Annotated in this window: 71 protein-coding genes and 3 pseudogenes; 42 read left to right on the forward strand and 32 right to left on the reverse strand. The window is 45.3% G+C overall.

Translation table 11 applies throughout. From position 1 onward, the window contains the following. From QUA24_RS00220 to QUA24_RS00230, 3 genes are all read right to left on the reverse strand, one after another. Positions 1-1,295, reverse strand: a 1,295-nt coding sequence (locus QUA24_RS00220) for a tetratricopeptide repeat protein (protein WP_333226300.1), incomplete at its 3' end; no start/stop codon positions are given. After that, on the reverse strand, positions 1,296-2,624 hold the full coding sequence (locus tag QUA24_RS00225) for a P-loop NTPase fold protein (RefSeq protein ID WP_333226302.1): 1,329 nt from the start codon (positions 2,622-2,624) through the stop codon (positions 1,296-1,298). Positions 2,625-3,008: 384 nt separating this feature from the next. After that, a complete protein-coding gene (locus tag QUA24_RS00230) occupies positions 3,009-3,806 on the reverse strand; it encodes a cation diffusion facilitator family transporter (protein ID WP_333226304.1) in 798 nt (265 codons plus the stop codon). A 55-nt stretch (positions 3,807-3,861) separates the two neighbouring features. Here QUA24_RS00230 and hpsU point away from each other — a divergent pair, with 55 nt between their 5' ends. Continuing rightward, positions 3,862-4,539 carry a hormogonium polysaccharide biosynthesis acetyltransferase HpsU gene (gene hpsU, locus QUA24_RS00235; protein ID WP_333226306.1) on the forward strand — a complete coding sequence of 226 codons (678 nt, stop codon included), beginning with the start codon at positions 3,862-3,864 and terminating at the stop codon, positions 4,537-4,539. Between the two features lie 19 nt (positions 4,540-4,558). On the opposite strand, the gene QUA24_RS00240 is transcribed toward hpsU, so the two are convergent. Both QUA24_RS00240 and QUA24_RS00245 read right to left on the reverse strand, forming a co-directional pair. Continuing rightward, on the reverse strand, positions 4,559-5,887 hold the full coding sequence (locus QUA24_RS00240; RefSeq protein WP_333226308.1) for a response regulator: 1,329 nt from the start codon (positions 5,885-5,887) through the stop codon (positions 4,559-4,561). 5 nt (positions 5,888-5,892) lie between these two features. Beyond that, entirely contained in the window at positions 5,893-11,499 is a 5,607-nt protein-coding gene (locus tag QUA24_RS00245; RefSeq protein ID WP_333226310.1) for a PAS domain S-box protein, read from the reverse strand. 970 nt (positions 11,500-12,469) lie between these two features. Here QUA24_RS00245 and QUA24_RS00250 point away from each other — a divergent pair. Then, positions 12,470-13,981: a mechanosensitive ion channel domain-containing protein gene (locus QUA24_RS00250; protein ID WP_333226312.1), complete on the forward strand. Its 1,512-nt coding sequence runs from the start codon at positions 12,470-12,472 to the stop codon at positions 13,979-13,981. A gap of 10 nt (positions 13,982-13,991) precedes the next feature. Continuing rightward, on the forward strand, positions 13,992-15,128 hold the full coding sequence (locus tag QUA24_RS00255) for a flagellar assembly protein H (protein WP_333226314.1): 1,137 nt from the start codon (positions 13,992-13,994) through the stop codon (positions 15,126-15,128). Between the two features lie 86 nt (positions 15,129-15,214). Here the strand turns inward: QUA24_RS00255 and QUA24_RS00260 are convergent, their stop codons facing one another. Beyond that, entirely contained in the window at positions 15,215-15,823 is a 609-nt protein-coding gene (locus QUA24_RS00260; protein WP_333226316.1) for a TetR/AcrR family transcriptional regulator, read from the reverse strand. Between the two features lie 114 nt (positions 15,824-15,937). Here QUA24_RS00260 and QUA24_RS00265 point away from each other — a divergent pair, with 114 nt between their 5' ends. From QUA24_RS00265 to QUA24_RS00275, 3 genes are all read left to right on the forward strand, one after another. Next, the gene (locus QUA24_RS00265; RefSeq protein ID WP_333211956.1) at positions 15,938-17,365 is read left to right on the forward strand and encodes an HlyD family efflux transporter periplasmic adaptor subunit; all 1,428 of its coding nucleotides are present in this window, start codon (positions 15,938-15,940) and stop codon (positions 17,363-17,365) included. Positions 17,366-17,429: 64 nt separating this feature from the next. Then, a complete protein-coding gene (devC, locus tag QUA24_RS00270) occupies positions 17,430-18,614 on the forward strand; it encodes an ABC transporter permease DevC (protein ID WP_333226317.1) in 1,185 nt (394 codons plus the stop codon). Between the two features lie 221 nt (positions 18,615-18,835). Further along, a complete protein-coding gene (locus QUA24_RS00275; protein ID WP_333211960.1) occupies positions 18,836-19,552 on the forward strand; it encodes a DevA family ABC transporter ATP-binding protein in 717 nt (238 codons plus the stop codon). Between the two features lie 116 nt (positions 19,553-19,668). Here the strand turns inward: QUA24_RS00275 and QUA24_RS00280 are convergent, their stop codons facing one another. Continuing rightward, complete coding sequence (locus QUA24_RS00280) at positions 19,669-20,685, reverse strand: glycoside hydrolase family 104 protein (RefSeq protein ID WP_333226319.1); 1,017 nt, start codon at positions 20,683-20,685, stop codon at positions 19,669-19,671. 404 nt (positions 20,686-21,089) lie between these two features. Beyond that, positions 21,090-21,998: a YihY/virulence factor BrkB family protein gene (locus QUA24_RS00285; protein WP_333211964.1), complete on the reverse strand. Its 909-nt coding sequence runs from the start codon at positions 21,996-21,998 to the stop codon at positions 21,090-21,092. Between the two features lie 111 nt (positions 21,999-22,109). Here QUA24_RS00285 and QUA24_RS00290 point away from each other — a divergent pair, with 111 nt between their 5' ends. The 4 genes from QUA24_RS00290 (at position 22,110) to QUA24_RS00305 (ending at position 25,084) form a co-directional block, all read left to right on the forward strand. After that, a complete protein-coding gene (locus tag QUA24_RS00290) occupies positions 22,110-23,195 on the forward strand; it encodes a hypothetical protein (RefSeq protein WP_333211966.1) in 1,086 nt (361 codons plus the stop codon). A gap of 366 nt (positions 23,196-23,561) precedes the next feature. Next, the gene (locus tag QUA24_RS00295) at positions 23,562-24,455 is read left to right on the forward strand and encodes a CNNM domain-containing protein (RefSeq protein WP_333226321.1); all 894 of its coding nucleotides are present in this window, start codon (positions 23,562-23,564) and stop codon (positions 24,453-24,455) included. A 118-nt stretch (positions 24,456-24,573) separates the two neighbouring features. After that, positions 24,574-24,771 (forward strand): hypothetical protein, encoded by a 198-nt coding sequence (locus tag QUA24_RS00300; RefSeq protein WP_333211969.1) that lies wholly within the window; start codon positions 24,574-24,576, stop codon positions 24,769-24,771. Continuing rightward, a complete protein-coding gene (locus QUA24_RS00305) occupies positions 24,755-25,084 on the forward strand; it encodes a type II toxin-antitoxin system PemK/MazF family toxin (protein WP_333211971.1) in 330 nt (109 codons plus the stop codon). Before QUA24_RS00300 ends, QUA24_RS00305 begins: the two co-directional genes overlap by 17 nt. 87 nt (positions 25,085-25,171) lie before the next feature. Here the strand turns inward: QUA24_RS00305 and QUA24_RS00310 are convergent, their stop codons facing one another. The 3 genes from QUA24_RS00310 to QUA24_RS00320 all read right to left on the reverse strand — a co-directional run bounded on the left by QUA24_RS00310 (position 25,172) and on the right by QUA24_RS00320 (position 33,889). Continuing rightward, positions 25,172-29,458, reverse strand: a complete 4,287-nt coding sequence (locus QUA24_RS00310; RefSeq protein WP_333226324.1) for an O-linked N-acetylglucosamine transferase family protein — start codon at positions 29,456-29,458, stop codon at positions 25,172-25,174. Positions 29,459-29,480: 22 nt separating this feature from the next. After that, positions 29,481-30,809, reverse strand: coding sequence for a glycosyltransferase family 1 protein (locus tag QUA24_RS00315; protein ID WP_333226326.1), 1,329 nt, complete (start codon positions 30,807-30,809; stop codon positions 29,481-29,483). A 128-nt stretch (positions 30,810-30,937) separates the two neighbouring features. Continuing rightward, complete coding sequence (locus QUA24_RS00320; RefSeq protein WP_333226328.1) at positions 30,938-33,889, reverse strand: glycosyltransferase; 2,952 nt, start codon at positions 33,887-33,889, stop codon at positions 30,938-30,940. 538 nt (positions 33,890-34,427) lie between these two features. On the opposite strand from QUA24_RS00320, the gene ftsH3 reads away from it, so the two are divergent. The 3 genes from ftsH3 (at position 34,428) to QUA24_RS00335 (ending at position 38,013) form a co-directional block, all read left to right on the forward strand. Then, the gene (gene ftsH3 / locus QUA24_RS00325; protein ID WP_006633639.1) at positions 34,428-36,266 is read left to right on the forward strand and encodes an ATP-dependent zinc metalloprotease FtsH3; all 1,839 of its coding nucleotides are present in this window, start codon (positions 34,428-34,430) and stop codon (positions 36,264-36,266) included. Positions 36,267-36,758: 492 nt separating this feature from the next. Further along, complete coding sequence (locus QUA24_RS00330) at positions 36,759-37,397, forward strand: bifunctional 4-hydroxy-2-oxoglutarate aldolase/2-dehydro-3-deoxy-phosphogluconate aldolase (protein WP_333226330.1); 639 nt, start codon at positions 36,759-36,761, stop codon at positions 37,395-37,397. Positions 37,398-37,491: 94 nt separating this feature from the next. Beyond that, positions 37,492-38,013, forward strand: a complete 522-nt coding sequence (locus QUA24_RS00335; RefSeq protein WP_333226332.1) for a L,D-transpeptidase — start codon at positions 37,492-37,494, stop codon at positions 38,011-38,013. Between the two features lie 124 nt (positions 38,014-38,137). Here QUA24_RS00335 and QUA24_RS00340 read toward each other — a convergent pair whose 3' ends face one another. Then, the gene (locus QUA24_RS00340) at positions 38,138-38,965 is read right to left on the reverse strand and encodes a DUF1963 domain-containing protein (RefSeq protein WP_333226334.1); all 828 of its coding nucleotides are present in this window, start codon (positions 38,963-38,965) and stop codon (positions 38,138-38,140) included. Between the two features lie 74 nt (positions 38,966-39,039). Continuing rightward, positions 39,040-40,629, reverse strand: a complete 1,590-nt coding sequence (locus tag QUA24_RS00345; RefSeq protein WP_333226336.1) for an Hsp70 family protein — start codon at positions 40,627-40,629, stop codon at positions 39,040-39,042. Positions 40,630-41,002: 373 nt separating this feature from the next. On the opposite strand from QUA24_RS00345, the gene QUA24_RS00350 reads away from it, so the two are divergent. Further along, on the forward strand, positions 41,003-41,722 hold the full coding sequence (locus QUA24_RS00350; RefSeq protein WP_333226338.1) for a CPBP family intramembrane glutamic endopeptidase: 720 nt from the start codon (positions 41,003-41,005) through the stop codon (positions 41,720-41,722). Here QUA24_RS00350 and QUA24_RS00355 read toward each other — a convergent pair. Then, a pseudogene (locus tag QUA24_RS00355) lies at positions 41,712-41,930 on the reverse strand (ATP-binding protein); the annotation flags it as partial. The gene QUA24_RS00350 and the pseudogene QUA24_RS00355 sit on opposite strands and share 11 nt — an antisense overlap. 1,361 nt (positions 41,931-43,291) lie before the next feature. On the opposite strand from QUA24_RS00355, the gene QUA24_RS00360 reads away from it, so the two are divergent. From QUA24_RS00360 to QUA24_RS00385, 6 genes are all read left to right on the forward strand, one after another. After that, positions 43,292-44,443, forward strand: a complete 1,152-nt coding sequence (locus QUA24_RS00360; RefSeq protein ID WP_333226340.1) for a glycosyltransferase family 4 protein — start codon at positions 43,292-43,294, stop codon at positions 44,441-44,443. A gap of 281 nt (positions 44,444-44,724) precedes the next feature. Then, entirely contained in the window at positions 44,725-44,862 is a 138-nt protein-coding gene (locus QUA24_RS00365; protein WP_333226342.1) for a hypothetical protein, read from the forward strand. 26 nt (positions 44,863-44,888) lie between these two features. Next, complete coding sequence (locus QUA24_RS00370) at positions 44,889-46,013, forward strand: glycosyltransferase family 4 protein (RefSeq protein WP_333226343.1); 1,125 nt, start codon at positions 44,889-44,891, stop codon at positions 46,011-46,013. A 105-nt stretch (positions 46,014-46,118) separates the two neighbouring features. Next, on the forward strand, positions 46,119-47,489 hold the full coding sequence (locus QUA24_RS00375) for an O-antigen ligase domain-containing protein (protein ID WP_333226345.1): 1,371 nt from the start codon (positions 46,119-46,121) through the stop codon (positions 47,487-47,489). A gap of 444 nt (positions 47,490-47,933) precedes the next feature. After that, positions 47,934-48,728, forward strand: a complete 795-nt coding sequence (locus QUA24_RS00380) for a WecB/TagA/CpsF family glycosyltransferase (protein ID WP_333226347.1) — start codon at positions 47,934-47,936, stop codon at positions 48,726-48,728. Between the two features lie 201 nt (positions 48,729-48,929). After that, positions 48,930-49,373, forward strand: coding sequence for a DUF4079 domain-containing protein (locus QUA24_RS00385; RefSeq protein WP_333067855.1), 444 nt, complete (start codon positions 48,930-48,932; stop codon positions 49,371-49,373). 92 nt (positions 49,374-49,465) lie between these two features. On the opposite strand, the gene QUA24_RS00390 is transcribed toward QUA24_RS00385, so the two are convergent. Next, on the reverse strand, positions 49,466-50,374 hold the full coding sequence (locus tag QUA24_RS00390; protein WP_333226349.1) for an alpha/beta hydrolase: 909 nt from the start codon (positions 50,372-50,374) through the stop codon (positions 49,466-49,468). Between the two features lie 371 nt (positions 50,375-50,745). Continuing rightward, positions 50,746-51,591 carry a bifunctional 2-polyprenyl-6-hydroxyphenol methylase/3-demethylubiquinol 3-O-methyltransferase UbiG gene (gene ubiG, locus QUA24_RS00395; protein ID WP_333226351.1) on the reverse strand — a complete coding sequence of 282 codons (846 nt, stop codon included), beginning with the start codon at positions 51,589-51,591 and terminating at the stop codon, positions 50,746-50,748. 228 nt (positions 51,592-51,819) lie between these two features. Between ubiG and QUA24_RS00400 the strand changes: the two genes are divergently transcribed. After that, positions 51,820-52,551 carry a TIGR04283 family arsenosugar biosynthesis glycosyltransferase gene (locus QUA24_RS00400; RefSeq protein WP_333226353.1) on the forward strand — a complete coding sequence of 244 codons (732 nt, stop codon included), beginning with the start codon at positions 51,820-51,822 and terminating at the stop codon, positions 52,549-52,551. 13 nt (positions 52,552-52,564) lie between these two features. Here the strand turns inward: QUA24_RS00400 and QUA24_RS00405 are convergent, their stop codons facing one another. The 4 genes from QUA24_RS00405 to QUA24_RS00420 form a co-directional block, all read right to left on the reverse strand. Further along, positions 52,565-53,617 carry an acyltransferase gene (locus QUA24_RS00405; protein ID WP_333226355.1) on the reverse strand — a complete coding sequence of 351 codons (1,053 nt, stop codon included), beginning with the start codon at positions 53,615-53,617 and terminating at the stop codon, positions 52,565-52,567. Positions 53,618-53,855: 238 nt separating this feature from the next. Then, a complete protein-coding gene (locus QUA24_RS00410; RefSeq protein ID WP_333226357.1) occupies positions 53,856-54,542 on the reverse strand; it encodes a DivIVA domain-containing protein in 687 nt (228 codons plus the stop codon). Beyond that, a complete protein-coding gene (coaD, locus tag QUA24_RS00415) occupies positions 54,425-55,003 on the reverse strand; it encodes a pantetheine-phosphate adenylyltransferase (protein WP_333226359.1) in 579 nt (192 codons plus the stop codon). The genes QUA24_RS00410 and coaD overlap by 118 nt, the downstream gene beginning before the upstream one ends. 175 nt (positions 55,004-55,178) lie before the next feature. Next, a complete protein-coding gene (locus tag QUA24_RS00420; RefSeq protein WP_333226361.1) occupies positions 55,179-56,006 on the reverse strand; it encodes a M15 family metallopeptidase in 828 nt (275 codons plus the stop codon). A gap of 55 nt (positions 56,007-56,061) precedes the next feature. Here QUA24_RS00420 and QUA24_RS00425 point away from each other — a divergent pair, with 55 nt between their 5' ends. Further along, positions 56,062-56,205: a hypothetical protein gene (locus QUA24_RS00425; protein WP_333226363.1), complete on the forward strand. Its 144-nt coding sequence runs from the start codon at positions 56,062-56,064 to the stop codon at positions 56,203-56,205. A 247-nt stretch (positions 56,206-56,452) separates the two neighbouring features. On the opposite strand, the gene QUA24_RS00435 is transcribed toward QUA24_RS00425, so the two are convergent. Both QUA24_RS00435 and QUA24_RS00440 read right to left on the reverse strand, forming a co-directional pair. Then, entirely contained in the window at positions 56,453-56,821 is a 369-nt protein-coding gene (locus tag QUA24_RS00435) for a transcriptional regulator (RefSeq protein WP_333226365.1), read from the reverse strand. Then, positions 56,814-57,154, reverse strand: a pseudogene (locus tag QUA24_RS00440) (type II toxin-antitoxin system RelE/ParE family toxin). Before QUA24_RS00440 ends, QUA24_RS00435 begins: the two are co-directional and overlap by 8 nt. A gap of 273 nt (positions 57,155-57,427) precedes the next feature. Here QUA24_RS00440 and typA point away from each other — a divergent pair. The 3 genes from typA (at position 57,428) to QUA24_RS00455 (ending at position 59,813) form a co-directional block, all read left to right on the forward strand. Beyond that, positions 57,428-59,218: a translational GTPase TypA gene (typA, locus tag QUA24_RS00445; protein WP_333168526.1), complete on the forward strand. Its 1,791-nt coding sequence runs from the start codon at positions 57,428-57,430 to the stop codon at positions 59,216-59,218. Between the two features lie 107 nt (positions 59,219-59,325). Next, the gene (locus QUA24_RS00450) at positions 59,326-59,547 is read left to right on the forward strand and encodes a hypothetical protein (protein ID WP_333093429.1); all 222 of its coding nucleotides are present in this window, start codon (positions 59,326-59,328) and stop codon (positions 59,545-59,547) included. Continuing rightward, a complete protein-coding gene (locus QUA24_RS00455) occupies positions 59,547-59,813 on the forward strand; it encodes a Txe/YoeB family addiction module toxin (RefSeq protein WP_333226367.1) in 267 nt (88 codons plus the stop codon). The genes QUA24_RS00450 and QUA24_RS00455 overlap by 1 nt, the downstream gene beginning before the upstream one ends. 56 nt (positions 59,814-59,869) lie before the next feature. On the opposite strand, the gene QUA24_RS00460 is transcribed toward QUA24_RS00455, so the two are convergent. Continuing rightward, a complete protein-coding gene (locus QUA24_RS00460) occupies positions 59,870-61,009 on the reverse strand; it encodes a tetratricopeptide repeat protein (RefSeq protein WP_333226369.1) in 1,140 nt (379 codons plus the stop codon). 173 nt (positions 61,010-61,182) lie between these two features. On the opposite strand from QUA24_RS00460, the gene QUA24_RS00465 reads away from it, so the two are divergent. The 4 genes from QUA24_RS00465 (at position 61,183) to QUA24_RS00480 (ending at position 64,605) form a co-directional block, all read left to right on the forward strand. After that, positions 61,183-61,728, forward strand: a complete 546-nt coding sequence (locus QUA24_RS00465) for a hypothetical protein (protein ID WP_333226371.1) — start codon at positions 61,183-61,185, stop codon at positions 61,726-61,728. Positions 61,729-61,865: 137 nt separating this feature from the next. Continuing rightward, a complete protein-coding gene (locus tag QUA24_RS00470; RefSeq protein WP_333226373.1) occupies positions 61,866-62,738 on the forward strand; it encodes a ParA family protein in 873 nt (290 codons plus the stop codon). Then, entirely contained in the window at positions 62,735-63,181 is a 447-nt protein-coding gene (locus tag QUA24_RS00475; protein ID WP_333226375.1) for a hypothetical protein, read from the forward strand. Before QUA24_RS00470 ends, QUA24_RS00475 begins: the two co-directional genes overlap by 4 nt. Positions 63,182-63,249: 68 nt before the next feature. Beyond that, positions 63,250-64,605 (forward strand): DPP IV N-terminal domain-containing protein, encoded by a 1,356-nt coding sequence (locus tag QUA24_RS00480; RefSeq protein WP_333226376.1) that lies wholly within the window; start codon positions 63,250-63,252, stop codon positions 64,603-64,605. A 141-nt stretch (positions 64,606-64,746) separates the two neighbouring features. Here QUA24_RS00480 and hpsL read toward each other — a convergent pair whose 3' ends face one another. After that, on the reverse strand, positions 64,747-66,411 hold the full coding sequence (hpsL, locus tag QUA24_RS00485; protein ID WP_333226378.1) for a hormogonium polysaccharide biosynthesis protein HpsL: 1,665 nt from the start codon (positions 66,409-66,411) through the stop codon (positions 64,747-64,749). Positions 66,412-66,882: 471 nt separating this feature from the next. Between hpsL and QUA24_RS00490 the strand changes: the two genes are divergently transcribed. After that, positions 66,883-67,584 (forward strand): alpha/beta hydrolase, encoded by a 702-nt coding sequence (locus QUA24_RS00490; RefSeq protein WP_333226381.1) that lies wholly within the window; start codon positions 66,883-66,885, stop codon positions 67,582-67,584. Between the two features lie 143 nt (positions 67,585-67,727). On the opposite strand, the gene QUA24_RS00495 is transcribed toward QUA24_RS00490, so the two are convergent. The 3 genes from QUA24_RS00495 to QUA24_RS00505 form a co-directional block, all read right to left on the reverse strand. Next, complete coding sequence (locus QUA24_RS00495) at positions 67,728-68,624, reverse strand: CoA-binding protein (protein ID WP_333226383.1); 897 nt, start codon at positions 68,622-68,624, stop codon at positions 67,728-67,730. Positions 68,625-68,707: 83 nt separating this feature from the next. Further along, complete coding sequence (locus QUA24_RS00500; protein WP_333226385.1) at positions 68,708-69,937, reverse strand: succinate--CoA ligase subunit beta; 1,230 nt, start codon at positions 69,935-69,937, stop codon at positions 68,708-68,710. A gap of 337 nt (positions 69,938-70,274) precedes the next feature. Then, on the reverse strand, positions 70,275-71,792 hold the full coding sequence (locus tag QUA24_RS00505) for a glycosyltransferase family 2 protein (protein ID WP_333226387.1): 1,518 nt from the start codon (positions 71,790-71,792) through the stop codon (positions 70,275-70,277). A 246-nt stretch (positions 71,793-72,038) separates the two neighbouring features. On the opposite strand from QUA24_RS00505, the gene ebsA reads away from it, so the two are divergent. From ebsA to QUA24_RS00530, 5 genes are all read left to right on the forward strand, one after another. Further along, a complete protein-coding gene (gene ebsA, locus QUA24_RS00510) occupies positions 72,039-72,413 on the forward strand; it encodes a type IV pilus biogenesis protein EbsA (protein WP_006634686.1) in 375 nt (124 codons plus the stop codon). 1,286 nt (positions 72,414-73,699) lie between these two features. Further along, the gene (locus QUA24_RS00515; protein WP_333216462.1) at positions 73,700-74,797 is read left to right on the forward strand and encodes a phosphotransacetylase family protein; all 1,098 of its coding nucleotides are present in this window, start codon (positions 73,700-73,702) and stop codon (positions 74,795-74,797) included. Positions 74,798-75,075: 278 nt separating this feature from the next. Then, a complete protein-coding gene (locus tag QUA24_RS00520) occupies positions 75,076-75,579 on the forward strand; it encodes a DNA recombination-mediator protein A (protein WP_190744281.1) in 504 nt (167 codons plus the stop codon). Between the two features lie 15 nt (positions 75,580-75,594). Next, positions 75,595-76,011, forward strand: coding sequence for an MAPEG family protein (locus QUA24_RS00525; RefSeq protein WP_333226609.1), 417 nt, complete (start codon positions 75,595-75,597; stop codon positions 76,009-76,011). A 122-nt stretch (positions 76,012-76,133) separates the two neighbouring features. Next, positions 76,134-76,625, forward strand: coding sequence for a YajQ family cyclic di-GMP-binding protein (locus QUA24_RS00530; RefSeq protein WP_333216466.1), 492 nt, complete (start codon positions 76,134-76,136; stop codon positions 76,623-76,625). A 91-nt stretch (positions 76,626-76,716) separates the two neighbouring features. Here QUA24_RS00530 and QUA24_RS00535 read toward each other — a convergent pair whose 3' ends face one another. The 4 genes from QUA24_RS00535 to QUA24_RS00550 all read right to left on the reverse strand — a co-directional run bounded on the left by QUA24_RS00535 (position 76,717) and on the right by QUA24_RS00550 (position 81,973). Further along, positions 76,717-78,381 carry a mucoidy inhibitor MuiA family protein gene (locus QUA24_RS00535; protein ID WP_333226389.1) on the reverse strand — a complete coding sequence of 555 codons (1,665 nt, stop codon included), beginning with the start codon at positions 78,379-78,381 and terminating at the stop codon, positions 76,717-76,719. Positions 78,382-78,638: 257 nt separating this feature from the next. Next, positions 78,639-79,529, reverse strand: a complete 891-nt coding sequence (locus QUA24_RS00540; protein ID WP_333226390.1) for a methylenetetrahydrofolate reductase — start codon at positions 79,527-79,529, stop codon at positions 78,639-78,641. Positions 79,530-79,691: 162 nt separating this feature from the next. Continuing rightward, positions 79,692-80,702 (reverse strand): tryptophan--tRNA ligase, encoded by a 1,011-nt coding sequence (gene trpS, locus QUA24_RS00545; protein WP_333226392.1) that lies wholly within the window; start codon positions 80,700-80,702, stop codon positions 79,692-79,694. Positions 80,703-80,857: 155 nt separating this feature from the next. Then, positions 80,858-81,973, reverse strand: a complete 1,116-nt coding sequence (locus tag QUA24_RS00550; RefSeq protein ID WP_333226394.1) for an HlyD family efflux transporter periplasmic adaptor subunit — start codon at positions 81,971-81,973, stop codon at positions 80,858-80,860. 334 nt (positions 81,974-82,307) lie between these two features. Here QUA24_RS00550 and QUA24_RS00555 point away from each other — a divergent pair, with 334 nt between their 5' ends. From QUA24_RS00555 to QUA24_RS00565, 3 genes are all read left to right on the forward strand, one after another. Continuing rightward, positions 82,308-82,532: a secretion protein HlyD gene (locus QUA24_RS00555; protein WP_333226396.1), complete on the forward strand. Its 225-nt coding sequence runs from the start codon at positions 82,308-82,310 to the stop codon at positions 82,530-82,532. 169 nt (positions 82,533-82,701) lie between these two features. Next, positions 82,702-82,884: a hypothetical protein gene (locus QUA24_RS00560; RefSeq protein ID WP_333226398.1), complete on the forward strand. Its 183-nt coding sequence runs from the start codon at positions 82,702-82,704 to the stop codon at positions 82,882-82,884. Between the two features lie 135 nt (positions 82,885-83,019). Then, on the forward strand, positions 83,020-85,230 hold the full coding sequence (locus QUA24_RS00565) for a peptidase domain-containing ABC transporter (protein WP_333226400.1): 2,211 nt from the start codon (positions 83,020-83,022) through the stop codon (positions 85,228-85,230). 407 nt (positions 85,231-85,637) lie between these two features. On the opposite strand, the gene QUA24_RS00570 is transcribed toward QUA24_RS00565, so the two are convergent. After that, positions 85,638-86,030, reverse strand: a complete 393-nt coding sequence (locus QUA24_RS00570) for a Fur family transcriptional regulator (protein ID WP_333152368.1) — start codon at positions 86,028-86,030, stop codon at positions 85,638-85,640. A gap of 143 nt (positions 86,031-86,173) precedes the next feature. Here QUA24_RS00570 and purS point away from each other — a divergent pair, with 143 nt between their 5' ends. From purS to QUA24_RS00590, 4 genes and pseudogenes are all read left to right on the forward strand, one after another. Continuing rightward, positions 86,174-86,458 (forward strand): phosphoribosylformylglycinamidine synthase subunit PurS, encoded by a 285-nt coding sequence (gene purS, locus QUA24_RS00575; RefSeq protein ID WP_333042010.1) that lies wholly within the window; start codon positions 86,174-86,176, stop codon positions 86,456-86,458. A 265-nt stretch (positions 86,459-86,723) separates the two neighbouring features. Beyond that, positions 86,724-87,425, forward strand: a complete 702-nt coding sequence (purQ, locus tag QUA24_RS00580) for a phosphoribosylformylglycinamidine synthase subunit PurQ (RefSeq protein WP_333226402.1) — start codon at positions 86,724-86,726, stop codon at positions 87,423-87,425. A gap of 228 nt (positions 87,426-87,653) precedes the next feature. Further along, complete coding sequence (locus QUA24_RS00585; protein WP_333226404.1) at positions 87,654-89,711, forward strand: ATP-binding protein; 2,058 nt, start codon at positions 87,654-87,656, stop codon at positions 89,709-89,711. Further along, positions 89,708-90,565, forward strand: a pseudogene (locus tag QUA24_RS00590) (WD40 repeat domain-containing protein); the annotation flags it as partial. The gene QUA24_RS00585 and the pseudogene QUA24_RS00590, both read left to right, overlap by 4 nt.

A 90,565-nucleotide genomic window follows, 5' to 3' on the forward strand; every position in this document is an offset into this window, starting at 1 on the left:
AAATATCCGATCGCCAGTTCGATATTCTGTGCTTTATCTCCCCTGATTCTGTTACGGTAGGCTTCTCCCAGATTATTTTGCGTCATTGCCCAATCTTGGGGAAAAGCCTCGCGGGTGTAGACGGTTAATGCAGCAGTGAAATATCCGATTGCCATTTCGATATTCTCTGCTTTCTCTCCCCTAATTCTGTTAGAGTAGGCAACTCCCAGATTATTTTGCGTCATTGCCCAATCTTGGGGAAAAGCCTCGCGGGTGTAGACGGTTAATGCAGCAGTGTAAAATGCGATCGCCCTTTCCAGGTTACTCGCACGATCGCCTTGAGGATATTGTTGGTAAATATCCCCCAGCCGCCCCAAAGCAGCCGCCTCTCGTAGGCGATCTTTCAAATTCCTAGCAATTTCTAAAGACTGCTGATAGGGATCAAATACCCGTTCCCACAATCCTAAGTCACGGTAAATATCACCTAACTGTAACAAAGTGTCAGATTGCGCCTGGGGTAAGTTCAATTTTTCTTGTAAGGCAAGTGACTTGTCAAAGAAATGAATTGCCCGATCGATCTCCTGTGAATAATCCTGTGCTTGGCGCGTCTTTACCCGATTTGCATAAGCATTAGCAACTCGATTGTATACGGTTGCTAATGCAGGAGTTTCCCTAGCTTGTTTCTCCAGATTTTCAACCTGTTCTAACAGTTCATCTAGGGGTAAACTCAGTCTTCTCTCTGGATCAATCAGCAGAGAACTTTCCCCAGTCGTGTTAACCACACCCGTTTCTGGCACCGCAGGCGACACAAATCGAAATACGCCACTGCGCCAACTCCAAAAATCCCGCGCTTCCAGACTCAAGCGACTCAGAATATTTGGTGTTACCCAAAGTACGATCGGAAAAGGAAACTCCCGCAACCCCTCCCGCGTCCATTGCAAATAGCCGAAAAAACGCCTTAACTCGGACTTATGGTTAGAGTCAGCTTGTGACACACTATCCCTCAAAGCCTCCGTTCCCGTTACAGTAATTGCGGCTGATGCGTGGGGCGCTTTTAACTCTGGGCGATCGTTGACAAGTTGCTCCAAGGCCGCTCTCAGGCTAGGTTCTTTTTGATTCAAAACCACGCGATAACTGGGGATATGGCCAGCAAGTTCTGCCTCGTAACGATTAATAATCTGGGTTTGAAAATCTCCCGGTTTACAGGAGGCAATCAACAATGACAATACACCTTGACTTGCTTCAATTAAAGAGACAAGACGATCGTAACTATCCTCATTGATCGATTGATTGTCCACGATCTCACTGTTGAGCATTTACCCCTCCGATCCAATTAGTCCACGCCGCTGCAATATTTCCCGAACTACTGGATGCACTCCAAACCACAAATCGTCGTTGCGATATTCTAAGATGTAGAGCGTGTGCAATAAATCTAGGAAATCCTGATTCATCCCATCTTCGGGTAAATAATTTTCGTACACCTCCACTAGAATTTGATAGCGGTTTTTTCCCAGGGGCTCTGTTAAATCAATCCGATATTCTTTAATAGCGTTTTTCAAAATCTCAGACGTAATTATCAAATCTTGCTTGTCTGGTGTGCGGCGTAACTGCTTCAAACATAACCCACAGCACTGACTAGCCAAACGAATAAATTCTCGCAATGCACCACCACTTTTGACGATCATCATCTGAGTTGCTTCCGGTTCAATCAACTCCTTGGGGATTCGCTTGTAAAGAATTTCCTCAAATAGTTTTACCGCTTCTGGGACAGGAGAGGCATTTGGAACTCTATCTTCTCCACGCGGAAACAACTTTGTCGCCCACATGGATTGAATCTTATTATTAGTGGCATTCTGAATAATTCCTCGCAACGACAGATCTCGTGTCGCTGCCATTGGCATTGTATAAATAATCCTAAATTGAGGCTGAAATAAGGCACTAATATTATTTCTATAAACACGATCGACAATCTCTAGATCGAGTTTATCAAGATCATCAATCACGACCATAATTTCTTTTCCGCACCCCGCTTGAATCGCACTAGCGATATCGTTAATAGTATCAACCAAGTCGGATATGCGTCTCGAAAACTCAATCGTAATTTCCTCACGAATCACAGAGTTGGCTTTCAAAGTTGCTTTAAACTTGGCCAATAACTTCACAAACAAAGCATTTACACCCGCTTCTCCACTCGTTTCTAGCTCAATGCTAGAATCAACTGAACTTCCCTCTGTTCGAGTATGTTTACTAAACCACTGATAAAAAGCTTTTTTTGTTTTAGAACCGATTCTGATCTGGCGTTCTTCTGCTGCTTCCATAAGCTTTACTGCCATAGCAAACAAAATGTTGACATGATTCACATCTGACATTTCAACCACGTCAGAGATTGAAAAGAACACTACAAAGTAGCGATTCTGCGTGTTCTGGCAAAATTGAGCCAGCAATGTCGATTTGCCTGACCCAAGATGCCCCGTAAAAATGATTTTGTTGTCTGCTGAGCAATCTTCAACCAAATGATCCAATTCTTCTAAAATCTCTGTGCCATATTCCACATGAAATTTATTCAGTTGCTGTGGGGTGGTCAAAGGAAGTAACGGAAGATTCTGGAAGGCTTTTTGGAAGGATTCCAGCCGGTTGTTGGTCATAGGGAATATATATGGACTATAACTCTTAGTTTATCACAATTCCCTGTAATCTCACCCCTCTACTGCTAATTATTGGCTTTTCCTTTCCGGTCTCTGCCAACTGTGCCGCTACTTTCTTGAAACTTGCAGAAACCCCCACCAAATCCAGCCGTTCTGAGTTTCCTGTCAAATCTGAGTTTCTTCACCGTTGAGGCAATTCAGCAGGGTGTGAATTAATGGCAGATAGGCTTGAGCGCGGTTTTATTTTATTGGGAGGAGTTGTCAATAACACCAATATTTATCTTATCATAATTAGGGGAAGGTTCTCCAGCTCACTTCACAAAACTTGGATTTTTTACCGCAGATGGTGGCAGATCTACGCAGATAGACGCAGATGAAGAGATGTTATTTAATAAGTTCTTCGAGGGATGGAAAAAGCAATTTTTCTGCACTCAGTTTTTCGCAATCACAAGGCTGTTGACTTGCGGATATAGCTGATACTTTTCCCAGCAGCAATTGGATGCTTTCTATTAGCAGCGGTAGAGTTAATAAAATAATTGATGCTGATACCAGCAAGCTAATCAAGCCGTCAGCCCAATTCCAGTGTAGCCACGCTACGGCGATCGCAGCTATAATTACTCCAACCGATGAAAATATGTCGGCGACTGCGTGCAGAAAGGCGCTTTTGAGATTCAAGTCGCCGTGACAGCAGGAATGCAAGCAACAAGCATTAATCGAGTTGATGCTTAAACCGACTATGGCGGTAATTAACATCGGGAGCCCTTCTACTTCGGGGGTTGGGGACTGCAAACGGCCGATAGACTCGGCGGCAATCCACAGGGCGATCGCTACTAAACTGATACTATTAATTAAAGCAGCAATGATTTCTCCTCGTTCAGGGATTGACGATTGTGCGATCGTACAATCTACGGATTTACTTTTGCGTTTGACTGAGGAGTACCAAGTCGCTGTCAAAGTTATTGCTAAAGCTGCTACATCTGAAAAAACGTGACCCGCATCTGCTAATAGGGACAAACTATGAGAATTAAGTGCGGCGATTAACTCTGCTACAAAAAAGCTGCTAAGCAGTACCAATGCTGTTTGTAAAAGTCGCACTTTGCCAATTCTGGGATTTGTATTCTCGCATTGTGCGATATCCTTGGCGTTTTCCGAGTCAAAATTGTCCCTAACTAGAAATGTCATGCAGCAGTCCTTAAGGTTAAACTCGATTTTAAATTAAACATTAAATTAACTATCAATGACCGATTATATACCAAATCCCCACCAAGATCCGGAAAAATTGATCGCAAATTCCCCAAGTTCTCAAATAAACGATCGTCCAATTAGCGACAATCACGCAAATACTTTGACAGGCGAATCTTTGGTTGATTTGCGCCGCTACGATCAATCAAAGTTCGATCGAGGAAAGCCTACTTGGGTAATTTTGGTTTGGTGGTTCGTGCAGGGGATCGCATTTCCTCTCACTCCACACCCTTTTAATCGCATCAGAAGCGGCTTGCTGCGGTTATTTGGAGCGAAAATAGGTCGGGGTGTGATCATTCGCCCCACCGCTCGTTTTACCTATCCTTGGAAAATTGCAATCGGCGATTACAGTTGGGTCGGAGATGATGTTGTATTGTACAGTCTCGATCGAATTGCGATCGGCAAACACTGCGTCCTTTCTCAAAAAAGCTACCTCTGCACCGGCACTCATAACCCTCACGACCCAGCCTTTGGCTTAATCACAGCACCTGTGATCATCAATAACGGCGTTTGGATTGCCGCCGACTGCTTCATTGGCCCTGGTGTAGAAATCGGTGCTAACGCTTTAATCGGAGCTCGCAGCAGCGTCTTTAAAAATATGCCAGCTAGCTTTGTTTGCACGGGAACACCTTGCCGTCCCCGCTATCAGCGAGAAATTAACCAAAGTTCGTAAGAGACATTGTACCGGGAAACTAAGCAGCTTTACAAGCTTGCTGCCGAATAGGAATTTCAATAACGAATTCTATTCCCTTTCCTAATCCAGGCTGGCAGTATAATCTGCCACCATGCTTTTCAACAATAATTTGGTAACTGATAGATAACCCCAACCCAGTTCCTTTACCGATAGGTTTGGTGGTAAAAAAAGGGTCAAATACTTTCTGTTGTAAAGTTTCGCAAACTCCCCGACCATTGTCACTAATATGAATAGCAACCCAATTCTCGTGAATTACTTTTGTAGAAATTTGAATGCGGTTCGGGTGTTGTTTGATTTCTGCAAACGAACGCTGCTGATTAGATTCATCTAAAGCATCAATGGCATTGGAAATAATATTCATGAACACTTGATTTAATTGCCCAGCATGGCATTCTACTGGTGGAATATGACCGTAATTTTTTATTATTTCAATCTCAGGATGCTCTGGTTTTGATTTTAAACGATGATGCAGGATGGTGAGTGTACTATCAATTCCTTCATGAATATTTACTGCTTTCACGTCTGCCTCATCGAGGCGAGAAAAGATTCGCATAGACTTGACAATCTCTTGAATGCGCTGCGTTCCTAAGTTGATTGAGTTAAGAACTTTTATAAAATCTTCCTCCACAAATTCTAGTTCTATTTCATCCATAGCTGCTTGAATTCGAGGGGTGGGGTTTACATAATCTTCTTGATAGAGGTGTATAATATTTAGTAAGTTATGAGCGTACTCTTGGGCATAACCCAGATTGCCAGAGATGAAATTTATAGGGTTATTTATTTCATGAGCAATCCCAGCCGCCATTTGCCCTAAGCCGGACATTTTTTCGCTTTGGATTAACTTAAGCTGCATTTGTTGTAAATCATCGTAGGCTTGGCTGACTTCTCTAACTTTTTCCTCCAATAAGATGTTTTTTTCTTCTAATTTATCAGCAAGAACATGAAGCTTTAAATGCAGCTTGACGCGAGCTAATACTTCCTCCTGTTGGAAAGGTTTGGTAATATAATCTACAGCCCCAAGCTTAAACCCCTCAACTTTATTAGCCGTATCCGAGAGCGCAGTCATAAATATAATGGGAATCTGTTTAGTTTCTGGATTAGCCTGTAATCGACGACAGGTTTCAAATCCATCAATTTCTGGCATCATGACATCTAACAAGATTAGATCGGGGAGAGCATATTTGACTCGCTCTAGTGCCATTTTGCCAGATTTGGCAACCCGAATTTCAAATCCTTCTTGGCTTAAGGCATCAGATAAGACACCCAAGTTAGCTGAATTGTCATCAACTATAAGAATCGTACCATTTGCTTGAGTTTCTGAATTCATAAACCTTACTTGTAGGACTCAATAAACGTTAAAATCTCTTCGTCTTGAAAGTCCTTTGCCATCTGATGCAATCTTTTAGCAAAGGGAATATATTGGGGATCTATTTCTTCAAGTAATACCGCCTGCTTAACTATTTCTAGGAAATTTCCTTTCATAGCCAGTTCGTATAGAATTTCCATTTCTTTAGCTGGCGGGGCAATTAGCTCATCGGTGTCTGAGCCGATCGCCAGGGGATCTTCATTAGCTTCATAAACCCATTCTAAATCAAGATACTGTTGTAATTTTTGCAGGAGTTCCGTGGCTTGAACAGGTTTGGGAATAAAAGAGTTGCCTCCTGCTTCTAAACTTCTGTATTGATCGGCTTCAAATACGCTGGCAGAAGAGACAATAATGATGATGTCTTTGAAGTTGTCCGATTCTCTAACCCGCTTAATTAGCTCGAAGCCATCTAGTTCGGGCATTAGTAAGTCGGTAACGATTAAATCTGGCTGTACCTCCAGAATTTTTTCCCAGCCTTCCTCCCCATCGTTTGCTTCAGACACCTCAAAGCCTAGCGGACTGAGCAAATTGCTAACTACGGAACGGTTAGCCCATTTGTCATCAATAACCACAATCTTAGGCTGGCGGTCTTTGATGCCGATAATCTGGCCGCGATGGTCAATTTGAGAAGTTTTCACCCATTCATCGGCTTGAGATAGATTGACATCAAACCAGAAAATACTGCCAACATTCATCTCACTTTGAACCTGAATGGTACTGCCCATTAGTTCTACAATCCTTTGGCTAATTGCCAGTCCTAATCCCGTACCTTCCGTCTGCCGCCTGCGATCTCCTACCTGCTCGAAGGGCTGAAAGATAGCTTGGAGTTGATCTTGGGCAATGCCGGTACCTGTATCGCGTATTTCAAAGCGAATTTTTTCTTCTGTGGCAAAGCTGACTATAAAAGTAACAGCACCCTCATCCGTAAATTTAATAGCGTTACTTAAAAGATTAATTAACACTTGTCGCAAGCGTTTTTCATCCGCATGAATACCGATCGGGAGTTCGGGGCTTGATGGAAAATGAAACTGAATTCCCTTTAGTTCAGCTCGGATACGACACATTTCTGCGACACCTTGCAGGAACGCCGGGAAATGAAAATCGGTGGGCATTAGTTCCACTTTCTGTGCTTCAATCTTCGACAAATCGAGAATATCATTGATTAACGTCAGTAAATGGGAACCGCACTGATAAATGACATCAATGCGCGATCGCTCTTCTTCATTCAAGACTTTGGAACGCTGAAGAATCTGCGCGTACCCCATGATGCCATTAAGCGGAGTCCGCAACTCGTGGCTCATGTTAGCAAGGAATTCACTTTTGGCCCGACTAGCTGCTTCTGCGGCTTCCCTTGCTTTTGCTTGTACGATTTCTGCTTGTTTGCGATCGTGGATATCGGTGCAAGTGCCAATCCACTCCCGGAGGCTGCCATCTTCATTTAGAATTGGCACCCCTCTAGCTTGAAAATAACGATAGTTTCCATCCGCTCCGCAGAGTCGTAATTCCATGTCATACAGGCTGTTCGTTTGCGCTGCTTCCATCCACACCTGAGCCGTTTGTTCGCGATCTTCCGGGTGAATTGCATCTAACCAGCCAAAACCAACCACCTCAGCTTCACTTTGTCCGGTGTAAGCTCTCAGAGTCGGTGTATCTGGGCATCTTCCTTCAGCATCCGCTGTCCAGACAATTTGGGACGTAGCAGCGATTAGCGATCGATAGCGTTCTTCGCTTTGTTTGATAGCATCTTCGGCTTGTTTGCGATCGTGGATATCGGTGCAAGTGCCAACCCACTCCCGGATGTTGCCCTCTTCATCGAGAATTGGTACTCCCCTACCTTGAAAATAACGATAGTTTCCATCGGCTCCCCGGATTCGATATTCTATGTCATACACGCTTCTCGTTGTCACTGCTTCCATCCAGACCTGATTCGTTCGTTCGCGATCGTCCGGGTGAATCGCATCTAGCCAACCAAAACCAAGCGCCTCAGCTTCGGTTTGTCCGGTGTAAGCTCTCCAACTCGGCATATCTGGACATCTTCCTTCAACATCCGCTGTCCAGGCAATTTGGGACGTGGCAACGATTAGCGATCGATAGCGTTCTTCGCTTTGTTTGATAGCATTTTCGGCTTGTTTGCGATCGTGGATATCATTGCAAGTACCAATCCACTCGCGGATGTTGCCATTTTGATCCACAATTGGCACTCCCCTACCTTGAAAATAACGATAGTTTCCATCCGTTCTCCGGATTCGATATTCTATGTCAAACAGGCTTTTTGTTTGCACTGCTTCCATCCAGGCCTGACTCGTTCGTTCCCGATCGTCTGGATAAATTGGATCTAACCAGCCAAAACCAAGCACTTCAGCTTCAGTTTGCCCGGTGTAAGCTCTCCAACTCTGTAGATCCGTGCCTTTTCCTTCAGCATCAGTTGCCCAGACGATTTGGGATGTCGCGACCATTAGCGATCGATAGCGTTCTTCGCTTTGTTTGATCGCATCTTCCGCTTGTTTGCGATCATGAATATCGATGGAAGTGCCAACCCACTCCCGGATGCTGCCATCTTCATTCAGAATTGGCACCGCTCTAGCTTGAAAATAACGATAGTTTCCATCCGCTCCCCGGATTCGATATTCTATTTCATACAGGGTTTTCGTTTCCACTGCTTGCATCCACACCTGATTCGTTCGTTCGCGATCGTCCGGGTGAATTGCATCTAACCAGCCAAAACCAACCACTTCGTCTACGGTTTGTCCAGTGTAAGCTCTGAAAGTTGGTATATCTGGGCATCTTCCTTCTGCATCCGTTATCCAGACCATTTGGGACGTAGCAGCGATTAGCGAACGATAGCGTTCTTCGCTTTGTTTTAGTGCATCTTCGGCTTGTTTGCGATCGGTAATATCTCGCACCACAGATAACGCATACAGCTTGTCATCCTGCCAATAGGGGGTTGCTGTAACTTCCACATCAATGCACTTGTTATCCTTGTGGACATCAATGGCATGACAGAAGAACTGCTTACCTGCCTTCACAGTTTCTAAGAAGTCCACAAATAGGTGGTAACTATCTGGGTGTATGAAGCCTCCAGGTGGTAGTTGAGCGAACTCCTCATAAGTGTAGCCGTGGATTCTGGCTTGCGCCGGATTGATGGCGACTACTTTTCCGGTTTCTAGTTCTGTGATGATAATGCCATCGTTCACCGACTCAAAAATACTGCGATACTGAGTTTCTTTATGTCGCAACGCTTCTTCCGCTTGTTTGCGATCGCTAATATCTCGTGTTGTGGCGATGATGCCCAGGATATTACCATCAGCATCCCGCCAAGGAGCCTTGGTAGTGAAAAAGGTCGCGGTGGTTTCACCATGAAAGACATCTTCCTCGTAAGTCTCAGTGATTCCTGTTGCCATGATTTGACGATCTTTTACCATCATTTCACTGGCAGTGTTAGGCGACAGTAATTCCAAATCATCTTTGCCGATGATTTCCTCAATTGGCTTGCCTATGAAGTTTGCCAAATTGGAGTTAAGCGCAACATGACGACCTTCCCGATCTTTAACGACAATGAAGTCTGGTGTACTTTCCAAAATTGACTTGAGCAGTGCATTACGATCGCGCAACTCTGCTTCCATTTGTTTGCGATCGTTAATGTTTCGTGCTATGGCGATCAGGCCGAGAATATTGCCATGAGCGTCCCGCCAAGGGGCTTTTGTGGTTAAAAAAGAAGTGTTCTCTTTACCATTGAAAACATCTTCTTCGTAGCTTTCAGTAATGCCTGCTTCCATGATCTGGCGGTCTTTTTCCATTATTGCAATGGCGGCAGCAGGGGGAAGGAGTTCCGAATCATCTTTACCGATAATTTCCTCAATTGGTCTACCGTAAAAGGATTTTGCCACAAAGGAATTAAGGGCAATATATCGGCCTTCCCGGTCTTTAACCACAATTATGTCTGGCGTACTTTCCAAAATAGAACTCAGCAAGACGTTGCGATCGCGCAGCGCAGCTTGCTGTTCGCGCAGAGCTTCTTCAGCTTGTTTGCGATCGGTAATATCTGTATTAGCCCCAATCCATTCCCGAATTGAACCATCCGCATTCAGTAGTGGTATACCACGACAACTCATGTACCGATATTCGCCGTCATAGCGGCGCATACGTAATTCATATTCATAGAGCGAGCGATTGGCCACGGCAGCCGACCATATACTAGCAACATGAGCGCGATCATCTGGGTGCATGGCATCTAGCCAGCCCCATCCTTTATACTCCTCAAATGTCTGTCCTGTAAATGCACCTAAAGTAGGTTGTTCGTTTGCCAATTCGCCATCAGCATTACCGATCCAAATAATTTGAGCGGTAGCTTCAATTAAAGAACGAAATCGCTCTTCATTTTGTTTGAGGACATCTTCTGCGTTTTTGCGATCGCGAATATCCCGCGTAATAGTGGCAATCCCTACCGGTTCATTAGTCTCTGGATGTCTAATCAAAAATAGGGTGTAATCTACCAGGATGGGTTGACCTGTCTGGAAATGTCTGAAGCGGAAATCACTCCGCCAACTTCCCTCTTGCATCAGCGCAGGCAGAATAGATTGCTGTACCAAATCCAAATCTTCTGCCATAAAGAAGTCGGTAAGGTGTTTGGTTCTGGCTTCCCCCAAACTACTGAGTCCCACCAAATCCAGACCCGCCTGATTCACCAGTATAGGGCGCCCCTCCATGGAGGCCACGCCAATAAAGTCACGGCTATTCTCGATCGTGGTAGCGAGCAATTGCCGTTCTTCCTCTGCTTTTTTGCGATCGCTAATATCCCGCACAATAGTGGAAATAAACTCGACTTCACCCGCTTCGGTTTTGTGGACGATCAAAACCTGGGAGACTGGAATTTCTTCCCCATCCCGTGACAAAAATAGGATTTCACCAGCCCACCTACCCTCTCGCAAGGCGGTGGGAATTATTTCGTTGTGGAACTTTGCTTTTGCTGAGGCAGCTAATACAGAATCTATAGTAAACGGAGATCGTGCTTCCTCTGGGGACATCCCCAGCATTTCCTGTCCGGCTTTGTTGAGATAGACACTATGCCCAGTCACATCCACAACTCCTACTAAATCGGAAGTTGCTTCCAAAATTGCCGTCAGTCGTGCCTGCTTTTGTTCTGCCCGCTTGCGAGCGCTAATTTCAATTACAATCCCACCAACACCAAAAATGATGCCATTTTCATCCCGCAAAGGATAGTAAGATGCTTCCCAGTAGCGGATGATGCCTGGTTCTTTCGCCGTTTCACCCACTATTTCACACTCAAGTATCGGCTGGCCCGTATCCAGAATGCCTTGCAGCATCGGTTCCAGAGTCGGAGCCAATTCTGGCAGCATTTCAGGCAGCGACCGACCAATATAGTCTGCCACACAAATGCCATCGATCTCTGCCAGAACTTCGTTTATTTGGACATACCGAAGTTGGCGGTCAAAAATCACCATTCCGGCGTTGGCACCTGCAAAAAAAGCGTCGAAGTGAGCCTGTCGCAATACCTGTGCTGTTGTGCTCTCTTGCTGTGGTGGTTTGGTTTTCTCTGGTGGGAATTTGCTCATGTTGGCTCGTGCATTTCAGCTTTTATTCTAGAACTTCTGTCCAATGGGGCGATTGCAAGGTTTTCGTTGCCTCCAATTTGGGTAATGAAGAAAACGTTTAGTAGGACCACCATTAGGCTTGGAATCTGCGATATATGTATCCCTTACGACACTATTTCCCTTAATTCTTCGGATGTATCGCCAAGTATTTCTATTTCTCATTCTCATCAATTCTATTGCTAATCAATCCTATTGGTAGAACATTGGTGACAACTTAAGCTAGGGAAGCATTGGTCAATCAGCAAATATGCTCAGCATTTACTTAGATTTGGGCGATCGAGCAATCATGGCGATCGCCATATTTATGCCCGCCCACCCCGAAATCGCCAATTTTCCACTCCTAAATAAGCAGTATTTTCAGTAAATTTACGGATTGACAAATGGGATTAAATTATATTTTGTTCCCCATGTCAGTAGAATGCCAAGTATTCTTGGAACGTTATCAATTTTAGCTAGATGCGTTAAATTTTCATTTAGATATACACAAGAGGGACGCAACTGGCAGAGTAATAGCAATATCTCTCCCACCAGTCAAAATCATTGTAATACTTGGATATTTGACTTGTCCACTTAAATAGTCATTGAATAATCCCTGCTTAAGTTGATAACGGGACTTCAAAAAAAAATAGTGTAGAGTATGATAAACTCGAATCGAGTTAATGTTGACTAAAGTTAGTAGAGCGATCGCTTTAACAATAGATGAGTCGGCTCTCGGATCGCGAAAAAGTGGCACACTAACCGCAGGCCTGCGAAGACCAGGTATCCGAAAAATTGGAAAGAGGGATAACTGCGTATTATGAGGAACCACATCTCTATCTAACAACTTCACTTTTTTACTCTAAAAACAGGTTAAAATTTATGATAACGATCTCACTATTGTATTTTAATATTGGGTACTGAGAACTTTATTTTTTACTATTTTCCTAAAAAAATGACCACACAAAAAACCTTGTTGCCTGAATTTAAATTGAATACAATCCCCGAAGAAGTATTGACACAGATATCGCAAATATTTACAGCTACCCTATTTAAAATAGGTGAAAATCCAGTATCGTTGCAGTCACTGGTGGAACTGATTGTATTGTTTATGGCTATCCTTGTCATAGCACGCTCTTTTACAAACTTTCTTAAGGAACGCTTGCTAGTCAGACTGGGAATTGACGAGGGAAACCGGGAAGCGATCGCAGTAATTATTGGGTATTTGATAGTAGCTTTGGGGGTGATAGTCGCCATCCAAAGCATCGGTTTCAACCTCGCTTCTTTTGCAGTAGTTGCGGGGGGACTGGGAGTCGGAATTGGCTTCGGAATCCAAGATTTAACAACTAATTTTGTCAGCGGCTTAACGCTGCTTTTAGACAGACCTGTGAAAGTCGGAGACTTTGTGGAATTAGAAGGATTAATGGGAATCGTCAAAAAGATCTCGATTCGATCTACCATCCTCCAAACCACTGAGGACTCAAGCGTCATAGTTCCCAACAGCAAAATGATTAGCAACAAAATTGTTAACTGGAGTTACGAAAACTCCCTACTCTGTCTGCGAGTTCCCGTAGAAGTAGCGGAGAATAGTAACCCGCTGTTAGTGACAGAAACTCTGTTAAATATTGCTTACAAAGAAGCAGGAGTTTTGTACGAACCGAATCCGAAAGTATTGTTTGTCGAGTTTGGTGATGATAGTTTTAAATTTGAACTTTTAGTTTGGACTGACAAGCCGACTGAAAGAGAAATAATTAAAAGTTCTTTAAATTTTGCAATTGAATACAATTTTCGCCACCAAAAGATAGAATTTCCGTTCAATGACAGAGAAATTTATTTGCAAAACCCCGAAGTTTTGTTGTCAATGTTCAACAAAAAAGAAACTGCAATTGACCTCCCGAACAGTTACTTGGAAAATGAGCAAAAACCGCCATTTTTTGCAGAGAAACTGAAAAAGCCATCGTCGCTTAGCTGTTTGCTGCGAGAGGTGGAATACTTTGAAAATCTGACTGATCTGGAATTGCGGCAATTGATTGAAGTTGGATACCGCAAACGGCTGCGATCGCAAGAATATTTGTTTCACGAAAACGACCCCGGAGATGCTTTTTACATGATTCTTTCAGGTTCAGTAGAAGTTTTTGTAGAAGCTATTAACAAACATCTGAATAACCTCGGTACTGGTCAGTTTTTCGGGGAACTTTCTTTGATGTTGGGAATCCCCAGAACTGCTTCGGTAAGAGCTTTGGAAGAAACAATTTTATTTGCCATCAATAAAGAAGGTTTCCAGAAGGTTTTAACTGAACGACCGGATTTATCTGAACAGATTATTCAAGAAATAGTCAAACACAAAGAAGAACTCAGCGAGAGACAGCAATTATTGCGAGAAATGGAATTGGTAGATGCAGCAGAAGAGGATGAAAATCCTGTAGAATGGGTGAGAAAACGGCTAAAAAATCTATTTAGCGTTTGAAATAATTTCTATGACGCGATTTATTCACGATCTCTTTGCCAAAGAATTTCTGGAAGAGTTGCTGTCCCCGATTGGAACGGTGAATATCGGCCGCGATGTGGCTTCCGAAGTTCGAGAAATCGATGTTTATTTCACTCCCAGCACCGCAATTCCCGAATACTCAGAAACCCTGGGATTGTTGGGGAAAATGGCAAACACAATTGCAATTTTTGAACCGTTTCGCAATCCTGCCAACGTCAGCGAAATTTGTAGCTGTCTAGGCAAGTTATTGGACGTGCGAGGTGAATTGGAGCGAAAATTTAGGAGAGAAAATACTCGCTATGATGACGCTCAGTTACCAAAACTGTGGATTTTGATGCCGACAGCATCGAAAGCATTGGTAGATAGCTTTAATGCGATACCAGACACAGAGAACTGGATGCAGGGAATTTATTTTTTGGGTGAATCTTTGCGAACTGCAATTGTGGCGATTCACCAGTTGCCAGAAACTCCAGACACCCTGTGGTTGAGGATTTTGGGCAAAGGGGGAGTGCAGCAAAGGGCTATTTCCCAATTAAGCGCTTTAGCAACAGACGATGCGTTGCGGACGATCGCGCTAGAATTGCTGTATCGGTTACAATCAAATTTAGTAACCGATGCGCCACAAGAATTAGAGCCAGAAGAGCGGGAGTTAATTATGGCCATTGCACCACTTTTTCAACAACAAATACAAGCAGCACAGCAACAAGCTAGAGAAGAAGGACTAGAACAGGGACTAGAAGAAGGACTAGAACGAGGACTAGAACGAGGCAGACAAGAACAACAGCGCTTAATCTTAGAAAACTTTCTGCAAGTTAGATTTGGAGAATTAAGTCCAAAAATGACAGTTTTTCTATCTCCAATATCAAAGTTGGCTGCGGCGGAATTTACAGTGTTGTTGCTGGCAATATCGATGCTGACCGTTGATGAATCGGGGCGGGAATCAGCAGTGAAATTGTTAGCTGAAAGTGTCTTGCAAATACGATCGCCTGAATTGGGCGATCTTCTGCCTGCAGCAGTTACTAATTTATTTGCATTGCCTCTGGCAGAATTGACATTGTTTGTAGAACAACTGCCGCAGTTATCTGCGGAGGAATTGAGGGACAGGTTAGGAAAAACACCTGAATAGAACCTGCGATCGCAGCCATAAAGGGATCTCGCTCTTTATGGCTGCGATCGCTCTCAAATAAAATTCCTAAATTTTGTCGATCGCACTTAGGAATTGGACTGCGGGCCTAAAATCAAGTGCAGCAGACCATCGATCAGTCGATCGCGATCCATTGGGATAATCTCTTTACCGTGCATCATATGCTGCATTAACTGAAAATATACCAAAGCTCCGATAAAAATCCGCGCAGTTGCCTCGGGGTCGGGCAATTGTAACTCTGGATGCGATGCCAAATAATCCGCTAGCCGCTCGATACCCGGTTTAGCTAAGTTTTTCACAAAAGTCTGCGCTAGCTGGGGAAAACGCCCTGATTCCGCAATCACTAACCTCACAAAATTGAGATATTCTGGTTCCTGGGTCGCCTGATCCAATATAGTTGTGGCAGCGAATCGCAACGCTACGGCCGGTTCTTCATCCAGAACTGTAAAATGGACTTTTTCTCGCGCCAGCCGCTGTACCAAAGCCGCGAATAATCCTTCTTTATCTGTAAAATAGCTGTAAACCGTGGCTTTGGAAACTCCGCCCGTCTTCGCTACCTTGTCCATACTCGTCCCCGCGTAGCCGTGGGCTAAAAATTCTTGCATCGCACCTTGCAGGATTTGCTCGGTTTTGTCACTTGCTGCTGCGTCTGGTTCGATCGGTTTTGTCCTTGCCATACCTTGCTTCTGTAATTTTTATTTGGGATCTTGACATTATTATACTGAACGGTTTAGTATTAAAACATATCAGAACTAAACGGTTTAGTTTTATTCTTCAAAAAGAGGTATGTCATGGTACACCAACCAACAGCAGACAGCTTATCCTCAAATCCATCCCTAGTTAAACAACTCCTAGTTGTGGCAGCAGTAGCAACCCTGGGGGCAGCAGGAACCACAGGCTATACGATCTGGCGATCGCGCATACCCGATCCGAACGCAGTAGCCGCAGCAGCAGCCGTCACAGCATCCCAATTAACAACAGTTACAGCCTTGGGGCGACTCGAACCCAGAGGAGAAGTAATTAAAGTCTCCGCCTCCGGTGCTGCGGAAGGAAACCGGATCGATCAACTGTTGGTAAAAGAGGGAGACAGGGTGAAAACAGGCCAGGCGATCGCAATTCTCGACAGTCGCGATCGCCTGCAAGCGGCCCTAGACCAAGCTCAAGAACAAGTGCGCGTCGCCGAGGCAAACCTAGCAAAAGTCAAAGCTGGAGCCAAAAACGGCGAAATCCAAGCCCAGAAAGCCACTATTGCCCGCATAAGAGCCGATCGCAGCAACGAAATCACAGCGCAACAGGCGATCGTTGCCCGTCTAGAAATCGATCGCAGCACCGAAATTGCAGCGCAACAAGCCACAATTGCCCGCATCAGGGCCGAACAACAAGGTGAAATTCAAACCCAACAAGCCACAATTGCCCGTCTACAAGCCGAACTCCGCAACGCCATCAGCGAGGATCAGCGTTACTCCCAACTCTATGAACAGGGAGCAATTTCCGCCTCAACTAGCGACAGCAAAAGCCTCGCCGCCGAAACCGCCCAACAGCAAATCAACGAAGGAAAGGCAAAACTGAATCAAATTCGCCAATCCCGCCAACAACAAATTAACGAAGCGCAAGCCAAACTTAACCAAATTCAGCAATCCCGCCAACAACAAATTAACGAAGCGCAAGCCAAACTCAGCCAAGTTGAGCAATCTCGACAACAGCAAATCGACGAAGCCAAAGCAAATCTCGATCGCATCGCCGAAGTACGCCCCGTTGACATAGCAGCAGCAGCCGCCGAAGTCAGTTCCGCCGCTTCTGCAGCCAAACAAGCCAAAGCCAATCTGGATCTAGCTTACATCCGTGCTCCCAGAGACGCCCAAGTCCTGAAAATTCATACGCATCCGGGGGAAAGGGTGGGAAACGACGGCATTGTCGAACTTGGACAAACTCGCGAGATGCTGGCTGTTGCGGAAATCTACGAAAGCGATGTGGACAAAGTACGCCTCGGACAAACCGCCAAAATTACTAGCGATGCTTTGACAGGCGAATTGCGGGGAACTGTCGAACATATTGGTTTGCAAGTGCAGCGACAAAACATTGTTAACACCGATCCTTCTGCGAATATTGATAGTCGAATTGTCGAAGTAAAAGTGCGCTTAGATCAAGCTTCCAGCCAGAAAGTAGCGGGATTCACCAATTTGCAAGTCAAAGTGGCGATCGGGGAAATTAAAGATTAAGAATTCTTAAACCGCAGGGTCACTTTCTTCAATCCAAAATCCAAAATCTAAAATCTAAAATCCTATGCTTGGACTCATAAAACCCTTACAACAATTAAGACGCAGAACTTCCCTCGGATGGCTGCAACTGAGTCACGACAAAGGCAGAATGGCCGTTGCAGTAGCAGGAATTGCCTTTGCTGACGTTTTGATGTTCATGCAGTTAGGCTTTCAAAATGCCCTTTACACCAGCAATACGCGGCTGCACCAAAGCTTGCAAACAGACTTAGTTTTGATTCACCCCCAAGCGAGAAATTTGATTAATTTGTCTTCCTTCCCCAGACGCAGATTGTATCAAGCAATGAACGTACCGGGGGTGAAATCAGCCGAGCCACTTTACGTGAAAATTGCTAACTGGAAAAATCCCGAAACTCGGCGCGAAACGTCGCTAATGGTGGTGGGTTTCAATCCGAATCGCCCTGCGTTTGCGCTTCCCGAAGTCAACCAAAATTTGAGCGTGATTAAATTGCCGGATACTGTGTTGTTCGATCGAGCTTCTAGGGGAGATTACCAAAAAACGATCGCCCAAATCGATCGAGGCAAAGCCGTTAAAGCTGAGGTCGAGCGACGCACGATTAACGTCAGCGGTTTATTCACAGTTGGAGCATCTTTTGCCGCCGATGGTATTTTGATGACTAGCGATCAAAATTACCTGCGCCTGTTTGCGAGACAAAATGCCGCGAGTGTTAATGCCGGATTAATTCAACTGCAACCGGGTGCTGACCCCGTGGAAGTTCAACAAGTTTTGAAAGCATATTTGCCGCCGGATGTCAAGGTATTAACCAAACAAGAATTTATCGATTTTGAGAAAAACTATTGGGCTAAGAATACTGCGATCGGCTTTGTGTTTAATTTAGGCGTCGCGATGGGTTTTGTAGTTGGTGTGATTATTGTTTATCAAGTTCTCTCAACCGATGTCAGCGACCACATGGGAGAATACGCTACTTTTAAAGCGATGGGCTACCGCAATGTTTATTTACTGGGCATCGTTTTTGAAGAAGCTCTAATTCTTTCCGTCCTCGGTTTTTTGCCAGGAGTAGGAGTTTCTTTCGGACTTTACTCTTTAACCCGCCAAGCCACAAATTTACCGCTTTATATGACGCTGCTTAGAGCATTTATAGTATTACTTTTGAACGTGATTATGTGCACTATTTCGGGAGCAATTGCTACTCGCAAGCTGCAAGCCGCCGATCCGGCAGATATGTTTTAAGGGAAAATGAATCAGTTTATAGGATTCGGCGGTTGAAACCGCTACTAGACAAACTAAGTCCCTCTCTAAGAGAATAAAGAATAAAGGGGGTATTAAAGCAAAATTTTGTATAAAGTCCTGAATACACCCATATTTTTTGTAATCATTCTCTTGTTTTCCCTCTGCATTATCGGCGGCAAAAGCGATTAAGTTTAAAACCTCAAACCTCAAACCAAAAAGTTATGAACTCTACTACTCTCTACCCGACAACCAACGCATTACAGATTCCTGCATCTATAATTTCCGCGCACCAACTCGACCACTACTTCGGTCAAGGTCAACTGCGAAAACAGGTACTTTTTGACATTAATCTCGATATTAATGCAGGTGAAATTGTGCTAATGACGGGGCCTTCCGGTTCGGGAAAAACAACGCTTTTAACTTTGATTGGCGGGCTGAGATCCGGTCAATCGGGAAGTCTCAAAATTCTCGGTCAAGAAATGTGCAAAGCGAGTGCAGACGAATTGGTAAAGGCGCGGCGCAAGATTGGTTATATTTTTCAGGCGCACAACTTGCACCGCAGTTTGACAGCGCTGCAAAACGTGCAAATGGGTTTGGAAGTTCACGGGAATTTGTCGCGTTCTCAAATGCGCGATCGCTCTGCAAAAATGCTAGAGTTAGTAGGATTGGAACAGCGGATTAACTATTATCCAGATGATTTGTCGGGAGGACAAAAACAAAGAGTTGCGATCGCCCGCGCTTTGGTCAGTCAACCGCAAATTGTTTTAGCTGACGAACCAACAGCCGCGCTGGACAGCAAATCCGGTCGCGAAGTGGTGAATTTGATGCAGCAACTTGCCAAAGAACAGGGTTGTACAATTTTGTTAGTAACCCACGATAACCGAATTTTGGATATTGCCGATCGCATCGTTCACATGGAAGATGGAAAATTAGCCTAATTTTTAAATTTCTGAAGAATAGACATCACCCATAACGGCCCCATTTTCAATTTTGGATGTCAAAATTTCATCCAAAATTCCCAAACTCTAATCTCCACTCGTCCTTGAACAGTTGACTAATTGCTAACAACTAATCCTTGTCGGTAAATCCCCAAATTTTGCAGGTACATTGCTTCGAGTTTGGGCATCGACGATTCCACGGAACCGCCATAACGCCGAAAAGAAGGCCAGATGTAAGCGAGTTTTCTTACTGCGGGCTCCAATCGACCCGCTTCTATATCTTCTAATGCACCTTTTTCTCGGATTAACTCTATAGCCATCAAATCTTGATTTTCTGGGCTGAAATCGCGGACGCCAAATTTTTTGGCAAATCTGTCCCAAGTGGTGCTGAGAAACTGATATCGCCCCGCTGCGTCGGAACAGAGTTTTTTACCATAGCGGCGGCCGCACCTCATTTCCCTGGGATGATCTTGAAAGCTGACAAATTTTGTACCGGTGTACTGGGTGCGGTAGCCGTCGGGGCTAGCGGTTCCTTCGGCGGCTGCGATGGTGTCCAGAAAGGCTTTGACTCGACGTTCGGGGCTGATGCTATCGAGTCTGCTATCCTGTCTGGGCTCTGGTGAATTCAGGGTTGCAGTTTTGGGCGATCGATCGCGATCGATGTTATCCTCTCGTTTGTCTGGTGAATCGAGCGCCGCAACTTCCTGCAGGCGTTTCGGGGCGGGCGAGCTTCCTGCCGAGACCGATTGTCCCCACAACAGCCTCGGCGTCATTCGACCTAAGAAAAAGCACAAACAGATTAAGAAACCCCAAGAGAGTTGAAAACGAAGGAGTTTGGAGTGATTCCGGCGCAGAATCGGCCACCGGTGAAGGGGGAGTGTTGCGGGCAAAATTTTCGTTTGCTGGCCGAAGGCGAACAGCGATTTCAGCGCTAGCAAGGTTTGCTGGTAGAAACGCGGTGGAAGTTTCCGAGATCTCATCGCTCCGGCGAAAGTCTCCACATCTGTCAGAGTAACTTGTGCCAGCGGTTTTGCGACAAAGACTCGAAAATGGTTGGCCGCCTGCCAGCTAAAGCGCCGGTTGCGGGGGGATTTGCGGTTTACCCACAGGCGAATTAGCTCCATGTCTGACATAGGGAGCAGGTGGCTTCCCAGATGTTTTGATGCGTACAAAAGTACCTCCTGATATCAGTTCAGGTTGAAATATCCCAGTTTGTGGACTTGAGATTGGTTTCACCGTTGAAATTGGGGACTGGCAAGGAAACAAATCTCTTTCGGGGCGATCGCAAACTTCAAATTTTTCGGTCATCACCGAAGGGCAGCGATAGGGATCAAGATAAACTGGTTTCAACCATATCCAGTGATACTACTAAGTGTTCGCCCGGTCAAGTTCACGGGCAGATTTGGCGATGGGTTGAGTCTAAAATTTAGTGATTCGACAGGCCTCGCCGTCCCAACTGACATAGGTTTCAAGGTACTGGCATCCGGCTGGCTCAAAAGCGAGCGATCGCATTTTTTTGTATCTAATATTAAGAATTCTACCGGTGTTTGGGCCCGGAGGATTCCTCAGCTTGAATGCTGAGCAAATTTTTGCGTTTTGCCAGCATCAGGGAACCGTAGCGGTTAGCCCAAACTTGAGTAAACTCAGCACCTAAGAAGAGAATCTGAGCCGAATAATTGATCCAAAGTAAGATAATCACGAACGAGCCAGCAGCACCGTAGGTAGAGGCAATACCGCTACCACCTAGGTAAACTCCAATTAATGATTTGCCGATCGTAAATAGCACTGAGGTGATGGCGGCGCCGATCCAAACATCATTCCAGGCAAGATTGACATCGGGCAAAAGTTTGTAAATTAAGGCAAAAAGCAGCGTAACTACGCCAAAGGAGAGAACAAAGTCCACAACCTGCCAAATGCCGACTGGTAAGTGCAGCAAGCCGTTCAACCAATAGCTAACGGCGGCTAAAATGGCACTAATTACTAAAGATACTAGCAGTAGAAAGCCTATGCCTAAAATCATTGCAAAAGACAATACGCGATCTTGCAGAAATCCCCAGATCCCGCGTCCGGGAGGCGGTGAAACATTCCAAATAGTATTGAGGGCTTCTTTGAGATTAGTAAACACATTGGAAGCCCCCCACAAAAGTGTAGCGATACCGACTAAAGTAGCAATCATTCCCGACTTTGGTTCGGAGGCTTTGAGGATTAGTTCTTGGACGGTTTCGGCGCCATCTTTCCCGATTAAGCTTTGGAGTTGGGCGACGATTTGACCTTGGGCTGCGTCTGCACCAAAGACTAAACCGGCGATCGCAATTACGATAATTAGCAGCGGGGCCAGGGAGAAGACTGTGTAATAGGCTAGGGCGGCGGCTAAGGTTGGGGCTTTATCTTCTTGCCATTCAGTAAAAGTTTCTTTGAGCAGCGATATGACTGTTTTTAATTTCACGGCATTTGGTTTCCTTATACTTGGAGTATAAGGAATTATACTAGGTTAAGAGTTTTTTAGCCTCAGCCACAAGATAGATTTATCGAGTAGCAAATTCAAAAGATTATTTTTATGTCAGATTCCCACACAACAGTTAACAACACCGAGGGAAAAATGTCCAAAAAAGCAATTTCTTGGGCCAAAATGAGCGCATTAGTAGCGGTGGTCAATTTTTTGCTGGTGCTTTTCCATTTCAGTTACCTTCAGTTGCGTCCTGTTTATCAGAGCTATTTTCCGGGTTTAGTTAAAATTTATGACCCGATTAAAGGCATTAATTCGAGTTTGCAAAATCCCGAATATTTGAAAAGCGCTGACCAGTTTTGGCGAATTGATACGTTTTTTATCGGTTTTTTTGGGGCGGAATTTTTGATTAAAAGTCTGTTCCACACCCGCCGTAAACCGGGGGTAACTTGGTTTAATTTTGTGCTGAGGCGCTGGTACGAAGTGTTTCTGGTGATCCCGATTTGGCAGGGGTGGCGGATTCTGCCGGTATTGGTGCGGCTGCACAAGTCGGGTTTGGTAAATCTCGATCGCGTAGTTACTCAAGTTACCTACGAACCGGTGGCTTATTTAGCCAATACGATGTCGGAATACATGATGGTGCGGTTTATCAATCAAGCTAAAAGTTCGATCAAACAGGGCGACGTGGCGCAGATGTTGCTGGCGCAGCAGCCGTACCTTCACGTCAATCAAGAAAATACGATCGAACAAATTACCAAGCGGATTTTGGATCTGACAATTTACAAAGTTTTGCCGCAGGTGCAACCGGATTTGGAAGATTTGCTGCACCACAATTTGGAAACAACAATCAAACAGTCGGATTTCTATCAAATCCTGCAAACTTTCTCTCCGATTAATATTTTGCCGACGGAGATGACGGAACAGTTAGCGAATTATTTGGCTCAAACTGCTGTTGATGTGGTAGCTACTACTTATGAAGACGATAAAGGTAGAAAAATTCTCGATAATTTCAGCCAAGAATTTAATCAAAGTTTGCGGCGGGAATTGCAAGATGAGAAAACTCTCGCGGAATTGCAGTCGCTGCTGTCGGATTTGTTAGAAGAAGTGAAGTTGAATTATATTCAAGGCGGGTTGAAGTCCGATCCGGTGCAGACTTTTACGGAAATTAACTCGATCCGGGAAATAAGGGAGAGTTGATACAGTAATGAGTTCCGGTGTTGTGAATTAGATTCTTTTTTTAGCTCACATCTTGCACCATTGTCAAGAACAGGCAAGATGCCTGTTCCACAAAAAAAATCATCTCTTGTGGAACAGGCATCTTGCCTATTCCTAAACAAGTAATTGAGAATCGTGCAATATCTCAGTTAAAACGAACCACGAAGACGCCAAGGGCGCAAAGGAAGAGAGGAAAAAGAGTTCACAAGTTCGACGGGTAAGGTGTGCCTCGGCGCACCTACGAATAAGGGTAGTGGGGATATCCGAAATGTCGGGGGATAAAGCTATCTGAATCCAAGCTAAAATAAAAGAATTAAGCTAAAACCTCTATCATATTAGATATCTATCTTGAACAACCTTACTTGCCTGGAAATAGAAGTCGCTCAAACAATGCTGAGATTAGCAATGTTGGTGGGCTTAACACTTTTAATTGCCTTTTTTGTGGCGTCAGAACTAGCATTAGTATCAGCCGATCGCCATCAAATCCGCCAACTTGCCCATTTGGAAGATCGCCCAACCGCCAAAACCGCCGAACTCGTCCACCAAGCTCAAAACAACATACCGCATTACCTGTCTGTGACTCAAACTGGCACAACAGCAGGGAGTTTGCTGTTGGGTTGGTTGGGTGAGGGAGCGACTGTACACTGGATCGAACCGTGGATAGACAAATTGCCGATCGGTCATTTGTCGGCCGTGCTGACTGCTCATTCGATCGCAGTTCCCGTAGCTTTTATCTTAGTAACTTACGTAGAAATAGTCTTAGGAGAACTAATCCCCAAAGTATTAGCAACCCACGCCCCAGAACGTACCGCTTTGCTGCTGATGCCGACCCTCGAACTCTGCTCAAAATTACTGTGGCCGCTGCTAGCAATTCTCAACGGTACCGTGCGACTGCTGACTGGTTGGATTACCAGTAAAGAGTCTCAACCGCTGTTGGTAACTTCCCAGGCAACTCTCGTCCAAAAAGATGCTCATTCGGCACTAATTTCTGGCGTATGGGAAGTGACAGCAGTTAACGAAAAACTCGGGTTAAACCTGCCGAGTAACCAAGCTTACCAAACAATCGCCGGATTCGTGATCCACAACTTAGGTAAAATGCCCAATCAAGGCGATCGGCTATTGTGGGGCGAGTTGGAAATAGAAGCAGCAAATGTAGTGGAAGGCAGTTTAGAAACAGTGCTGCTGCGTCAGGTAACTCGCCCTTTGTTTGAGACTCAGCAGCCAGAACTTGTGTTAAATTGATCCTAAATCAGGCTTAAATACTTCCTCGATCTATGTATGTGAGGTTGTAATTAGTCGCTCAGTGCGACAATGTACCAGAAATGTGCAAATTGCATAAAGCACAGTTTATGAGGTGGATATGCTGAAAACACTTTGGGCTACTGTTCGACAAGGGAAAATTGAACTGCTGGAGTTATCAGATTTACCCGAAGGGGCAAAAGTATTAGTAACACTCTTACCTGATGAAGAAGCTGAGTTTTGGCTTCAAGCGAGTCAAACATCACTAGATAGAGTTTGGGACAATACTGAGGATGATGTTTATGCCCAGCTCCTCTAAAAATGACATAATTTTAGTTAGATATCCCTTTTCAGACTTGTCTAGTTCTAAGGTAAGACCAGCAATTGTTGTGAGTGCACCGCACGTATCTCAAGACATTATGATTGTGCCATTGACAAGCAAAACTGCATCCTTACTTGAGGGTGAGTTCGTACTTGCTGAATGGTCAACAGCAGGGTTAAATGTGGCTACAGCAGTCAAGCGAGGTTTGTATACAGTGCAGGAAAGCTTGGTTGTAACGACAATTGGCAAATTAGCGGATTCTGATGCTGAGCGACTTGAGCAATCTCTTCGAGGTTGGTTAGGATTGTAGTGCAGCAGCGACAGTTTGTCAACGAGTTTCGCAGGTGCTTAAGATTTAAATTGTACTCCATGCACCTGCAATCTGCTGTAGAGCCGTTTACTTAACAGCAAGCTCGATGGCACCCCCAACAAACTGCTCGTAATCCTCCAACAACCACGGAGGCAAACAAGTATTCGCATCCTGAACCCGCAACTGTCCAGGGCGACAATACAGCATCGCCGCCAACAAATTATTCACAGCTTTAGGCGTTCCAAACCCTTTACTCAACTCAACAACCAACAAGTTAAAAAACTCGCGGTCGCTCTCATTCAGCGGCTCCTTAATAAACCCGCTGCCCAGAATTGCTTTGTAACCCTTACCCAAATCGCTCCGGTACAAAACTTCTACTTGTTCGCCGGAAACGCTCAGCCACAAATCGGCAATTTGCTTGCGAATATGCCGCAAATCTGCTATTGCCAATTCATCCGTCGGGTCAATTTCATAGAGATTGACGGCAGCAGTTAATTCATTGAGAAACTGCGGCATATAATCTTGTTGGATCACTGTTTGTTCTGTGGTCGCCAATGCGCTTTCAAACACCTTTTCGTAATCTTCAAGCAACCACTGGGGCAAGCGGGTGCGAGCATCGGGAACCCGCATTTTACCCGGTACAAAATACAGCATTGCCCCCAGCAGAGCATTGATAGCTTGAGGCTGCACCAACCCTTTGCTAATTTCAGTCAATTTGTGCAAAAACTGCTGTTCGACTTCAGTCATCGATTCCGCTTGCAAGCCGCAGCTAAGAATTGCTTGATATCCCTTGCGAACTTGTCCTCGGTAAAAATTTTCTAGTTTCTCCGAAGGAACAGTCAGCCAAAAATCAGCCATTTGTTTCCTGATTTGGCGGAGTTCCAAAAGTACCGATTCGTCTGACGGATCAATGCGGTAAAGATTGACGCATCCTAACAGTTGATTCACAAATTGCGGGGCTTGAATGTATTGAGCGAGCAAGTCAGAAGTTGAATCAGACTTGACGGCGGCTTCCGTTTCAAAAACTTGTTCGTAATCCCCAATTAACCAGTGCGGTAAACGGTTGCGAGCGGCGGGAATTCGCATAGTTTCCGGCGGGAAATACAGCATCGCCGCGAGTAAGGCGTTGACAGCTTTGGGATGCACTAATCCTTTGCTAATCTGGGTTAATTGCTGCAAAAATATTTGTTCGCTTTCGATCATCGGTTGACGTTGGAAATCGCTTTTTAGCAGAATTTTATAGCTGTTACCTGAAGCACTTTTGTAAGCGGTTTCGAGGTTTTCAGTGGGAAGGTTCAGCCAAAAATCAGCGATTTGTTTGCGGATTTGACGCAGTTCGGATATTGCTGAGATGTTTGAGGAGTTTCGTTGGTAAAGCTTGAGGGCATTCGAGAGAATCTCGTCCAAATCAGGCTGCTTGGGAATGCTATCCTGTAAGTTTCGCGATGCTTCCAGGTGGCTGGTTTGCCATTGGCAAAACAGTTCTTGGAATAATTTGCCGATCGCCCCAGAGTATGCAACACTATCAAAACAAGCCGGATTAGCTTGCATTTTTTGCTGAATTTCCTGCCGTTTTTGCTGCCGCAATTGCGGGTTAGTGCCGAGGGTAACGGCTAGCTGAATGTAAGATGCTTCGTCATACGCAATTAAATCAGACATTTGCAGTTCCCGCAGCATCGCCGAACCTTGGCGGAACCGCAAAGCATTTCCTTCCACAACCACCACCGGCAATCCTACTTGCAAAGGATCAATTAACGATGTTGCCCCAGCATAAGGATAGGAATCGAGATAAATATCTGCTAGCTGCAAAAATTCTTTCACATCCGCGCGACTAGGCAGTTGTTTTACGAACCGTAAGCGGTTGTTATTGACCCCGTATTTAGCGCAAACAGCGTTCAGATTGTTGACAAAAGGTGTCGCTGGATAAGTCCGAGTCCAAGCCGGTCCGAAGGGATATAAAATCAAGATTGAATCGGGTACAGCAGCTAGAATTTTTACCCAACTCTCTCTCAACTCCGGCAGAATTTTGTAGAAGTTGGCGCCGGAGATAAAAACGGTTGTATTGTCTGAAATCCCCAGACTTTGGCGGGTAGGTTTAACTGTAGCTACTTCCGATTCTGTTGCGTATGTGAAACAAAAACCGCTGCCTTGAAGAACAGCCAACTGTTCGCGATATTGTTCTTGATAACTAGCATCCGGCGCAGTAAATTGACCTGCGATGTAGTAATCCATGTGCCGGATTCCGGTGGTTGTGGGGGAACAGAAAGATGTAGTTTGTACCCGCGCTAAACGGTGCATTGCTAGTGAAGTCAGCGGTTTGTTAATAGCTGTTAAATTCGTACCGAAAAACAGGATATCTAAGTCGTCGGCGCGGATTGTTTGGACTTGCGATGCAAAGTCTTTCGGAAGTGCAACCAGTTTGTCGGCGCGACTTTGACAGTATTGTTCTAATTGGTGGCCGCTGGTGTTGAGCGCGTACAGGTATATCTCGAACTCGTTGCGGTTTAAATGCTCGAAAACCGGGATGGTAGCGAAGGTTTCGGTTTGCGGCGCGAAATGGTCGTTGATGATGCCCACACGGATTTTTGTCCGATTTGGCGATCGCGCCGGGAAGATACAATCAATTGAACTGCCGCGATTTTTGAGCGAAAACTCAATAATTTCCGCCCGTTTGGTGTAAATATCGCGTAGGTTTGCCGTGGTAAAATAAAGCGGGATAAAGTTCGCAACTTGCGCGAATAACAAAGCAATATTTTGCCACAGTGGCGAATCTGGATTGTTGAAGAAATTAGTATGTAAGTAATCAATCCAGCCTTGGATGAATTGATAGTAAGTGTCTGCTTCTCCTCGGGTTTGAAATACGTTCGGACAAGTAAACATGAATTTGAGATATTCGTTGGCGAACCAATTAGGCACTGTAGCGCGATCGTACTTGAGCGGCATTTGGTCTGCCCGTCGGTACAGCATGGCTGCGAGCAGGTAATTAATCGCTTTTGGCTCGTTAAATCCTTTCGCGACATTTGCGACTAATTCGCTCACAAAACTCTCTTCTGTGTCCGTTAGCGGTTCATATCTAATGTCGCTGGCCAGCAGCGCTTGGTGCTGTTTGCCTGCTTCGCCTGCAAAGGCACTTGCAACTTGTTCGGCTGGTAAGCTAAGCCAAATAGCAGCAATTTGTTTTCTAGCTTGGCGGACATTTTCTAGTGCAGATAAATCAGCGGAATTTTTCTGGTATTGCTCGATAATGCTTGACAATAAGATTGGAGCTTCCGGCGATTTTGCCGCGATTTGCTGTTGGCTGCCACAGGCTTGCATCAACGCTGAACTAACTGTTGTTGCCATTTTTGACCAAGAAAATTTGCGGGATTGTCCAAGTCCGGCAGCAATTAACGAGTTGCAAATATCCGGTTTCTGCACGTCAAGCAGGGCATTTCCCAGCGCATTAACATCATTTTCACCTACATACAATGCTGCTTCGCCTGCTACTTCTGGAATCGAGCTGTTGGGAGAAGTGACGACGGGACAACCGCAAGTCATTGCTTCCAATATTGGCAGTCCGAAACCTTCATACTTTGAGGGAAATATCAGAGCGATCGCACCCGAATAAGCCGCTCTTAATTCAGCGTCGCCCAAATACAGCAGGTGGACGTTTACACCAGCAGTGTACGGTTGTAATTTAGGTTCTAGCGAAGGTTGACCGCTAGTACAAACAACATCAAATCCCGACTTGCTGCTGAGTCTCGATAAAGCTTGAAAAAAAGCAATCGTATTTTTATAACCGTTGAATCCCAATCTTTCTCCCACTATTAAAAAGTAGGGTTTTCCAATTCGGTGTGCAGTTTTAAATGCTTCTATTTCTGGTAGACTAGAAGGATAAAAATGTTTTTGAATGCCGCAGTGAGCGACAGTAATTGATGCGGGAGATATTTGGGGAAAAAACTTTACTAAGTCGCGGGCCGTGCTTTGGGAAATGGCGATGTAGGAAGATGCTTGGCGGATAGCATGATGTTTTTCTCGCCACATGGGATTATTCAGGTCGCCTCCCGTAACTTCGGGTATCATATCGTAGGCGACAAATGCCGATCGCGTCGAAATCGGTGTTGTATAGTAGGTAGAAACAAATAAATCTGCATTTTCTCGATCGCACATTTGCTGCAACATTTGTTTGTCAGCATCGGTTTTGTTGTAATCGTAAACCGGAATCGAGCGATATTGAATGCCGGCAATCTTCGGTACAGTGCCTGCGCGATCCAGCATTACTATATGCTCAGCAAAACCGCTTTTTACCCATTCTTCCATCAAAGACTGCCAAACGCGAGCAATCCCACTTTTTTGCTGGCTTTGAAAAAATATGCCGTCAATAACTATTTTCATGATTGGTGAGTTTCCTGTAAAATTACGATAAAGCAGTTTGATAAGCAGCGATAGTTTCGTCAGTACACCTTTGCCAGCTAAAAAGTTTAGCTTGTGCCAAAGATTTGGAAGACATACTTTCTCGCAGCGATGATTTGTTGTAGATTTCCAGCATACTATGACAAAGCGCGTCGGTATCTTTTGGATCTACCATAATTCCCGCTTCCCCAACTACTTCTGGAAGCGAAGATGTATTTGAGGTAATCACCGGTACTCCGCACTGCATCGCTTCCAAAGGCGGCAAACCAAAACCTTCGTAAAAAGAAGGATATACAAAAGCTAAAGCACCGCTGTAAAGAGCTGCCAAATCTGATTCTGGCACGTATCCAGTAAAAATTATCCGCTCTTTCAATAAACCCTGCTTGGAAACTTCTGCCATAATTTTGTCATATTTCCACCCCGGAGTCCCCACTAACACCAGATACAAATCTTTGATTTTTTGTTCCTGAATCAGTTGAGCAAAACAGCGGATAGCGTGGTCTATATTTTTCCGAGGTTCTAGCGTACCCAAACTCAAAATGTAACCCGTATCAGGAATCCCGTATTTGCTGCGAATCGAGGCAATCTTTGCAGCATCGCGACAAGGATAAAATATACTCGGTTCCGCAGCTAAGTGAGTGACAATAACTCTCGATTCGTCAATTTTTAGATAGTTGCAAAGATCATTCTTAGTACAATGCGATATGCAAATCACCCAATCTTTTTGAGAGATGCTTGCTAAGGTTTTTTTGTAAAGTAAAGGGATTTGCTCGCTCAGCAGAAACTGCGGGTACAAAACAGGAATCAAGTCATAGATAGTCAAAAAAATCTGAGCTTTACTTGTTTGCTTTGCCCAAACAGGGATTTCATCGTAGGGCGAGTGAAAAATATCTGCTGACTCTAAATGATTAGCATCTACCAGAACACAGGAACCACCCATGATTTGAACGGCATTTTGTAAATTGTTCTTCAAATGGTCAAAAACAGCTTTTTCCGCGACAGCATTGCCGGCCTCATTTGCTTGGATTTGAAGACCCAGCATATTGTAAACATCGAGTAGCTGCCTGTAAAAAACCCTGGCAAAGCTCGAATGCAGCAGGGGAATACCCGCTAATTTTGGATTCGTTTCCAGATAATCGAAACTCGCATCCAACAAATGCAAATACTGACTGACACAAAATAACAAATCGCATTCTTTCGAGTTTGCTAAATTCTCAGCAATACTTTCAACAACTCTAAAAATGCCGGTTCTAGCGCGCTGGTGCATGTGTCCCTGTCCGAGGACAGAGATATCGTAAATAACTTTAATTTGATTCTCCCGTGCAATTGACATACTCGGTTAACTCGCTTCGTACACTTACAGGACTTACGCACTCAATGGCGGTGTTGAAAAGGGTTGAGATTCTTCGCCACACTTGCGAATGACAGACTGGAATTACGCAGTCAACCTGCTGGGATTTATCAACCAGACAAAGCTGTTTTGTAAGCAGCAATTGTCTCCTGAGTGCACCTTTCCCAGCTAAACTTTCTCGCTTGTGCTAGCGACTTTAAAGACATTTCTTGCCGCAAAGCAGGTGTACGGTACAGTGTTAGGATGCTGTGGCAAAGTCCGTCAGCATCTGTCGGATCAAGCATAACTCCCGCATCGCCGACTACTTCGGGAAACGATGAATTATTCGAGGTGATCACAGGAATCCCGCACTGCATTGCTTCTAAAGGCGGCAAACCGAAACCTTCATACAGCGACGGGTAAACAAAAACCATCGCACCGCTGTAGATGGCGGCTAAATCTTCATCAGCTACATAGCCAGTTATAATGATACGGTCTTTTGAGAGACCGAAGTTAGCAATTTCTTGAAAGATTTTTTCGTACTCCCAACCTTTGGCACCGACTAAAACTAAGTTGAGGTCTTTGATACCTTGTTGCTGCACGCCTTTTGCGAAGCAGCGGATGACGTGTTCGAGGTTTTTCCGAGGTTCTAAAGTGCTGACACCCAAGATATACGGTGCGTCGGGAATGCCGTATTTGTACTTGACAGATGCCATATTTTCCGCATCATTGCAGCGGTAAAATAAAGCGGTATTTGCCGCGAGATGAGTTACCAAAACTCTTTCCGGGTTGAGTTTGACGTGATTTAGCAAATCGTTTTTGGTGGCTTGAGATATGCAGAGAATGTAATCCTCGGCCGTTAAGCTGTTTAAAGATGCCTGCATTCTCTGATAATCGTCATCATTTTTACCGATAAATAACTGCGACAATAGGATGGGAATCAAATCGTAAACAGTGGCAATTTTTTTGACTTTTTTGCACTCGCGTGCTTGGTTGGGAATCTGATAGAATGTCGCGTGGAAAATATCCGCTTCGCTCAAACTCTCCTGGTCGATTAAATGGCTGCGCTGCTTTGAAATGCCGATCGAATTTGAGAGGTATTTTTTTAAGTTGTCTGTTAAAAGTTTCGATTGGGGTTCTTGGCTGTGTTCCGGGAAGATTTTTTCCCGGTTTTCTAACATCTTGTAAAGCTCCATTAATTTGCTTTCAAAGTTTTTGAAAAAGCTGGAGTGAGCCAAAGGTATCCCGCGAAAACTGGGCTGAGTCTGCAAGTAATCCAGGCAAGACTTCACGGCGTACCAAGAATTAGTCGCGCAAAAAGATAAATCCAACTCTTTCGAGGCAATTAAACCCGATGCGATATTCTCGATGACTCTGGCAACACCGGTTCGAGAACGCGAATCGTAGTGTCCGTATCCCAGTACGGATATGTCATAAAAAATCTTGATCAACTCCTGCTGTTTTTCGCTATACGCATAGACTGGCGGGTAAGATTCGGCAGATATTTCCTGGGGTTTGTGGATTATTAAAAGCAAGGAAGTTGCAATGTAACCGCCCAATTCTATTTTCAGGTGCGGTGCCCATTGATTGCTAAGATCTTTCATCGGCGTCAAATCGTATTTGCTGTCGCCCATCCAGTAATCTGGAGGTTCTACGCGATATCCCTCGGCTGTTAGTTCGCTGATTAAACGCTGAATGTCTCTGTGTCTGAAGAATACTAAATTGTCTGTGTTTAAGGTTCCTTCATTTGATGAACAGTTGAACTCTGTTGTATGAATTGCCATACCGCCGGGCTTTAAGCATTTCAGAGATTCTTTGGCAAATCTGAGTCCGTGTTCGATCGATCCTATATGCTCAAAGGCACAGGAAGACCAAATGAAATCAAACTCACCTTGCTTTAAGTCTTCGGGGATATTGTTCATGTCAACTTCGCGGAAGCTGACAAGTTTGTCAAAGGTTTCTGGCGGGCAGATTTGCTTTTCGTTAAGTGCTTGTTTGCCGCGACAAAGTTGATCTGTTGTGGCCCAGTGTTCCTTGGCTTCCGGAATGTCGTAATTTTGGTCTGTGGCGACAATTTCGCACCCTAAAGAAGCGAATGCTGACGGTAGCGGTTCGTTACCAACCGCAAAACCCATGCCTTTTTTTCCGGCTTTGAGAAATCCTCTTTCATTCAAAGCTTGAGACATGACAACCCACTCCCAATTTTTGCGGTGAATAGTTTTGGAGGCTTGGAGTTTGTCTATCCAATGCTCATAGTAATCTGTCTGAAAGTCTCTGTTGACGCACAGTTTGCTTGTTACTCTACTAAATACTAGCGGCTGTTTGTCGGCGGTTGGGGGTTGAGTCAATGCCGATCGAGTTGCGGGAATTTTGGTAATATCTAGGACGGCGATCGCATTGGCAAAAGGAAAAGGTGCATTGTATTGTGCGCTAACAAGTTCTTCGGGATTTGCTTGTTCCCAAACTGAAGGCTGCGGCTGGGATGGGTCAACTTTAACTAATTTTAAATAACTGGCACTGACCGCATTTTTAGGAATATTGTATCGCTCAAATAAGAGATTTAAGTAATCTTGACTGAATTGGATATACCACCCTCTTTCGAGGAATTTACCGAAGGGTACTGTAATCAGCGCTCTACCGTGATCTGACAGCAAACCGTAGATTTTGGCGATCGCCTTTAAAGGCCCTTGCCAATCATATTTTTCCTGCTCTTCACCGTAAGCTTCACTTGGGTCAGATCCTTGTCCTATGTGTTCTACTGTAGAGATGCAAATTATACCGCTATACTTCTCTTCTGGATCGGCATCCATTAAATCAATTTTGTCTACTCCCACAGCAGTTTCGTATTTGTCGATAATTCTTCTAGCTTGAATTTCGGCAATATCTGTCGGGATCAGTTCGGGGTAATATTGCAGCACGTTACCCACTTCCAGCAGTCTGCTTTTATCCTTCAATCCGGCAATAAAGTTGTAGGCTATTGGTATTTCTACCGCTCTCTCCGAGGCGGGATAGTTGTTGTGCTTGAGCCGGTTGTAGGCGAGCCGTTGACCGTTGAAAATGAAAGTATCTTGCGAATCTGACATTTTGAGTTTTCCTTGGGCTATTGGCGATCGGTGAATTGCGAGCGGTGCATTTTAATTTATACGTCACATTGTCGGTCAAAACAGAAATTGCGTTTCAATCTCGCGTGGTGCAAAAAGCGTGCAACTGCGAACACGTTAATTTATCAGTCGATAGAGGGACAATCTATTGACAAATTGTGTCTTATAGTGTACTAGGAAATGCAACGATTAAGACAGCACCCGCATCTCCTGACCGAAAGCATCCACGATACAAGCCCCCGGATTCATCCCTCCAGAAATAAAAAACCTGTATCCGATGAAACTTACCCCCCGGATTGATCCGTAGGGTCAATGCTTCAATTCTAAAATCTAAAATCTAAAATCTAAAATCGATTGACGACGCCCAAGGCAGTTCGGTTTCCACGACCTCACCTGAGACCGCCACAGCATGGCCGGGATTCCTCACCACACAAAAACAAGTTACAATTACGTTAAGATTGATGAACATAAATAAAAATTCCCAAATCACAGGGACTAAAAATTAGGAGGATCGACCTCGGTGAATAAACGGTGGAGAAACGCTGGCCTGTACGCACTGCTGGCTATTGTAGTCATTGCCTTAGCAACGGCTTTTTTTGACAAACAGCCCCCAAGCCGCGAAGTTTGGAAGTACAGTCAATTCATTCAGGAAGTCGAAGGCAAGAGAGTAGACAAAATAAATATCAGTTCCGATCGCAGCAAAGCCCTGGTCACAGCCCAGGACGGCAACAAGGTACTCGTTAACCTGCCCAACGACCCCGAACTGATCAACATCCTGACCAAAAATAACGTAGATATTTCAGTTCTGCCCCAAAGCGACGAAGGCTTCTGGGTAAAAGCCCTCAGCAGCCTGTTCTTCCCGATCTTGCTTTTGGTGGGACTGTTTTTCCTGGTGCGGCGCGCGCAAAACGGGCCCGGCAACCAAGCCATGAACTTCGGCAAATCCAAAGCTAGAGTCCAAATGGAGCCACAAACTCAGGTGACTTTCGGCGACGTGGCCGGCATCGAACAAGCCAAGCTAGAGCTCGCAGAAGTCGTGGACTTCCTGAAAAATGCCGATCGCTTCACCGCAGTCGGAGCAAAAATCCCCAAAGGCGTACTGCTGGTCGGCCCTCCCGGAACTGGCAAAACCCTGCTGGCAAAAGCAGTGGCTGGAGAAGCAGGCGTTCCCTTCTTCTCGATTTCCGGTTCAGAATTCGTGGAAATGTTCGTGGGTGTCGGTGCTTCCCGCGTCCGCGACTTGTTTGAACAAGCTAAATCTAACGCTCCTTGTATCGTATTTATCGATGAAATTGACGCCGTAGGTCGCCAGCGGGGCGCTGGTTTGGGCGGTGGTAACGACGAACGGGAACAAACCCTGAACCAGTTGCTGACCGAAATGGACGGCTTTGAGGGCAATACTGGCATCATTCTGATTGCTGCCACAAACCGCCCCGATGTACTCGATGCGGCGCTGCTGCGTCCGGGTCGCTTCGATCGCCAAGTTGTAGTCGATCGCCCCGACTTCGGAGGCCGCCTAGAAATTCTCAACGTTCACGCCCGCGGCAAAACTTTGTCGAAAGACGTGGACTTGGAAAAAATCGCCCGCCGGACACCCGGTTTCACCGGTGCGGATTTGTCCAACCTACTCAACGAAGCAGCAATTTTAGCCGCCCGTCGCAACTTGACCGAAGTCTCGATGGATGAAGTCAACGATGCGATCGACCGCGTGCTCGCTGGCCCGGAAAAGAAAGACCGCGTGATGAGCGAAAAGCGCAAAACTTTGGTAGCTTACCACGAAGCCGGTCACGCTTTAGTCGGCGCGTTGATGCCCGATTATGACCCAGTGCAGAAAATTAGCATTATCCCCCGCGGCCGCGCTGGCGGTTTGACTTGGTTCACACCAAGCGAAGATCGGATGGATTCTGGCTTGTATTCTCGCTCTTACTTGCAAAATCAAATGGCGGTAGCTTTGGGCGGCCGCATTGCTGAAGAAATTGTCTTCGGCGAGGAAGAAGTAACAACCGGTGCGTCGAACGACTTGCAGCAAGTGGCAAGAGTAGCGCGGCAAATGGTGACTCGCTTCGGAATGAGCGATCGGCTAGGCCCTGTAGCTCTCGGTCGCCAACAAGGCAATATGTTCATGGGTCGCGATATCATGGCCGAACGCGATTTCTCGGAAGAAACCGCAGCGACGATCGACGATGAAGTGCGTTTGTTGGTAGAACAAGCTTACCGTCGCGCTAAAGATGTACTCGTCGGCAACCGCCACGTCCTTAATGCTTTGGCAGATATGCTAGTGGAAAAGGAAACTGTGGATGCGGATGAATTGCAAAATTTGTTAGCTAATAGCGATGTGAAAATGGCGACGATCGCCTAATCAATTTTGGATTTTGGATTTTGAATTTTGGATTTTCGAGAAAATCTAAAGTTTGAAATCAATAATTGGGGTGATTCTGGGATTGTCTGGAATCGCCCCGATTTTTTTATGAGTGCGATCGATTTTAGATTTTCAATGCGGGATTTTAGCTTTAATCTCAAAAATGACCAAGTAATCAGACATTCAACCTACCTTTTTCCTGAAGCTGGCGCTTAACTTCTTCCCAAGGAAATCTTCTTTCATCTTTTCTAGATTCAATAATATGTTATTTGAGGTCAACAATTGCAGCGTTTTTTGGGCTAGATTGTCAGTTCAAAACTGAACGCCGCCGATATTGTAATTTGCCATATATCGAAGTTAGTAACCTGTATTAAAATTATATGCGAGTCAGAATGATATGAGTTTTAAATTGGGAGCGCTCCCCAATTTAAAATCTTCGAGGCTCGCGCTCACGCCGAAATCTAAAATGTAAAATCTAAAATCTAAAATTGTATGAATCATCAATCTTGGTTGACACTACTAAAAAAACACCGTGCGATCGCAGTGATCCGTTCTTCCGAAAAGGAACTTGCTTGGCAGATGGCAAAAGCGGTAGCAGCCGGAGGAATCCAGTTTATTGAAATCACTTGGAATACCCACAAAGCTGCTGAGTTAATTGCGGAACTCCGGTCGGAGTTTCCTACTTTTAGTATTGGGACTGGCACTTTATTAAACTTAGAACAGTTGCAGCAAGCAATAGACTGCGGCGCTCAATTTCTGTTTACTCCGCACACCGATTTAGCGATGATTAAAACAGCCGTTGACGCCGGAGTGCCGATCGTCCCCGGTGCTTTTTCTCCTACGGAAATTGTCACCGCGTGGCAAGCAGGCGCTACCTGCGTTAAAGTATTTCCGATATCGGCTTTGGGAGGCGCGGCTTACCTGAAAAGCCTGCAAGGCCCCCTGGGAAACATTCCTTTAATTCCCACGGGCGGGGTGACGCTGGAAAATGCCAAAGTATTTATTGATGCCGGGGCGATCGCCGTTGGTTTAGCCGGAGACTTATTTCCTAAACACTTAGTGGAAAATCGCGATTGGCGCGCGATCGTCGAAATTGCACGAAATATTACCCAAAACTTAACAACTTGTTAAGCCCTGTTTCCCAATCCAACATTTCAAATCTACAATCTAAAATAGGACAAGCCAATCTAAAACCTAAAATCTAAAATAGTACGAGGTGTGAGAAATGAACAGGATTATTAACTCAAGTTACTTCCGTCGCGCCGGAACTTTCTGTGCCGGCTTCGCCCTCACTTTTGCTACATTCTGCGGCGGTTCAATGACCGCATTTGCCAGCGAACAGCACAACATAATTGCCAATAAAATTATGCTGTTGCAGCAATCCAGCGAACGCTGGATAGAAATAGATTTGTCAAGACAAAGGTTAATAGCTTGGGAAGGAAATACACCCGTTTACGCGGTGATTATTTCCAGCGGCAAATCATCGACTCCCACCCGCACGGGAACCTTTGCCGTTGAAACCAAACACCGCGTTACTAGAATGACTGGGCCGGACTACGACGTACCCGACGTTCCCTATACAATGTATTACGACGGAGGCATGGCAATTCACGGCGCTTACTGGCACAATTTGTTTGGCAATCCCGTTACTCACGGCTGCACAAATGTAGCTGTCAATCACGCTAAATGGCTATTTGAATGGGCCTCGGTGGGAACACCCGTGGTTGTGCACAAATCTGAAATTTAGACCCTTGGGCATTGGGCATTGGGCATAGTCAAACACTATTCAATCTGTTAGAACCCCTACTTCTTAAAGAAGTCGGGGTTCTGGGTACTATGTTTTTTTAGGTGTGCTTACTTAACTGCTGCTTTTAACAACAATCCCAATTGTATAAAACTTTACTAAAATCTAATTCTCTGAGTGCTGATTCATCAATAAAAAAGTTACCGACACCACTGTCTCCCCACATGATATCTACTGTCTCATTGGCATCGCTATCCATTTGGAATAGAAGAATATCTAGCTTTTGTTTTTGCTCAGATGTATTACTATATTTTCTTAAGTCGTCTTGTGTAAAATAAGGATAACCACCTATTTTATGACCAAAGGAATGCGATATTTCTCGGTACTCATCCTCAATTTCAGAGTTCATAAATAACTCTTCAATTTCCGATCCTAAAATTTGTGGAAATTGGTAGTCACTGGTACTAATCGGCGCATATTTTTTAGTAAATTGCAAGCCGTAACAGCCCTGAACAGGAAAATATTCTGGTTCCGGCAAAAAATCATAATTGGTAATGATGTTTTCAACTTTGAAGTCGGGCTGAGGAAAATAGACTATTTTGAATTGGTCTTCGATTGTATGATTATCTGCATTGGCAGAATTGTCCAAATTTAAACCATATAGGTCATCGTCAGCTATATAGAACTGTAAGATACCCCGATCGGGAAAACCATCTAAAGGCGGTATTTCATCAAAGTTGAGTTGCGCTAGCAAAAATAAATATTTACCGTCACAAGTTTTGGGATATTCAAAGCCTTTAGGTAAATAGGGCAATCCCCCAAATTTACTCTGCCACCAATTAACGTCATCATTATTCTGGGTTTTAATTTCGATGTAAGGTTTAATGGTAGCTTCGATGCTGTCGCGATACTTTTCTAGTTCGGGAGAGAGTGGAGATTCTAGTTTGTAGTTCATTTGCTTTTTAAAATTTGTTTTCAACGCAATCATTCAGGGTGCGCCGAAGCGCACCTTACCTGTAAAACCTATTCCTAACTTAGCTGCACCACGGGTTTATCCTCTAACAAAGTTTCATTTGTCAGCAAATCTTCCACGGTAATGCGTAAAAAGCGCTGTTCGTCAACGCGGAAGAAGATTTTGATGCGATCGCTCCCCGGATACCCAGGCGGCGTCAATTGAGCGATGCTGCGGGCTCCTTCTTTATCATTTAGGGGCTGTACCGATGTTTTTGCCACGAGTTGGCGAGTAATTAGTCTGTCGCCGTCAAAATATATCTCCGTGCCGCCAGTTTCCGCTCCCAATTCGCCGATAATTAATTCTATACTTGGCTGACTTTCTAAAGAAGCCCCCAAGACTAATTCTACCGGTTCGCTCATCGGATAAGATTGGCCGGATTTAATTAAACTGTGCCAACTGTGGCAATTGTCGCGGCGGTTCCAGTAGCGAATGCCGTAACTGTGATAGAGAAAATCTTTGATTTCTATGCCTTGACTCAGTTGCAGAGCACCTTGGGCGATCGCCTCAAAGGGTTTGTCGCAGCGAATTTTTGCCGGATCGAAATATTGCTGCACCCAACGCCCGACAGCGGGAATTTGTACAGTACCGCCAACTAGCAAAACTGCGTCGATGTCGCCAATTTCTAAGCCTTGGCGCCGCGCTTGCTGCAATACTTGATTCATGCAGTCGTCCAGTTTGTCAAAAAACTGATGTTCAGCGAGGATAGATTCAAAACGAGTTCGGTCTAATTCTAATTCGTAACTCTCAAAATTTTCGTCATCAAAATAAACCTCAACTGCCTGATTTACTAAAGATAACTGAATCTTTAACCGTTCTGCTAATCTCGTTGTAATCGGAGATTTTGCCAGCCCTTTTGTTTTAACAAAATAGTCAACTATCCAATTATCAATATCAGAACCGCCTAAATTTTGTCCGGCTTTAGCCAAAACCCGGGCAACTTTTGTTTTTTGCGCTGAAGATTCAGCTAATAACTTTTCGCCCCACTTAAGAATAAAACCGAGGGGCTTTTTGTCGGCGGAAGCGTCCAAACGCACTAAAGAAAGATCGAGAGTTCCGCCGCCGAAATCAATTACTAACAGATTTTCGCGATCGGCTAAACCGTAACCCAAAGCAGCCGCCGTAGGTTCGTCCAACATCCGCACCTGTTCTACTTGCAGAGATTGAGACACTTTGCCCAACCAATGGCGGTAAGCTTCAAAACTATCTACAGGCACTGTAAAAATCAAAGAGTCGATCGGCAAAGGTACTTCGCGAATTGAGTTTACAATTTGGCTCAAATACCACTCGCCTACTTGTTCAAAAGTAATAAGTTGCCCATCAACTTCCGGCACAAAACCCTGAACAGAAGTGCCAATTCCCCGCTTAAAATTGCGAAAAAACCGAGAATCTCCACTCAAATCCAGGCCTTTGTCGCGGACTTGCTGACCGAGTATGACTTTACTTTGAGCAGCGTCCTCAACGTAGAGTAAACTGGGAATTAGGGGCGGATTTTGAGCCGAGATTGCCGACAATCCCGGTAATTTTAAAGTTTCGGGCTGCTGGAGGACTTGATTCCAGCGAGCGACGACGGTGTTGCTAGTTCCAAAGTCAATTGCGATCGTCATTCAGCCAAAATACACAGCTACTAGGGATTAGATTATATTATGGTATTTAGAGCCACAAATGCAAATAGATTCTCAAATTGTGCTTGAATAAAGATTTTGTTACAACCGGAACAGCTTTCGCGGCGGAGTCTTCAATTTTGTGCAACTGCATATTTTTATTTGCAACAAATAAGCGCCACTTTTATAAGCGACACAAAACTCATCCCCTTTTAGATTTTATATTAAAACCTTGAGAATGACTAACTGCATAAGGGTTGGGAATTTGGGCATAAACTTGCATTGTTTCTTGAAAATGGTATAATCTCTCCGCCGTCGCAATTTTTTACCTTTGGTATTAATCCAGTTTTGTAATGAAGCGTGAAAAATGTTGGACATGGGCGATCGCAACTCAGCACTATTGGCTTTAACACTGCTTGTCCCTGCCGCTAGTATCGGTATCATAGCAGCCTTGTATATTGCCCCTGGAAGCTGGGGACAAACACTGTCAGTCTTTTGTCAAGTTTGGTTGTTGGTTTTTCCGATCGCCTGGTCTGTTTTTGTCGATCGCGAAAAGCTCAGTTTATCCCTACCCAAGCGCCAAGAAGTGCTGGCTGGATCTATTTGGGGAATATTCATGTTTGCGGTAATTCTGGGTATCTATAGCCTTTTCGGTCAGCAGTGGATCGATCCTGTACTTGCTAAAGAAAAATCGTACCAATTAGGTATTAGCAGCCCTACTATTTACTTGATTGTAGAAGCATATTTTGTGCTAGTTAACTCGCTGATTGAAGAATTTACTTGGCGGTGGTTTGTCTGCAACAAGTGCCAGATTCTCATACCAGGCACAAAAGCAATATTTCTGAGTTCGCTATTTTTCACCCTCCACCACATTTTTGTAATAGCAGCTTACAGCGACTGGCAGGCTGTGCTATTAGGTTCATTAGCTGTCTTCGCCGTCGGGATAATTTGGTCGCACTCTTATGTGACCTACCGTTCGCTTTGGTCGACTTATATCAGCCACGCGATCGCAGATTTAGCCTTGGCAATTATTGGTTGGCAAATCCTTTTTAACTACCTGCTTTTTCAGCGACTATCGTCGGCAATTATACAGTAAACATTGACCCTTTTCCCAACTCATTCTCCCGACTAATATCTCCCCCCATCATCTGACACAATTTCTGGCCGATTGCCAATCCCAAACCCGTACCGCCGTATCGGCGAGTAGTAGACTCGTCCGCTTGCGTAAAAGCTTGAAATACTCTCTCAATTTGCTCTGTATTCATTCCAATTCCAGTATCGCTGACTGTGAAACTAATCCCTTCTTCAGCAGCCGGAATATCCGAACTCGGCTATTGAATGATGCTGTGCAATAATCGAAGTTCATATCTTCCCATCGGCAGATGCTTTCCGTTAAGGCATCTGATTTTAATTCTACGTTTTGTTTTGCTTGCGATCGCATAATTTTAGCTGCATGAAAACTGGCCCACATATCGCTACAAGCATCGGCAGCCGGGCCCCCAAGATCACACCGATTGTCATCTGGAATTGCCAACTTAGGAAAAATTATGCTTTCATAACATCCAATTTTTTGTAGGCGAAATCGTTTGATACATACCACGAGGCTGCTGCTACTGCTTAGGAGTCAAAGTTTGCACGATATAGGCCGATCCCCCTTGAGTATTCCTTTGATCTTTATAGGGTCATTTGATAAGTTGCTGCTCAAGTTTTGTTACGGTAATTACTTAGACAGGAATTGGGCAGGAACGCTACATATACTCTGCCCCGCAGTGGCAGTCTCTTGTGGGAAAATTTTCAGGCGATCGCCTTTTATTAACAAATTTAAAACTCAGGCAGCTAATTAAATTTATATCGGTGAAACTCTATGTTCTGTAGCACGATTGGGCAACCTATTTTTTCAAACTGTGGACGCATCAACCAGGTTTTTTCATGAACATACGACAAGTGAGGGCGAGGGATATCGCTTGAAAAACAGGGTTTCTCCCCTCATTCGCGCGTCCACAACGGTCATTCGCGCGATCGCGCCCCTGCTGGTATTGGAGAAAACCACCATCTCTGAATCTTGACCAAATAGGATATTGTATCAAGCAATACCGACAGCACAGTTACCAAAAAACCACAGCCACTGATTGTATTTAGCTCTGTTGGTTCAATGAGGCAATCAACATTCTCAAGGTAAGAATTTCCCTCTTGAATCGAGTATAAAATTTTGCCAAAAACGGTGTCTATCTACTGCATATTGTTGTTAATGCTACCTTTGTCCCCCACATTAAAAGTTGGCTGATATTCGGTTTCCCGTACATCTCTGTCTGTTTAATCGTAAATGATATTATCTTTAACAGAGGGTGTTGTCTAGCTTGGTGTTTGTCGCGAACAAAGCTCCTATTTGATGAGGTATCTATCTTCAGGAGTAACTTTCGCTGACCTGAAAATTATCCCTCTAGGAACTGTTTCGCGATCAAATAAATCCTTATCATCAATGCAATGACAGTGATATTTTGGCAGATAGATGTTGGGGTGTTGCGAACAGTCGATAAGTTGGATTCTATGTAAACACCAGGAAAGCGGTAATTAATATTCACCCGCCCCTCTTTCCTTTTGGGCTCTAATATCAGCGCTGCTAGCAGCGCCGAGAGCGAGTTAAAGTCGTCAGCGGGACTTAAAAATGAAAATCACCTTTGTTCTTCCTACTCTGTCTCTGACTGGTGGAATACGAGTAATATCTATTTTCGCAGAACTTTTGAGAAAGCGAGGACACTCAGTGTTCGTCATCTCTGTACCCAATCCCCAGCCGAGTATGCGCCAGCAAGTCAAGTCGCTGCTGCGAGGAGGGGGTTGGATTTCCCCACCTGAAAATGAACCCTCATTTTTCGATAACTTAGGTGTAGAACACAAAATTACCGATCGCTACCGCCCCGTAGAAGACAAAGATGTACCTGACGCTGACGTAGTAGTTGCCACCTGGTGGGAAACCGCCGAGTGGGTAGCCAAACTCTCTCCTAGCAAAGGAGCAAAAGCTTATTTTATCCAGCACCACGAAATTTTTGACTATCTACCTCAAGGAAGAGTAGAAGCAACTTGGATGCTGCCAATGCACAAAATTACGATCTCTGAGTGGTTAGTTGAGCTAGCTCGGACTAAATATGGCGATGACCAAGTTTCCTTAGCTCCTCCTAGCGTGAACACCAAACAATTTTACGCCTGTCCTCGCAACAAACAATCGGTTCCTACAGTTGGCCTAATGTACTCTACAATCTACTGGAAAGGAACCGACATCGCCCTCAAAGCTTTTTCCCTAGCAGCCGAAAAGATTCCCAACTTGCGTCTGGTTGCCTTCGGTGTAGATGCTCCATCCTCGGAATTGCCCCTACCGGCCAATGCCGAGTATGTAATTCAACCCGACCAAGACAAAATCAAAGACTATTACAGCAAATGCGATGCATGGCTGCTGGCGAGCCGATCAGAAGGCTTTGGCTTGCCAATTATCGAAGCGATGGCGTGCCGCACTCCCGTCATCAGTACCCCAGCAGGTGCTGCTCCTGAAATTTTGAGCGGCGGTACTGGCATACTTGTAAGACCAGAAGATCCCCAAGAAATGGCAAAAGCCATAGAGTCTATCTGTCAGTTGCCAAATTCCAAGTGGCAAGCCATGTCTGAAGCCGCCTATGCCAAGGTAAACAATTATACTTGGGAAGATGCCACGGATCATTTTGAAGCGGCATTGGAAGTTGCTGTAGACAAATCTAAAAACCGCGAGGTTAACATAGATTGCTTTTCTCCCTACTATGCGGACAAAAAAATTCTGGTTGGATGCTAAGTGCCGCGCTGCCATTTGAAATTCGGCGCTACGGGCGTTTTCGGCGCCGGATTCTGGGGAGAAACTCAATATCGTTTGGTGGGGTGCTTCTGCTACAAATAAAATCGCCTGTGTCCTGTTTTCTACGCAGCAGTCTCGACACGAATTCTGACCGCAGCGACGACGGACTAAAGGTTATAAATTGATCTGCCAAAATCTTAACTAGAGGGCAATGGAGGTTTTAAGGCTGGCTCCGTTACCGGTTAAACTTGTCTTGTCATCAAACATCTCCCGATTTGTAATTGGGAAAAGTCCCTGACGACAAAGTTAAGATCGGCTCGACTATCGAGTTACGATCGCCTCCTGCAGAGATCCGCACCCCGCAGAAAAGCCAAACAGAGGCTGGTAAGTGCGAAGTTGCTGGCATGGAGGAGTTTTAACCAGTATCCATCTTCCGTATCTATTCATGAAAATTACTTTTGTCCTTCCTACCCTTGGTCTTGCAGGTGGCATGAGGGTGTTATCTATTTACACAGAACTGCTGCAAAAGCGAGGACACAAAATATTTATCGTCTCTCAACCCCCGGGGCAACCGACTTTGATCCAACAATTGCGATCGTTGCTCAGAGGTAGGGGTTGGCAGTCCGCTCCCAAGAAACACCACTCTCACTTTGACAAGGTGGATGTCGAAACCCGAGTTCTCGAAACCAACCGTCCAATTACCGACCTGGACGTGCCTGATGCCGATATCATCATGGCTACTTGGTGGGAAACTGCCGAGTGGGTGGCAAAACTCTCTCCGAGCAAAGGAACAAAAGTATATTTTCTCCAACACTACGAGGCATTTGAGTACGTACCAAAAGGTAGAGTAGAGGCAACTTGGCGGCTGCCGATGCACAAAATCGCTGTGGCCCAGTGGCTGACAGACCTAGCTCGGAATGAATACGGCGATTTGTCTGTATCTCTCGTCCCTCCTACCGTGGACACCAAACAGTTTTACGACCCCCAGTCGCGATCGAAGCAGCCGCGAGGCAAGCAATTAGTTCCCACAGTCGGGATCTACTATAGTACAACTCCTTGGAAAGGCTGCGATATTGCCCTGAAAGCTTTGTCTATAGCTGCTAAAAAAATTCCGAACCTTCGTTTAGTTGCATTTGGTTCCGGCGACGATCGTCCTCTTCCCCATTTGGTGCCAGAGGATACTGAGTATAATAAGGAACCTACTCAAGACCAACTAAGAGAATTTTACAGCAAATGCGATGCTTGGCTGTTTTCCAGCAGATCCGAAGGCTTCGGCTTGCCAATTTTAGAAGCTATGGCTTGTGGCACTCCAGTCATCGGCACTCCTGCAGGTGCGGCTCCGGAACTACTTGCTGGCGGGGGTGGCATACTTGTCAAGCCAGAAGACCCAGAGGATATGGCAAAAGCGATCGAGCAGATTTGTCAGTTGCCTGATGCCGAATGGCGCGCCATGTCCGAGACTGCTTTGGAGACGGTAATAAATTATACTTGGGAGGATGCAACTAATCTCTTCGAGGCGGCACTGTACACTGCTTTGGAGCGTCAGGCACAATTAACGAACAAGATGTAAAATTGACGTTGATTTAAAAGAGTGGGGTTGGGCGATCGTTTAATCGAGAATTTTTATCGGGCAATTTGAGTTGTCTTTCTACAATTTTCCTGCCAAAAAAGACCTATGGTTGCATTAATCCCACTTGCTATGTTCGGCTTTATTCCAGTCGTTTTTTACCTGTTTGTGAGGTTTCCGGCTCAGCGGGCGGTAATTATAAGTTTTGTAGCAGCGTGGCTTTTTTTACCGCAAGCTTCTTATCCCATCCCCTCATTGCCACCGTATACCAAAATCTCTGCCGCTTGCTACGGGATTTTGCTGGGGACTCTTATCTACGATACTGCGCGCCTCACCTCTTTTAAGCCCGGTTGGCTGGACGTGCCAATGGTAATTTACTGTTTGTGTCCAATTATTTCACAAGTTAGTAATGGTGGCAGCCCGATTTCTCCGACTATCAACCAAATCGTTACTTGGGGTCTGCCTTATTTTTTAGGACGCTTGTATGTGGGTAGTTTAGACGGGCTGCGACAATTAGCGATCGGCATTTTTGCAGGTGGGTTAGCCTACATTCCTTTTACTTTAATTGAAGGGGTTAGGGGCCCAATTCTGCACCAAATGATTTACGGCGTCAATGCCTTTGAGGACTGGGGTCAAGCAAGGCGTTTGGGGGGGTGGAGACCAGTAGTGTTTATGCAGCACGGTTTGATGGTGGGCCTGTGGATGATGACAGCCGCCTTAATTGCTGTTTGGCTGTGGCAAACTGGGACGCTCAAAAAGTTTATGGGCCGTAACATCAAGACTTTAGCAATTATATTAACTATAGCTTTTTTCCTGTGCCGTTCTACTGGCGCCTACAGTTTATTTGGAATGGCGTTGCTCGTATTATTCTCTGCCAAGATTTTTCGCACCTCTTTGCCCTTGCTCTTGATAATTGGATATATAGTGTTTTATCTGTACATAGCTGCATCGGGTCAATTTTCGAGCCAAGACGTGGTTGCATTCATTACTCAAATATTTGGCGAAGAACGAGCCGCCTCTTTGAAGTTTAGATTTGACAATGAAGAGATATTGGGGGAAAAGGCGCGGCAAAGATTTATGTTTGGCTGGGGAGATTCCGGCGGAAACCGCGTGTATAACGAGTACGGTGATGATATCTCGGTCACCGACAGCTTATGGATTATTGCATTTGGCATCAACGGTGCAGTCGGTTTAGTTAGTTTATTTTCTTCAATGTTACTTCCTGTTATCGTCTTTTGCTTGTTCAAATATCCCGCCAGAACCTGGTCTAATCCCAAAGTAGCCCCTGCTGCCGCCCTGGGAGTAGCCTTAAGTATGTACGTGTTTGACTGTGTTTTGAATGCTATGACTAACCCGATTTTTGCGCTGATTGCTGGAGGAATATCGGGTCTCGTCTTAAAAGCTCCAGAAAGTCTTAAGGCAAAGAAAACCAGTTCGCCACCAAGAAGACAGGCGCTGGTTCACCAAAAATCCGGATGATTTTCCTGAAGGCGATCGCTGCTTCACTGCAAGCTTGACACTAGGTTGCCTTCCCTGGAGACAAAAACTAAAAAATCTACCACTTTTGGATGAAATCCAGTTCGGAAGTTGCCAGATATTTTTCACTAGGTTAAACTTTTAATCTCATAAACTCTTTTTTTTACATTCATATGCCATGCTTCAACAAGTATTAGCACTGGATGGCTGTTTACTTGGAACTGTGTTGCGACTTATAAACTTCAAAATTGGCTTTATACACTTTTTCTAAAACGAGCTGATTCTTTACATAATCTTTAAAAATCCTGACTAGACAGGTAGGGTCTAGGAGGATATACTGAGAAAAGTATGTTCAATGAAGCGCCCAAGCAGTGAAAACACGAAACTGTATTGCGGGTTATAATAGTTTGAGTTGTAGTTTAATATAAAGCAGGAAGGGAATAATAAATGAAAACAGTTAATTTATTGAATGTCTCGATAGATAACTTCTCAATAACAGAGTTGTTTGAAAAACTCGACTCCGAAGGCGGTGTTGTATTTACGCCAAATGTAGACCACTTGATTAAGTTGCAGTATGACCGCGACTTCTATGAAGCTTACAATAAATCTAGTTATAGAGTCTGCGACAGTCAAATATTGATGTATGCCTCGAAGTTTTTGGGTACTCCTCTCAAAGAAAAAATTTCAGGTTCGGATTTGTTTCCTGCCTTTTATATGTATCACAAAGATAACGATAAAATTAAAATATTTTTGCTAGGAGCGGCTGAAGGTATTGCTAAGAAAGCCCAGGAAAAAATTAACCAAAAAATTGGTAGAGAAATAGTGGTTGAAGCACTTTCTCCTTCTTTTGGCTTTGAAAAAAACGAGGAAGAATGTGAAACAATAATTGACGAGATCAATAAATCAGGAGCGACTGTTCTCGCTATAGGAGTGGGAGCGCCCAAGCAAGAGAAGTGGCTGGTTAAATACAGGAGCAAATTAACACACGTCAAAATTTTCTTAGCCGTAGGTGCAACCATTGATTTTGAAGCGGGTTGCAAAGCCAGAGCTCCCAAATGGATGAGCGAAGTCGGCATAGAATGGGCGTACCGACTGTTAAGTGAACCGAGAAGGTTGTGGAAAAGATATTTGATTGAAGGTCTGCCTTTTTTCCGGTTAATCTTAGAACAAAAATTAGGGTTTTATAAAATGCCTTTCATGGAGAGCAAAACCAGCCAGCTAGAATGGAAAGGTGGCTCCTAAAAAGGTGAGCGACCAATCTCTAGCATAAATTAAGCTGAGTGTCGGAGAAAGTGGGTTTGACTTTAAGGTAAGACTGATGCAATCTGTGGATAGTCCGAGCGCACCTCTCACTTGATCTCAAAATAATTCATTTTTGCTTTCAAGTCCAGGTAAAATCGGAAAGAAACCTTTTGTGGAAAATCCTAATTAGGGATGCAACCGATGAATCTGCCTTCTTTCTTGTGGTTGTGGAAAATAGCGGCTTGGTCAATGGGTGTTTCCCTGTTGGCTTACTTGTTGCTGGCCGTTACTGGAACGTGGATGTTTGCCGCTAGGAGTACCAAACAACCGCGCCCAAAATGGCTGCGTCCCTTTCATTTAGCCACTGGTGCGGGAATGGCAACTTTGGTAATTTTACTGCTGGGAATTGGTGTAGTCGGTACGCTAGGATACTACGGCAATTTGGGTCACTCGGCTCATTTACCGGCGGGGTTAGCTGTTGTGGCTTTGGTGTTGGTTTCTGTTGGAAGCGGGCTGCAAATTGGCCCTAAACATCCTTGGGCCCGCCCCCTCCACATCGGCACTAATTTGGCCTTGTTTGGGGGATTTGTGACTGTGTTGCTCACAGGATGGACGATCGTACAAAAGTATTTGCCGAAAGTTTGAAACCTGTCTATTTGACCTCAAACTATACCAAATATCCAAGGGAAAACATATATATAACATATATATAAGGTGCGCCGCAGCGCACCCTAGGTTTAATTTTTTTGCGTGAGTCCGTTTTTTGTGATGAATTCTAAAATATGTTGCGCGGTAATCTGTGGCTTTTCTAAGTGGGGAACGTGCCCGCAGTCGGGTATCCAAATTAGTTGAGAATTTGCGATCGCCCTTGCAAACTTTTCCGCATCCGCCGTCCCCAAAATCCGGTCTTGTTTTCCCCACAAAATCAGCGCCTGCTGCTGAATTTGCGATAATTTTTCCCCAAAACCACCGTAACCTCCGCTTTTGGTAAACGCAATTAAAGCTTGATTCCAGTTGGGCATTTCCAAGTGCAAAGCAGCACAAGTTTGAGCGTCTTGAGAAGCCAAATTTTTATCGAAATAAGCATTGACGCTAATTCGCTGGCGAATTTTGGGATTGCGTAAAAATGAAGTTGCCAGATACCCTAAAGGAGGAATTAAAAACTTTCCCTTATTAGAACTGATGGCAAAACCTGCGCTATCTATTAACACTAATTGTTTTACAGCTTCTGGATAATTGAGAGTGAAATCAATTGCTGCTGCACCTCCCATTGAAGCACCGACTAAGATTACAGGCTGCGAAATTAGCGTTTTCCAAAAATAGTAAAGGTGACTTTCAATTGCCCTCGCACTGAATGCCAAGCCTGCCGCTCTTTCTGTAAACCCGAAACCCAACAAATCAACCGCCCAAGTTTCATTTTCGGCAGCTAGCAGCGGTAACAGGCGGCGGAATTCAAACAAGGAACTGTCGAAGCCGTGAATTAGCAAAATTGGTGTGTTGCCACTACCTTGGCGCACGTAGGTTGTGGCAATTGGTGGAGAAGATAGGGGAGTTGTAATTGCTGCTTGTTGAATGCTTTGGGCTAAGGCAATTGAAGTAGATTCTGTAAGTTGTGCGATCGATTTTGGCAGAAAACTTGCTGGCATAATTCTTGATAAATTGTGAATCGGTAGGGGCGATGCCACTATGTCCGCCCTAACTTTTAAGTATATATGCTTGGTCGATCGCTATTTGAGGAGTTGGGGCGAGTCATTAAAATTTGATCGATACTCAGTATCCCTGAGCCCAGGCTTAGGTTTGTCGTGCGCTCGCCAATATAGCAATTCTCAATTGCCCGCAATATAGTAAGGATACGGCGCCGTGCCTACGGAATATGTGTATTGCACTCAACAGGATAAGGTGTACCGCTGCGTGCGTACCCTAAAAAATGCAATAGAGGCGGGGTTTAGACGGATTTGTCGATCGCAAAAACCACTCTAAAACCCGCCCCTAATGACAAGAGTCACTAATTAACCGACTAATTCTTCGCCCCTACGCCCACATACATAATCGACGTATCCTCATTAATTTTGATTTTAAACAACCCAGACTTTTTGTAATCAAAATAGTTAGCGATATTAGATATTAGCACTTGAGAAACTTCTTGGAAACTTTCCCCCGAAGGAAATAGCTGCTTTCCACTTGTAAGATTCCCCCAAAAACCGTGCATCTGGGCTAAAATAGCGCCCATTTCTCCAAACATATCAAAACCTTTAATTTCAATCTTGCCGAAACCCATATCGCGCATTACCACAGACAGCTCATCCGGGGTAATAAATTTTTCCCAATCGTGAACGCCCCGCCTAATCTCCTGCAAAATATTTTCCATCAGCCCAATCATCACAACTTGCGAGGAAAAAGTTCGGTTGATTGTATCAAAAAAGAACAGTCCCCCAGGCTTAAGAATCCTGTGAACCTCAGACACAACTTTTTTGTAATCGGCCACGTGTTCCAAAACATCCACGCAGATTACAACATCAAAGGTATTGTCTTCGTAGGGCATATTTTCGGCAAAACCTTGCTTGTAGTCAATCTCATAACCGCTAGTAACTGCGTGATTTTGAGCCGCTACAATACATTTTTGCGATCGATCTATTCCAGAAACAATAGCGCCTCTCTCGGCCATAAACTCGCAAGAAAAGCCTCCGCCGCACCCGACATCTAAGGTTTTCAGCCCTTGCCAATTAGTCGCGTGTCTGTCGAAAAACTCAAATCTGGGTTTGTTTAGATGGTATAAGGCATAAATTTTAGTATTTTCGTCCCACCAATTATCGGCATTTTCCTCATAAAACTCTAAATCATTTTTTACTTCTGTTTTCTGCACGATTTTCTTAGTCCTGATTAGTGGGAATATAGAGGGCGATTGCACTTTTGGCTTATTTTATATAAATGAGACAAACAAACCCGGTTTCTGTGAAAAATCCGAGGTTTCGTGACGAGTTCGCAGGCAGACACCAAGTTTCTGAGTCCGCGCGCGTAAGTTCTATTTTATCGTTAGTTGTGAATCGCCACAGTTTTTTATTATAATATCTCTGGCATAAATTTCAACCAGATGGCTCGCGTTTCTATTATCATCCCAGCCCTCAACGAAGCGAATTGTCTGGAACGCACTCTCCGCCAACTCAGCATCCTTAATCCTCCCCCTTGGGAAGTGTTGGTGGTAGACGGCGGCAGTCAAGACGAAACAGTGGCGATCGCACTTTCCGCCGCCACGCGCGTTATTTCTAGCAGTATAGCCGGACGTTCCGTGCAAATGAACTTAGGTGCTCAAGTCGCCACCGGTGAAATTCTGTGCTTTCTCCACGCCGATACTTTAGTTCCCGACGACATTGTAGCAGTCATCCAGAAAACATTGTCCGATGCCGAAATTGCCGGCGGCGGGTTTATCTCCATGATGGCTGGTTCGCAGCAAACAAGATGGGGTTTTTCCCTCCACAATTACCTAAAAACTTATTACGCGCCGCTGTTATTTCGACCTCATTTATTTTTCAAAGGATTGCGCTTGCTGTTTGGCGACCAAGTTATTTTTTGCCGCCGTACCGATTTTTGGGAATGCGCTGGTTTCGATGCCGCGCTGCCAATTATGGAGGAAGCGGATTTGTGTTTGAAGTTAGTGCGACGGGGAAGACTTAAGTTAGTCAATCGGGTAGTGGAGAGTAGCGACCGTCGAGTTGCAACTTGGGGCGAATTTAAAGCTATTGCGATCTATCTTTCGATTGGTTTTTTGTGGGGTTTTGGCGTTTCCCCAAGGTATCTTAAGCAGTTTTATGAAGACATCCGCTGAACACAAAACCCGCTTAAATTCCAAGAATGTATTGGTTGTATTTTGGTGGCAAAACTTTCTGCAACAGGTAAATAATCGCCCAACAACCTAACAAAGTCCCAGTAAATAAAAAGCCGAGCTTCAGTAGCGGATTTACCGGGTCAATAAACTTATAAAACACTAACAAGACATATTTCACTACTGTCGAATCCAGCAGATATATAGGGAATGAGTAAGCAGCCAATATTTTGACTAACCCAGACACTCTACTGGGAAATGCAATATTCTTAGAAAATGCGAGGATCGACAATACGAACAAAATTGCGTATCCTTGAGCAGATAGTTTAAAAAACGATCGGAGAAACCATTCCTCCGAATTAACTCCACTTTTTAGGTAAAATTCCAAAATGCTAGCTAGATAAAAAAGGATGGTTGCTCCTAAAATTGGCATTTTAATCCGTTCGAGAACGGGTTGAATTCTGTCATAGGAGCTGCCCAAAAATAGACCAGTTGAAAATGGCAAAATCCAACTGAAAATCCAGCGCTCCATCAAAGGTAGAGGTATTGATATGTATTGGAAAGCGGTTAAGTAGAAGAAGATTGTAAAAATTGTTTGAATTGTTAAGCCCAAAGCCAAAATTTTTCTGGGTTCTAAAAATCTTAATTTCACGAGAAGCCACCACCAGCCGTAGCATTGAACAATCACAACGATGAAGTAATAGGGAGGCATCACTGAACCCGTCAAGATATCTCTGAGTAATGAAAGTAAGTCAAGTTTTTGGATTTCTCCCAAATTATTTAAGATGTACAAAGTTACTGACCAAAACAGATAAGGGGGTATAATTTTTGACAGTCTTTTTTTGACTACCAGTGCGGGATTATTTTGATTTTCCAGTTTGTTGCTGAGAAAAAAACCGCTCAACAGTAAAAATGCAGGTACGCAAAATAGTTGAAATGTATCGATCGCCACAAATAAAATTCTGCGATCGCGAAATGTAAAGAACCCAGCATGAGTAATCACCACACTGACGATCGCTAAAGCTCGGATCAAATCAAATTCAGCAAACCGATTAGAAACTTTTTGCATGGTAAAAATTAGATTGTAAAAATTGGAACCCAATTAAGAATTTTTTGTCTGATGAGTTTTCACCAAACTCTAGCATAAAATTTTATATCTGCTCCTATCTTCACAAAACTTAGGCCGGCAAAAATAAGTCACCGACTGCTGGGACTGAGGAATAAAGACTATAGAGACTATTGCGAAAAAAAATCTACCTAAATTAGGTAGACTTTTAGAAATGTTCAAGCAATGAGTTCACTGTTGGCTAACCGTTGCTGTGATGGATGTGCGACGCAGAAACACTATCCAACTGATCGCGCCCGTTGCGGATCACGCGCAGCATATCGCTCAACTTGTGCTCGATATTATCGAGAACTTGGTCGGCATAATCATCAGCTCCGTTTTGAATTTCCTCGCATTCAGCCATCGCCCTGACTCTCATCTCTTCCAATTCCTCTTGAGCCTGGTAGCGAATTTGTTCGACTTCCGCCAGCGTCGCCTGCTGAATTGCCTCGCAGTCGAGCAAAACTTGCTGTCGCAACTGATCTGCCTCTATCTTCGCCTGCTGGAGCAAGCCCATATCGTTTAAAATTTCTGCTGCTCGCTGTTCTGCTGCTTCTATCACTTGCTGAGCGTAAAGTTCCGCTTCTTGAAGCAAGTCGTCCTTGTGCCGGATGATCGTCTCGGCTTCCTGAAAGGCGATCGGCAAATTTAGCCTCACCAAGTCTAACTGATCAAGCAACTGTTCTTCATCCACCAGAGTGCGTCTGGTCATGGGAATTCGCGGACTGTCGAGAACAATTTCCTCAAGCCGATTCAATTCCCGCTGGATGTCTACTCCTGCGGTTCGGGTGGGATCTCCGAAGGTGGCTGTGTTCTGAGGTGATTCGTTCTCAGTGCCGCGTCCGGTAGTGTCGGGTTCGATGCGAGTTGGTTCCTGCTGGCGTAACATTTGTAAATATCTAGGGCGACGTGTTTCGGAACAAGATGATCTACGGAGCCACCAAACTTGGCTATTTCTTTAACTACACTACTACTTAAAAAGCTGTACTCGTTAGAAGTTGCCAAAAAAACTGTTTCAATTTCACCCAGAAGGGTTTTATTGGTGTGGGCCATCTGGAGTTCCATTTCAAAATCTGTTAATACCCGGAGCCCCCGCAGCAGCACTTTGGCTTGTCGAATCTTAGCATAGTTTACTGTCAAACCCTCAAAACTGTCTACTTCTACATTTTGCAAGTGTTGGGTAGAGCGCCGGATCTGCTCGATCCGTTCCTCTACGGTGAAGAGAGGCGTTTTGCTGGGGTTTCTGACGACGGTAACAATTACCCGATCGAACAGTTTAGATCCCCGCTCGATAATGTCTGCGTGACCGAAGGTAATGGGGTCAAAGCTGCCTGGATAGATTGCAATCACGAGTTTGGCTCAACGAAGTGGGGGAGTGGGGGAATGTGGGATAGGGGGAGAGAGAGTGGGGGAGTGGGAGAGTGGGAGAGTGGCAAAGCCGGAGATATGGAAAATCTTCCTTCTTCCTTCTTCCTTCTTCCTTCTTCCTTCTTCCTTCTTCCTTCTTCCTTCTTCCTTCTTCCCTCTACTTTTTCATGGAATGAGCTTTGTAGAAAGTTTCGAGGCTTTGCTTGTCGCCCACAAACCGCCAATGCCAAGGCTCGTAACTGACGCCTTGGCGATTGTTTTTGGGGAAGGACATTTCAAAGCTGAAGGCGACGGCGTTGGCTTCTAACCACTTGAAGGCTTCGGTATTTTCAAAACTGGGGCTGAGGTTGTGTTCCGGGGCGCTGCCGTCGCCGATGTCGATCGCGTAACCTGTGTGGTGTTCGCTGTAACCTGGAGGGGCGCTGACTTCGGCTCGCTTGCTGGCGTTTTGCCTGCGCTCGGCTTTCACGTCAAAAAATACGTGCTGTTGGTCTTGCAGGGAGCGAAAGCCGGAAATGGGAGCAAAGTAGATGCCTGATGCCGCTGCGGCGTTGACCATTTCCTGATATTTTGCTGCTGCTGAGGTGCGGAGTTTGACGCTACCGTCGGAGGTGACGCTTACCAAGTCTTTTGCTGGTGCTTCTGGGTACGGCAAGTGTCCCAGCAGGTTTTCTGGGATTGCGGGGACTTTGGGGGTGGTAGCTGGACTCGCGACAGACGGAGACGCGGAACTGGTGGGCGCTGAGTCTTGTTGAGTTTGCTCTGCCTGACTGGTGGCTGGGAACAAGTTAAAGTTGAGGTGCAGCCAGATGCTGACCCCAAAGGCTAAGGCGGCCAACCCTAGCAGTTTCCAAATCAGCCCTTTTTTCTTAGACTGACTCTGCCCTGCTTCTGGGTATGGGTGGTCTCGCACTGCTTCTGGAATTTCGTCGGCGACAAGCTCCGAGGCTTGCGGGGGTTTTCTTGACAGACTAGCGTTATCCAAGCCAGCTCCACTCCTGCACTTCAATAAGGCTCAACGTTAAAAATTGTAGACCGATATGGGCGATCGAACAGCTACAATTCGCGTTGAGAATATATCATCTCTTTCTGACCTCGCCCCGTCCCATCCGCCAAATCTCGCATCTGTTGCTTGGGCAGACAGTCGATCGTCCCTGCGAGGTCGAACTGGTTGGCGTTGGTAACGCTGGTTTATTTTAAGTGTAATTTGTTACTGTTGTTCGACAAAATCCCACAATTCTTCGATCGACACATCAAACGTGCGCGCCAGTTTTAGCAGAGCACCGATGTCAGCCATTGCCATACCGGGCGATCAGGCATAACTTTTAACAGTATTGTAGGATACTCCAGAGCGATCGGCTACTTCCTTTAGTGATCGGGATTCGAGCGCGGTTAAGGTCTAATTAGTAGCTTAAAGCTCGATCGCCCCCATCAAACATTACCAACTTCCGCTAACTCAGCACCAGCAAAAGAACCTGACTCTTCCCCTTCATCCTCTTGAGCAACCGCAACTGTTAAATTCAATCCCAAAACCTTCAGCCAATTAGCCAAAGCATAAATTGTCGCACTTCCTTCTCCCGACAACAAAACATCTAATTTTTCCAAATGCAATTTAGCATCTTCAGCAGACATATTTGGTTCGCCCAGTGCCTCAAATACATCTAGAAGTGCTTTTCGCATGATTCCAAATTCCAAATCGCCTGCTTCTTCCTCAAAAATCTCTGTGAGGTAAGCCACAGCAAATAAGGGGTCTTTGAGAGATTTAATTTTTAACGGATGGTAAGGTACGCTTTTAGGCATTTTCTCTGCTCCTGTATTCTCTCCAATATTTCTTAGCTGTGCTAATATCTTGCTCTTGAGTGCTTTTATCTCCGCCACAGAGCAGAAGCACTATAGTTGTTTCTATTTGTCCAAAATAAACGCGGTAGCCCGGGCCAAAGTCAATCCTAAATTCCCAGACTCCCTCTCCCAACGAGCGAGAATCTCCCAGATTGCCATCGCTAACCCGCTCAAGCCTTTTAACAATCTTGGCTTTGCCTTTAAAGTCAAGGGAGAGATTCCAACCACTCGGAAAAAGGAATTTTGCCATCAGGTATCTGAGTACTGCTGAATATCTCTGGGTTGTACTTCCATAAGGTCGATCGTACTTGCACCCTCATCTTAATACCGGCGATCGACCCCTATCAAAGCTTCTTCACCTGGGCCAACTCAAGATCGCCGATCGAAAGAAACTCTGCCATCAGGCGTGGTGTAACGCTCCATTTCACGCTTGTTGCGCTTCCATAATCTTGATTTTAGCGACGATCGCACTCCAATCTGGCAGCCGCGCCCGATCGGCCCTTGACTTCATGCGCTACAATTATTAAGAAATCTTTAGTTAGATCCGTTTAACGTTCCAGACGCATTATGAGTCTTCCCATTCGCAACGTCGCCATCATTGCTCACGTCGATCACGGCAAAACCACCCTTGTGGACGCTCTCCTCAGACAGTCCGGGATCTTCCGCGAAGGGGAAGAAATCCCAGATTGCGTCATGGACTCCAACGACATCGAGCGCGAACGTGGCATTACCATCCTTTCCAAAAACACCGCCGTCAGGTACGGAGAAACCCTGATCAACATCGTCGATACCCCCGGACACGCGGACTTCGGCGGAGAAGTCGAACGAGTTCTCGGCATGGTTGACGGCTGTCTGCTGATCGTAGACGCCAACGAAGGGCCGATGCCGCAAACCCGCTTCGTGCTCAAAAAAGCCCTAGAAAAAGGACTGCGCCCGATCGTCTTTGTGAATAAGATCGATCGCGAGCGAGCAGACCCCCACAAAGCCGTCGATAAAGTTTTGGATCTGTTCCTCGAACTAGGTGCTGACGACGATCAGTGCGAATTTCCCTATCTCTTCGGTTCCGGCTTAAGCGGTTACGCCAAAAAACACCTCGAAGACGAAGGGGTAGATATGAAGCCCCTCTTTGAAGAAATCCTCGACCACGTACCACCCCCCGTAGGCGACCCCAACAAACCGCTGCAACTGCAAGTAACCACCTTAGATTACTCAGAATACGTCGGTCGCATCGTCATCGGCCGCATCCACAACGGCACGATTAGAATCGGTCAACAAGCAGTCTTAATCACCGAAAGCGGCGCGCTTGTCAAATCAAAAATTACCAAATTGATGGGCTTTGAAGGCCTGAAGCGGATTGATATCCCAGAATCTTCTGCTGGTAATCTTGTCGCCGTTGCCGGTTTTGCTGATGCGTATATTGGCGAGACAATTACCTGCCCCAACGACCCGCAAGCGCTGCCTTTAATCAAGGTAGATGAACCGACTTTGCAGATGACTTTCTCTGTAAACGATTCGCCGTTCTGCGGTCAAGAAGGTAGTTTGGTAACATCTCGGCAAATTCGCGATCGGCTAATGCGAGAACTCCAAACCAACGTTGCCTTGCGCGTCGAAGAAACCGACTCTCCCGACAAATTCCTCGTATCCGGCCGTGGCGAACTCCACCTCGGAATCCTGATCGAAAATATGCGTCGCGAAGGATATGAATTCCAAGTATCCCAGCCCCAAGTAATCTTCCGCGAAGTCGGCGGTCGTCCCTGCGAACCCTTTGAATGTTTGGTGTTAGACGTACCCGAAGAAGCAGTCGGCGGCTGCATCGAACGCCTCGGTCAGCGGAAAGCAGAAATGCAAGATATGCACGTCAGCAGCACCGGTCGCACCCAAATCGAATTTTCAGTCCCCGCTCGCGGTTTGATTGGATTCCGAGGCGAGTTCATGCGGTTGACTCGTGGCGCTGGAATTATGAACCACAGCTTCCTCGACTATCGCCCCCTCGGTGGAGAAATTGTCGCCCGTCGCAACGGAGTATTGATTTCCTTTGAAGAAGGAGTTGCAACTACTTATTCACTGAAAAATGCTGAAGACCGTGGCGTATTTTTCATTACCCCCGGAACCAAGGTTTACAGAGGGATGATTATCGGAGAAAACAACCGAGATGACGACATGGAGCTGAATATTTGCAAGTCGAAGCAGTTGACAAACCACCGCGCATCTGGCGGTGAAGAATTGGCGCAATTGCAAGCACCAGTCGATATGAGTTTGGAGCGCGCTTTGGAGTACATCGGTCAGGATGAATTGGTGGAAGTAACACCACAATCAATTCGCTTGCGGAAGGTTTCTAAGAAGTTGGTCAAACGCTAAAACAACTTAAGGGCTGGCCAAATTGCCAGCCCTTAGTGTCAACTTCAAACTACTGTATTTAAAGACAATATTAATCATTTTAACGCAATCAAAAATAGGTAAAAACGATGTCAACAGTTTATCGTTTAAAAGCCAGCGAACTAGATCGTAAATTTTTAGAACAAATCAAAGCGATTTTTGGAGATAAAGAGATTGAAATAATTGTCTCAGAATGCGATGAAACCGAATATCTTTTGAAATCGGAAATCAATAAAAACAAACTGTTGAAAGCTATTGAAAATGTTAAAGACAGACAAAATTTAGTTGAAGTCGATTTACAGGATTTGTAATGAGTAGAAGAATTATTTTTGAATCTTCTACTTTTGCAGATTTTAATGAATGGGCAAAATTAGACAAAAAGATTTATCGCAAAATTGTAGAATTGATTAAAGATATAAATCGATCGCCCTTTGAAGGATTGGGCAAACCTGAACCTCTGAAATACGAGTTAAGTGGTTTTTGGTCGAGGCGCATTGATAACGAACATCGTTTGGTTTACCAAGTTACAGATGAAGAAATTGCGCTCGCAGCTTGTAAGAATCATTATAGTGAATGAAGCTTTAAGCAATGTAGCGATTGCTCTTTTTATCAATTTACTAAATGCGATCGCTCTCAATCTTCTTGCTGAAGTTCTTCTATTATATCAAGTAACTTTTGGTAATTTTCTTCTTTTCCAAGCCGACTATATAAATTTTTAGCATGGTAAAAATCCACATCTGCTCTTTGGTAATAGCCCAATTCATAGTGGACAATACCTCGGTTTTGATAAGCTTGGGCAAAGTCTGGTTTAAGCTGAATTGCCTGGTTATAATCCTCAAGCGCTTTCTCTTGGTTCCCCAAACGAGAGTGAATAACTCCCAAGTTGTTGAATGTTTTAGAATTATTGGGATTCAGCCTAGCTGCCTTGATGTAATCTTCAAGCGCTCTTTGCAGATCGTCTAATTCCAAGAAGTAGACATCGCCTCGATTATTCCAAGCAAGGGCATCATCAGGATTTAGTTCAATTGCTTGGGTGAAATCTTTAAGCGCTTCTTCCAGACTGCCTATCTCTACATTATTAACACCTCGGTCATTGTAGGCTTGAGCATAGTCAGGATTTAGTTTAATTGCTCGGGTGTGATCTGCCTGCGCTCCTTGATAATCACCTAATTTAGAAGAAATAATACCCAGGTTATTGTGAAATATTGCACAATCAGGATTGAGCAATATCGCCTCTTTGTAATCCTCAATTGCTCCTGGGTAGTCCCCTAGTTCAGCACGAACAAGAGCCCGGTTATTGTAGGCATTTGCATAATGAGGGTTGAGCTTAATTGCTCGACAGAAATTTTCAATTGCTCCATGAAAATCTCTTTCCTTAGCCTTGTTTATTCCCAGTTTATCGTAATCCTCAGCACATATAGGAGAGTGCGATCGCACCCTCTCGACCACAACCTCGTCACAAAAGTTGTCCAGCACTTCCTCAATTTGCTCAGGTTGAGCATATTGAAAATGAGGGTTACTCTGTTCTTTTTCCTCTGTCTCTGTTTCAGTGAGCGGATTAGCAATAATATCTCTCCAATCTAGCCCTAGCCTTGTACAAATCTCTTCAAAATTTAAGCGCTCAACTGGTACAGGTTTAAAAAAACGACTAACAGTTGAGCGAACTATTCCTAACTCTCGCGCTAAAACCTTCTTATTTAAACTATTTCTGACTAAAGCTTGTTCTGCTTTTTTGATGCCTTCTAGAGATGCCTTTAATCCTCTTATAGCCATAGCCTGACTCCAACACTTATGGCTATTGTAACTGAACGAATGAAAGTCAGACACAAACTCAGACAGAAAGTCGGACACATCAGATAGTTTACCCGGTCACAATCTCAGACACCGACCCTCGAAGCTAAGGATGTAGTGATTCACTACAGAAAACTTAGCTGACGGAATTAATCATGTACAACAATAATCAGCACACCGAAGCCGAATTCTCCCAGCCACTACGCCCGCTTTCCCAAAAACAGGAATACGACTTCCAAACTCAAAAGAAAGTAGGAAAGACAGGAGAGGCGATCGTAGACCAGTGGTTGCAGATTCATGGCTATCGCATTGAGGATGTCTCAGATTTGCCGCAGTATCAGAAAGCAGGTATTGACCGCGTACTAATTCGCCCAAACGGTTCAACTGCAACTGCTGAGTACAAGACTGATATAAAAGCCAAGCAAACTGGAAACTTGTTTTTTGAAGCTTGTGACGATCGCAACCGTCCCTGTTGGGGGTGGACTTCGCAAGCCGATCTCTGGATATTTTTCATTCCTCAACAGGAGATATTGGTCGTCGAACCGGGTAAATTCAGGTTGTTAGTTTCGCAACAACAGCCAGAACTCTCGCAGAAAGTAGTACCAAATCGAGGCTACAGTGTAACTGGATTACCTGTTCCATTAGTAAAGGTGCGGAATATTGCTAGTCACGTTTTCAAGTTTCCTGACGTTCTTTTCTAAAAAGAGACTCGCTGTTAATCTGGCGATCGCCTTGAGTAGGCGTTCGCCATTATTCGAGTAATAATACTTAGCAAACGCTAATTGGGCGATCGTTATGTTTTAATAAAAAATTGAGCAAAATCCAAACAAAGCCAGCCATGAGTCCTAAATCAATAGCCGTAATCAACTTCAAAGGCGGTGTCGGAAAGACTACCGTCACTTGGAGTCTGGGAAATATTATATCCCAAGGAACCGACTTAGAAGTCTTGATGTTAGACTTAGATCCGCAAATGTCCCTCACAGAGGCGATCGGACTTAACGAAAATACAGGTCATTTAGATGACAAATTTGGTAAGTGGTACGAAAAATCTCTCAAGCATAGACTTACAATTTACGACGCTCTAGAAGTCTTTAAAAAAGCCGGACAGAATTTTAAATTTCCCGTTGGTTTCGACACCATTTATCAGATTGACGAACAGTTGCATTTTGTCCCTTCAGTTGAAGAATTGTATTGGTTAGATATCGATGGATTTGAGGGAAAAAGTGTTAAAGACTTCATCCGCAGATTCATCGGCAAAATCGCCAACTCTACCAATCTCCCCAAATACGACTTGATGCTTTTTGACTGTTCGCCTTCCTTCAGTCTCCTCACCTACAGCGTACTCTCTTGCTGCGACTTAATATTAATTCCCGTCAATCCCGATTATTTTGGTTCTAGGGGATTGAGTTTAGTTTTAAACTCGCTCCAGAAGCGGATTGAGCCTTATCCGTTTCCCAAGATAGCAGTCTTTATGAATAAAGCTAAAACCTATGGAGGATTGCTGACAAATGAAGTTCAGTTTTACATGAGAGAAGTAAAGAGACTTTGCGATGAGATGTCAAAAGATAATAACATAGAAGTTAGATTTTTAGAATCGACTATTCGCGAAAGCGTCGGGCTAAAACGGGCGATTAATGAGGGTGAACTGCCGCGAGAATTAGTTAGAGAATTTGAAAAACTATGGCGCGAGTGTGAGGAGTATCTGAAATGAGTAAAAAAGAAATTTTGGCTGCTTCCGAACAAGAAAGCGGGGGGTTAGTTGAGGAAATTGGCGAACTTAAGGAAATCTTGCGGGACGTTGCTCGAAAATTAACTCGGCTTGAGACTCAAGTAAAGCGGGGAGTGGTTTCTGCTGGGTCAAAAACTTCGGATATTCCCAGGGGTGCTGATGTTAATAAACCTGCTAATTTATCGGCGGGAAATGTTCTAGAAGTTTATGAAGAACTGCGTTTACAAGCTAAGAATGGTAATGAAGAAGAGGTGAGGCAAAAGTTGTTGGCAATGAGTGCAACTGACTTGAACTTGATGTGTTGCGAGTTAGGGATGCCGCCCAGCAGCAAGAATCCGTCCCGCAAAAAAATGTTCGAGCTAATTATTGGTAGAATTAAACAGAGTTTGAGGCTGTCGCGGCATATAGACCGACAAACACTTTAAAAATTAGCAGAGAAATCGATAAAATGCGTTTTAACTTGCTTTTCCCGCTGGGATCTGGAACGGGCAAGATGCCCGTTCCACAAGAGTTTAAGTTGAGTGCGGGATGGGCATCTTGGCTGCCCATCAAAAGCTTGTTGCAAATTATGCAACTTTTCAGCTTCAATAAATTATGGCCGATAAGTGCGATCGGCCTATTTTCACTAACGCTCTTAATCAGCTTGTTTTTGAGCCTTCACAGCCCTCCCCCAACCGCAGCCCAAAAACCGAGGATACTAGCGTTTACCGCCCTCCAGATGCGTGGCAGCGAGACCAGATCCCCTTTATTTGCGGTCAATGCTACCAGTTGGGCTCGCCGCGAACTTACACCTAATATAGATGTTAGCGCTCCCCTAGTGTGGTCGCCCAACGGCCAGCGACTGGCTTTTGTTGGCGGATACAGCGACATCTATACAGTCAATGCTGACGGTTCTCGACTAACTAAACAGTTTGCTGAGGCTGGTTGCAAAGCAGCTCATTTTGAAATAGCTTGGTTTTCCAACAGCCAGAAACTTGTTTTTGCCCGTTCTTGCAACGGTTTTACCTCTGATTCTCCCGGCAGTGAGTCACTTTATACAAGCGACACTTCTGGCATTAAAGGAACTAAATTAGTTCGGGAGTGGGAAGTAGGAGGAGAGCCGCCTAAAACAGAAATTTCATCTGAATTTTACCTTTCACCGGACGGCCAGCAGGTAGCATTTGTCAAGGATAGAAATATCTACAAAATGAATGCCGACGGTTCGGGAATGACCAAACTAACTAAAAGTCCCGGCGAATATATATCCGGCGGAAGTGAACTTTTTTGGTCGCCCGATCGCACAAAAATTGCTTTCTTGTTCGGTGCTTATCCGAAACAGCAAATTTACACAATTAATGCCGATGGAACCAACCTAAAGAATTTGACAAACAACCGCAATAATGAGGTTTACAACGGCAAACTATTGTGGTCGCCCGACAGTAGCCGCATTGCTTCCTATTACAACAATAAACCTGGCGATTCATCAGGCGAACAGCAAGATATCTACCTGATCGACCTTAACCAGGGGGCAGCCAGGAACCTTACCCAAAAACCTAGAAACTACGACGAAATTTCGTGGTCGCCGGATGGCAAATTTATTGCTTTCGTCGCCGGAGATTTCAATAATCAAAAACTCTACACGATCAATGCTGACGGGAACCAGCTAAATCAACTAGCTCCTCGGCTAAAACCGTCGGGAATTCCTGAATTAGCTTGGTCTTCTGATAGCCAGCAAATTGCTTTTATATTTAACGAAATCCAAGGAGACAAAAGCAACTTGTATGTCATTAATCGAGACGGTTCGGGATTGACTAAATTGACAAACGACAAGGATCTGAATGCTAGCAATCCGGTTTGGCAACCGCAGTAAAGTTAAGATCCCAAATATGCTGTAGGGGTTGGTTTTAGCACAGATAAACCCAGGAGGGCGGGCTATCTTTGCATCGCCTTGGAGCGAAAGCGGGTTACTGAACAAAAAAGAATCCACAAAACTCAACACTCAAAAATATTCTCAAATTGGGGAAGATGCAATAATTTTTTTCTCCTTTAATGGCTGCTGAACTTGCAATTCATTTGACTCAACTTCCAGGTGTTTTTCATCCTGCACCTGTTTATCAATTTTGGGCAACTTTAAAATCGCCCCAGCTAAAACCCAATAATACACGGACACTGGATCTACATCCAGCGGATAGTATTGAGTATTGATCGTAATAAATGCCACAAACACCCAAAAACTAGCTCCGTAACTCCGCAAACTTTTGTCCTTGACAGATCGGTAAGCTCTAAAAGTTAGAAAAGCTAAGTGTAAAAGCATTACCTGAAAACTAATCATTCCCGGATAACCGAGTTCGTATATCAACTTAGGTTGGAAAGTTTCAATTAGCTGCGTGGCACCAAATATTCGCGTTGAATTAGTGGCTCGTCCCACACCTTTACCAAGAGGTTTGTCAATGATAAAATTGTTGCTCTGCTCGAACTGATTAAAGAGAAACTGCTGGGGCGGTGCAGCATTCCAGCGACTAACAAAACTATCCCACCGTTGCTCGATAATTCCCGGGTTAATAGCTGCACCGACAAACAGCAGAATCGCCAGTCCTGCACCGATGGGAATAAATCGTTTGAAATTAACTAATTGACCGGTGAGAACTAGCAGGATTGCTGTAGCAACGGGAACCATAATTAAAGCAGCTCTTTGACCGGAAATAACTGCATTGGCAAATACTAATGCCATGCCAAATAAACCGATAACTCGCCACCAGAATGAAGGGTCGCAAAAGGCAGAGGCAAAGGTTAAAAAAGCATTAGAAATTAAAAACCACGCCCACTGCCAAGGCGCGACAAAAGTTCCCGGCAAGCGGACAAACTTGACTTCTGGACTGAACACCAAAGAACCGCCGACAAAACATCGAGCTTCCAGCGTTGCTTTATATAATTCTGCTCCGGTCATGCCTCTGGTTCCTGCACACTTTCCACTTTGCAGCAACAGGTACTGAATCAAACCGAGAAGGCAGCAAACGATCGCCAAAACGATGTGCATTCGACTAAAAAATACTAAATCCTTCTTAGTGCGGAGCAGATAATAGGTACAAGCAATCAGCGGTATGTAACCTATCAATACTTTTAAGCCGAGAATTCCTTGCAGAATTGGTTTGTCGCCCGGCCTAGGGTTGAGCTGCATCTCCCCGTTGACAAAAATTAAAGTCAGCATTGCCATCATCAACAGGATGCTAAAGGTAGAAAGCATTTGTTTGGGAATGAACAGGCGCAACTGTTTCTTTTTGCAGCTTTGAATTAGGGCGATGAGAGCTGGTATGTAGAAAGCATCTTTGGCTACTTGAAATGCAGCATTCCCGCCGCCAATTGCGTAGGTAATTGTACCGCTGAAAGGCAGGTAAATTAGAAAAGTCCATAAAGCTTGACGGGGGTATTTGTAGGAAAGCAGCAAAATGGCTGCGGCTGCGCCTCCTGCAATAGCAATCTTAGGGTGGGCTACGAACAACAGGGGAATGCTGAGAGCAACGCTGACTAAGCAGCTTATGGCGATCGCCTGCACCAATTCATTGCGCTTTTCTGAAATTTTGCGTTTTTGTGCAGCTACTTCTTTTTTGCTGAGCGCTGTTGTTTTTTCGCTGTGCTTGTGTTTTGATTTCTTGGATTTGCGCTTGGTTTTCAACATATAGCAGAAGGAAGAAGGAAGAAGGAAGAAGGAGGGAAGAGGAAGGGAAGAAGGAAGAAGGAGGGAAGAATGAGGGAAGAAGGAAGAAGGAGGGAAGAAGAAAGAGGGATTTAGTTGCCTAAGAGAGAAAGAAGAAGCAATCGAGTCCTTATGTTTCTGCTATTAAGAAAGTCCTCCCCGTCAGGGCGCTTCCTATAATTTTTATAAGGCACTTATGTAGAAGGCGGAAGACACTCTGATATAGAAGGCTGGAGATGTAGAAGGTAGAAGGCAGAAGGAATAGAAGCGAAAAGATTTCGGTAGATATGGTTACTTATTTTTAAAGTCAAAATCGAGAAAAAGTCTCGGTCGAGATTGTCGGTGTGACGCGGGTACAAATTACACTGGCGACCTTGTAGAATATAACTGCTGCATCTATAATGTACAAAAATGTACAAATCTCGAAAAAATAATTTTAATGTAGCGGTGAATATGAAATTAACAAAATTTGTATCGATCGGCATTGCGCTACTTTTAGGAGCAAGCGGGAGCATATTATCTAGCAGCAGTAGAGCATTAGGGGCCGAAAAAGTTGTCCTCACATTTGGCCCGATCAGACAAGCCATCAATATCAGCGACTTAGAAGACTTTGCTAAAAACGGCACGACGACGCCAACCCTCCAACAAATTATCCGGGTCTCCAAAATGGACGCACAAATACTGCGGGGGTTCATGGGTTTAGAAATTGGTTTAAAGCCTGCTAATCTGGCCCGGGTGGTTTACAGCACCCCAGGAGAAAAAATCACTGACGACATCGGTCAAGCAATTCGGACTCAGCGCCGCACAGAAAGCGGGAAAGCTTTGCGGGCAGCGGTGATCCTGGCATCCGGGGATGATGGTAAGGTATCGCTGCTGGAAATCCTGAAAAAGTATCCTCTCAACGAGGTTTACGTAGATGTTGCCAGCCTTCGCACCGCTGTTGGGAAAGTTCAGAGTATAGCTGGAACTCTGCGAAGCCTGCTTCAAGATGTGACGAGATCGACAACTCGCACAACTGAAACAAATCCCACCGAAAGTCCGATCGAACCTCGCCGCAGCGTGCAGCCAACAACTCCGCCTCCAGCGCCGCGCCGCGCCGCCCCCTTGCCAGCACCAGCGCCGCAGCCGGTCACGCCGGTCAGAGGTCTTTGGTAAAAAAATTATAAATGTGTCCTAAAGGCGGGTTCAAGTGGCTGTTGTGGCATTCTGCAGACACTTTTGAGACCAAACCCGCCCCTGCCCTACCCCTATCCCAACCCCCAAGAGGGTTAGGACTTGTGTGAAAACTCCCAAAGCAATCAATTTTTCTTTAGCAATTTTTTGAGCAACTTAGGAATTTCTGAAGGTCGAGCCGCCACAGGTATGCCCGCCTCTTCAAAGGCAGCCATTTTGTTTGGGGCCGTAACTCCAAAGGCTTTCTGGGCAGCAGCCCGAGAACTTATCAGGATGCCGGCGTGGCCCAAAGACGGCCCCTTGGGAGCGTAGCGGCCGGCCAGATAAGCAACCACGGGTTTGTCGATCGCCGAGGCGATGTAAGAAGCAGCAGCTTGTTCACTCCACCCGCCAACTTCCCCTACCAAAACCATCGCTTCGGTACTGTCGTCTTCGTCCAAAATTTGCAGCCACTGCATAAAAGAAGAACCAACAATCGCGTCGCAGCCAATACAAACCGCCATCGACTGTCCCAACCCAGCCTCCGTCAGTTCTAGGGCAACTTCGTAAGTCAAAGTGCTGCTGCGGCTGATCACTCCCACCGGGCCGGGAGTGTAAAATTCCTTGGGGTGAGTTCCCAGCAGCAGTTTGTCGGGCACAATAATCCCCGGACTGTTGGGCCCGATTACCAAAGTTTCGGTGGCTTCTGCTTTTCTGACTAAGTGCACCATATCCAGAGGAGGCACTCCCCCAGTAACGATCGCGATTTGCCGAATTCCTCCGGCCATCGCTTCTAAAGCAGCATCCAGCACCGAGTAAGCGTCTACCAAAATTACCGCAGTGTCAACGTGACCCACTGCCGCCACTGCTTGTTCTACCAAATCAAAAACCGGAATTCCCTCCACTTCCAGCCCCCCCCGACCGGGACTGACACCGGCGACTACATTCGTGCCGTATGCTTTCATCATCAGGGCGGCGCGGGTGGACGCGGGAGATTCTGTAATGCCCTGTACTAGGACTTTGCTTTCAGGAGTTAAATTCATTTTTTCCCACTTGACACTCGATCTGTAAAAAGCAGAAGGCCTTCATCTGTACAGAAATCTCGTTTTTTGCCGATCGACTGCCGCTACTTGGCGGAGGATACAGAAGCGGCCGCGGCCTCATCCAAAGTGCTAGCTAACTGCACCGGCAACTGTCCCAAACGCTTTTTAACAGCATCAGCATCGATCTCTACCAGCCGCAGCACAATTTGGATGTGGCGGTTAGCGCGAGCTTTCCGTTCCAAATAGACGGCTACTGCAGCGATTATTTCCTCGGTCTTGGAGGCGCTGCCCAAAATATTTACAAGTATCACCTTAACGCTTTTATCCTGAGCGACTAACTCCAGACCCAACTCCACGCGATCACGCAGGGCATTTGCTGCATAGTAGCGGTCTAGGGAACCAATATTCACAAAATTAGCGGGTTTTCCTCCTTGGTGGGTTACAGCATCTAGAGTTGCCATTGTCAGGCCCACTCCGTTGCACAAAATCGCGATATTCCCGTCTAGTTCGATTAATTGCAGGGATTGGGAATTCGAGATTGGGGATTTAGATTTGGGGTCAAACTCCGGCGACTGCTGAACCTTGGACTGGGAATGGGAGCGATCGCCCCCAGCATGGGGACTTCTTCTTTCCCGTGCCAACCCGCCCAAGAGCTTTTTCTCCGAGAGTGCTGCCAAATCTGGATGTCGTCCCAAGGCATCGTCGTTGGCGGTGACTTTACCGTCTAAAGCCATTACCTCTCCCCTGGGACTGATGCCGAGAGGATTGATTTCTACTAGGTCTAAATCTTTTTCGACAAACAGTCGGTACATTTTTTCGACAATGGTGCTCACCGATTGAATCAAGTCTCCCTGCAATCCCATTTTCAGCGTGAGACGCCTCGCGTAGAATGGGGAAAATTCTTGATCTACGGCAACTTGCTGCATTTGATCGATCGACCCTTCGACATCCATACCTCCTTGTCTCGAACCCAGAAGCACCGGGCGGCGGGCTACGGGGTCTAGGAGTACCGCTAAGTACAATTCTTGGTCCGCGTTGTACTTTGCTTCTGCCAGCAGGACTTGGGGATATTCACTCTCGATCGGCAAATTAAAAATTGTTTGAGCGGCTGCTACTGCATCGATCGTATTTTCTACAAACTTGATACCGCCCGCCCTGCCCCGTCCCCCAGCCCGCACTTGCGATTTGAGTACAACTGGGTAAGGAATTTTCAGTCCTTTGAGGTCGGCGGGATTGTCAATCCGCTGCGAGGGCAAAATCGGAATTGCCATCTGTCGAAATAAAGATTTAGCTTGGTACTCTAACAAATCCATTATCAATTACGGGTGACGGGTAGTTGGCAACAAGCAATTCGTCCTAATTGGCAATTCATAATTAATAGATAGTAATTGGTTTTTTGTCAAGTTAAAAGTTAAAAATTCTCGCTTTTATCTTTTAAATTTAGACTTTTGTATTGCCGATTACTTATTCGCTATTACCGCTCGCCGATTACCTATTACCTAAGCTGTTTCAAAGTGTTGTTTTCTCGGAATTTCTAAATTTTACTCTTAGGCTCTGGCGGGGAGATATTGGGCGAGCGTTGGTGTTTTTTTGTCTCAGAAAATCTTCGGAGGTTCGGCGATACTGTGCCGAGATATTTCTGCGAATTGTTTACTTGATGCTATTAACAGCGCCTTGATGGACGGTTTTGACCCATTTGAGCCGCTTGGGCCGTACCGCAATCCGAGCCGTTACAGTCCCTACCAGCAGCCAGTGGAACATATACACAGTACCCCGCAGCGTTTGCAGCCAGGTGACAAAAACTCTTTTAACATCAAATTTGGTCTCTTTGCGAGTGCGACGCAAACCGACAAACATTCCCACCACCGACAACGTAAGGGTCATAAAAGTTATGGGACTGGCGATCGGCATCCGGCGCAGCGCAATTGACATCACAAAGTCGGGTAGCGCTACTGTGGGTAAGAAATATTGAGACACCCAAAATCCAAATAAATCCCAAGTTTTCCCAGTTCCCATGCGGTTCCGCAAAATTAGCCGCCAGTAGTCAAGATAACGCTGATAGCCACCTTCTGCCCAGCGATTGCGCTGGTGCCACAGAGCGCGAGCGTTAGTGACTCCTTCTTCTGACACGGCTGGGAAAGCGAGAAATTCAATGTCCCATCGGTCTAGGTGCAGCCTCACCGTCAAATCCAGGTCGTCGGTAATCGTCTCCTCGTTCCAGCCTCCGCAGCTTTCCAAGGCGGTGCGACGCATGAATTGGCCGTTACCGCGCAATTCTCCAATGCCGCCGATCGCAATCCGTTGCTGCTGGAAAAAACTGTCGAGAGCCATTTCTGCTTCTTGGCCACGAGTCCAAAAATTTACCGAAGCATTGGCGATGGCTTTTCTGACTTGCACAGCCCCTACCTTTTCTCCTTGGAACACTGGCAGCACCCGGCGCAGCAAATCCGGCGTTACCGTCGCGTCGGCGTCAAATATTCCCACAAATTCCCCGCGAGTCAGCGGTAACACTTGATTGAGTGCTCCCGACTTGCCGCCGCTGGCATTTGCTCCTCTGCGAAATACTTTGAGCTGGGGGTACTTTTTGGTTAGCTGTTCCAATACTAGCGGCGTGTCGTCGCTGCTGTGATCGTCGATCGCCCAAACTTCGTAGCGGTCGATCGGATAATCTACATTGCAGATGGATTCTACGAATCGGGCAATCACCGCTTCCTCATTTTTCGCTGCCACCAGCAGCGACACATAAGGCCAATCCTCTCGACTTTCATCGGCAAGAGGCGGCAGTGCGGGCTTGGGCGAAGCAAACAAAACTCGAAATGCTTGCATCCATAGCAGTCCCGTCAACCCCCAAACTACCCACGCACCCCAAGAAATCAAGTGCAGGGCGATCGTGCCGGCCCAAATCGCAGTCAGCACTGCGGCGGCTTTTCCGCGGCGTCCCCGGTACAGATTTTGAGGAAAAGAGGGAGTTCCCGGCACAGACACCGCAACCGGGAGATCTGCTTTTGTTTCCGCGTCAAACACCCTGTCGCCAATGTCTGGTATAGCAAATACTTTGCTGAGCTTCGAGTGCGAGGTCAAACTCTTGAGCTCTTCTTGAGCTAAATCAGAGATGTCCAAGTTAAGCTCGCTGCGAGCGTCGTTTTCTGGCCAAGAACTCTCCTGCATAGGTTACTTGATTCAACCACCAATAGTTTTTGATTTTAGATATAAGCATCTACTGTATCAGTTTCTGGGCTTTTGTCGAAAGCGGACGGGAGGACAACCAGCGGGTTAGGTGTTTGTACGGCATTGGTAAACGGGTACTGCATAGAGTATTTGGGTTGACTTTTGCTTGCGATCGACCAGGAATATCTGCTAGTTTTTTCTGGGGATCTAAACTATCTGTTAGTAATAATTGTCTAAGGTGGAAATATGTCTATTCCTCAACTCAAGCCAGCCGATGACAAAGAAGTGAAAGTCTACGCGCCTTTCTGTCAAGAGCCCAGGCGCAAGTTTTTACCGCACGCTATTGGCCTCTACAAGCTCAAAAGCTTGGAGGGGGCAAGAAAAATTGACGGCGGGGAGAGCGTGCCCTTTGTCGCTAGTTGGAATATCTCGTCGCTGCCGATCGACTTAACCCGCTGTCGGGTGTTATTTGACGGCAATGCTGAACTCAGTTACGAAGTGACTATGCAAAGCTCTGAGTTTGTTAGTTGCTTAATTGAGGTTCTCCTGACTTTTCAGCGCACTCGTACCGTAGATTTTTCTAAAACGTTTTACCGCAAGCTGATGCGAATGGATGAATAACTTTCACCGCAGCCGCACTCTCGAAAGTCCGCAATTGACAATCAAGCAATTTAATCCGGGGCCCCCGGATTGATTCGTAGATCGAGAAAAAAGCTCCGAATCCCGATCGCCAGCCCCCGGATTTATCAGTGGGGTCGCTTTCTTCAATCTAAAATCTAAAATCTAAAATCTAAAATCGATTGACGGGCGCTATAACTGGCGCACCAATAGTGTAAAGCCACGACGGCAATATTACATGATTGGTGTGCCAGCTCTATTTGAGAAGCGGAAATAGTAAGTGAGTTGCTGGATCATTCTCAACAATCCCTTTGGGGGTCAGCACTTATCCCCATTCCTAAAGTAAATCAACCGCAATTGTCAGTTGAGGCTGATACAGATTTCGCGTAGGGAGTCAGGCTTTGCCTAAGTCCCTACCTGTATTTCATCCAATTTAAAACTGCTGTATTTGTTGTGGGACAAGCGCAAAAACCTATTTCGGATATTGGTACTGTGCGAGTACGCGCGAGCGAAGCTATCGCTGTGAGGCGAATCGCGCCGTCCGATTTCGTTCAAATTTTGCGACTCGGTAGCTGATAGGAAAGCGCTGTAGTTCCGCCCAAGGAAAATCAATCTACAGCCATTGAACTGCGATCCGGCTAGCATCGAAATCAGCCTTTGGGCTGCCGAAATGCCAGCCCAAACCGCCAGACTATTTATGTGTTTAGAAGCTAGAATCCAGATCCTAAGCAGCTTATTGCTCGCAGTGCCACCGATCAGTTTGGACGCGGGCGATCGCCATAATAATTCATAACTAATAATACATATCCATTTTTAATGGTATGCAAAACTGATTAGGAAACAGACCGTGCTTTCTACCTACGGAATACCTGTATTTTATCAATAGAAATATGCCCTTAATTCTCCTGACAAGCCTTTTGCCGGGACAAAAGTTTTTTATCAACATTTATACTGTGTTGCTTTTATTTTAACTGCTCGATTGCCAGGTCTAAACTAAGCAATAATCTTTTAGGAAAATTGTCACGCAAAAAAACGGTTATTAAAGCAATCACGGTATATGAGTAATTGTCAAAAGCGGCGTATAAAAAATATAAGAAAACCCCAACTTTCACAAACAATGTGAAAAAAAAGGCGAAGAAAAGGGTTGCCAACAGATGAATAAAAGTTTCAATCAAAAAAATGATCGGCGCAAAAGCGACAAAATCGAGTATAATATAGTATTGCTAAATTGAGTCACAGTTCAGAACTACTGTTGAAAAACTAAATTTATTGAAATAGACAGGTGCAAATTGAGGATTGAAGGCGTACCCAAATTGACTAAATATTTGCTGATCGGTTCCACAAAAGCTTACAGTGGCAAGTCTGCCATCGCCCTGGGGATGGCACTCGGACTCCGGGACAAGGGGCTGGCCGTCGCCTACGGCAAACCTCTGGGAACCTGTTTTAGCTCGCCAGGAGCTGGGATCGAGGAGGAAGACGTGCGGTTCGCCGTAGAGACGCTGAAGCTCTCAGAAAGTCAGATGCCGTCAACACTGCTGTATTTGGATGAAGAGACGGTTCACAAGCGTTTGCGGGGAGAAGACAAGACAGATTACCGCCAGTCTTTAGCACAATATTTGCAAGCTCCCAGCGGAGACTTGGTGTTGTTAGAAGGCCCCGCTAATTTGGAGGAAGGCAGTCTGTTTGACTTGTCTTTGGTTCAAGTCGCTGAGGCAGTTGATGCCTCTGTGTTGTTGGTAGCCCGCCCGATCGATCTGTATGTAGACGATTTGCTGTCGGCTAAACAGCGTTTGGGTTCGCGGTTGCTGGGGGTGGTACTCAATGACGTTCCCTCGGACAAACTGGAATCCGTAACGGCGACTGTGCGGCCTTTTCTGGAGGCTGCGGGTATTCCAGTTTTGGGAATGTTGCCGAGAAGTGCTTTGCTGCGAAGTGTCAGCGTCAAAGAATTGGTACACCAATTGAAAGCTGATGTGCTCTGCCGTAAAGACCGTTTGGACTTGATGGTGGAAACCTTGACAATTGGCGCGATGAATGTTAGTTCTGCTCTGAAGTATTTCCGCAAAGCGAGAAATATGGCGGTGGTGACGGGGGGCGATCGCACGGACATTCAGCTAGCGGCTCTGGAAAGCTCGACTCAGTGCTTAATTTTGACAGGCCACTTGCCTCCTTCTCCCCTGGTGATTGGCAGGGCAGAAGAAATGGAAATTCCGGTTTTGTCTGTTGATTTGGATACCTTAACCACGGTGGAAATTATCGACAGCACCTTTGGCAGCGTGCGCCTGCACGAACCGATCAAGGTGGAATGCGTTACTCAGCTAATGGCAGAACATTTTGACCTTGATGGCATGATGGCATCCTTGGGCCTGAGCGATCGAGTCCATTAATAAGAGAGCCGGAGCTGAGGGAAGAAGGTATTCGGCAGAGAGAATTTTTTGTTTAAATAAATAAAAAGCTAAAATTCTTAAATTCTCAATTTTTCTTGAATTCTACCTTGAACTCCGGCTGCCGAATGTCTTGAGACATTCTGCCTTCTGGCTTCCTCAAATCTGCCGCTCCTCTAGTCTGATCTGGTAAATCAGCAATTCTTAACTTCTTTTTGGCGGCAATGGCTAGTGAGTCTGCTAAAATCCACAACGTAGTTTTATTTAATTTAATAAATTCTTTGAGTCAATCAATTGAGCTACCCAGAGTAGATGATTTTTTACAAGAACTTGCGGCGATCCAGCAAACCGGCTCCAAGCGGATTGCTCTTTTGGGTTCTCGCCACGTTCCTATTACCCACCAGCAGCTAATTGAGATGCTGAGCTACGCCATAGTTCTGGGAGGCAATCAGCTCATCACTTCTGGCGCTACAGGCACCAATTCAGCCGCAATTCGGGGGGCAATGCGAGCAGATCCTAATCTGCTGACGGTGATTTTGCCACAAAGTATGAGTCGCCAGCCCCGGGAGTCTCGCGACCAACTCGAACAAGTGATACATTTGGTAGAAAATCCCAAAAATGATAGCTTGTCTCTGCCGGAAGCAAGCGCCATGTGCAATCAGGAGATTATTTCTCGCTGCCAGCAACTGATCTGTTTTGCTTTTCACGAAAGCCACACTTTGCTGAAAACTTGCCAGGATGCGGAGGAACAGCGCAAGGTAGTTACTCTGTTCTATTTTGATTGAACTGCGAGGCGGATGATGCTGTTGGGATTGCCTGTGTCGGTTATTCTGCTTGATTGTATTGCTGCTGCGGCTGCGCTGGTTTACGCACCGTTTTTGGTGGTTGCGATCGCCCGCTTGCAGCTAGGCTACGATCAAGCAGCCCCCCGCGCTATGTTTGAGAGGTTGCCTGCTTACGCTCAACGGGCAACTTGGGCTCACCAAAATTCGTTTGAGACGTTTATGCTGTTTTCAGCCGCGGCTTTGATGGCTTTTGTGACGGGGGTAGATTCGGAACCGGCAGGTTGGGCTGCGATCGCTTTTACGATCGCCCGGTTGTTGTTTTCGGTTTTCTATATTCTGAATGTGCCACTGGGGCGATCGCTCATGTTCGCGATTAGTTCTTCTTGCACAGCTACTTTATTCTATTTCAGTTTAATGGCTGTTAATGGCTAATTATTATTAGTCAGTAATCAGTAGTCATGAGTCATCAGTCATTAGTCATTAGTTAAGAGACGCTTAATTAATGACTAATTACAATTACCCATTACCCATTACCCATTACCAATTACTAATTTATGGCTGCTAGTTATTCCTTTGATATTGTCAGCGATTTCGATCGCCAAGAATTAGTCAATGCTGTTGACCAAACAACGCGAGAAATTCAAAGCCGCTACGACTTGAAAGATACCAAAACCACTGTAGAATTGGGCGCTGAAGCAATTACTGTCAATACCGACAGCGAATTTACTCTCGATGCAATTCACACTGTTTTGCAAACTAAAGCCGCCAAGCGCAATTTGTCTCTGAAAATTTTTGATTATGGGAAAATTGAAGCTGCTAGTGGTACTAGAGTACGCCAAGAAATCAAACTGAAAAAAGGGATTGACCAGGAAATTGCCAAGAAAATTACTAAATTAATTCGAGATGAGTTTAAAAAGATTCAAGGCTCGATTCAAGGTGATGCAGTGCGCGTTTCTGCTAAGGATAAGGATGATTTACAGTTGGTAATTCAACGCTTGAAGCAAGAAGATTATCCCGTGGCTTTGCAGTTTACAAATTACCGCTAAACTGGATAGTTTCTATAAGCTTCAGTCCTCATACGTGGTGACGAATCAGGACTAAAGTCCTGACTTCAAACAAGTTTTTATCGACTTAATATTAAATATCTAAACCCGTGACTGTTAAGTCGGGAGGATGTTCGACCACAAACTGGTAATATAACTCTTGCTTTGCTTGCGGCGGCAGAGACATTATCCATTCTAGCAGCCCCATTTCACCTGCTACTATCTTCGGATTAGTGAGAGTAGATCGCACTTTAATTTGTTCATTGCGGCTGACTGGCAATTGCTCTTTTAGTGTCAGGTGTACCTGCACCTGCTGCAAGTTAGTCACATTTAAGCGATAAGCGTAACTCATGCGCCGCTGCTGGCCGATCAGTTTTTTATCTACTTGTCTTTCCACTAACTCCCGCTCTATTTTTAACCGTTCATCAATTCCTAAATTAACTTTATATTCTTGGCCGGGGGAAACATTTTCTAACTGCACACTGCCGACAAAAGTGTTATCGCGAAAGATATTTGCTTTACCGGGCAGAAGAGTTGCACCTGTCAGCGGATTTACAACAACTGCTTGCAAATAGGCAAAACTGACTAATCGCGGGACGGCTATATATTCAGGTTTAAACGGATAATTTTCGCTGAAAATAGTGACTTTGTGCGGCGTGCCGTCGCTGGGAATGTTGGTATTTCCGCCTACTTGAAATGACACAGTGCCGCCTTCTATCGATACTTGTGCGATCGCGGTTTGAGCTGCTATGGATTCGGGTGCGGCAGCAGCACCGTCCCCAGCCATCATTGCAAATTGTGCCTCGGTTTCCATCTCTAATTCCATATAGTCTCTTTCCATTTCTGCTCCCGCAGTCGCTCGGGTGGGTTTCATCAAAATTTGTCGGGATCGAGCTGATCTTGGGTGAACAATATCGATAAACCAGGGTTGGAGTTTTGGTGGCAAAGTTCCCATTCCGGGTTTAGCTGTGGATAAAGTCAGCGCTACTCCCGTCCAATCTTCCCCTGTATTTTGATTGACTTCGGCTAGGTAATTGAGATTAATTTGGTTGTTGGTAGTGTTGACTCGCAAGTCGTAAAGGGGAGTCCAATTTGCTCGCCTTACTACATAGGAAACTTCTAGTTCAAAATTGCCGCTGCCACTTGGTTCGATGGCGACAATGATGTTAAAACTTTGCTGGGAATCGGGACTTTGTACTTGCCACAACTGCTGCCGTAAAGCTTCTATTTGATTGTCTAATTCTTGCTGCTGTTTTTCGTGTTGGGCGATCGCACTTACATATTTTAGGTAATTAGTTCCTAAAAAGTTGAGCAATTCGCCAGTGTCGTTTAAACCTACCTGCTGTTTGGCGATGCCACTGGAAAAGAAACCAACGCTTTTTTCGCTCAAACCTTCCACAAATTTGAGTTGAATTTTCCGGGCGGTTATTTTGTCGTTAATTCCCCGTCTTTGGGTTTGTAACTCTTGAATTTGTTGGGTTAGTTCGGCAGTGCGATCGCCCACTGGTTCGCTGCTAAACACTGTTTCGGTTCGCACTCCCAACAATCGCACTGCAACTGTACCCGCACCCGTGGCCCTGACTGACTCTGTGTCGAGGGTTGCAGGAACCGAGGCGATCGCCAATTCTCGCTCGTTTCCCGTCAGAGATACCGTACCGCGGCGCGTCACCAAAGCGCGATCGGTGTAAACTGTAACTTTGGATATGCTAGTATTTAGTATTTTAATGGTATCAGAATTAAGTATTTCTGAGTCAGTCATTGTTAGTTGCTCCTATTTAATAACCGTTTAGTCGATCGTGCATTTTGCAAAGTAGTTTATCAATCAAACTCAGAAGTTATTGGATTATCTACAACGGGGAAGGCCGGGTTTACGAGATCATTAGTTTTATACATTGATGGTTGGTCAAACCTGCCCCTACATTTTGATGTTCAAAATGCTAGCGCGGGGTGGGCAGGTTTATGATATCTTTAATGTTAGGCATTAATAGTTGATAAAACCCGCCCCGTGGGTTAATTTTAGCTCAGTGGCTCGATTCCTGCCAAATCCAAAATTTGAGGAATTAAATCTTCTCGTTTGACAGCCATCATGTGAACTCCTTGACAAATCTGCCGCGCTAGCTTGACTTGTTCGGCAGCAATTTTTATGCCTTCCTGCAATGGTTCTGGAGATTTTGCTAAACGATCGATCGTCTCTTGTGGGATGTGAACTCCCGGCACGTATTTTTTAATAAATTCAGCATTTTTAGCTGATTTAAACAAAAATATTCCTGCTAAAACTGGCTTGTTGCAGCCTGCAGCAACGTGGTGCATAAACTTATCCAAAACTTCAAAATCAGTAATTAATTGACTCTGAAAAAACTGTGCTCCAGCCTCTACTTTTTTCTCAAATCGACTTTGCAAACCAGACCAACTGGGGCATTGCGGATCGACGGCAGCACCGACAAATAAATCAGTAAATCCGTCTGTTAAAGGTTTGTCATTCCAGTCTAAGCCGCCGTTCATTTTTTGAATGACTTGTAACAGTCGTACTGATTCAAAGTCGAATACACTTTTTGCTTTAGGATGGTCGCCCGCTTTGACGGGATCACCTGTAAGTGCTAATACATTGCGTATGCCTAAAGCGTGGGCTCCCATGAGATCAGCTTGCAGACCAATTTGATTGCGATCACGACAAGCAACTTGACAAATTGGCTCAATTCCGTGCTGCACTAAAATCGCCGAAACTGCTAGGGGACACATTCGCAACACTGCGCGACTCCCGTCTGTGACATTAATGGCGTGAACTCTATTTTTGAGGCGTTCAGCCATTTGAATCGTGTGAGTTATGTCGCCGCCTTTTGGTGGGGCAACTTCGGCGGTAATTATAAATTCTCCGGGGGTGGTGCAGGCTGTGCGAAAACGGTTCATAGTTATTCCAAGGAAGAAGGCACGACACTGATTTTGACACGGATACACGGATTAATTATCGAGGGTTCCTTCTGAGGGTGAAGGAACAAAACCCTTCGACTTACTTCCCTTCGGGTACGCTTTGCATGATTTGTTCAGAGTAAAAAGAAGGAAGAAGGAAGACTAATTAGGCAGAGAATAACCGAAAGCTGTTTTAACCTTAGTTAGAGTTTGATTCGCAATAGCTTCTGCTTGTTCTCTTCCGCGACGTAGTACAGACTCTAAATATCCCGGATCGTCCATTATTTCCTTGTATTTATCCTGAATAGGTTTGAGGGCATTAATTGTCGTCTCTGTCAGCAAGGGTTTAAAATCTCCCCAACCCATGTTTTCACACTCCGCTGCTACTTCTTCCTTAGATTTGCCGGAAAGCAGGAGATAAAGTGTCAGCAAATTTCTAGCTTCGGGGCGATCGGGGTCGTCAAATGTCAAACCCCGCACGGCATCGGTTTTGCAGCGCTTGATTTTTTTGGCGATCGCATCTGGCGAATCCAATAAATTAATTCGACTTTGTTCGGAAGGGTCAGATTTCGACATTTTGCGCGTGCCATCTGTCAAACTCATCACCCTGGCACCGTCAGTCCGAATTAACGGTTCGGGAAGTTTCAATACTGGCTTTTCGGGTGTGCCGAATTGGTGATTTAATCTGATGACAATATCGCGGGTGAGTTCCAAATGCTGTTTTTGGTCTTCTCCCACTGGCACTTTGTCGGCATCGTAAAGCAAAATGTCTGCTGCCATTAACACGGGATAATTTAGCAAGCCTGCATTGACATTTTCACCTTGTTTAATTGCTTTTTCTTTAAACTGAATCATATCTTCGAGCCAGTTAATCGGCGTAATACAGTTGAGCAGCCATGCTAGTTCTGTGTGCGCCGAGACGTGGGATTGCACGAAAATAGTAGAATATTCTAAGTCGATGCCGCAAGCTAAATACAGTGCGGCGATCGTGTAAGTATCGGAGGCTAGAGTTGCTGGATTGTGCGGTGCGGTAATTGCGTGCAAATCGACTACGCAGAAGTAATTTTCGTACTGACTTTGACCTTCTACCCAGTTGCGAATGGCACCGAGATAATTGCCGAGGTGAAGATTGCCGGTTGGCTGAACTCCAGAAAGAACGCGCTGTTTGCCCATGAGGAAAGAATAGAATTGAACTCACATTTCTATATTGACACGTTATTTCAATTTCAGAGCCTCTAATTTTCTGGCGGTTGACTGTTGAGTGTTGAGTGTTGACTGCTGACTGCTGACTGTTGACTGCTGACAACTAACAATTGACAACTGACTAATTACCAATCTGTCAGCAACCTTGCTTTCCGCAAAACAAATGTCAGAACAGTTTCTTCGCCGGTAATAATATCGGCTCTGCCTTCCATTCCCGATTGAATCGAATACTGGCGAGGCACATTAGCCGGGGAGTTTCCGAAGAATTGGCCGTTGGTGGATTTGAGTCTTGTTAAATAAGTTTGTTCAGGCTTAATTGCCACTTCGTAATAAGCTGTACCTAAATTATTAGTGGGATTTTGAGGGGCGATCGCATCTGGGGCGATTTCGCTGACGGTTCCTTTTAATGTGCCGTAATCGGGGAAAGGCAAAGCCGAAATCCTGATCTGTACGGGTTGGCCGATTTGGATGCGGGCGATGTCTTGGGATGTCACCTTGGCTTTGACTACCAGGGGTACGTCGCTGGGGACGATTTGGGCGATCGCACTGCCGGCTTGTACGGTTTGACCAGTATTTCGTACTTCCAATCTGAGAATTGTACCATCCGTGGGCGTGCGGATCACGCTATTTTCTAGTTTTAACTCAATTTGATTGAGTTCTTTTTTAGCTTGAATTAATTGTTGTTGAATGGACGATCGCTTGACTAGCAAAACCCGCCGACTTCGGCCCAGTCTCTCGGCGACATCCGGCAGCGATGTGGCGAATTTAACTAAAGCGGATTCGATTAATTCCTGTTGGGCGGAACTTTCACTTTCGATGTTTTTAAATTGGGCGCTGGCCAAAATTTGGTTTTCTAAGTCGCGCAGTTGCTGGTTGATTTGCTGTGCTGCTGTTTGAGACTGATTAATGATTTCTTGTAACTGCTGTTGTTGAGCGCCCAAACGCGAAGCGTCTACAACTGCGATCGCATCTCCTTCTTTTACTGTCTGATTCTCGCTGACAGCAATGCTTTCGACGGTTCCTTCGGTGGCGGCTTGCACGACGCGCACTTCTCCGGCTGGACGGACGATCGCGTCTGCTTTGACTGTAGCGCTGTATTTGGTGACGCTAGCGAGGGCGATCGCCCCGCCAAAGGTCGCCACCATCAAAATGCCCCCCAAAGTCGTCCAGCGGCTGACAGGGGGCAAAAACTGGTCGTTATCAAAGGTTTCAGCGGGTGTGGCTTCGGGAGTGAGAGACATGGCGGCAAGGGGGAGAGGGGAATAGTTGGAAATTTTGAGTTTTGAGTTAGGGGGAGGGAGAGATCGCTGATTTGTTTTGTCACTTTTACGATCAGCTTTCCGGAAACCAAGCATAGGTTTAGAAGTCTAAATCAAAATTCACAGGGTAAAGGTAAAAATCCGCACAGCTTTGCCGTTCCCACCCACAAACTTCGCCAAATATGAAAAGGAGTGAAGCCAGCGGGCGACTGTCATGAAAATACGGCGTTTCCGCCATGAGTTTTGGCACTGTTACCGGGTTTTTCCTGTATGCGTAGGTAGTAAGTAAGTACATAGGTATTAATAGGAGTTATTTATGTCAAAAAATCAACCAGCTTCACTCTTCATCGAAGTAACCGATGGAGAATCTGCTACTGTCAACGGTGGCAACATTACCAGCGGTGTTAGCGGTGCTAAAAGCAACAGCGAGACGGATAACAGCAGCCGCGAGGGTCTCACTATGCTGTTTTTCCTGCCGCAGCCCCAGCTTTATCTGTACGATCCGAGGCGCGATCGCCCTTACCCAACCCTAGTGGTTTAGATAGCTGAGTCAAGTTGTGCGATAAAGTAAATTTTGAAAATTTACCCGTAGTATTCCGGATGTCGTACAGGACTACAAGAAGTATTACTCAGTATTTACACGAGAATCTAGAAATTAAATAATATTTCTAGTTTCCCTTCAATTTTATTAAGTTAAACGGAGTCTAATCATGAAAGAAACAAAGGACAATTCACTGTTTGCTGAACTCACCCCTGAAGAATCAGCTAGCGTCAACGGCGGTCACTATTCTGCCAATCGATACAATTGTCAGCGGCAGCGGCGCAGTTGGGTCGTGTACCGCCGGAATTGCGACGGTTCATACAGAAGAGTAGTCCGCTACGCCTACTACTAAATTTTAGTGCTAGTCAATTCAGATCTATAACTGTGGAATCGAGAAAGCACCCATAACTTTATGGGTGCTTTTTGCTGATTGGGTAGTTGGTGATGAGTAATCTTCTTTATGCTCTACCATTATTCATTTTGCAAAATGTTAAAGAAGATCCCTTTGATCGGCAAAATGCCATTATTCGGACAAGTTAACAGGTTTAAGAAATATCAGGTTGTTCTCCAGCAGAGCGAAGAAGATTGCGGGGCGGCTTGTTTGGCTTCGATCGCGAAATTTTACGGACAAAATTTTACTATTAGCCGCTTACGAGAATGTGCGGGCACCGGCCAAAAAGGGACGACTCTGCTGGGCTTGAAACAAGGTGCTGAGGCGATCGGCTTTAATGCTCGATCCGTGCGAGCCGCGGCTGCTATTTTAGACCAAATTGAGGAAGCGCCTTTACCGGCAATTATTCACTGGAGCGGTTATCACTGGGTTGTTTTGTACGGAAAGCAGGGCGAAAAATATGCGATCGGCGATCCGGCTGTCGGTATGCGCTATGTTTCTAAAGCAGAATTAGCAGCAGCTTGGACAGATTGGCTGTGCTTGCTAGTAGAACCCGATGCTGAGCGGTTTTTTGCGGCTGCAGAGGGCCAACCGCCCGCCAATTCCTTACAAAAATGGATGCGCCGGGTTGGGATTTATCGCCCGATTTTAATGGAAGCATTTTTGCTGAATGTGGTGTTGGGTTTGCTGTCGATTTCTTCGCCTTTTCTCGTTCAACTGCTCACCGACGACATCCTGGTGCGGGGCGACAGACAACTCCTGGCGAGTGTGGCGATCGCAGTTATAGTTATGAACCTTTTTAGCAGCAGTTTAGGATTGGTAGAGTCGAACTTAATTGCTCAGTTCTCCCAGCGTTTAGAATTGGGATTGGTCATGGAATTTGCTCGCAAATTCCTGCGATTGCCTTTGAGCTTTTACGAAACCAGACGCAGTGGCGAAATCGTCAGTAGATTACAAGATATCCAAGAAATAAATAAATTAGTTTCTCAAGCCGCTATCAGCTTGCCTAGTCAATTTTTCATAGCTGTAGTTTCTTTTGTTTTTATGTTGTTTTACAGCAAAGAGCTGACTTTAGCAGCTACAGCTATAGCTCTCTTAATGACTGCCTCTACAGTGGTATTTCTGCCCGTATTGCAGCAAAAAACGCGCAGTTTATTTGTACTGGAAGCAGAAACTCAAGGCGTTTTAGTAGAAACTTTTAAAGGCGCGCTGACGGTCAAAACTACTACCAGCGGTCAGCAACTTTGGGAAGAATTTCAAACCCGCTTCGGTCGCTTAGCAAAGCTCACTTTCCGCACTACACAAATTGGCATTCTCAACAATATATTTTCTGGTTTTGTTGCCTCTGCTGGCAGCATTACTCTGCTGTGGCTTGGTAGCGGTTTGGTGATTGACAAGGTATTGAGTATCGGTCAGTTGCTAGCGTTTATTAGCATGAATCAAAACGTTACTGCTTGGGTAAATTCGCTAGTAGGATTTACTGATGAGATGACTCGCGTGCAGACAGCTACTCAACGGCTGTCGGAAGTTATCGATGCTGAACCGGAAACTAAAGACGATACGAATAAACCTTTTGTAACTATTCAAGACCGCGACGGTATTGTTTGCAAGAGTGTTAATTTTCACTACCCCGGTAGACTTGACTTGCTGGAAAATTTTTCTGTCACATTTCCCGGCGGTCAAGCAATTGCTTTAATTGGCAATTCCGGCTGCGGAAAAAGTACGCTAGCAAAAGTAATTTCTGGTCTGTACCCGCTGCAATCTGGTAATATTAGAATTGGCGGTTACAACTTACAGGATTTGTCTCTAGACAGTCTCAGACAGCAGGTAGTATTGGTTCCTCAAGAAGCGCATTTTTGGAGCCGTTCGATTCTCGAAAATTTTCGTTTGGGCAGTCCAGATATCAGCTTTGAACAGATTGTTAAAGTTTGCAAAATTGCGGGAGCGGATGAATTTATCAGCCAATTGCCTGATAAATATCAAACTGTTTTAGGGGAGTTTGGAGCGAATATTTCTGGCGGACAAAGACAAAGATTGGCGATCGCCCGCGCCATTCTCAACAACCCGCCTGTATTGATTTTAGACGAATCTACCGCAGGGCTTGACCCCGCAAGCGAAGCGGAAGTTTTAGAACAATTGTTGATGTATCGGCACGGGAAAACGACAATTTTTATCAGTCACAGGCCGCGAGTGATTGATCGCGCCGATTGGATTATCATGTTAGAACGCGGCCGATTGAAACTGCAAGGCTCGGCTGCAAAATTGCGATCGATTCCAGGAGACCATTTAGAGTTTTTGCATCCTTAAACGAGTTAATAAAACGACAGGTTGAAATCTGTCGCGACACAAACAACACCCGGCTGCGCGGTTCGACACCGAGTCAATCGATTTTAGATTTTAGATTAAAGATTAAAGAATTGAAGCATTGACCCCACGGATAAATTCGGGGGGCAAGTTTCATCGGAGACACGTTTTTTATTTCTGGGTTCTGAGTCTGCTTTCGGAATGAATCCGGGGGCTTGTATCCTGGATGATTTCGGTCAACACTCAACAGTCAACAATCATTTCGCTCGTGCAACCGGAATTGAGATCACTCATGACTAATAACTTCTCTAAGGAATGAGAATTAAATAACTTCCACTCTTGAAAGTGGGATGGGCGTCCCGCCCGTCCCACAATAACAATTAAAATTGTAAGTTATTTAATTCGCGAGCCTAAGATTCTTGAGCCAAAGTACATCGATCACACAATCCGAAAAACTCCAAAGTGTGATAATAAATCTTGAAAGAATGAGATTGTTGTAGTTGGCTTTCTAAGTGGTGGACGGGGCATTCGTCGATCGTAATGGAGGTGCCACATTCCAGACAAGTTAAGTGATGTTGGTCTTGGTGGGCGGCACCGTAGAGAGACTCGCCACTAGCGAGGGTTCTGACGTGAACGAACCCCTCTCGCTTTAAACCGTCGAGGGAGCGGTAAACGGTTGCTAAGCCCATGCTTTGGTCGCTGTTACGCAGTTCTAAGTAAATATCTTGCGCTGAGAGCGATCGATTCAAGTGCTTGAGCAAGTGTAAAATACGCTCCTGACTGCGGGTGCGGTTGGTTCTCATAATTTTTTTGTGTAATCTGCTGGAATCACATCTGTCCCTGTTTCTAGGCTATCTTACTTGGGCGAACCAAATGGCGATCGGCGCGCAGCTCGGTTGTAGAATACAATGGGGCTAACTTTCACATCACCTACCGCAACATTCCCGTGACTCAGAAATATCTTGCCCAAATCTATGTTACCCTCCGCCCTTCTGTTTTAGATCCCGCCGGCACAGCCGTACAGTCTGGTTTGCAACACATGGGATACGACAATGTTGAGCGTGTGCGAATCGGGAAGTACGTTGAATTGACGCTGACTGCTGCTGGTGAGTCGGAGGCCCGCGAACAACTCGATCGCGTTTGCGACCAACTTTTGGCTAATCCAGTGATTGAAAATTATCGCTTTGATTTGACTGAAATTCCTGTTGCTGTGGAGACAGCGGCGGCATAAATTCGATCGCCCCTAGGGTTTTTTTAAAGCCGGAGATCCCCCTAACTCCCCTTAATAAATGGGGGACAAGAGCATTCAAAGTCTCTGTTAAAAACGCGGGAACTCGCAACACTCAAAGTCCCCCTTCTTAAGGGGGATTTAGGGGGATCGAGACTTAGATACAAGCGAGAGAAACATAAGATTTTAGTCTTATGTTGACATCTCTTCCCTCTTCCCTCTTCCCTCTTCCTTCTTCCTTCTTCCTTCTTCCCTCTTCCTTCAGCTTATGAAATTTGGAGTTATTGTTTTTCCGGGTTCAAATTGCGATCGCGATGTGGTATGGGTGACTCAAGGGTTACTCCACCAACCAACTCGCATGATTTGGCACGAAGATACCGATATTTCGGATATTGATATCATTGTAATTCCCGGTGGTTTCAGTTACGGAGATTATTTGCGGTGCGGCGCGATCGCCCGTTTTTCTCCGGCGATGCGGGCTACGGCGGAACACGCGAAACAGGGCAAACTTGTACTGGGTATTTGCAACGGTTTTCAGGTGTTGACTGAAGCTGGTTTGTTGCCCGGTGCTCTGGTGCGGAATGCGGGATTGAATTTTATTTGCGATCGCGCTTCTTTGAAAGTCGAGCGCGGTAATACTCGTTGGACTGCGGCTTATACTTCCGGTGAAATCATCGATTTGCCGATCGCCCACGGGGAAGGCAACTATTATGCTGATGCCGATACATTAGCACAACTAGAAGAGCACGAGCAAGTGCTGTTTCGCTACTGCACAGAGGCGGGCAAAATTAGCGATGCTGGCAATCCCAACGGTTCGTTAAATAATATTGCCGGCATTTGTAATCGGGCGGGCAATGTGTTAGGAATGATGCCGCATCCTGAGAGGGCTTCCGATCCGATGTTGGGCGAAACTGATGGGGTGAAGTTGTTTCAAGGGTTGTTAATGGCAAGTGTGGCTGCTGTTTTGTAGTTGCAATATTTGAGTTATTGCATTTGCAATAACCGCCAGGGTTTAAAACCCCTGTCTCATAGCGCAAGTCCTCGCAATGAGGACTAAAAACCTTTTGATATCAACTAACTTTTCAGTCGGTTCAAACCGACTTTCGCTATGAGGCGGGGGTTGAAACCCCCGACGGACTAAACGCAAGCGTGCAAGATATAATTACTACCAACTATTTAAAAGAGGAATGTTTATTTTATGCCGTTAATTGATTTAGCTAATACTAAAATTAGGGTAATTGGATACAGTGCGGTGATGGCTATTGGACAAGTTATTTCAAATGCGATCGCCAATCCGGCAACTCAAGCAGCAGCGGGTATTATTGGCGGCCCGATCGCACTTGGGGGAGTTTCTATTTTAGCAGCGATTGCTGGTAGTCTCGCTGAGACTATGGCCGCTGATGAACTGGCAAATCGGATGACGGAAGGGTTGAGCAAAAATCCGAGGATTCTCGATAATCACGATTTGATTAAGGCGGCGGGTGAGGCGATCGGCTATATTTTGAGAGAGGTTGCGAAGTCCGATCGCCTAATTGCGATCGCCGAAACCAAAAAATTGCCTTATCCAGAAACAGTACTCAGTCAATTAGCCGAGAAAACTCCTGAATACTGGCTGGATATTAACACGAATACAGCCGACTTGTCAAAGGGTTTAAATATTTCCGAAGACCAGTTAACCAAGATTTTTTCTGCGGATGCCGAGGAGTTCGATCGAGTTACCGGATTGACAACGGCAGATTGGGCAACTTTCCTCAACGAATTCGCGGCCAGCGAGGGCAAATCCTTCGATGCGGAAATTGTGGGATTTGTCGCGGACAAGCTGTACGCCACTTTCCCGAAAGCGTACCGCGAAGTGCTGAAACTGGATGCGGCGAAGGGAGGAGAAAAGTTTGCCGCGATGCTGTTGAATCTGCACCAAATTGCTTTGACGGAACTGAGAGATTTGGGGCTGCAAAATGGGGAAATTCTGCAGAAATTGGAGGCCGTGGCGACTGGGCAGCAGATTTGTCAAGTGATGGTGAAATTGGAGGCGCTCGAAATTGGCATCCGCGACGATTTGGCGGAGATTCGGGCATTGCTGAAAAGATATATCGATCCTGCTGCACCGAGTTTGCCGATTCCTGTTAAGTCAGAGACGATTATTCAGGACAGAATTAAAGACTTTACCGGTCGAAAATTTGTGTTTGAAGCAATTAATGAGTTTCTGAGGACAAAGCAAAAAGGCTATTTTGTTTTGCAGGCGGAACCGGGTGTTGGGAAAAGCGCGATTATGGCTGCCTGTGTGGTGATGTTGAAGCGCCGCTGCGTTACTCATTTCAACTCGCAACCGGACGGGATTGTCAGCGCTAAAACTTTTTTGGAAAATGCTTGCACTCAGTTGATTGAAGGTTTTGGCCTTAAAAATAAGTATCCGCAACTGCCGGAAAATGCCCTGGAAAATAACAATTTTTTATGCGAGTTGTTGAAGGAAGTTAGCGATAAGTCTAGCAGGGACAAAAAAATAATTTTTGTGGTGGATGCGCTGGATGAAGTTGATCGGAAGGCTCAAACTAGCAACAGTAATGTTTCGTATTTGCCTAATGATTTGCCGGATAACGTTTATTTTATTGTCTCGAAGCGGCCGGCATTTCTGACAATGCCGACAGCTAACAAGACGGTTTTTGATTTGATGGAGTACGATGCACAAAGTCTCGAAGATGTCGAGGCTTATCTGGCAAAACGCACGGAGAGAAGCCAGTTAATTCAGGATTGGATTAAGGGTCGAAATTTGCAGCGGGAACACTTTGTGACGGCGGTAGCCCAAAAAAGCGAAAAGAAATTTATCTATCTCCGCCACGTACTTGATGAGATTGAAGGCGGCACGTACAATGATGTGAATTTAAACGATTTGCCAGCGGGTTTGGAGGAATATTATCAAAAACACTGGGGACAGATGATCGGCTGGGAAGACGATCCTCTGCTGAAATTGAAGGTTAGGATTATCTATTTCCTGTCGCAAGTAGAGGAAGCAGTTTCTTGTCGCTGGTTGGCTAAATGTGCCCGCGAGCAAGATGTTATGAAAGTACAGCAGGTACTAAAGAAATGGGATTCGTTTTTGCGACATGAGAAGGTAGAGAAGGAAACTCGATACACTATCTATCACAATAGTTTTCGGCAGTTTCTGGAAGCGGATGAAACTGTGCAGTTGGCTGGACTAACACTGGAAGATATTAATGATGACATTAGTGATAACTCTACAGAAGGAGCGCCGCTATGAGCGAATTAGGTGTGTGGTTGGCGCAGCAGTGTCAGGAAGATCGAGATTTGCTGTTGAAGTATCAACCGAAGAGATTTGCGAAACAGGGGAAGGTTGACCGTTATTGTGCTTGGTTGACGGATTTCGGTTTTATTGAGATGAAACTGGAATTTTTGGGGGTACAAGCGCTAATTGATGATTACGATTTGGCGAGAAATTCTGATGTTTTGCTGTCGGAGGGGCAAAGTCAAACTCTGAGATTGATTCAAGGGGTAATTCGGAAGTCGGCGCACGTTTTGGATGGGGATAAAACGCAATTGGCTGGGCAATTGTTGGGGAGGTTGATGGATTTTGAAATGCCTGAAATTCAGGGGTTGCTGGAACGGGCGCGGCAGTCGAAAGATAGTGTTTGGTTGCGGCCTTTGAGGGGTAATTTAGAGCGGGCAAATGAAGGGGCATTGCGGACGCTTGTCGGTCATACTGACTCTGTAAATGCAGTGGCGATCGCACCAGACGGAAAAACAGCGATTTCCGCTTCAAGGGATCAAACGCTGAAAATCTGGGACACCGAGAGTGGCAGGGAACTGAGAACCCTCACCGGTCATACTGACTTTGTAAATGCAGTGGCGATCGCACCAGACGGCAGAACCGCGATTTCCGCTTCAGATGATCGAACCCTGAAAATCTGGGACACCGAGAGTGGTACTGAACTGCGAACCCTCACCATTCATCCTTCCTTGCTAAATCTAATGTACATAAATGCAGTGGCGATCGCACCCGATGGCAAAACCGCGATTTCCGCTTTATCGGATAACACCCTGAAAATCTGGGACACCGAGAGTGGTACCGAACTGCGAACCCTCACCGGTCATACT

Source organism: Microcoleus sp. Pol12B5, assembly GCF_036701335.1.
GTDB lineage: Bacteria > Cyanobacteriota > Cyanobacteriia > Cyanobacteriales > Microcoleaceae > Microcoleus.

What these genes read in the sequence shown, in the direction of transcription:
- QUA24_RS00225 (WP_333226302.1), bottom strand. Translation starts at nt 2,624, where the DNA reads ATGACCAACAACCGGCTGGAATCCTTCCAAAAAGCCTTCCAGAATCTT.
- QUA24_RS00230 (WP_333226304.1), bottom strand. Translation starts at nt 3,806, where the DNA reads ATGACATTTCTAGTTAGGGACAATTTTGACTCGGAAAACGCCAAGGAT.
- hpsU (WP_333226306.1), top strand. Translation starts at nt 3,862, where the DNA reads ATGACCGATTATATACCAAATCCCCACCAAGATCCGGAAAAATTGATC.
- QUA24_RS00240 (WP_333226308.1), bottom strand. Translation starts at nt 5,887, where the DNA reads ATGAATTCAGAAACTCAAGCAAATGGTACGATTCTTATAGTTGATGAC.
- QUA24_RS00245 (WP_333226310.1), bottom strand. Translation starts at nt 11,499, where the DNA reads ATGAGCAAATTCCCACCAGAGAAAACCAAACCACCACAGCAAGAGAGC.
- QUA24_RS00250 (WP_333226312.1), top strand. Translation starts at nt 12,470, where the DNA reads ATGACCACACAAAAAACCTTGTTGCCTGAATTTAAATTGAATACAATC.
- QUA24_RS00255 (WP_333226314.1), top strand. Translation starts at nt 13,992, where the DNA reads ATGACGCGATTTATTCACGATCTCTTTGCCAAAGAATTTCTGGAAGAG.
- QUA24_RS00260 (WP_333226316.1), bottom strand. Translation starts at nt 15,823, where the DNA reads ATGGCAAGGACAAAACCGATCGAACCAGACGCAGCAGCAAGTGACAAA.
- QUA24_RS00265 (WP_333211956.1), top strand. Translation starts at nt 15,938, where the DNA reads ATGGTACACCAACCAACAGCAGACAGCTTATCCTCAAATCCATCCCTA.
- devC (WP_333226317.1), top strand. Translation starts at nt 17,430, where the DNA reads ATGCTTGGACTCATAAAACCCTTACAACAATTAAGACGCAGAACTTCC.
- QUA24_RS00275 (WP_333211960.1), top strand. Translation starts at nt 18,836, where the DNA reads ATGAACTCTACTACTCTCTACCCGACAACCAACGCATTACAGATTCCT.
- QUA24_RS00280 (WP_333226319.1), bottom strand. Translation starts at nt 20,685, where the DNA reads ATGTCAGACATGGAGCTAATTCGCCTGTGGGTAAACCGCAAATCCCCC.
- QUA24_RS00290 (WP_333211966.1), top strand. Translation starts at nt 22,110, where the DNA reads ATGTCAGATTCCCACACAACAGTTAACAACACCGAGGGAAAAATGTCC.
- QUA24_RS00300 (WP_333211969.1), top strand. Translation starts at nt 24,574, where the DNA reads ATGCTGAAAACACTTTGGGCTACTGTTCGACAAGGGAAAATTGAACTG.
- QUA24_RS00305 (WP_333211971.1), top strand. Translation starts at nt 24,755, where the DNA reads ATGCCCAGCTCCTCTAAAAATGACATAATTTTAGTTAGATATCCCTTT.
- QUA24_RS00310 (WP_333226324.1), bottom strand. Translation starts at nt 29,458, where the DNA reads ATGAAAATAGTTATTGACGGCATATTTTTTCAAAGCCAGCAAAAAAGT.
- QUA24_RS00315 (WP_333226326.1), bottom strand. Translation starts at nt 30,809, where the DNA reads ATGTCAATTGCACGGGAGAATCAAATTAAAGTTATTTACGATATCTCT.
- QUA24_RS00320 (WP_333226328.1), bottom strand. Translation starts at nt 33,889, where the DNA reads ATGTCAGATTCGCAAGATACTTTCATTTTCAACGGTCAACGGCTCGCC.
- QUA24_RS00330 (WP_333226330.1), top strand. Translation starts at nt 36,759, where the DNA reads ATGAATCATCAATCTTGGTTGACACTACTAAAAAAACACCGTGCGATC.
- QUA24_RS00335 (WP_333226332.1), top strand. Translation starts at nt 37,492, where the DNA reads ATGAACAGGATTATTAACTCAAGTTACTTCCGTCGCGCCGGAACTTTC.
- QUA24_RS00340 (WP_333226334.1), bottom strand. Translation starts at nt 38,965, where the DNA reads ATGAACTACAAACTAGAATCTCCACTCTCTCCCGAACTAGAAAAGTAT.
- QUA24_RS00345 (WP_333226336.1), bottom strand. Translation starts at nt 40,629, where the DNA reads ATGACGATCGCAATTGACTTTGGAACTAGCAACACCGTCGTCGCTCGC.
- QUA24_RS00350 (WP_333226338.1), top strand. Translation starts at nt 41,003, where the DNA reads ATGGGCGATCGCAACTCAGCACTATTGGCTTTAACACTGCTTGTCCCT.
- QUA24_RS00360 (WP_333226340.1), top strand. Translation starts at nt 43,292, where the DNA reads ATGAAAATCACCTTTGTTCTTCCTACTCTGTCTCTGACTGGTGGAATA.
- QUA24_RS00370 (WP_333226343.1), top strand. Translation starts at nt 44,889, where the DNA reads ATGAAAATTACTTTTGTCCTTCCTACCCTTGGTCTTGCAGGTGGCATG.
- QUA24_RS00375 (WP_333226345.1), top strand. Translation starts at nt 46,119, where the DNA reads ATGGTTGCATTAATCCCACTTGCTATGTTCGGCTTTATTCCAGTCGTT.
- QUA24_RS00380 (WP_333226347.1), top strand. Translation starts at nt 47,934, where the DNA reads ATGAAAACAGTTAATTTATTGAATGTCTCGATAGATAACTTCTCAATA.
- QUA24_RS00385 (WP_333067855.1), top strand. Translation starts at nt 48,930, where the DNA reads ATGAATCTGCCTTCTTTCTTGTGGTTGTGGAAAATAGCGGCTTGGTCA.
- QUA24_RS00390 (WP_333226349.1), bottom strand. Translation starts at nt 50,374, where the DNA reads ATGCCAGCAAGTTTTCTGCCAAAATCGATCGCACAACTTACAGAATCT.
- QUA24_RS00400 (WP_333226353.1), top strand. Translation starts at nt 51,820, where the DNA reads ATGGCTCGCGTTTCTATTATCATCCCAGCCCTCAACGAAGCGAATTGT.
- QUA24_RS00405 (WP_333226355.1), bottom strand. Translation starts at nt 53,617, where the DNA reads ATGCAAAAAGTTTCTAATCGGTTTGCTGAATTTGATTTGATCCGAGCT.
- QUA24_RS00410 (WP_333226357.1), bottom strand. Translation starts at nt 54,542, where the DNA reads ATGTTACGCCAGCAGGAACCAACTCGCATCGAACCCGACACTACCGGA.
- QUA24_RS00425 (WP_333226363.1), top strand. Translation starts at nt 56,062, where the DNA reads ATGGGCGATCGAACAGCTACAATTCGCGTTGAGAATATATCATCTCTT.
- QUA24_RS00435 (WP_333226365.1), bottom strand. Translation starts at nt 56,821, where the DNA reads ATGCCTAAAAGCGTACCTTACCATCCGTTAAAAATTAAATCTCTCAAA.
- typA (WP_333168526.1), top strand. Translation starts at nt 57,428, where the DNA reads ATGAGTCTTCCCATTCGCAACGTCGCCATCATTGCTCACGTCGATCAC.
- QUA24_RS00450 (WP_333093429.1), top strand. Translation starts at nt 59,326, where the DNA reads ATGTCAACAGTTTATCGTTTAAAAGCCAGCGAACTAGATCGTAAATTT.
- QUA24_RS00455 (WP_333226367.1), top strand. Translation starts at nt 59,547, where the DNA reads ATGAGTAGAAGAATTATTTTTGAATCTTCTACTTTTGCAGATTTTAAT.
- QUA24_RS00460 (WP_333226369.1), bottom strand. Translation starts at nt 61,009, where the DNA reads ATGGCTATAAGAGGATTAAAGGCATCTCTAGAAGGCATCAAAAAAGCA.
- QUA24_RS00465 (WP_333226371.1), top strand. Translation starts at nt 61,183, where the DNA reads ATGTACAACAATAATCAGCACACCGAAGCCGAATTCTCCCAGCCACTA.
- QUA24_RS00470 (WP_333226373.1), top strand. Translation starts at nt 61,866, where the DNA reads ATGAGTCCTAAATCAATAGCCGTAATCAACTTCAAAGGCGGTGTCGGA.
- QUA24_RS00475 (WP_333226375.1), top strand. Translation starts at nt 62,735, where the DNA reads ATGAGTAAAAAAGAAATTTTGGCTGCTTCCGAACAAGAAAGCGGGGGG.
- QUA24_RS00480 (WP_333226376.1), top strand. Translation starts at nt 63,250, where the DNA reads ATGCCCGTTCCACAAGAGTTTAAGTTGAGTGCGGGATGGGCATCTTGG.
- hpsL (WP_333226378.1), bottom strand. Translation starts at nt 66,411, where the DNA reads ATGTTGAAAACCAAGCGCAAATCCAAGAAATCAAAACACAAGCACAGC.
- QUA24_RS00490 (WP_333226381.1), top strand. Translation starts at nt 66,883, where the DNA reads ATGAAATTAACAAAATTTGTATCGATCGGCATTGCGCTACTTTTAGGA.
- QUA24_RS00495 (WP_333226383.1), bottom strand. Translation starts at nt 68,624, where the DNA reads ATGAATTTAACTCCTGAAAGCAAAGTCCTAGTACAGGGCATTACAGAA.
- QUA24_RS00500 (WP_333226385.1), bottom strand. Translation starts at nt 69,937, where the DNA reads ATGGATTTGTTAGAGTACCAAGCTAAATCTTTATTTCGACAGATGGCA.
- QUA24_RS00505 (WP_333226387.1), bottom strand. Translation starts at nt 71,792, where the DNA reads ATGCAGGAGAGTTCTTGGCCAGAAAACGACGCTCGCAGCGAGCTTAAC.
- ebsA (WP_006634686.1), top strand. Translation starts at nt 72,039, where the DNA reads ATGTCTATTCCTCAACTCAAGCCAGCCGATGACAAAGAAGTGAAAGTC.
- QUA24_RS00525 (WP_333226609.1), top strand. Translation starts at nt 75,595, where the DNA reads ATGCTGTTGGGATTGCCTGTGTCGGTTATTCTGCTTGATTGTATTGCT.
- QUA24_RS00530 (WP_333216466.1), top strand. Translation starts at nt 76,134, where the DNA reads ATGGCTGCTAGTTATTCCTTTGATATTGTCAGCGATTTCGATCGCCAA.
- QUA24_RS00535 (WP_333226389.1), bottom strand. Translation starts at nt 78,381, where the DNA reads ATGACTGACTCAGAAATACTTAATTCTGATACCATTAAAATACTAAAT.
- QUA24_RS00540 (WP_333226390.1), bottom strand. Translation starts at nt 79,529, where the DNA reads ATGAACCGTTTTCGCACAGCCTGCACCACCCCCGGAGAATTTATAATT.
- trpS (WP_333226392.1), bottom strand. Translation starts at nt 80,702, where the DNA reads ATGGGCAAACAGCGCGTTCTTTCTGGAGTTCAGCCAACCGGCAATCTT.
- QUA24_RS00550 (WP_333226394.1), bottom strand. Translation starts at nt 81,973, where the DNA reads ATGTCTCTCACTCCCGAAGCCACACCCGCTGAAACCTTTGATAACGAC.
- QUA24_RS00555 (WP_333226396.1), top strand. Translation starts at nt 82,308, where the DNA reads ATGTCAAAAAATCAACCAGCTTCACTCTTCATCGAAGTAACCGATGGA.
- QUA24_RS00560 (WP_333226398.1), top strand. Translation starts at nt 82,702, where the DNA reads ATGAAAGAAACAAAGGACAATTCACTGTTTGCTGAACTCACCCCTGAA.
- QUA24_RS00565 (WP_333226400.1), top strand. Translation starts at nt 83,020, where the DNA reads ATGTTAAAGAAGATCCCTTTGATCGGCAAAATGCCATTATTCGGACAA.
- QUA24_RS00570 (WP_333152368.1), bottom strand. Translation starts at nt 86,030, where the DNA reads ATGAGAACCAACCGCACCCGCAGTCAGGAGCGTATTTTACACTTGCTC.
- purQ (WP_333226402.1), top strand. Translation starts at nt 86,724, where the DNA reads ATGAAATTTGGAGTTATTGTTTTTCCGGGTTCAAATTGCGATCGCGAT.
- QUA24_RS00585 (WP_333226404.1), top strand. Translation starts at nt 87,654, where the DNA reads ATGCCGTTAATTGATTTAGCTAATACTAAAATTAGGGTAATTGGATAC.